We start from the raw sequence: 115,343 nt of genomic DNA on the forward strand, positions 1-115,343 counted from the left end.
TGCAAATACACTTAATGGATAAATTGAAAACAACAAAGGCGTAATTTTTAGTTTCATTGCACACTCATCATGTTCTATAAGGACCTTTCGACGATATTATATTGAGTTTTTTATAACAAATAGCGCCTAAAATGCCCTCGTAAAACAAGATTAAATATAGATATACGGTTTAGACCTGTACAATTTTTTTATGGCGCTTGAGAAACAAGTATTAATGACTCGCTATGGGGGGAGAATGCTATGCAATGGCAATGTTAGCAGCGGGTAAAATCGATATTTGTGTCGAATTCGCACTGGAACCTTATGATATTGTTCCATTAATCCCTATTATAGAACGTGCTATTGGCAAAGTGACTACATTAGATGGTTGCTGAGCTGAAATTGGTGGTACGGTTGTAGCAACAGGCTACCCAAACCTTCATAAACAAATTCTGGCTATCTTAATACAGGTAGTTAATTTTATCTTTTAAGAAGTATTATAAAATGCAATCTACTCAACAAGTTAATAGTCATGTTTCCTTTATGCCTGCGAAAAGGGAACAAGTTTCTACTCGAATTATTTTTTTTATTGCCGGTTTTGTTACCGCGGCCTGGGCAGCCATTGTTCCTTATGTCAAACTTAACACAGGGGCAAATGATGCCACCCTTGGCATGCTACTATTATGTTTCGGTGGAGGAGCACTTATTGCTATGCCAGTAACTGGTGCATTAGCTGCCAAATTTGGTTGCCGCCGTTTAATGGTGTTTTCTACCATCGCCTTTAGTTTGTTATTCCCCATTTTATCCTCTTTATCGCAAATTAACTTTATTATCATTGCCTTATTATTATTTGGAATTTTCATTGGCTTAACAGATTGCGCGATGAATGTTCAAGCGGTGATTGTTGAAAAATCATCTGATAAGCCAATTATGTCCGGCTTTCATGGTTTTTATAGTGTCGGGGGGATAGCTGGTGCAGGTACCATGAGTTTGATCTTGTTACTTGGTGTTTCCGCGACAATGGCATCAATCATCGTTTCAGTTATTGCCGTAGTTTTATTAGCTATTTGCTATAACGGTTTAATCCCTTACGCTAACGCCCCAACAGGCCCTCTTATCGCTATACCGAAAGGCATTGTTTTGGTTATTGGGGTTGTTTGTTTTGCCGTTTTTCTTGCTGAAGGTGCAGTTCTTGACTGGGGAGCTGTATTTTTAATTGAACACCATGGATTAGAAGAAACTTTAGGCGGCTTAGGGTTTGCTGCTTTTGCCACAACTATGACGATTGGCCGCTTACTGGGCGACAAAATTGTTATGCGAGTCGGTTCCTCTCGCGTCGTATTTTTAGGTGCTTTACTCGCTTGCCTCGGTTTTGTTATTGCTGTTTTATCTCCTCATCTCATATTTGCCATCATGGGTTTTGCATTAGTCGGTGCAGGTTCATCTAATATAGTACCGGTGATGTTTTCGGCTGTAGGGAAGCAAAAAACGATGCCAGAGGCCCTTGCCGTACCTGCAATTTCAACTTTAGGCTATTTAGGTATTTTGGCGGGACCTGCAGCTATTGGTTTTGTTGCTTTTCAACTGTCCCTGGCAACTGCATTATTATTAATTTCTGCATTATTAGTTATTATTGCTTTTGTGACTCGTTTTATCCGTGTGTGATTTTTTGAATCTCATAAGGCAGCCCTTGCAGGTTCAGGTAAAATACTCTGTGTTGAAGATTATATTGATGATAAGCCTGAACACAACGCGTTAGCTATCGCACAAAACGCCCTTACAACAATTAAAAATTCATTTATAGGTAGTAACACGCTAAATCTTGAAAACGCTTTCACAGGAATGCGACCTATGCCTAAAGATGAGATGCCAATTGTCGGAAAAGTTGCTGATTTCGAAGGTTTATATATTATCAGTATGCACGCTGCGATTACGCTAGCGCCTTTGATATGCCAATTGGCTCAAGATGAAATCTTGCATGGGATAGAACAAGCCGCATTAGGTCCATATCGATTAACTCGTTTTGTATCAGGTAACTGACAAATGAATATTCCGTTGTACTATTTAAGACATTATCAATCGATTGAAAAAACATTCTGGACATCTATTTGTGAACATAGTATCCAGATTGCACAACACACAATTTGCTATTTAACGCCCCTTAATTCGCCAGCGTTTAACTTCATTTATTTGCAGCCTGACTCAACCAGTCACGCCTTTATGCAGGCTCACAACCTGTTTGTTTCACAGAAGAAAAACCATACCTTAGTGATCCCCGAAGAGATGCTCCAGCAGGTGGTAACTGAGGCTGAGTCATTAAGGTATAAACGTGACAGTGTCACGACTGCAATGGCACTGACCTTAGTAAAGCAAAATGAAGTTGAACTGCCTGATAACCAAGTCGATATCGTCTTAGCCAATCACGATTTGTCTTTGTGGGCAAAGCCACTGGTTTCTGCGTTTTACCTGTCTGAAGAGCACGATCAGGTTATTCAGGAATATGTGCGTTATCATGAGGATGCATTACAACAAGGCGCCCCGCAGTTTCACCTTGTGTTACTCGTTAATGGTGAACCAGCGACCTCCATGACTGTGACGATCGAAGGTACGTTAGCGCGTTTTGATGATATTGGTACCGAGCCAAGCCATCAAGGTAATGGTTACGCTTCACAACTTATTGATTATGCGTTAGCATTTTGCCGCCAACAAGGTGTAGAACACTGTTTCCTAGATGCGTCTGAAGCGGGATTTGATTTGTATAAAAAATTTGGATTTGAACCTCTCTTTCGCTATATCAATTATGTTTGGTGCAAATAATTTATAACCATAATGTTATTTGTAGAGCTATCTGAAGTGGGATCATTGTTCACACAATGGTTCCAAGCTCAGTCATTCCAGATTAATCATAATGACAAAATTATCTAATATTTACATATGAAAATTAATATTATTGGCACTAGTGGTAGCGGTAAAAGTACCCTTTGCCAACAACTTTCGCTGTTGTTAAACGTCCCTTCTATCGAATTGGATAGCTTATATTGGTTAGCGAATTGGCAAGGTTCTTCGGATGATGCGCTTAACCAGAAACTCACCGCTGCATTAGATAAAGCGGTATCTGGATGGGTTCTTGATGGAAACTATACGCGAACCCAACCCATTAAATGGAAAGAGGTTGATATGGTGGTATGGCTGGATTACTCCTTACCAAGAACGCTTTATCAGTCGATTACGCGCACATTGTCGCGCATTCGTTCAGGGCAAGAGTTGTGGGCAAATACAGGTAATAAAGAACGTTGGAAAAATGCTTTTTTCAGCCGTGATTCGATAATTCTGTGGCTACTAAAGACTTACTATCCAAATAAGAAAAGAAATCTAAGTCATATGGCAAGTATCAACTTACGCCATATTCAGTTTGTTCGACTCACCTCACCAAAAGAAACAAACTTATTTTTACAACAAATGAAAGCTCAAGTTCAGGGTAAATAAACATCTCGGTAGCCATAAAAACTACCGAGATAGTATTTTTTCAGCAATTAAAGCTCATCACATGCCGTTTTCAACATCGCAGTTTGTTGGAATTTTTCAATTCCTAACTCAATCAAGCGGCTGATTAATTGCGGGTATGTCATACCCGCTTGTTGCCACAATTTGGGGTACATACTGATGTTCGTAAAGCCAGGCAATGTGTTGATTTCATTGATAACTACGTCGTTGTTTTCCGTTAAAAAAACATCCACACGGGACATTCCACTGCAATTTAATGCGCGATACGCGGATAAGGCAATCTCGCGTATTTTATCACTCACCGCAGCATCTAACTGTGCAGGAGCCACGACAGAGGCGCCATTTTCATCAATATACTTAGTGTGGTACGCATAGAAACTATCGTGTAATACGATTTCACCACAAGGGCTGGCAAGAGGTTCTTCATTACCCAGTACGGCGCATTCAATCTCACGCCCTTTTACTGCACTTTCAATAAGGACTTTCATATCAAATAAGAAAGCAAAGTCCAGTGCTGCGTAAAATTCCGATTCAGTGCTGACTTTACTGATCCCGACAGATGAACCTTGATTTGCTGGTTTAATAAAAAGTGGTAAACCTAATTGCGCCACGGTCGCTTCATATTCAGTTGTTGCGCGCTCATTTTTGAGCACTGTTATAAACGGAGCAATATTTAAGCCTGCATCTCTAAGTAATCTTTTGGTAACGTCTTTATCCATACAGGCAGAGGAACCTAAAACCCCCGGACCGACAAATGGTAAATTCGCCATGCGCAATAAACCTTGTAACGAGCCGTCTTCACCTAAGTTACCGTGAACAATAGGGAAAATAACATCGATTTGTGGCAATGGCTTAGCATCTTCTAACGAAATAAACTGTTCGCTTGTTTTACCTGGAACAAGTGCGATAGCTCGCTTAGGCGTATTCAACGCAATACGAGAGGGATCATCACCATGCAATAAAAAATCAGATTCGTTATATTCATGCCATTGCCCTTCTTTATTAATCCCTAAAAGGCATACATCAAATTTATTGCGATCTAACCCATTGATAATATTTTTAGCAGACTGTAGTGAAACTTCATGTTCTGTTGATCGGCCACCAAAAATAACACCGACTCGTATTTTGCTCATTATTTGCTCCGACATAAAACACCAAACCTAGCCGAGAAATATAGCACGCAAAGAAAAGGTTATGGCATAAATTATTTATTTTTCATTAAGATTAGCTGGCTTTATGACCAAACCTTCTTTTTTTGATAGCTAATTATCTTTTATCTATCAGAGTTTCAATACTGATATTCACCTGTTCAATTAGCCACTGCGTAAAAATAGCCGCTGCACTGCCTTGCTCTACAGGTTTAGATGACAATAAATAATATGCTGAATTATCTTCAATAAAGCCATATGGCGCGGTTAATTGTTTCGATTTTACTTCATCTGCAACCATCAAAAATGACGCAAGCGCCGCCCCTTGCCCAGCCAAAGCCGCTTGTATACACAAATAAAAGTGTTCATATGTAATAGTTTTATTATTTTGAAGCGCTATTTCTTTTATATTTTGCCAAGTTTCCCATGCAGTTGGCCTAGATAGAGTTGACAGTAGCGTTATATGACTAAAGTTTTCTTTAAAATCAAGTTCAGGCCGAACCACGACGCCCATACATTCTGAGCACACTTTCACCGCGCAAAGGTTGTCATTCCATTTGAAATCATTACGCCTCAATGCTAAATCAACATTCGTTTTTGTGAAATCGATAACACCACCTGCCGCCACTAAATGCACTGTAATATGGGGATATTGTTGATAAAAATGTGTAAGCCGAGGAATTAACCACTTCATTGCGATTGTAGGTTCACAAGACAAACTAACAACATCAGGAAAGGTATTGTTTTTTATCTTTTCAACCCCCTCCTTAAGCTGTTCAAATATTGCACTAGTTGTTTGTAACAATATTCGTCCATTAGCCGTTAAAAAAACAGCACGGTTCCTTCGTTCGAATAGCTCAACACCAAGGTATTCTTCTAATAAACGAATTTGTCGGCTAATCGCACTATGAGTCACATTCAGCTCTTGAGCCGCTTGCACAAAGCTACCTGCTTTCGCAGCAGTGTCAAAAAAACGTAATGACGTTAACGGTGGTAGTTTCATATATAGGTAATAAAAACTGACAGATTTATGTCAGGATAAATCGCTTTTTAGTTTTATTCAATCTATTGATAATAAAAACAATAAATGAACAAACAATTTCAGAATAAATCTGTTTTTGGTCTGTTTTTATTACCTTTTAGGAAATTAATATGAATGAAATTATTGCAGTTGCAACTATTACCATTTTAGCAGTCATTAGTCCGGGGCCAGACTTTGCTATGGTAACTCGTAATAGTTATACCTATGGCATTAAAACAGGCTTACTGTGTGCGCTAGGTATTGCTATTGGTGTGCAGGTTCATGTGTTTTATACCATATTTGGCATCACTTTGGTCATTATGAGTTCACCCGCATTATTCTTAATCGTTAAACTTATTGGGGTGTTTTACTTGGTATACATCGGATTTAAATCATTAACAAATAAAGTAAAAATATCCTCAGATAAAGCCGTATCAAAGCCATTATCGGCCCTAAATGCGTTTAAAAATGGTTTTCTGACAAATGCATTAAACCCAAAAACCATGTTTTTTGTGATTTCTGTGTATAGCCAAGTTATTAGTACACAAAATTCAATTTGGTTAAATTTAAGTTATGGTTTGTTTATTTCCTTTGCCCATTGGCTATGGTTTAGCCTAATTGCAATTTTTTTTGCAATGCCCGCAGTCAGAAACAAAATTCTTAACTACCAATTTATTATGGACCGAACGATTGGAATCCTACTGATTTTATTGGGATTATCTCTACTATTCTTTAATATAAACTAACCCCACATTCACATTCATGGTAGTTATTTACCCTGCAACCGATAATATTCATTGACCACTTTCGCCAACTCAACAACATCGGTTGGAATATTAAGTTTGGCGAGTTGGTCAAATGGCACCCATTCAAATGGGGCAAAAGGCGGTTGTGATGAGGGCAATAACTCACATAAGTAAATCATATCAATATGCCAATGGTTCCCTTTCTTTTTATCCGCAATAAATTCTTTCAAGATAGCGATGGGCAACGGTAATACTTGTGTATGGGATGAATCCTGCACTTGCGATACAAAGGGGAAACCGCAACTGACCACTTGGCACTCTAATCCAGTTTCTTCAAGAACCTCTCGGAAAACAGCATGTTGTGGTTCTTCGTTTGCTTCAATATGGCCACCTGGCGGTAACCAAAAACCAAGTTTTTGATGTTCGTGTAATAAAAACTCACCATGCTCATTACGGATCATTGCTGTTGCCGTAAAATGTTTAACTTCCTCTCTCATCTCGCCACATCCCTTTTTTATTTTGTTATTCTTACATTGTATTTCTGGTGTTGAGCCTAACACCTTGTTGCCTTCCAGTCACGGTAACCATTTCAACTTACATGAGGTATTCAAAGCGCAGTCAGCGGAAAGAAATTATCATATGCTTAGCTAATGGCGATTGATTATTAACTCGGGGTGGTTAAATTGAAAAAAGAATTTGATTTTTATAAGCAACAAGCTATGAACTTTGAGAATGGGAAAAAAATAAAAACCCATGAGATTTGTTATTGTTCATCATAAAGATGCGCAATAAATTGAACAAATTAGAGGAATAGCCAGCACATAGACCGGCTATTTCTGATAAAACTATTAAGCGGTTAGTGCCAGTTTTGCTCCAAACATCAAGAATACAGCACCAATACAGCTATTAGAGAACTTCGAAAGCTTTTTATTATGTTTAACCATATTCGTTACGGCAACAGCACCAAAAATCAGCAGTGATAAATAAATCATGCTACAAGTTTCTAAAATTAGGCCAAGTATGAAAAATGGCACACCTGCACTTGGGTAAGCTGGGTCAATAAATTGGATAAAAAATGAAACATAGAAAATAATCATCTTAGGATTTAGTAAACTTAAAAAAACGGCTTTTTTATAGGTGCCCTTGGTTTCTAAGATAATTGAATCAACATCACCTGTATTTTCTTTCTTATGCAATACGCTATACAGGGTTTTAATCCCTAAATAAAATAAATAAGCCGCCCCTGCGTATTTTATAACACTAAAAAAGATAGGTGATGTTTTTACTAAAGATGCAACGCCTAAAAATGATAGAAAAATGAGCACAGCATCTCCTGTAAAGACACCTAATGCGGCTTTATAACCATTTTTCACACCATATTTTGCACTGCTAGTTAAAACAAATAAAGAATTAGGGCCTGGTACCAATGTAATAAAAATAACACCGATAAGATAAGTCCATAAGTTTGTAATACCGAGATTTTCAAGCATAGGAAACCCGCTAACTCAATAAAAGTTATAACAAAAAATTCACATCATTTATTTATGACTATATGATACAGGCTTTACATTACTTATAAAAGATATCACCACATAATAATGTCAATATAAAATATAAATCCAAATAATATTAAAATACTAGACAAACAACAATGAATGAAGATCAAAAAACAGAATAACAACCCAAAACAAGAACCTTAGTTAGAAGCTAACTATAAATAGCCAATCAAGTAGTTGTAAATGCTAGAACAGGTAATTAAATTAGCATTTAATTTTACAGAATAAATAAAAGTAGTAGTAGTGATTTGATTAAGGTTTCGCGTTATAACATAAAAGTTCGTGCTATTTAAAAGTAAAATTGGATCAAGCCAGTATAAAACTAAAATAGCCCATTACTAATATTTCATCTCTTTAAAATCAATCAAGTTATATAAGTGTTCAAAATTACAATAAGGTTAGCTTAAATGGTGTCACAACAAAGTAATCAATGGCAAAAAGCAATGATGGCAGGCGCTGTTCATACCGCTCCTCTTAATCTTGCTGTTATTCCTTGGGGAGTTTTAGCAGGTTCAATGGCGGTCGAAACTGGTCTCGATTTCTGGCAAAGCGTAGCGATGTCCGCGATGGTATTTGCAGGTGCGGCACAATTAGTCACTCTTGGGTTGCTTAACTCGGGTGCTGGCTATATCACGATTGTTATTTCTGTTTTTTTTATCACTTCCCAGCATTTACTTTATGGACTGACATTACGCCCCCAAGTTAAAGACTTTACAACTCCTCAGCGCCTTAGTATCGGTTTCTTATTAACAGATGAATTATTTGCGATTAGCGCTGCTAAACGTCAGAGTTTAAGCTTTCCTTATTTGTTTGGTGCGGGGTTTAGTTTTTATCTCGTTTGGTTAATTACTAGTCTTTGTGGGATTGCAATGGCCAATATTGTGGGCGATTTGAGCCGCTTACATCTCGACTTTTCTGTCGTGGCAACTTTGCTTGCAATCGTCGTTCCATTAACAAAAAAAATAAGTACGTTGTGTGGCGTGATCTTTTCACTCGTTGTCGCTATCGTACTTTCAATGTACTCCTTCAGTAGTGCTATTGTTATCGCAGGTGTGGGTGGGATGTTTGTTTCGGTAGCCGTTTCACGTTTATTGAAGGAGGAAAAATGATTTGGCTTTTAATTATTACCTTAACAGCGGTTGTTTTTACTCTACGTTATATTTTTCTAATACCACAGTTGCCAATACGCCTTCCTCTTGTGGTTCGTCAAGCACTAGGGTATTCAGCACCTTGTTTATTAACCGCAATTTGTGCCCCTGTTATCCTATTAGAAAACCATGAATTGCGAACCTTCCCTGATAATCCTTATTTATGGGGAGCGCTATTCTGTGTCATCGTGGCTTCTGTATTAAAAAACATGCTGCTAACTGTCGGCCTTACCTTAGTATTTTTCTATTCTCTTATTTATTTTATCGGTTAACTTATTATTTAAGATAAAGCATCGTTCAGCGCTTTGCTTTATCTTGGTTAATCCCTCATAATATGGCCCTCTCAAAATACATTCCTTTTCAATTTCACCCTGTCATTGATTGTCATAGTGAATACTTTATTGGCCTTACTCAATAAATAGCCAATTAACCTTTATAGATAATGGATAATACAATACCATGCTTAATAATTATGTTTTACGCAGCGTTCGCTATATGTTGGACTTAAGCGACGCCCAAATGGTTAAAATCGTAAAACTCGCAGATTTGGCTGTAACAAAAGAAGAAATGGTGGCTTGGTTAAAAAAAGATAATGAACTTGAATATGTTGAATGTAACGATAATATAATGGGGCATTTTCTAAATGGCTTAATCTATCACCGCCGTGGTAAAGATGAAAACCACCCCGCTCCCGAAGTCGATAGCCGACTTAATAACAATATTATGCTCAAAAAATTACGCGTGGCTTTTGAATTAAAAGATACGGATATGATTGAAATTTATCAGCTTGTTGATTTTCGTGTATCCAAGCCTGAGCTTAACGCAGTTTTCCGTAAACCTGGGCATAAAAACTATCGCGAATGTGGAGACCAATTACTGCGTTACTTTCTAAAAGGCCTGACAATTCGCCTACGTGGTGATAAATAACCGTTATTTTTGTTTGTTTTTTATTCATTAATTTTGCATTCTCCTGACATTTGTCTATAATAGAAGTGACAAATGTCAGGAGGTTCAAATGAGAAACTATATCCCCACAACCCCACTTCAACCGACTGCTTCATCCTTTAAACCACTGTGGCGCCATGTAGGGTTACCCGCAGAACGTGGTATTGAGTTAACTCATTTCTTGCGTCAAGGCCTATCTGTCTCTGTCTTAGACAATATCCAAGAATGGTCAGGAATGAGCAAAACTGAATTATTGCGAATATCCGGCATTAATGAGCGCAATATTGCTCGACGTAAAAATGCTGGCCAGCCCCTTAATGCTGATGAAAGTGAGAGAATTGCTCGTCTAGTGCGGGTATTCGATGCTGCGGTGCGTTTATTTAATGGAGATAAGCACGCGGCAAGTGATTGGCTTAACCACCCAGTTAAAGGGTTAGGACATTTACGCCCTATTGAGCTTATTGCGACAGAAAGCGGAGCCATTGAAGTGATTGATTTGATTGGCCGTATTGAACATGGCGTATTCTCATGATTTTATATCGATTGGTTAAATCCAATTTTGCGCATGATGCATGGTCGGGCCAAGGAGCTATGCTCTACGGCGGGCGTTGGAATCATAAAGGGACTCCTGCTGTTTATACTTCAACGAGTATTTCATTAGCGACCCTTGAAGTACTCGTTCACATCAATCAAGACATACTATTAAGCCAGTTCAGCTTACTATCCATAGATATCAATGATAAGTACGTGATGAAATTGTCGTTAGATCACCTTCCGACAGATTGGCAACAAGACCCCGCACCAACCTCCACCATGGATATTGGCACTATATGGCTTAATAACCAAGATAGTCTAGCATTATTAATTCCCTCTTGTATTGTTCCCTATGAATACAACGCAATTATTAACCCGTTACATCCGCAATTTCAAAAAGCTTTACATACCGTTAAACCACTAGATTTTAGTGTTGACCCGCGCTTAGCATAATTAGATATTTGCTAATAAATACTGTAAAAAAGCATCTATTTTCGGTGATAATGCACTACGGCTCGCATAAACCGCGCGAAGTTCTATAGGCGCTGGCGATACTTCATCGAATGCTATCCGCACTAATTTCTTCTGTTTAATCTGTTCTTCGCATGCATCTAACGCCAAAATAGCATAACCTACCCCATTCACTGCAGCAGCATGAGCCAAAATACCACTATTCACTCGGTAGCTGCTGTCAATTATCACTTTTTTCTGTAAGCCAGATGAATCAATAAATATCCACGGTTGCCCCTGTAATGCACTCAAGCTCGAAATGCACGGCATATTGGCTAAGTCAGAGTATGAACACGGTTTTCCTACTTTTTCAATTAATTGGGGTGATGCAACCACAACGCTTTGCCATGATTTGATCAGACGTGAGTGATAGCTACTGTCTTCAAGATGACCACGATGAAAAGTGAGTAATAAATCAATATCATCACTAATAACATCTTGAGGTATTAGTTGTGTATCACAGTGAATATTCAATTGTGGGTGAGATAATGCAAACTTCGCTAATAAATCTGCTAATAATAAACTACCGGATTCACTGGGAATAGTTAGCCTTAACGTACCTGTAATTTGTTGTGGATGACATATTTGCACTACAACTTGCTCTAATTCACTGACTAGTTTTTGGCTTTGTTCAAATAAAATATTTCCTGTTTCCGTTAGCCGCATTTGCCGGGTTGTACGTTCAATTAACTGGCTGTTAAGTTGTTGTTCCAACTGTTTAATATAACGACTCACATTCGATGTTGGCATTGAAAGTAACTTTGCCGCATTAACAAAATTTCCTTGTGTCGCGACGGCAATAAACACTTTCAATAAATTCAGGTCAACAGCCATTTCTAATTCCTACAGTTCACGCGCTATTAATTTGCACTAATAGCATTAGCAATAACCAAAATCCATTATTTTTTGATACCGCTGTGCCAGTAATACGTCTATGTCTAATTGAGTTAGCTCATTTAAATCAGTGAGTAACTGTTGTTTTAATTGTTGTGCAGCTAACTGATAGTCGCGGTGAGCCCCACCCAAAGGCTCAGAAATAATAGTATCGATAATACCTAACTCTTTTAACCATGAAGCGGTCATTCCCATTACTTCCGCTGCAATTTGTGCCTTCTGGGAATCTTTCCATAAAATAGAGGCACAACCTTCTGGAGATATCGCCGCATAAGTACTGTATTCCAACATATTAATACGATCCCCCACACCAATCCCTAATGCACCACCAGAACAACCTTCACCTGTAATGACACAAATAATAGGGGTTTTTAAATGAGACATTTCTATAACATTGCGTGCAATAGCTTCTGCTTGCCCGCGCTCTTCAGCACCAACACCGGGGTAAGCCCCAGCAGAATCAATAAATACCATCACTGGTAAGTGGAAACGTTCCGCCATTTTCATTAAACGAAGTGCTTTACGGTAGCCTTTTCTGGCGATGGCATCCCAAAATTACGCATAACTTTCTCTTTTGTTGTCCGCCCTTTTTGTTGCCCAAGCACCATAACCGGCCTACCATCTAAACGAGCAAGGCCCCCCACCAGCGCTTTGTCATCAGCAAAAGCGCGGTCACCCGCTAGTTCCTGAAACTCAGTAAATATTAATGGAATATAATCAAGGGGATAAGGCCTCAATGGGTGTCTCGCTAATTGGACAATCTCCCATGCCCCAAGAGATGCAAATATGGTTTTCGTAAGCGAATGACTCTTTTTTTTCAAGAGCTGGATCTCTTCTTCTAATTTAATTTCTGAAGGATGTCCTTTTAGCTTGAAGGCAATAAGCGCCTCAATTTTGTCATTGAGTTCAACGATAGGTTTCTCGAATGCAAGAAAATGGTTAGTCATAACGTTCCTAAAATGGTAACAGCAATCTTAGGAGTGTAATCAGAGAATCAATCCCATTCTATGCTTAAAAATAGGATTGATTGTTATCAGGAATGGAATAATGTTTTAACGCTGACTTTTCTTTAGCGAATTTGATTTTAAGCTGTTTTCCATAATCTTTTGAAAATTAGGGCATAAAAAGTGATTTTCTTCAGGGCAATTCGCAATATGCAAAATACCCTTTTTTAAGGCTAATAACCCCTGTATGGTTTGCTCAATTTCTTCTGCTTTTTCAAGTAGGCTCTCACGTTCAATATTAGGGCCATCCTTATGGTTGAGCATGCTAGCAATTTCATCGAGTGAAAATTTAGCTTCTTGCCCCAATGCAATTAAAGACAAACAGGTTATTACGTCTTTCCCGTGATAAATCCGTTTTAACCCTTTACGCCCTATCGGCTTAATCAGCCCTCTCTCTTCATAATAACGTAGGGTTGATGCTGCTAAACCTGATAATTGGCTAACTTGAGAAATATCTAACTCATCATACATGAAATACTAACCCGCTATAATACTCGCTAATCAGGCTAATTGTTGGCGCAGTAACACCGTAATCGTGCCATTCATAAAAATTTCACGGTCAACAACGTAACCTAACTTTTCAGCCACACGTAAAGAAGCTAAGTTCCTCGGTTCAATAAAACAAATAGATTGCCGATACTTATTTTCTTTCGTCAGCCAAGACAGTGCAGCCTGCATAGCTTCCGTTGCATAGCCTTTTCCTTGATGTTCAGGTGCAATGACCCAACCCGCTTCTGGAATGCCTTTAACATGGGGTTCGACCATACGATGAAAATCCGCGAAACCTAAATCACCAATATATTGACCACTCGCTTTTTCACGGACAGCCCAATAGCCAAAGCCTAATAATGGCCATAAACCACCATAAGCTAACATTCTCATCCATGATTCGCGCTCACTAGAAGGCATACCACCAATGTAACGAACCATTGACTCAGTCGCCCATAACTTCGCAAGTGCAGGAAAATCACTTACTTGGTGTTTATTTAATATCAGTCTATCTGTTTCAAGTTCAGGTATTACAGCCATTGATTGCTTCTCCTTGCTATCTAAATGGGGGTTCATCGAACGTTCTTAATTTCCTTGAATGCAATTTATCCCCTTCTTTCCTCAATAAATCAATAGCACGAATACCTATTTGCAAATGTTCTGAGATTGCACCTTCATAAAAACTGTTTGCTTGACCGGGCAATTTAATTTCACCATGCAGAGGCTTATCAGAAACACATAACAGCGTGCCATAAGGAACCCTGAAGCGATACCCCTGAGCTGCAATTGTGGCACTTTCCATATCCACGGCAACCGCGCGGCTTAAACTAAAACGGCGAGCTGTTGCAAAAAAACGTAATTCCCAATTTCTGTCATCTGTTGTAACAACGGTTCCAGTTCGTAGACGTTGTTTTACCAATTCCCCAGGCATATTGCTAACTTGTTTTGTAGCGTCATATAGCGCACGCTGGACTTCCGCAATACTTGGAATAGGAATATCTGGCGGTAATACATCATCAAGAATATGGTCATCACGCAAATAAGCATGAGCCAAAACATAATCGCCAATTTTTTGGCTTTCTCTTAACCCGCCACAATGGCCAATCATCAACCAAGCATGTGGTCGTAAAACGGCTAAATGATCGCAAATATTCTTTGCATTTGAAGGACCAACACCGATATTTACTAAAGTAATTCCTGCCCCATCTCTAGCGATTAGATGATATGCAGGCATTTGAAATTTTTTCCATGTTAAATCAGAAGTCGCAATTTGTGGATCTGCATTCTCAGCGGTTAAATAATTATGTCCAACACAAGATAATGCAATATAACGACTTTCAGGATCACGTACCTGTTCACATGCCCAATTCACAAATTCATCGACATAACGGTTATAATTAGTGAAAAGAATGTACGGTTGAACATGTTCAGGTGGGGTTCCTGTATAATGCTTTAATCGCGCTAATGAAAAATCCACACGTAATGCATCAAAATGAGACAGCGGCATTTCATCCGTAGCAGTGTTCAAACCATCTGTAATATCATCACTGATATGAGATAAATCGGTTATCGGAAAATGTGCAGCTAAATTACTGCTCATACTCCTATCTAATGCTAAATCTGAACCATCAATGACAAAAGGGTAAGGAATTTCAATTTTTGAAGGGCGAACGGAAAAAGTGACATCATAATCCTGTTGTAGGATAGATAATTGCTCAACTAAATAAGCACGGAATAGTTCTGGCTGAGTCACCGTAATAGTATAATCACCCCGTTTAACAAAACGTGCATAAGCACGGGTTTTTTCGCAATGATCAACTTTGCCTTCCCATGTAACACACAGTTCGGGATAAGCAAATAACCCATTTTCCCTTTCTGTAATATCGGGTATGCGGCCTTCTTTTACATAAATAGCGATAGCATCTCTTAATGAATCAATCGCATTGCTATATAACAACGAAAGTTTATCTAAAACATCTTCAATAGATAAGTTTTCATATTTCTGGCATTTTTCCAAAGACACACACAACTCCTTATCATCAGATAAAATTATCTCCGATAACATAGAGTATCAATGTAACAGTTGCAAAATATATCGCGATTAACGTACTTATATCACAGTTAATGTACTACAAAGGATAAAACAATTGGTAATGTGAATACCGCAGCCACGGTTTGTAATGTAATTATACCTGCCATTAGTTGGCTGTCCCCATTTAACTGACGCGTTAAAATATAAGCGGTTGGCGCAGTAGGAATAGCAAAAAATAGTACTAATAGAATTGTTTCAAGGTTTGGCAAAGAAAATAAGCCCGCCACTGTTAATGCTAAAATAGGCATAAGAAGTAAACGTAACAATGTTGACGCCATAATAGGCTTAAATTCATTTCTTAGTGTTGAGGTTTGTAATGCGGCTCCAATACAGATTAAGCCTAATGGTAAGCTGGCAGCTGCGAGTAGTTTTAAAAATTGGTCCGAGCCAAAGGGTAATCCCACTGGGGATATATTCAATAACACGCCAACGACACAGGAAATGATCAATGGGTTTTTTATGATTGGTAATAAAATTTGCTTAGCTGAAACCTTTTGTCCTGAAGATAACGAAAGCACAGCAATGACATTACAGCTTGGTACTAAAACAGCCATAATTACCGCAGCAATAGCGATCCCTTCTTTGCCAAATAAATCAGCAACAATAGCCAACCCTAAATAAGTATTAAAACGCGTGATTCCTTGGATATGCGCGCCAAATCTCGGGATAGGTATTTTGAATAAATATTTACAACCTAGAACTAGCACAGAACTAATTGCTAAAACACAAAGGATGGCGCTCGCTAAATAGGGTAATTTAGGGTTGTCCAAAGGTGCCGTTGCGAGACTGTTAATTAATAATGCAGGAAACAAAATAAAATAGTTTAATTTTTCAGCACTCGGCCAAAAATCAGTGGTGAATATTGTCGAGCGACGCAATACAAATCCCATTGCAATCAGAGCAAATAATGGCCACAAAACTAATAGAATCTTATCCATGAGAACGTAATCTGTTTTTATTTGAGCACTAAGTGAGTTTGTTAATCAGTCTATCGTTAAATTTTTGTAGCTGATAGGTAAAAAAAGCGCTATTCCTATGTTTTGCTTTTCTTAGCTTATTTTCGATTAAATCGAGATTGTATCGACTTTCTCTTATTTATATTTAAATAATATATTTTTCCGCCCTTAAAACACAAGCTCCTAAACTTATCTCACTTCGACATATAAAAATCATTTGCTTAGGAGTTCAATATTATGTATTTTTATTCATTATAAATGCATAATTAAAGAGGTTAGTATGTTTAAAAAATTAGTTTTTGCTGGCTGTATGTCATTGGCAGCCTTCGCCGGGAATGTTTACGCAAAAGAAAGCTATACCGTTGGTGCTGGTGGGACTTACCGTCCGTTTGAATATGAAAATAGCCAAAAACAGCTCGAAGGCTTTGATATTGACATCATTAAAGCAATTGCAGAAGCAGAAGGTTTTGACGTTAAACTTGTCAATACCCCTTGGGAAGGGATTTTTGCGACCTTATCGTCTGGTGATAGAGATATTTTAATTTCGGGGATCACAATTACAGATAAACGCAAAAATATGGTTGATTTCTCTAACCCCTATTTCCCGGCTGAGCAAGCGATCGTCATCAGTGAAACATCTGATGTTAAAGACTTAAATAGCTTAAAAGACCTGAATGTAGGTGTTGTGAACTCCAGCACTGGTGATATTGTTGTTTCTGATGTAATAGGTAAAAACAGTACAGCAATCAAACGTTTTGACAATACTCCTCTTTTATTACAAGAACTATTCGAAGATGGCATTGACGCTGCAGTTGGTGATGTCGGCGTAATTAAATATTATATAAAAACGCACCCTGAGAAAAAATTTAAACTGATTTACGATAACCATTTCGAAAAACAATATTTTGGTATTGCTGTCGCTAAAGGGAATAGTGAATTACAGCAAAAAATAAATAATGGCTTAGATAAGATTATTGCAGACGGTACATACAATAAAATTTACCAAAAATGGTTTGATGAAAATGTTCCTCAATTACCAAAACAATAATTAAATTTAACTTAAAGCCATCTATGGATGGCTTTTTCACGTTTTAAATCAGGGTGAAAATTAAGATGTCTGCGTTTCGTTGGGAAATAATTGAAGAGTATGCTCCATTATTTGCTGAAGGCGCAATGATGACGATAAAAGCAACCATCATTTGCGTTATTTTAGGCTCACTATGGGGATTAACCCTCGGTTTAGGCAGAACGGCCAAAGCTGAACAAGGGATTTGGAAACCTATTTTACACTATTTTGTACAGTGGCCAGTTCGCTTCTATGTCAGTGCCTTTCGTGGTACTCCACTATTTGTTCAAATAATGGTTGTTCACTTTGCCTTAGTGCCACTGTTTATTAACCCTCGTGATGGCTTATTTGTTACATCAGGGTTAATGTCTGTTGATACCGCTAAAATGCTCCGCTCCGATTACGGTGCTTTTCTATCTTGCGTCATTGCAATTACTTTAAACTCAGGAGCTTATGTCTCTGAAATATTCCGTGCGGGTATTCAATCCATTGATAAAGGGCAAATGGAAGCTTCGCGTGCGCTTGGTATGAGTTGGGCAAAAACAATGCGCAAGGTGATTCTTCCGCAAGCTTTTCGGCGCATTCTTCCCCCACTGGGAAATAATGCCATCGCAATTGTCAAGGACTCATCCCTCGCTTCCGCAATCGGTTTGGCCGATCTCGCCTATGCTGCAAGAACGGTCTCCGGAGCTTACGCAACTTACTGGGAACCCTACTTAACAATATCTGTGATTTATTGGATGCTGACATTTATACTTGCTCAGTTGGTGCAATATATGGAAAGAAGGTTGGGCAGAAGTGATTTACGTTAATAATTTACAAAAAAAATTTGGTGATGCTCATGTACTTAGAGGTATTTCTTGTGAAGTTAAACCTCAAGAAGTTATTTGTGTCATTGGCCCTTCTGGTTCAGGAAAAAGTACCTTTTTACGCTGTTTGAATGCGCTAGAACGCCCTGACGGGGGAGAAATTCAAGTCAATGGTTTTAACGTTCATGATCCTAAAACTGATTTAAATAAAATGAGAGAAAATGTGGGGATGGTGTTTCAGCGTTTTAACCTATTCCCCCATATGACCGTGTTAGAAAACTTGATGATGGCGCCAACCTTAGTGAAAGGAATAAAAAAGGAATTGGCACTTAAACAAGCAGAACAACTTCTGATCAAGGTAGGGTTGTTAGATAAAATTGATGCATGGCCAGCCAGTTTATCCGGTGGGCAGCAACAACGAGTCGCTATTGCTAGAGCGTTAGCCATGCAACCATCCATTTTGTTATTTGATGAGCCGACATCTGCACTTGACCCCGAATTAGTTGGTGAGGTTCTTTCAGTGATGAAAACCCTTGCAAATGAAGGTATGACAATGGTTATCGTCACCCATGAAATGGGGTTTGCACGTGAAGTTGCCGACCGAGTCTTGTTTATTGACCAAGGTATTATTCAAGAAGAAGGCACGCCAGAACAACTCTTTACTGCACCTAAAAACCCACGGACTGCGGAGTTTCTAAGTAAAGTACTTTAATTTTATAGCCTGCTTAGTATGCTAAGCAGGTTTTTCTGATAGGCAGGTCTTTTTATTATCGATACGCTAGGAATATTCGCTCTTAATAAAGATTAATTTATGGATATCAAAAGCCTCTGCAAACAATACCGCTCAGGGAAAAAATTTAAATATGTTTTCTTCTGGGGCCACCAAACCAAACAAAATCAAATTACAAAAAGCTGCTTCAGCCAATGGTACCCTTCCCCATTTATTGTTAATAACCACCGCTTTGCCAGTGCAGAACATTTCATGATGGCCGAAAAAGCACGCTTATTTGGTGATTTAGAAACATTGGATAAAATCATTCATGCACCAAATCCCGGAGCGGCTAAAGCATTTGGTCGTGAAGTTCGTGGGTTTAAGCAAGATGTTTGGGATGAAAACCGTTTTGCTATTGTTGTCAGCGCTAATATGGCAAAATTCTCTCAACATGAAGAATTAAAACAGTTTTTACTCTCCACAAACGAACGTGTTCTAGTTGAAGCTAGCCCCGTCGATAAAATTTGGGGAATAGGCCTTGCCGAAGATACTGAAAATATTGAAAACCCATTAACATGGAAAGGGTTAAACCTTCTCGGTTTCGCATTAATGGATGTTAGAAGTCAGCTAGCCAATTAACTCTCTAATTTTTGCCTATTTTCTGATAAAACGAAAAACCCGTTGTTATTAAACAGCGGGCCCGTCATTATTTTATCAAAATATAGAATATACTACTGAGCTTTATTATAAAGGCATTCTGTATTCAATTACCCCAGGCTTTTCTGCCACCCAGTTATACAATTTTTGGCCTCGCAAATTGGTTTCTTGTGTATGCCAATATAGACGGCCACATTGTTTCTCTTGCGCTTGTGCGTGTACAAATTCAATTAATTGTTTTCCTACATGACGCCCTCTCATTTCTGGCGTCACATATAAATCTTCAAGGTAGCAAAAATCATTTTCAGCCCATGTTGAGCGGTGAAATAAATAATTCACAAAACCAACAACTTTTCCATTTTCCAACGCAACAGCACAGTACATCGGCTCACTCTCATCAAAAAAGCGCTCCCATGCTTTTAAGGTAATTTCTTCACTTAAATCTACCTTATAAAATTTCTGATACTCTAACCAATACACTAACCACTCTGGGTAATGTTCCGGCGCAACAAATTCCACTGTAACTGGTAATGATGTTTTACTCATAATAACCCTTCCATTTGTAGACATATTACATAATGGCGCTATAGTACCTAGCAATCTGGCTCTATATAAGAGACACTTTTGTTATTTATTTAGGATCCACTTTATGCGACGCCAACAGCATGCCCAATTCCCATTACTATTACTTGAAAAAGGTTACATTAAAGAAAATGTTTATCACACAATACGTAATGCCATCTTAGATGGACGTATTGCTGCTGGAATTAAACTTCCTTCCTCTAGAGCATTAGCAGAAATGATGGCGATCTCACGAAATTCGGTAATTGCTGGGTTTGAACGACTAATTGATGAAGGATACCTTTATTCCCAAAAAGGCTCAGGGACTTATGTTTCCCCCCATATTCCTGATGAATTAATTGGTGCCATAAGTAGCACTAAACAGGGTGACCAATCTGGATATCCTGCATTAAATCTGAATCCTAGAGTTTCCACTTTATCGAATTTATGGGAAAAATCGCGTCCAAATACCAACAAACACCAAATGTTTAATATCGGTATTGGTTGTGTGGACCAATTCCCGCATGAATTATGGGGAAGATTATTGGGTCGAGTTTGGCGTAAGTCCAAACAAATTATTACGCATTTTAATCACCCTGATGGGTATGCACCACTAAAAGATTTATTGGTAGATTACGTCCGTTCGACTCGTGGGGTTCATTGTAAACAGCAACAAATTATTATTGTTAATGGAACACAGCAAGCCATTAATTTAGCGGCAAAAGTCTTATTACAGCAAGGGGATAAAGTATGGTTAGATGACCCTGGCTATGATAGTGCGAGAGCTATTTTAACCGCTGCTGGTGCTGATATTGACGCTATTCCATCAGACAAAGAAGGAATGGATATTATATATGGTGCGAAACACCATAAAACAGCAAAATTAATTTATACCACGCCTTCTCACCAGTTCCCTCTGGGCACAACTCTCAGCTTACCTCGGCGTTTAGCATTATTGGATTGGGCACAACAAAACAACGCATGGATTTTTGAGGATGACTACAATAGTGAATTTCGCTTTTTATCAAAGCCAATTCAAGCATTGCAAGGCTTAGATAATCATCAACGTGTTATTTATGCAGGGACATTTTCTAAAATGATGTACCCCGGCTTTCGTTTAGGTTTTTTAATAGTGCCAGAAATTCTGAGTGAGGCATTCACCATGATGAAATATTATAGTGATAGCCACTGTGGTTATTTAGAACAGGCCGCTTTAGCTCAGTTTATCCAAGAAGGCCACTATGCACGCCATGTCAGAAAAATACGGAAGATATGTTACGAGAGGCAAAATACTTTTATCAATGCCATCAATCACTATCTCCCTCACCTATTTAATGTACAGATGACAGATTCAGGCATTCATACTGTTTGTTGGGTGAAAGACGGTTATGATATTAACGTGATCCTTAACCAATGCCGTCTCTTGGGCTTTGGCGCACAACCGCTATCACGCTACTGTATTCAAAGTACTCACCAAAATGCAATTCTATTTGGCTATGCTGCCCATTGTGAAAACGAGATAATTAGCAATATAAAATTACTCAGTGAACAATTGAGTAATATATACCCTAGTTAAACAAAAATGATTTTCAGCGTTTATCCGATAGCTAGAATTTTTCTAATCTTTATAACTGTACCTTAATAGCATTGTTTATATTGAGGTACTTTTATGACAAAAATAAATTATCCCCATGAGTACGAAGTTGGCGATGTTGTCTTTACCAGTATTGGGACTGAGCTATTTCGCCAAATAGCCTCGGCATCTTTATGTTGGAGTAACCATGTTGGCATGATTGTAGGTCATAATGGTGAAGATTATTTAATTGCAGAAAGTCGCGTTCCCCTTTCAACAACCACGACCTTATCGCGGTTTATTGCCCGTTCGTCTGACAATCGTTACAGTGTACGCCGATTTTCCCATACATTAACAAGTGAACAAAAATCCGCATTAGTCGCCGAAGTTCCTGCTCGTTTAAATAAGTTTTATCACACGGGATTTAATTATGAGTCTTCTAGGCAGTTTTGTTCAAAGTTTGTTTTCGATATTTATCAATCTGCGTTATCAGTTCAAATAGGGGAATTAGAAACCTTCAAGGAATTATTAACTAAAAACCCGAATGCAAAATTAAATTTTTGGAAGTTATGGTTTATTGGGCAAATTCCATGGGAACGTAAAACTGTTACTCCTGCAAGTTTATGGCATCACCCTGAATTATCATTAATTTATCGCAGCCATGATGACATTCATTAATTAGCGATATTGATATTTGACTAAGCCACTCAACGTATATAAGAGTGGCTTAACATGATGCCTTAATCTTTATCAATCAATAAGCATTGCATCGCCATTAAACAAATTTGCTGTAATAGCCAGTTATTATAGTAAAGCCTCTTCTATTAGAGACTTTACTTTGCCTACCTGTACTGGAATTGCGTGGGTTATCGCGATTATTTTTTCTTATTTAGCATCGATTTCAAGTCAGCAAACGGGTTATAAGTTGCTGCTTCAATATCATTTTGTGCATCTTCCCCTGCCACGACATTAGTGCCATACATTTCAGCTTCTGTGTACTTCGAATGCTCATGATCATGGCAAAATAAACACAATAGTTCCCAATTGCTGCCATCTTCAGGGTTATTGGTATGATCATGGTCGATATGATGCACAGTTAATTCACGTAAATTTGAATACACAAACTCACGAGTACAGCGTCCACAAACCCATGGGTAAATTTTAAGTGCTTTTTCACGATAGCCACTTTCTAATCGCGCATAGTTTTTAGGGATCAAAGCCATTGCCGATATTCCTATTAAAAATAGTAATTTTGAGATAATACGCCTAATATACCTCAATTCAGAGCAAAAAAAGAAACTCAAGGCAACAAAAAACCCAGATATGATGACTCGCCAACTTTATAGGGCATGTCATCAACTCCGGGCTCATTTATTAGTTAGTTTTTACTTAGATTACCTATTCAACAATTCTCTACGGATAATCTCAGCCCCTGCACTTAATGCATTAAGTTTACCCGTTGAGACCCGTCGAGATAATGGTGCCATACCACAGTTTGTTGATGGATAAAGTTTATCAGCATCCACAAATTGCAGCGCTTTACGTAACGTATTGGCGACTTCTTCTGGTGTTTCGATGATATTGCTAGCCACATCAATCGCCCCCACCATCACTTTTTTACCGCGAATAAGCTCAATTAAATCCATAGGAACATGGGAGTTATGGCATTCTAAGGAGATAATATCAATATTTGAGGTTTGCAGTTTTGGGAAAGCCTCTTCATATTGCCGCCACTCAGAACCCAGTGTCTTTTTCCAGTCAGTATTAGCTTTGATGCCGTATCCATAACAAATGTGAACTGCTGTCTCACATTTCAGCCCTTCAATGGCTCTTTCTAACGCAGCCACCCCCCAATCGTTTACTTCATCAAAAAACACATTAAAAGCCGGCTCATCAAACTGAATAATATCAACGCCCGCAGCTTCAAGCTCTTTTGCTTCTTGATTCAATATTTTAGCGAACTCCCATGCCAGTTTTTCACGACTTTTATAATGGTTATCATACAGTGTATCAATCATCGTCATCGGCCCAGGAAGCGCCCATTTAATCGGCTGTTTTGTTAGCTTACGTAAAAATTTAGCATCTTCCACAAAAACAGGTTTTTGGCGTTCAACCGCTCCAACTACCGTCGGCACGCTCGCATCATAACGATCACGAATTTTAACCACTTCACGCTTTGCAAAATCAACACCACTGAGGTGTTCAATAAATGTCGTCACAAAATGCTGGCGTGATTGCTCGCCATCGCTAACAATATCAATCCCAGCACGTAGTTGATCTTCAAGGGATAAGCGCAATGCGTCTTGTTTTCCCTCGATGAGTTCTTCATTTTGCAGCTTCCAAGGAGACCAAAGCGTCTCAGGTTCAGCAAGCCAAGAAGGTTTTGGTAAGCTGCCCGCGGTAGATGTTGGTAATAATGTTTTCATAATAATTGACCTTAAATTTTTATAATTAATCAAAGCGCGTAGTTAGCAGACCATTGCTCTAGAATATGCTTATAGGGCTCAATAAAATGTTCTTCTGTATATTTTCCCTGCTCAATAGCCAATCGGCTACGTTCTTCGCGGTCATAAACAATTTTTGTTAGCGAATAATCTTGATTCGTCAAACTCGGTTGATAGCATTGCCCCGCAACAGAGTTCGCATTGTAAATCTCTGGCCGATAAATCTTCTGGAATGTTTCCATCGTGCTAATTGTGCTAATCAATTCAATATTGCTGTAATCGCTCAGCAAATCTCCCGTAAAATAAAATGCTAACGGCGCAACACTATTTTGAGGCATAAAATAACGAACCTGTAACCCCATCTTTTTAAAATATTGATCTGTTAATGAAGCCCCATTTTGCTGATATTCAATCCCCAATATAGGATGTTGATTCCCAGTTCTATGGTAGATATCTTTATTTGAGACACTTAAACATATCACTGGCGCCTTACTAAAATGCGCTTTATATTCACTAGAATTTACAAAATATTTAAAGATATTCCCATGCAAGTCACCAAAGTTTTCTGGAATACTAAAGCTTGCTTGGTCCTTATTGTGGTCTAACAATAAAACACTAAAATCATAATCACGCACATAAGATGAAAAGTTATTTCCGACAATACCCTCAGTTCGTTCACCTGTTTTATGATCAATAATATTGGTTTTTAATATTTCAATCACAGGGAACCTATTACTATTTTCCTCAATACTCATCTCGACAGAAATAATTTCCAACTCGATTGAATAACGGTCGCTTTTAGGGTTGTCCCAATAGGCTAATGTATTGAAACGGTTGTTCATCATGACAAGCGTGTTACGCAAATTTTCTTGGCGATTTTCCCCTCTGGCTAAATTAGCAAAGTTAGTTGTGATACGTGTATTTTCAGAAGGATTATAATTTTCATCAAAAAGACTACTTTTAATCGTAAATGTAAAATTTTTGTTCATCGTCTCGTCGCACCCTAAATTCCAAAATGGAAACTCAATTGACTTCTTGATTTTTTTAGAAGTTTTTGTCTCTCATTGATCAATCTTTATGTTGTAGATAAGTTAATTTTCCTCGTTAGCTAATTTATGCCAGAGCTGTTGATTGAGTGAAAGCGACTTAATTTCATTTCGAACATGAACGATTTTCATGATCATCTATTTCACTTATTTTAATTATGTGACGAAGAACTAAGAAATATTATTTTTCATTATAATTCATGATGTTAAGTGTATTATATGGACAATTTCCTAGAGGGGATGAATATTCGACTCGAAGACTTAAACATTGGTTAGTGAAATAAATTTATTTAGTACATATAGAAAACACTTAGGCCATACAGTCTAAGTTACTAACTAAAATTAACTACAATAATAAAAGGTGGCACAGTATTATGCACAAAAAAAAGGCACTCGCCCCCGAGTGCCTTTTGACTACAACTCACTGAATATAAAGTAAATTACACCTATTCAGCGGTTCTGGTACTTGTGCGGATCAGGTAGTCAAATGCGCTAAGTGCGGCTTTTGCCCCTTCTCCAGCTGAAATAATAATTTGTTTGTATGGTACCGTTGTACAGTCACCGGCAGCAAAAATACCTTTAATACTGGTTTCGTTACGTGCATCGATCTCGATTTCGCCCATACGGTTTCTAGCAACTGTGTCGCCTAGCCAATTAGTATTAGGCAATAAACCGATTTGCACGAATGCTCCCGCCACTTCTAATAAATGTACGCTATCATCAGTACGGTCTTTATATTCGAGACCCGTCATTTTACTGCCATCACCTTTTACTTCTAAGGTTTGTGCATTGACGATAATATCGACATTTTTCAGGCTACGTGCTTTTTGCTGTAATACAGAATCTGCTTTCAGTTCCGGAGCAAACTCCAGTACGGTCACATGCTCAACGACACCGGCTAAGTCAATAGCCGCTTCAATACCTGAGTTACCGCCACCAATAACGGCAACACGTTTACCTTTAAATAACGGACCATCACAGTGTGGGCAGAATGTTACACCCTTAGTACGATATTCTTGTTCCCCCGGAACACCCATATTTCTCCAGCGAGCACCTGTTGAAATAATAATACTGCGTGATTTTAAGATCCCACCCGATGCAGTTTCGATTTGGTGTAATCCACCTTCTTCTGCCGCAGGGATCAGTTTTGCAACTGATTGGCCATCAATGACATCAACATCATAGCTGTCCACGTGGTTCTTCAATGCGCCTGCAAAAATAGCCCCTTCCGTTTTGATAACTGAAATATAGTTTTCAATATCAACCGTATCCATAACTTGGCCACCAAAACGCTCGCCAATTACGCCAGTACGGATCCCTTTACGTGCGGTATAGATTGCCGCTGAAGCCCCTGCTGGGCCACTACCAATAACAAGGACTTCAAAAGGCTCACGCTCTGTGAGTGATTTCGCTGCACGCGCATCTGCGTTGGTATCAACTTTGCTAACAATTTCACTTAACGTCATACGCCCTTGGCCAAACTCTTTTCCATTCAGGAAAACCGCAGGAACGCCCATCACATTACGTTCATCAATCTCATTTTGGAAAAGTGCACCATCAATAGCCGTATGGCTAATATTTGGATTTAAAACTGCCATTAAGTTCAACGCCTGAACAACATCTGGGCAGTTATGGCAAGATAAAGAGTAATAAGTCTCAAAGTGGAATTCGCCTTCAAGACCTTTAACCTGCTCTAATAACTCTTGCGCTTCTTTAGATGGATGACCACCGATTTGCAATAATGCCAGCACAAGAGAGGTAAATTCATGCCCCAAAGGTGAGCCTGCAAAACGCAAACCACTATCTGTACCTGGGTTAGTAATTAAAAAAGACGGTGTTCTTAGTGCGCTATTGCGCTCTTCACGTACAGTGACTTTATCTGACAGAGATGCAATTTGTTCTAACAGCTGCTTGATTTCATTTGATTTTTCGCTGTCATCTATATTAGCAACTAATTCAACGGGTTTAGTTAAACGTTCTAAGTAGGCTTTCAACTGTGCCTGTAAATTATTGTCGAGCATGTAATCCCCTTTAATTTTTATCATAAAATCGGGTACATATACCCGTCGTGATCCAAGTTGCAGGCCTAAACACCTGCAACCTGAATTATTCAGTATTAATCAATTGAGTTAGATTAATTAGATTTTGCCGACTAAGTCCAAAGATGGAGACAGTGTTGCATCACCTTCTTTCCATTTAGCTGGGCAAACTTCACCTGGGTGACTTGCAACATATTGTGCTGCTTTAACTTTACGTAACAGGTCAGCTGCATCACGACCGATACCTTCAGCAGTAATTTCGATTGCCTGAATGATACCTTGTGGGTCAACAACGAAAGTGCCGCGGTCTGCTAAGCCTTCGTTTTCACGCATATTTTCAAAGTTACGTGTTAATGCGCCAGTTGGGTCACCGATCATGGCATATTTGATTTTACCGATAGTTTCTGAACTTGCATGCCATGCTTTATGGGTAAAATGTGTGTCAGTAGAAACAGAGAAAATTTCAACACCTAATTTTTGGAATTCTTCATAATGGTCAGCAATGTCACCCAGTTCAGTTGGGCAAACAAAGGTAAAGTCAGCTGGATAGAAGAAGAAAACGCTCCATTTACCTGCAACATCTTTTTCAGAAACTTCGATAAATTGGCCATCTTTAAATGCTTGGTTAGTAAATGGTTTGATTTGAGTATTAATTAATGACATATGATGTTCTCCTGTTTGGTTGCCTATTAAGTTACTGTTTTACAGCAGCTTAATCCAATCATTACCCACTATTGATTTGATAGGTACAACCTAATAATGCACCAATAATTAATAGGTGAAGCATTAGAACGCTTACTGAAAAATTCAGCAAGCGTTTTATGCATTAATGGATATTTTATGTACAGTAGGTTATGCCATGGTGGCAATCGTTTTGCGAAAACGAATGAGTGCGAGAGAAAAGAATACAGCACCAATAACAACAAGAACCGCAAATTGAGGCCAAACAATTTGGAAGCCAGCTCCGCGATATAAAATCGCTTGAGCAAGGCTAACAAAGTGCGTTGTCGGCATGGTTAGCATAATGTCTTGAACAAGCTGAGGCATACTTTCTCGCGCTGTCATTCCGCCAGAAAGCATATTTAATGGCAATAACACTAAGATCATCAACAAACCAAACTGAGGCATGGAGCGTGCAATCGTCCCCATAAAAATACCAATCGACGTTGTCGCAAATAAACTCAAGGCCACCCCACACATAAACAATAAGATAGAGCCTTCGATTGGTACTTGTAGCAATGTTTTTACAACCAAAATTAAGGAAACACCAGATGCAATCAATACCACCAGCCCCATTGACCATATTTTCGACATCATAATTTCAAATGGCGTTAGTGGCATGACCATCAAATGTTCGACTGTACCGTGTTCCCGTTCGCGGATTAGTGCAGCGCCCGTTAAAACAATCGATAACATCGTAATATTATTAATGATTGCCATAACAGAACCAAACCATGACTGTGTCAAGTTAGGGTTAAAGCGCATCCTCACTTCCAAATCAACAGGTAAACTTGCATTACTACGGTATTTTGCTAAAAATTCATTCACTTCCCCTAAGGTAATATTTTGAATATAACTATTTCCTAAGAAGGCTTGGCTCATCCTTGTTGCATCAATATTTACCTGAATTTCAGGATGCCGTCCTGCAAGCACATCACGTTGAAAATTAGGCGGAATATCTAGCGCAAAAGTATATGAACCACGATTTAACAAACCATCAATTTGATCTGGTGTGATATCCGCGGGTGGTAAAAAATAAGGCGCATAAAAGCTATTGATTATCCGATTTGATAACTGTGACTTATCTTGGTCAGCAATCGCAATGGGCGCATTATGTAAAGAGCCGGGAGTCACCGTTGCCGACGAATAAATCGATACCGTAAAAGCAAAGACAATCAAGGCTAGCATCGCTTTATCGCGGCCTAAACTGCGTAACTCTTTGACTCCTAGGTTAAAAATATTCTGAATTTTACGTATCATCGCTATGCCTCCTGCTTTTTCAGGAATAAAACACTGAGCCCAATAACCAATGGAACAGTGATCAGTAATGGGATAAACGATGACTGTAAATCGAATAAATTTAGTCCCTTAGAGAAGGTTCCTCGCGTGATAGTTAAAAAGTGTGATGTTGGATAAACCATCCCAACCCAGCGGCCAATACCTTCCAATGATGAAACTGGGTCAATCATTCCTGAAAATTGTGTTGCTGGTATCAGAGTGATGATAGAAGTACCAAAAATTGCTGCAATTTGGCTTTTCATAAAGCATGAAATTAATAACCCCATTCCTGTTGCAATACTGATATACAAAAATGCGGCCAAGGTTAACGTCAGAAAACTACCTTTAAATTCAACACCAAATATATAGACGGACAGTATGCAAAGTAATACAAAGTTAAACATGCCTAATAAAATATAAGGGAGCTGCTTTCCAAGTAAAAACTCTAATTTGGTGATCGGAGTGACATAAAGATTGATAATCGAACCAAGCTCTTTTTCCCGAACAACACTCAACGCGCTAAGCATTGCGGGGATCATCATTAATAATAATGGAATAACTGCGGGAACAATCGCCGGTAAACTACGAACATCTGGGTTATAACGATATCGGGTTTCAATGTCGATAGCTGGCATACCAGCAACGCCAACGGGTTGGCGAGCAGCCATCGTACTTAGCCATGCTAAGTGCATCGCTTGCACATAGCCACGCACAGTTTCAGCGCGGTTTGGCATCGCACCATCAATCCACACGCCAATTTTAACGTTATTGCCGCGTGCAACGTCCCTTGCGAAGTTAGGCGGAATTTCAATCGCAACGGTAATCTTACCGCTACGCATACCAGCCTCTAAATCATCATAATCCTTGATTGGTGGTTGTTCGATAAAGTAACGTGAACCTGCTAAGTTCAGCGTATATCCTTGACTTAACCCCGTTTGGTCGCGATCTAGTACGGAAAAACGTAAATTTTCGACATCCATACTAATACCGTAACCCATAATAAACATAAGAATTACAGTCCCTAATAACGCGAGTGTTGAACGCACTGGGTCACGACGTAATTCCATCCCTTCTCGAATGGAATAACTGAATAACCGGCGTAAACTAAAACGTTTTTTTAACGCTTCGGTCGCTTGTTCTTTCAGTTCAGGGTCAACATGGAACTCAGGGGCAGTTTCTTGCCCTTGTCCTGCATCCCCCACAGCATCCTGTAAATAAGCAATAAAGGTTTCTTCAAGCGTGCCAAGGCCTCTTTTTTTGGTCAGGTTAGCAGGGGTATCACAATCTAAGACTTTACCTGCATGCATGAGTGAAATACGGTCACAGCGCTCTGCTTCATTCATAAAGTGCGTAGAAATAAAAATTGTGACACCGTCACGTCTTGATAGATCGACCATCAAATTCCAGAACATATCTCTGGCAACGGGGTCTACTCCCGAAGTTGGCTCATCGAGGATTAACATTTCAGGTTCATGAATAACTGCGACAGCTAAAGATAACCGTTGCCGGATCCCCAAAGGTAAATCGTCAGGCATTACGTCTCGCACATCATCAAGTTCAAAACGCTGGCACATTTCGTCCACTCGCTGGGGAATTTTGTCCTCAGCTATATGAAAAAGCTTGGCGTGAAGTACGAGATTTTGCTCAACACTCAATTCACTATATAGTGAAAATGCTTGCGACATGTAGCCGACACGCTTGCGTGTTTCGATATCTTTCGGATCTATTTCTTGACCAAATAGCCATGCTTGCCCTTCACTGGCTTGTAATAAACCCGTCAACATTTTCATAGTGGTTGATTTACCACAGCCATTAGACCCTAAGAAACCAAAAATCTCCCCTTTTGGGATCTTAAAATTCACATGGTCAACAGCGACGAAGTTACCAAAACGCATAGTTAGGTCTTGGGCTTCAATAGCAATAATATTGTCTTCTGTGGTATCACGTGGAGGGATCACGACTTTTTTGTGGCCACTGCGTTTTTCTTCAGGTAGTAATTCAATAAACGCAGCTTCAAGATCATCACATTGAGTTTGGGCTTTTAATTCAGATGCATGACCTGTAGCGAGCACCTTGCCATCATCCATTGCCACTAACCAATCAAAGCGTTCGGCCTCTTCCATATAAGCCGTTGCGACCAAAACGCTCATATTGGTTTGTCGCAAACGAATGCGGTCAATTAAATCCCAAAATTGCGCACGAGATAACGGGTCAACCCCTGTAGTAGGTTCATCCAAAATTAATAAATCGGGATCATGAATTAGCGCACAGCATAACCCAAGCTTTTGTTTCATCCCTCCTGATAACTTGCCTGCTGGACGGTCTTTAAATGGCGCAAGCCCTGTACTTTCAAGCAAATCCTGAATCCGATATTCACGCTCAGCTTTTGATTGGCCAAATAAGCGGCCAAAAAAGTCGACGTTTTCATAAACAGATAACGTATGGTAGAGGTTCTTCCCTAAACCTTGCGGCATGTAGGCGATGCGAGGGCAAACAGCTCTACGATGCTCAATATCACTCATATCACCGTCAAGTACCGTTATTTGGCCTTGTTGAATCACTCTTGCCCCTGCAATCAGGGAGATCAGGCTTGATTTTCCTACACCATCAGGGCCAATCAACCCAACCATTTTTCTTGCTGGGATGGAAAGTACTATGTCATCCAACGCACAATTGTCACCATAATGTTGGCTGACATGTTGTATATCGATAATCACATCATCCATCAGTTTATTGGTCATTGTGGTAATCTCACCTCTAATTCAGCAGGCCAAGATTCATTAGGGTCTAAACGCACATAAGCTTTTCCGGGCAGCCCTGTTTTCACATATTCTAGATGTTGCTCTAATAATTCAGGCGAAATTCGTGCACGCACTCTGAACATTAATTTTAGGCGTTCATTTTGTGTTTCTACGGTTTTCGGTGTGAATTGAGCAACACTCGCCACGAAAGTGGTTTTGGCTGGGATTACGATATTTGGTGCAGCGTCAAGTATAATGTGAACATCACTGCCTAAGGCAACTTTTCCTGCATCTTCAGTCGGTAAGAAAAATGTCATATACACATCACTTAAATCGACCATGTTCAAGACTCGCCCGCCAGCGCCAAGTACCTCTCCAGGCTCAGCGACACGATATTGAATACGCCCGTTTCTTGGCGCTTTTAGAATACTGTCATCTAAGTCCGCAATAATACGGCGTTCCGTTGCTGTCGCTGCATCAACACGGTTTTTCGCTTGGACTATACCAGCGCTTGCAGAATCAATGGCTGATGTCGCGGCGGCAACTTGAGCTTTTGATGCTTCCAGTGCTGCACGAGAGCCTTGCATCTGTGCTGTATCATCATCGACTTGTTGCTGAGATACGGCGTTGGTTCTCACCAAAGCTCTAGAACGATTTAACCGTTTTTGCGCTGCGTCTAACTCCGCTTCACGTTGACGAACAACAGCCTGGGCTGCAACTTTTTCGCTTTTACGTTGCGCTAAAGCAGACTCGGCAGTGGTCACTGCACTGATGGCTTGGCGTAATTGTGCCTGTACTTCATGGAGTTGCTCTTGGAGTGCTCGCGTATCCATACGAGCAAGTTCTTGCCCTTCTTTAACAAAATCCCCTTCTTTTACATTAATCGTTTCAATACGTCCTGCCGTCTTAGTGGCAATATCAATTTCTGTTGCTTCTATACGGCCGTTACTTTGAGCGAATCCAGCGGGTAGACCACCTGAATTAACATTCCAGTAATAGAAACCACCCGCAACAATAATTAATATTAAAATGATGTAAAAAGATACTTTTTGTTTATTTATTTTCATACCATCCCTTTCCATTAAATGAGAAAACAAGGAACAACAATTATTTTGATTATTAACCTGGTGATTATTAATAAAATGACATAACTGTCTCTATACGAAATAAATACCCTTAAAACTAAAAATATTATTTTTATTTAAAACTTGGCCAAGTAAGTGTTAGCACTACCATTAAATTGGCTATCTATTTAATTTAATGGCATTTTATCAATATTTGGTTTAAGTTTAGTTGCCTTATGTCACAAAAAAACAGAATAAACTCACAAAAATCAGGATAAGGCATTAATTGTACATATTTAATTCAAAATAAAAAAATAAAGCCAGTAACTTAATTTACTGGCTTTATTCAACGATGTTTGAATATGAATAAATATTAGCTTGCGAATGCAGCAATCACTTTTTCATCCATTCGGTAACGAACCCATTCATCTTGCGGTTCTGCACCAATACTTTTATAAAAATCAATTGCTGGCTGGTTCCAATCTAAAACACTCCATTCCAGCCGTTGGCACTTTCGTTCTACGGCTAACACTGCAATATGCTTGAGTAACTTCTTTCCTGCACCCGCGCCACGAAAATCTGGGGAGACATACAAATCTTCTAAATAAATACCATTATTCCCTAACCATGTTGAATAACTCGTAAAAAATACGGCATACCCTGCTGGCTGGCCATCCACATAACAGATTAAGGCTTCTGTGCTTGAATTCGCTCCAAATAAGGAATTTTCAATATCAGCTACCGTGGCTTTAACTTCGTGACGTGCTTTTTCATAATCTGCCAATTCAATGATCATATCTAATATCAAAGCAGCGTCATCACATGTTGCGGGTTTTATTTCTACGTTCATTTGGGGCTCTCTTGTTTTTTGAATCATGATTTTAAACGCTACATAGCAAGAACCCAATTCACAGCAATATTATTCATTTCTTCGCGCATGATATAAGTAACATTTATACCTGTATATGCTTTTTCCTATAATAATCAGAGAGCGCATTTTCGGACCTTGTTGGTTAAATAACATATTAGCTATAATTCTCTCATCGATTAACTAAATGAATATTAAGGAGGCTAATTTATGTTGTTGTGTGATCTTATTGAATATTCACACTTCTTTGGTAATCGCCAGAGCTCAGGCTTTCACAGTTTTATACTGCGATAACCCTGCCTGAGCGAAGCCACTAAAGAAAATCTTCCCTCAGCTTACTGGGTTGTCGTTACGACTATACCCTGGCGTTTTTTCGCCTAAAATTTGAGTAAGCTATGAGCACTTTATTAACTGTAAAATCATTAAATTACGATACTTCAACCTCTACCTTATTAAGCGATATTTCTTTTACCATCCAACAAGGTGACCGCATTGGTTTAATTGGCCATAACGGGAGTGGAAAAAGTACATTATTGAAGCTAATAACCCAACAACTGTTTCCTAATAGTGGCAGTATTACCTATGCAAATCATTGTGTTACTGCTTATATTGAACAACATTTACCCGATGAAATCGCTTGTTTGACTCTGATTGATGCGCTTGTTCAAAAACTCCCTGAACAAGATAAAGTCACTGAGCGCTGGCGGGCTGAAGTTTTATTATCAGAATTAGGTTTTACACCTGAACAATGGGAACAAAAAGCGAATGCCATCAGTGGAGGACAACATACACGTTTGCTGCTGGGGCGTGCTTTAATTGAACAACCCGATTTACTGTTACTCGATGAACCTAGTAATCATTTAGATTTGCCCACACTGATTTGGTTAGGTAATTTCTTACAGTCATGGAAAGGGAGTTTTGTGCTAGTTTCCCATGACCAATCGTTATTAGATAAAGTCAGTAACTGTACTTGGATTTTACGAGATAAATCATTACATTTTTATCGGTTACCTTGCAGTGCAGCACGGCAAGCATTAAGTGAAAAAGACATCACTGATGCACGCCGTAATCAAGCAGAGCAAAAAGAAATTGACCGTATTGCATCAAGTGCCAAGCGTTTAGCGATTTGGGGGCATGTGTATGACAATGAAGCCTTATCACGCAAAGCCAAACAGATGGAAAAACATATTGACCGTCTTAAAGATGCCCAAACCGAATTAACTGAAGGCTATCAATGGAAGCTTGCTTTAAATGGCAAAGCTATTCCTGCAGATAGAGTTTTAGAGTTGGAAAACACCGTTGTTTCAACACCGAATGGAAATCAGTTATTTAAAACGGCATTTCATCAAGTGAAAAGTGGTGATCGTATCGCTATCATGGGAGCCAATGGCTGTGGTAAATCAACACTATTACGTCTACTTTGGCAACATTATCAACAAAATTTACGCTATAGCTCACAATTGAAGTTTCATCCAGCAATTCGTGCTGGTTATTATGACCAACAATTAGAGCAGTTAAATGATAATGATAGCCTATTAGATGCACTACGTCATTTTTCACCTTTAACCGATGAACAACGAAAAATGGCATTGATTGGAGCGGGGTTTGCCTATAATCGTCACCAACAGAAAGTGGCAACACTGAGCGGTGGTGAACGCGCTAGATTATTGTTTATTGGTTTAAGTTTAGCTCAGTATGAGTTGATTTTATTGGACGAACCTACCAATCACCTTGATCTAGAAGGCAAGGAAGCACTTTGTGAGCAAATTAGCTTATTTTCTGGGGCATTATTGGTTGTAAGCCATGATAAATGGCTCATTGAAAATAGCTGCCAACGCTTCTGGTTTATCGATGATAATCGGCTAGAGGAATACCTTAATGCTGATGATATTTATCATAAAATCGAGCAGCAATCCCAGCAAGTGTTAACGTCTACGCTTGGGGAAAATGCCCCTTCTAAATCAACGATTGAAATTCTCAGTAAGGAAGTTACTCATGAAGATGAGTTATTAGAAACATTGCTGATATTGGAGCAAAAGCTACTTGCGGATCAAAAACGCAAATTAAACCACCAAAAACCGCAATTACAGCAGCAGTGGATCAACGAAATAGCCCAAATACACGCTAAATTGGGCTTGTAACCGATACCCCTGGTTACGTTAAGTGATCAGGGGATTTTTTATGAAGTTATATATTGATATAGGATCATAGCTAAAGTTTACAAAATAATTATATGCATCCTAAAATTTACCTTATTGATGGAATAATAGAAGACTGAGTCGCGTTGTTCATCAATAAGAAAATAAATAAGGTTTATTCTTTATGTCTTTTAAGTGAATAAAGATTTTGTAAACTATCTAATTGGTTATTTTATTTTTTGTTTCTTTGCTCGCTTAAAATATGAAGTTGGCACATTAGGGCATACAACCTCTTTAAATTTAACGTCTTTATTCGTCTTCACAGACGGTTCATTTTCAGATGAAACCGGGGCGTTGCTCTGTGGTATTTTGCTTGTCTCTTTCATATATAAACGCTCTTTTGCTTGTATAATATCATTCGTTTTAGCCATTTGATTTTCCCTCTGCCACTAACACTGCATTGACTTGCTCAATACGTTCCACTGCTCGGTTAATGATCTCAACGACTCTTGTTGTCTCTTCTTTCGTCAACTGTTGTATCACGATTTGGTGTCTCAACAATGACTTAAATTTATCTACAGCGCATTCAATTTCATTAGCGAATTGATTACCTGCTTTTAATTCCTGAGCATATTTTAATTTTAGTTGAACTTCTGCCAATATTTCAGCTTTGAGTAATAAAAAACAGCGACCTTCTGGCGTTATGACATAACACTTACGCCCTTTTTCATTATCTTTACCCGCCGAAATAAACCCTAACTCCTCTAATAACGTCAAAGTTGGATATATCACACCTGGGCTTGGGCAATAAAAACCTGCCGTTTCTTCTGCAATTTTTTTTATTAACTCATAACCGTAATTAATTCCCCCTGTCAGTAAATGTAGGATATAAATCCTTAACTGTTTAGGGTTAAACATACGACTGACACTTTTACCGTTGCACAAACACGGCTCGAGTTGTTGTTCATTTGCCATTAAAATTCTCAGTGGTTATTTATATAAAAACCGATATATCTAATATGATAGTTACTTTTACAGAAAATGCCAGCTTTAGATATATCTATTTTTGTGCATAACGTGCTAATGATAATCATTCTTATATGGATTATACCGACTAAATGTCGACACAACAGTAAAAAATGTGCGGTAAATTGTCTAACTGAGTAAAGTTGGCAATAGATATGAAATTAACCTATTTTTGAAGTGATAAAGCCAGCCGTCGGTATGTTGGCTGGCTATAGAAGCGAAGTGCAATTACCCAATATTAGGTAATATGTTGAAAACAATCCCTAACTGAACACCAATGACTATAATTCCACAAATAAATACTAATGAAAGACCTAATCCACCGCCTAACACTTGATATTTCCGTTGGTTTAATGTTCTTGATTTAAATGCCATAGCACTAGGTAATAATAAAGCCAGTATTGAAAGTGCGATTGCGGCATACCCTAACGCCATCACAAACCCTTTAGGATAAAATAAAGCAAAAACTAGTGGTGGTCCAAAGGTGAGCAAACCTGTTTGTAGACGCCCTGACGCATTATCTTGACGTTTAAATAAATCCGCTAGAAAGTCAAATAACCCCAAAGCAACACCAAGGAAAGATGTCGCAAGCGCCAAACTCATAAACATTTGTGCAATTAACTCTGTTTTTCCTGATTGAGCCACATCTTTAATTGCATCTAATAATCCATTAAGCCCTGCGTTTTCCGCCAAAATACCAACAAATGTGGTTGTACCAATACTCCCTAATGTTGCGATTTGCCATAAAATATAAGCAATCAACGGGATAGCACTTCCGATAATAAAAATAACCCGCAATTTTTTGACATCTCCCCCCATGTATTTAACGATACTTGGGACGCTACCATGAAAACCAAAGGAGGTAAAAAACACCGGTATAGCAGATAAAATAAGTACTTTTTCAGTTGGGGCAGCTAATAAATTTTGTTGCTCAACATGCGGCATCATTAATGCCAATATAATGACTAAGAAAACAATTTTTGCAGCAAATAAAATACGGTTGATAAAATCTACGGATGAAGTCCCGAAACATACAACTCCCCCACCAATGACGGTAAATACAACAATTCCCATCCAATCTGCCATTTCAATAGCAAAACTACTTTTCAAATTTGATGTAATGATTTCCCCTGCTCCACTGACATAAGCTGCTGTCAATGCATACATCAGGAACATCATACTAAAACCCGTAATAAATTTGCCACTAGAGCCTAAGTACCGTTGTGCAACACTACCGATCCCAGTTTCGTGAGATTCATGTTGATAAACTTCGACCAAAAGTAACGCCGTGTAGCACATCAATGCCCACAACACTAATAACATAGCGAGGCTCACTAAGAAACCATTACCCGCGGCAGCGATAGGCATGGCTAACATACCTGCGCCAATCGTAGTACCTGCAACAATAAATACACTACCAAGTGTGCGATTTTTCATATTGAGATCCTAACAATCAATTAAATATTAATTTTATAATTAGAGTGATTTAACTTATTTTCTTCATTAATGAGTTGTTGTAATTTGTCTTCAAAAATATTTTTTAACTCTGCCCAATAGGTTTCAAAATGTGCCCTATCACGCAGGCAATGTGTCATGACTGCCGCCCGTAGCACATAAATCGACCGTACTTTATGCCATTCACTATCAGAGAATTGTGCATCTCGACATAGATTCAATGGGTTATCGCCATATTCTTCATAAGTTAGCGAGGTTGATGAGGTGAGAAAATCATTAGAATAACTCCGGCCTGCCGCATAAGAGCATAATTCATATAACCGTTTATTTAATTGATTTTGTTTTTCTAAAGAGGTGTTGCCAATTTCACGAAACATAAAGTTAATCATGTGAAAATCAGGCGTTGGCATCCCTATAATTGAAAATTGACGTTCCTCAATAATAAAAGGCTCACATTGATTAATTTTATCAATCATCCAATTGGCAGTGATGACCCCAGCCGCAATCACTTTTCCATACCCTAAAACATTTAACGGAACTAAGCGATGTGCAGCCCATACCGCTGCTGCGGTTGCGCCCGCTTTTGACCCTTCCATAATAGATGAGCCCAATAATACATTTTGTGTTTTTTCTGTTTTACGCTGCTTTTCTTGAACCTCTTCAAATACATAAGCGGCATGGTAAGAAACTAAATCCACAATCCGCTTATCTTTCATACAAATTGCACCTGCCGCATAAGGAATAAACCCCACCTTATGAGGGTCAACGGTAATCGAGTCCGCTTGGCTTAATGCTTTAAAGCTTTCATAAACATCACGTTTTGGCCACAACATATTTTCAGGAAAAATCCCTTCACTATGATAGCGTTGGAGTAAATTCTCATACTCCATAAATTGGTTTTCTTCATCGCGAAACATCGCACAAGCGTATCCCGCGTAAGCAGCATCGATATGCACATAAAAAGAAACCCCAAAACGTTGCTCGCATTCACGTCGTAGCTCAATAACTTCTCTGACATTGTCTATTGCGCCAGTTTCTGTGGTACCAACAACGGCAACTACCGCTAAAATTGGCTCCCCTTGCTCAATTAATGTAAATACCGTTTCACGCATTTTACGTACATCTGTTCGATAACTTGCATCAACGGGTAATTGCACAATATTCTGTTGGCCTAAACCAAGAATATCCATCGCTTTCATCCATGAATAGTGTTTAGACTGCGGTACCAATAACTTACCGAGTTTTCCTTGTTCTATTCCAACACCACGGCAGGTTAAATCACGAATTTCCTCAAAAATTTGTTGTTTCTTTAACTCGTCAATTAAATCTAGAACCGCGGAAACTGAGAGATTGAGTAACTCTTTTTCAGTTTTATCCTTTAGCAAGTATTGGGATTTTGGATGCTGCATAATCGCTAACGGCAACGTTTTAATATTTCTAGCTACCCATAAACCTTCGTAGTTAGCAACCGTTCCACCAGATGTAATATGTCCCCAAGCATGTTGTACGTCATAACCAAACATGGCACATAAATCTAACCCGGCTTCTATTTCTAAAACTGTTGTCGTTGGTGAAGATTCTTGTGCACAATTATTGGGGTTGTACATCATCGCCATGACATAAGCCAAATTAGAAATCATCAGTGTATCTGCATTCATATGCCCCATATAACGGGGGGAGAACCATGGAACCGATGTTGTTTTTAATTTTGAAGAGAGTTGATTAAGAATGCCTTCTGTACGATAAAGCGTATCTCGGTACTCGGGAGCATAACGGTCAACAGTAGAGATAAGATCAGGATCTTCAGGATGATAGCTGGAACGCCAATGCATATGTTCACTAACTGAATACTCCATCATTTCTTTGAAAAAGACAGCATTTTCAGATTTAGGACCTAAAAATAATGCATCTACATTTATTTTTGAATTTTTAAAATTATTTATCATTACTACACCTTCAAACTACAATTAACGGGTGCTAATTGCACTTAAGTTACTTAACTTAATATCATTGGAAAGTGCATAACGGGCTGTGTTTATATAAAAGATATCAATATATTAATGATATACATTTAAAAATATCATTTAAGCATTAATTATTGATAAACAAACCGTTAATGGCCAACTTATTTATAGATATAATCTATTTCTATTAAATTATTAATAAACTAATGGGAATTTCATTCTGATTTGTGGACAAGCACAAAAAAACAAAATTTATTCAACTGTAAAGAGATTTTTACGCTGAAAAAGCTTGAATATGTAAAAAATTTGTTATAGATGGTGCGATTTTCACTGCTCTTAAAGAACTAAAGTTAAATAGTGAAAACCGCAGAAAGTAAATCCAATTAACTGTTTAGCAAAACAATTTTCCCAACAAGATCACCTGATTCCATATATTCATGGGCACTCCGCACCAGAGACAAGTGATATGTTTTGTTAATAATAGGTTTTATTTCACCATTTTGTAACAATCCCCAGACTTGTTTCTTTAGTTCTTGGGCAATCACTGCTTTTTCCTCAATAGTTCGAGAACGCATTGTTGATCCCGTATGAGTTAATCTTTTTACCATTAAAGGCATCATATTTAACTCTTTAGGGTTACCTTTCATCATACCAATTTGAATTATTCGTCCAAATTTAGCAGCAACTTGATAATTTTTCGCAACATAATCACCACCGATAATATCTACGACCATATCAACACCTCGAGAAGAGGTATAATTGAGTGTTGCTTCAACAAAATCATCGTTTCTGTAGTTAATAACACAATTTGCGCCTAACGATTTTGCAACTTGAACTTTGTCTTCTGAACCAACAGTAGTAATCACTGTTGCGCCAAAGGCTTTTGCTAACATAATCGCCACGCTACCAATTCCCGATGTTCCACCGTGAATAAGTACCGTTTCGTCTTTTTTAAGTTTGCCTATTTGAAAAACATTTGCCCAAACAGTGAAAAAGTTTTCAGGTATCGCTGCACCCTCGATAAAAGATAAATTCCCTAACGGTAAGGCTATGTTTTTATGCACTAAACAATATTCTGCATAACCTCCCCCGGCAACCAGTCCACAAACTTTGTCTCCGAGCTGCCATTCCTCTACATCATCCGCCTTGGCAACTATAGTTCCTGCAATTTCAAGCCCCATAATCGGTGAAGCATCTGCCGGTGGAGGATAAGACCCCTTACGCTGAAAAATATCAGGGCGATTAACCCCCGCAGCTTCCACCTTAACGAGCAAATACCCTGCAGAAATTCTAGGTAACGGTATATCAATTAATCGCAGCTTTTCTGGTCCACCAGGTTCTATAATGTCTACAACTGTCATCGAGGTGGGTAAAGACTGTTGGATAAGTGCCATTATATTCTCCTTTTTGAGGTTAATTTGAAAAATTGATATTCCTAAATTTATTTTTGTGTTAAATTAATGCTAATTAGTTTAATATTTCGTGCTTAATTACGACAGTTTAGAGTAGTAACTACTATGATGATGTAAGTCATCTTTTTATCGTTTAGAGGCTAAAATTTAATCTATATCAAATTATATACTTAGTAATCTTCTTTAATTTAGCATGAATATCTAAATTCACTAATTTCTCACATGCCTTCTGATTGGCTTTTTTGTTTATTAAGTCGATTCTGTCATACATTACTACTTACTAGTTGCATTATCTTATGTTAAAATTGACTCATATCAATAATTTTAACTTGATTGAGCCTTAAATATGATCCCAGAAAAAAGAGTTGTTCGTCGCATCCAGTCTGGTGGTTGTGCTATTCATTGTCAGGATTGCAGTATTAGCCAACTTTGCATTCCTTTTACGCTGAATGAACATGAACTGGATCAACTTGATAATATCATCGAACGCAAAAAACCAATTCAAAAAGGCCAAGCTTTATTTAAAGCAGGCGATGAATTGCGTTCATTATATGCCATCCGCTCAGGTACAATAAAAAGCTATACAATAACCGAAGAAGGCGATGAGCAAATTACTGGTTTTCACTTAGCAGGAGACCTTGTTGGCTTTGATGCTATCATTCATACACAGCACCCAAGTTTTGCACAAGCACTTGAAACCTCAATGGTTTGTGAAATACCTTTTGAAACCTTAGACGACTTATCAGGCAAAATGCCTAATTTACGTCAGCAAATTATGCGTTTAATGAGCGGTGAAATTAAAGGTGATCAAGAAATGATCCTTTTATTATCTAAGAAAAATGCGGAAGAGCGTTTAGCTGCATTTATTCTTAACCTCTCTCACCGCTTTGCGGAACGTGGTTTTTCACCAAGAGAATTTAGATTAACCATGACTCGTGGAGATATCGGTAATTATCTTGGCTTAACAGTTGAAACCATTAGTCGCCTTTTAGGACGTTTCCAAAAAAGTGGCATGCTAAGTGTTAAAGGTAAGTACATCACTATCGAGGATATGGCTAAACTGACTGATATCGCTGGTAAAGTTTCAGCAATTACATGCTAATATCCCTAAACGGATCACGTTATCAGTGATCCGTTTTCATTTTTTTCTCCAGATTTCTTGCCTATTTAATCTCAATATCATAGTTTATCTATATGGAAATATCCGTGTATCGAGAGGATTTCAATATGGCAAACTATAAAAACCTGCTAGTTGCAATTGACCCAAATCAGGATGATCAACCTGCATTAAGACGTGCTGTCTACATCGTGCAGCGTAATGGTGGACGGATAAAAGCGTTTTTGCCTATCTACGACCTTTCCTATGACATGACAACCTTACTTTCTCCTGAAGAACGTAATGCCATGCGCAAAGGTGTAATAAGCCAAAAAGCAGCGTGGATCAAACAACAAGCTCATTTCTATCTTGAAGCGGGCATTGATATTGAAATTAAAGTTATTTGGCATAACAAGCCATATGAGGCCATTATTCAGGAAGTAATAAATGGCGAACATGACCTGTTACTGAAAATGGCGCATCAAACCGATAATTTTGAGTCGATTATTTTTACCCCACTAGACTGGCATTTACTCCGAAAATGCCCTGCTCCCGTTTGGATGGTAAAAGACAAAGTATGGCCTGATCACGGTTCAGTGGTTGTCGCCGTTAACTTATCAAATGAGGAATCTTATCACGATGACCTCAATATCAAATTGGTCGAAAAAACAAAAGATTTAGCAACTCGCATTATTAAGGAACAGGAAATCCATTTAGTGAGTGCATATCCTGTTGCTCCTATGAATATTGCCATAGAGTTACCTGATTTCGACCCGAGCCTATATAACAACGCACTACGCGGCCAACATTTAATTGCTATGAAAGAGTTGCGGCAAAAATTTGGGATTGATGAAAAATATACCCATGTCCGTGAAGGATTACCTGAAAAAATTATTCCAGATATGTGTGAAGAATTGCACGCTGGGGTTGTGGTTCTGGGTATTTTGGGCCGTACAGGCATTTCAGCGGCTTTTTTGGGGAATACCGCGGAGCATGTCATCGATAAGCTAAAATGTGATTTATTAGCGATTAAACCTGACGGTTTTGTTTGTCCTATCAACCCTGCTGATGATGATTAGCTAATCATCTAAAACTTATTAAGCCCCAATAATATTTATGTTATTGGGACTTAATTTAATCATGGCTAAGTTATTGCTGAACTGAACTTTGACTAAGTATCGGCCAAGCTTGCATAGCATTAAAAATGACTTGATTAAGTCTTTCAAGATCAATTCCATCACAAGCTTGTATGGTAAAACCATCAATTACCGTTATATAAAAATCAACGATAGCTTCAATCGGCGCATCTGGAGCAACATCACCATCATCAATGCCTTTGCGCATACGTGCCAGTAGAATTTCCTGATAACTTTTCCGTTTTTCTTGGACGTTTAATTGCACATCTTCGATTTGCTTTGACCCATTCATTGTCGCTGTAATCAGCATACAACCTGCAGGCTTATTTGGCTGAATTAGCCTTTTAGCGCTTTCATACATCAGCAATTCAATTGCAATTTTCGCTGTTTTGGCTTGCTTTACAATAGACAAAATAGGACAAGCTTCATTCATCAAATAATAATCAATACATTGATTAAACAACGATGCTTTATCACCAAAAGCACAGTAAAGGCTAGGCGCTGTGATACCTAGCTCTTGAGTTAAATCGCTAATTGAGGTTGCAACATAGCCATTTCGCCAAAACAATAGCATGGCTTTAGCTAGTGCATCTTGTTGGTCAAAGCCTTTAGGCCGCCCGCGTTTTATTTGATTCATATTCTCACTTTACTCGCAGTCAATTCACTATACCACAACTATTTTATAGTGATCATTATAAAAATAATTGACAACGTCTAAATTCACATAAACAATAGCGCCATGATTTTATAGCGGTCACTATAAAATCATTCTTTTTTGTAAACTACTTAACTTTCATGGAAAGCGCATGACAACAACTCATATTTCTTCGCATAATGGTAACTGGCTTTCACTATTATCTGCAACTTTTGCTTGCTTCATTATTGTTACTGGTGAGTTTTTAGCCATTAGTGTGCTAAATAACATCGCTTATGATTTTCAAATATCAACAGGTACCGCAGGACTTACAGTCACTGTCACATCTATCGCAGGTATGGCATCCTCCCTATTTGTCCCCATTTATGCAAAGAATATCGATAGACGCCAAGTTTTACTTTTCTTAGTTGCTCTCATGATATTAGCTAATGCAATTACGGCTTTCGCGTCTAATTTTAGTTTGGTTTTATTAGGTCGATTCGCATTAGGAATTGCACTAGGGGGTTTTTGGGGAGTTGCAGCAGGCTTAGTGATACGTCTAGCACCTAAAAATATGTCAATTACCACATCCGTAACAATATTCTTTTCGGCCGTCACATTAGTCACCGTGCTCGGAGTACCTCTAGGCGCTTGGTTATCTGATAATTATGGTTGGAGAATGCCTTATATTGCGCTGGTTATTGCAGGTGCTGTCGCGTTTTTAATGCAGTATTTCTCTTTACCATCATTAAAACCTTCTTCGTCTATGCAATGGAAGGAATTGTTATTGATGCCTTCGCACCCTATTGCGCGTAAAGGGTTACTTATATTCACACTGATTTTTTTAGCACATTTCTCTGCGTATAATTATTTTACGGTGTTCTTTAAACAAACCGCAGGTTTTATCGAAGGACAAATTTCAGCATTATTGCTCTTTTTTGGAGTGGCCAGCGTAGTTGGCAATATACTGGCGGGTTATGTTGGAAAATATAATGTTCGTTATAATTTCGCGATTAGTGCTCTTTTATTAGCCTTAGCTTTTCTCGCATTATCTGTTTTAGATTTTAATTGGGCGACCAGTATCATATTTGTTTCTTCATGGGGGATCGCTGCGGGTATGGTTCCTGCAACAATCAATATGTGGATGCACGTTCATGTTCCAGAATTAACCGAGAAAGGTTCCGCCCTTATTACCTTTATGTTTTTAATTCTAATTACTATTGGCAGTCTAGTAGGAGGATACGTCATGGACCATTTCAATGGCGGAGTTCTCATGATGAGCATGCTGACTATATCTACACTAGCATTTTTATTAGTGTTTACCTTTGCTCGAGGGCTAACCAATTGCGCTCGATTTTGCCTCAAATGATGCGTTTGTAAGACTGCATCACATAAACTGATTTAACTCTCAAATATCAAGAAGGGGTGACTGGAATTAACCAATCACCCCTTCTTATTTACTTTACTAATTATTTTGAAATGAATTAGTAACTCATTAAATTACAATGCACGTAAGATTGCATCAACGCTATCTTTTGCATCACCAAACAACATCTGTGTATTTTCTTTGAAGAATAATGGGTTTTGTACCCCAGCATAGCCAGTATTCATTGAACGTTTAAATACAATAACATTGCTTGCTTTCCAAACTTCAAGAACTGGCATACCTGCAATTGGGCTGTTTGGATCTTCTTGAGCCGCTGGGTTAACCGTATCGTTAGCACCAATAACAAGAACGGTATCGGTATCAGAGAAATCATCATTAATTTCATCCATTTCCAATACGATATCATAAGGTACTTTAGCTTCGGCTAATAATACGTTCATATGGCCAGGTAAACGCCCAGCTACAGGGTGAATACCAAAACGCACATTAATACCACGTTCACGTAATTTAGTGGTGATATCCGCAACAGGATATTGTGCTTGTGCTACCGCCATACCATACCCCGGAGTGATAATTACTGATGTTGAGTTTTTCAACATTTCAGCGACTTCCTCTGCGGTGCTTTCGCGATACTCACCCATTTCTTCTTCTGTGCCTGTTGAAGAGCCATCTGTACCGAAGCCTCCTGCAATAACACTGATAAACGAACGGTTCATCGCCTTACACATAATATAGGACAGAATCGCACCTGAAGAACCGACCAATGCCCCTGTGACAATCAGCAAGTCATTGCTTAACATAAAACCTGCCGCTGCAGCAGCCCAACCTGAATACGAATTCAGCATTGAAACGACCACTGGCATGTCCGCTCCACCAATTGAAGCGACTAAATGCCAGCCAAAAGCCAAAGCTATCGCGGTCATAATTAGCATCAAGAAGACTTGCAAGCCGACACTTTCTGTTTTAACAAAAATCACTAACAGAATAAATGAAACCACTAACGCCGCTAAATTCAGTTTATGGCGATTAGGTAACATCATCGGTTTTGATGACATTTTCCCTGATAATTTACCATAAGCGACTACTGAACCGGTGAAGGTAACTGCACCAATGAAGATCCCTAAGAAAACTTCAGTTAAGTGAATGTTTTCCATCACAACATCAGCGTGCCCTTCACTTGCGATAAAGCTGTTAAAACCAACCAGCACTGCAGCTAAACCGACGAAACTATGTAAAATAGCCACCAGCTCAGGCATTTCTGTCATTTCAACTTTTTTCGCTAAGCGAATACCAATGACAGCACCAATGACCATCGCAACGATCATCCAGCCCACATTAGCACTGTGAGGACCTAAAATAGTGGCTATCAAGGCGATAGCCATCCCGATAATGCCATAAGTATTCCCACGTTGGGAACTTTCATGACGGGATAGCCCCGCAAGGCTGAAAATAAATAGGATAGCAGCAACTATGTAAGCTGCTGTCACAATTCCACTCGACAACATAAGTTACCCCTTACCCTTTACGAAACATTTTTAACATGCGTTGAGTTACAGTGAACCCACCGAAAATATTGATACTCGCGATCAATATGGCGATAAAGGATAAGAAGCTTACCCAGCCACCGCTGCCAATCTGGAGCAAGGCGCCCACGACGATGATCCCTGAAATAGCGTTAGTGACTGACATTAACGGTGTATGCAATGCATGAGTCACATTCCACACCACGTAATAACCAACCACACAAGCTAAAGCAAATACAGTAAAGTGCGATAAAAACTCTTTTGGTGCTGAATTAGCAAACCAACCAAACAAGATGATAGCTAATGCCATCAAGCCATATTTTACCGTCGGTGACATCTTTTTCTCAGGCGCTTTAACTTTTTCCACCGCTTGCGGTTTCGCCTGCGGCTGAGCAGATACCTGAATTGGGGGCGCTGGCCAAGTGATTTCACCTTGTTTAATCACAGTGACCCCACGAATTACCAGATCTTCAAAATCAATGTCTATTTCACCATTTTTCTCTTTGCACAATAACTTCATCAAGTTAACGAGGTTTGTTCCATATAACTGCGATGATTGTGTTGGTAAACGGCTTGGTAAGTCGGTATAACCAATGATTTTTACGCCATTGTCAGTCACAACCAGCTTGTCAGCTTGGGTTAACTCACAGTTCCCCCCAGTTTGCGCCGCTAAGTCTACAATCACACTTCCCGGCTTCATTGATTCAACCATTTCCTTGGTAATCAATTTAGGTGCAGGCTTACCTGGAATCAGTGCCGTAGTTACAATGATATCGACTTCTTTCGCTTGTGCAGCGAACAGTTCCATCTCAGCTTTAATAAATGCTTCTGACATTACTTTGGCGTAGCCATCGCCACTACCGGCCTCTTCTTTGAAATCTAATTCAAGGAATTCAGCCCCCATACTCTGAACTTGCTCTTTCACCTCAGGACGAGTGTCAAAGGCACGCACAATGGCACCTAAACTACCAGCAGCGCCAATCGCAGCAAGGCCTGCAACCCCAGCCCCGATGATCATGACTTTCGCTGGAGGAACTTTACCTGCAGCCGTAATTTGCCCCGTAAAGAAACGGCCAAATTCGTGAGCAGCTTCAACAATTGCACGGTAGCCGGCAATATTCGCCATTGAGCTAAGCGCATCAAGTGATTGAGCACGTGAAATGCGTGGTACCGCATCCATCGCCATCACGTTAATTTTCCTAGCTTTTAAAGCTTCCATTAGCTCAGCATTCTGTGCTGGCCAAATGAAACTCACCAGAGTCGCTCCTTCTTTTAATAGAGGAATTTCATCATCCAGTGGCGCGTTGACTTTAAAAACGATATCCGCAGCAAATGCAGTATCACGATCAACGATTTCCGCCCCCGCTTGTTCGTATGCTACATCGTCAAAACTGGCTAAATGACCCGCATTTTGTTCTACACAGACAGAAAAACCTAACTTAAGAAGTTGAGTTACTGTAGATGGTGTAGCTGCAACACGCGCTTCATTGGCAAGTCGTTCTCTTGGTATACCAATACGCATAATGTTCCCTTTTTAATGCCTAACGTAATGTTGTTAATAGAGTGTTTGCTAAAATAATGACTGTCATCACAGAGAAAAGTCTTATTTTGTGCCTAAACAGATTTTTAATGTTCTAATAACCTACTGAAAATAAGCTTCTTGATCCATAATTGATCACGATTCTTAGACAGTAAATGGAATTCGCAGTGAAAATCTTAGTTTTAGGTCAATAAAATACTGGATACTTTAAAAAATCTGGTAAATTTAACTAGTCAATAATTATTTATTTCTCATAAAAATAAAATCATGAGACAACAGGTTCCGTTACGTGTAATAATCACGTACATGTGATACAACTAAGATTCAGCATGTTTATAATAAATTGCGCAAGGCGGAAGGATTTTGTATGAAGCTGAAAACTACGGTCATCGCAGCCGCGGTGTTATCATTAACTAGTATAACTGCTACTCAGGCGGCTGTTGAATTGACGCCAAAACAGGCTACTGAATTAAAACCTTATGAGCGTATAACAGTCACCGGGCGCTTTAATGCTATTTATGAAGCATCCGATGCAGTCTCCCGTAGGGCTGATAAAATGGGGGCATATGCCTTTTACATTCAAAGCCTTGATGATGTAGGTGATAGCGGCAACATGCGTGTTGTTGCTGATGTCTACGCAAAAGACGCACCACAAGTTGATACACCAAAACGTCGTGTATTCGGTGGTGTTGAGGAAATGTCAAAAACTGACGCAACAGAATATGAGCCTTTTGATACTGTTACTGTAAGCGGTTTTTACCCTTCTCAACCAGACCTATATGAGGCTATCGCCAAAAAAGCACTTGAGAAAAATGCTGCCTCGTTCTATGTGGTTCGTAATATCGCAATGAATGATGGTGGAAATACATTAGCAACTGCTTATATCTATAAGAAAGATGCACCGAAACGACAAGTTCTTAATGAAGACGCAGTGGTTCCTGCCGATTCTGACGCTGGTCGTGCTCTGTTAGCAGAGGGCGGTGAAGCGGCTAAAAAAGTTCGCATTCCTGGTGTTGCATCTTCTGAAGAACCAACAACCGCAGTCGGACGCTTCTTTGAAACCTCTAGCAGTCAACCGGGTCGTACTAGTGTGACTCTGCCAAGTGGTTATGTTATCGAAGAGGTCAACAAAACAGCAGCTGCACAAATGGTCCCATTTGACTCTATTACATTCTCTGGATATTACACCAATACGCCTGAAGTACGTTACCAAATAGCAAAACGTGCGGAAGCGAAAGGGGCTAAATATTTTCATATTACAAGAGAATGGCAATCTAATGGTGGCAGTGTCACTATCAGTGCTGACTTGTTTAAATAGTCCTAATTTATGTGATGTTAAAACCAGCCTACTCGGCTGGTTTTTTTGTTTTTAGACTCTCACTTTAGGTTATATCTCGTCCTTTACTCTATTCATCCTCACTCTTTTGAAAAAGTGCATAAAACATCTTAAAAAATGCATACATTACCATTGCATATCTGTCATTTCGTTCGTAGAATCCACACTCTGAAAACATGCAGTCATTCTATCTGCTTTTTTAATGGCTACTAGTTAAACTCATTATTGTAATGGCACTTTAACGTCATTTTAACTTTTGATTTCTGAACGTTCAGGATTTACTTTGAAAAATACTTTGAGTCTTACCGCACTAACTGCGCTAGTTCTTAGCTCAATGGTTGGCGCCGGTGTTTTTAGTCTCCCTCAAAATATGGCTGAAGTGGCTAGCCCTCTCGCATTAATAATCGGTTGGTCAATTACTGGTGTGGGCATCCTTTTTTTAGCATTTGCCTTATTGTTGCTTTCTCGCATACGACCTGACCTTGACGGTGGGATATTTACTTACGCCAAAGTCGGCTTCGGGGAATTAATTGGTTTTTGCTCGGCGTGGGGTTATTGGCTATGTGCAGTAGTTGCGAATGTGTCTTATCTTGTTATCGTATTCGCAGCAATCAGTTTTTTTACTGATACTCCTGACAACATTATTTTTGGTGATGGGAATACATGGCAAGCCCTAGTCGGAGAATCAATACTCCTCTGGTTTGTTCACTATTTAGTTCTTCGTGGAGTACAAACAGCCGCTGGGATTAATAAACTTGCTACAATGGCAAAACTGGTTCCTCTTGGCTTATTTATTGTATTGGCTTTTTTTGCGTTTAAACTTGATATTTTCAATGCAGATTTCAGTGGTATCGAATTTGGCGTTCCTGTTTGGGAGCAAGTCAAAGATACCATGCTGATTACACTATGGGTATTTATTGGTATCGAAGGTGCCGTTGTCGTCTCTGCACGAGCGAAAAACCGCCGCGATGTTGGCTTAGCAACAATTTTCGCTGTAAGTTCTGCTTTAATTATCTATATTCTAGTGACCTTACTTTCTTTAGGTATTATGCCTAGAGCTGAACTTGCAGAAATAAAAAATCCATCCATGGCCCCACTCATGATAAGTTTAATTGGTTCGAGTGGTGATATTATTATTGCAGCGGGCCTAATTATTTCTGTTTGTGGAGCTTACCTAAGTTGGACTATTATGGCCGCTGAAGTACCTTATATTGCAGCCCAATACCAATCATTTCCTAAAATATTCAATAAATTAAATAAGAATGATGCCCCATCATCTTCTTTATGGCTCACTAATGGTGCAGTACAGCTATCTTTAGTTCTTATTTGGCTTAGTGGGAGTAATTACAATACATTGCTTACCATTGCCTCTGAAATGATTTTAGTCCCCTATTTCCTTGTCGGTGCATTTTTAGTAAAAGTAGCTTTTGAACGTCATAATAAGGCATTACTTGCCGTTGGAGCTATTGCCAGTCTTTATGGTCTATGGTTGCTTTATGCATCAGGGTTAATCAATTTACTATTATCCGTCGTTTTATATGCCCCTGGTATTTTGGTATTTTTCTATGCTCGCCAGCAGCAAACCAACCAAATGCCATTAAAAGCGATTGAAAAAATCATGGCATATGCCATTGCTATCGGCGCTATCCCTGCGCTCTATTATTTGGTTGCCTAGTTTTAGAAACGAGGGCTTAATTTTAACCCATAAATTTAAGCCTTCATTTACTGCAACATCCTGTTTTTTTGATTACTAAATCACTCCATAATTTTCTAGTCGTAATTTCCTTCACAATTTTCGCCCTCCTTTACAATTTCCCCTCTCCTTTGCTGGTTAAAATTTCTGTTGTATGAGCTTCGATGCTTATATTTTTATCATTCATTAGTATGTTGTAACTAAATGATTAAGGCCAACTAAAAATGAAAAGCGCTTCACATACAGAATACGTGAAGCGCTAATTAGTCAAAATAAGGCTTACAGTTGTTGAGATAACTGTTCCATCGCCTGCATAATTCGCTTATCCGAAATTGGATATGGCGTTCCAAGCTGCTGGGCAAACAGACTGACTCTCAGTTCTTCAATCATCCAGCGAATTTCTTGGACTTCTGGCATATTTCTCTGAACTGGAGATAATTTTACTAACCATTGCTGCCACATATTCTGAACATGCTCTACTTTACTCAGTTGTGCACGATCTCGGTTAGGATCAATAGCTAGTTTTTCTAATCGCCGCTCTATTCCATTTAAATAACGAAGAATATCAGGTAAGCGTTTCCAACCATGAGTAGTCACAAAACCTTTAAACACTAAGTTCGACATTTGTATTTTTATATCCGATAACGCTATTGCCATCGAAAAATCAACCCGCCCTTTTAGACGTTTATTGATTGCAAACACCGCCGTTAATATTTGTTCAACTTGCTTAGCAATATTAACAACCACATCATTTAATTCTGCCCGTGCAAGCTCTTTCAGTTTTTCAAACTGTTCTTCATTCCATACCGCGCCACCAAAATCAGAGATTATTTGGTCGACACCACAAGCAATACAATCATCTATTAACTCCAATACCTTGCCATAGGGGTTAAAGTACAAACCCAATTTTGATTTATTGGGTAGTTTTTCATGTAAATACTTAATTGGCGATGGAATATTTAACAGTAATAATCGACGCACCCCAGCCCACATTGCTTGCTGCTGTTCTAATTCTGTTTCAAACACCTTGATACCAACACTATTTCTTTCATCGACTAATGCAGGATAAGCTTTAACGGAATATCCGCCTCTCTTTTGCTCATAGCGTTGAGGTAATTCACCAAAACTCCAAATATGTAACCCATGTTGCTCAATACCGTCATCTACAACTTCAGACAACGTTTCTTGCACTTTTTCTTTTAGGCTATTTTTTAGCTCATCAAGATTTTGCCCTTCCGCAACGGTTTTATTTTTGTCGCCTACAACACGATATGTCATTTTTAAATGAGCGGGAAGTTGCTCTAATTGCCATGATTCACGTTCAACAGTGACACCTGTCATACGGCGTAATTCACGTTCAAGTTTATCCAATACACTCCCCTCAGGCTCAGGGACTCGTTCTAAAAATGCAGAAGCATAGTTAGGTGCAGGAACAAAATTTCGCCTAATTGGTTTAGGTAATGATTTAATTAAAGCAACGATTAACTCATGACGCAGTCCCGGAACTTGCCAATCAAAGCCAATATTCTGAACCTGATTCAATATCGCAAGTGGTATATGGACAGTCACTCCATCTGCATCAGTTCCTGGCTCAAATTGATAACTCAACCGAAATTTCAAATCCCCTTGATACCAATAGTTTGGGTAATCAAGAGCCGAAACATTACTCGCATCCTCCTTGATCAGCATACTTTTTTCAAAGCTTAACAAGTCAGATTGTTGCTTAGATGCCTTTTTCCACCAATTATCAAAATGACGAGAGGAAATCACATCATTCGGGATCCGTTGGTCATAAAATGCAAATAACGTTTCATCATCAACTAAAATATCACGCCGACGTGATTTATGCTCCAAATCTTCGACTTCAGATAATAATTTCAGATTTTCTTTAAAGAATGCGTGGCGTGTGACCCAATCCCCTTCAACCAATGCATGACGAATAAATAATTCACGGCATAATAACGGGTCAATATTCCCATAATTAACCTGCCTTGATGCAACAATGGGTAGCCCATATAAAGTCACTTTTTCTGACGCCATTACCGCGCCTTCAGATTTAGACCAATGAGGCTCACTATAACTATGTTTAGTTAAATGTTCTGCTAAGGGTTCAACCCACTCAACATCGATTGATGCGGCAATTCTTCCCCATAATTTCGACGTTTCAACAAGTTCCGCAACCATTGCCCATTTCGGTGGTTTTTTAAACAAACCCGACCCAGGAAAAATAGTAAAACGTGCATTTCTAGCCCCAGTAAACTCGTGTTTATCTGCATCTTTTTGTCCAATATGTGAAAGCAGCCCAGCCAATAACGAAACGTGAATGCTCCGAAAATCAGCCTCCGCACTATTAATGGCAAAACCTTGCTCTTTTACCACTTGCCTCAATTGGGTATACAAATCTTGCCATTCCCGAATACGCAAATAATTAAGAAAATCTTGGCGACACATTTTTCTAAGTTGAGCGTTAGAAAGCTGTGTTTGTTGTTCTTTTAAGTAATCCCAAAGATTTAAAAAAGCTAAGAAATCTGATTGCTTATCATGGAAACGACGATGTTTTTCATCGGCAGCTTGCTGTTTGTCTAACGGTCTCTCCCTAGGGTCTTGAATTGATAATGCAGAAACAATCACCATTGCTTCACGTACTGCCCCGTGTTTACGTGCTTCAATCACCATACGAGCAAGTCTTGGGTCAACAGGAAGCTGGGCTAACTGCCTGCCTATATCCGTTAGTTGATACCCTTTATCCGCCTGTTTATGGGACTTAATGGCACCTAGCTCCTCCAGTAATTTCACACCATCTTGGATATTACGTTTATCTGGAGCCTCCACAAATGGAAATGCAGAAATATCACCAAGACCAATAGAAGTCATTTGTAATATAACTGACGCTAAATTCGTCCGTAAAATTTCAGGGTCCGTGAACTCTGGACGTGATAAGAAGTCATCTTCTGAGTATAATCGAATACAAATCCCGTCAGAAACACGGCCACAGCGCCCCTTACGTTGGTTAGCTGAAGCTTGAGAAATGGCTTCAACAGGAAGACGTTGTACTTTGGTACGGTAACTATAACGACTGATTCGCGCATAACCGGTATCAATGACATATTTTATACCCGGTACAGTTAATGATGTTTCTGCTACGTTTGTTGCAAGAATGATCCGCCGTCCCCCATGAGGATGGAAGATACGATTTTGCTCACTATTCGAGAGCCTTGCGAAAAGAGGTAAGATTTCAGTGTGGCGTAAAGAAAGTTTTGATAACGCATCGGCGGTATCACGAATTTCCCGCTCACCACTCATAAAAATCAATATATCGCCATTACCTTCAATCGATAGTTCATTTACCGCATCAATTATCCCATCAATTTGGTCACGGTCACTATCGTTCTGGTCTCCCATGATAGGACGATAACGAACTTCAACAGGATAGGTACGCCCAGACACTTCAACAATTGGGGCATGACTAAAGTGCTTCGAAAAACGCTCAGGGTCAATGGTTGCTGATGTAATAATAACTTTTAAATCAGGACGTTTTGGTAATAATTGACGTAAATAACCTAAAATAAAGTCGATATTCAGGCTTCTTTCGTGAGCCTCATCGATAATAATTGTGTCATATTGTAGCAGCAATTTGTCATTTTGTAGTTCTGCAAGCAAGATACCATCAGTCATCAATTTGACTTGAGTCGTTTCACTCACTTGGTCACTAAAGCGTACTTTATAACCAACTTTTGTACCTAATTCACATTCAAGTTCTTGAGCTAAGCGTGACGCAACTGAGCGCGCGGCTAAACGTCTTGGTTGAGTGTGACCAATAAATCCTAGAACCCCTCTGCCAAGTTCAAGACAAATTTTGGGGATTTGCGTTGTTTTACCTGACCCAGTTTCACCAGCAATAATAACAACTTGATGATTTTTAATGGCATCTAAAATGACATCTTTCTTCTGGCTGACCGGTAAATTATCCGGATACACAATTTTAGGCGCATTTAATCTTTTAATTCCAACCTTTTGCTTTGCCTTTTCAATATCTATTTTGATAGCATCAAGTACCGCAGAGCGCGATTTTTCGTTCTGGATCTTTGCAATACCTTGCACTCTTTTTTTCAGTAACCATTGGTCACGTAATGAAGTTTGTCCAATATCAGCGGTTAATGCTGTCAGTATGGATTTCACCTGTTGAATCCTTATCTTTAATAAATTTCAATACACGATAGCCAATCAGCTTCGCAATTTGTGAGGGCTAAATTTCGCTTTTATTTTTAATTGTTGTTATCACATAAAAATACCATCAATTTTTTTGAAGAAAGCTATCTAATATTTTTCCTATCAATCAGTTACACATCACGTATTATTACCAATAAAGTTTTACCTAAAAAATAGAGGAACACATGAGTAAAGTATTACTATTGAAATCAAGTATTCTGGCTGACTATTCACAAAGCAATAAAATGGCAGATTACTTTATTCAACAATGGCAGGAAAAACACTCAGCAGATACAGTAACTGTACGAGATTTAGTCAAAGAGCCAATTCCAGCGATTGACGGTGAAATTTTAGCAGCTTTTGGTCCAAGTGACACGAAAACAGAACAACAACAAGCACATTTGGACCTGTCAAATGCCTTGATTGAGGAAATTAAAGCTCACGATGTGATTGTTATTGCAGCCCCGATGTATAACTTTACGATTTCTTCTCATTTAAAACACTATTTCGACTTTATCGCTCGCTCAGGGCACACGTTTAAATATACAGAACAAGGTTCTGTTGGCTTATTAAAAGACAAGCGCGCATATGTATTAACGAGTCGAGGCGGTATTTATAAAGACACACCAACAGATACCATGGTGCCTTATTTAACACTATTTCTAAATTTCATTGGTATTACCGACGTTGAGTTCATTTTTGCTGAAGGCACGTCGTTAGGCCAAGAGTCAGTCGAAAGGGCACATCAACAAGCACAAAGCCATATAAATACCATTATTGCTTAAAATATATCCTTTTAAGCAAGGTATTATTAAAACCCAAAGCTACCATTGCTATATCTTGCGCACTTTCTGAGTGCGTTTTTTATTTCTTTTGTAACCATTGACCATTAATTCCACGCACAAACTCCCCAGGACTAGCCCGTTCTACAAGTTTTTGTCCTGCTATCCTTGCGACATCATTTGTTTTTAGGTTATTTTTTGCAGCAATTTCGCTGTATCTTTTTTCCCGTTCTTGGTTGATTTGTGCAGCTAGTTTAGTGGCCTCTAGATTACTCGTATTAATTGGAGCTAAATACCCCGATAACGTTTCCCCTAATAGACCTGTTTCTTTGGCCTCATCAACCGTTATTGCTATAACCTGAAAGGCAGTCAATAACGAACACAGGGCAAATACTTTGATTATTCGATTCATTTTGGGTTTACCTCACCGAACAAATCACTATTTTCTTTCAATAATTCTTCTACTTGCCTATCCGCTTTTATTTGGATTTCATGTTCAATTTTTACATTCATATTAATATTGATGGGCTTATCCGGTGTTGCGACCTCAACTCGCAAGCAAGCTGATAACAGCAACACAATCGATATAGCTGTAGTGAATTTTAATATTTTCACGTTCATTCTTATGCTCATTATAAATTTTTTTCCAACCACTCTTCTAAAGAGCTACCAAATCGTAAACTACGCCATAATTGAAAGATATTTTCTTCATGTTGATAATGCAAATGAACTTCGCGTTTTTTCTTTTCTTGCGTGTTATACCCTTCAAGGATTGTTGTCATCTTTAACAGCCCTAAGTTTGTGACATTAACATCTGTACGGCTGCGTTTTATTTCCAAATATTGTAACCAACCCATGGCCGAACCCGCAGATATATTATCCTCTCGGATAGAATCAACAAATTGGGTATCTAGCCGTAACGTTAATGGCCCATTATTTTCTAACCATCCATCTTTAACTATCCATTCTGGGTTATTTAAATAAAAAGGTAATTCACCATTAACTTTACCGGAGACAGCAAATTGCGACACTTTTAGTATGGTAAATAACTGGCTAAGTTCAATCTGCTTTAATTTTATCGTAGAGGCTTGAGTTTGTGGCCAGCGCAGTAAATCCATCGATATTTCACCTCCTAATGTTTTAAAGCCTACATTAGTCAGTTTTAATGGCGAATTTTCCGTTGGCGGATAAGAGCCAGAGAGATCGGCTTTAATATCAGTTAATTCGAATAAATTATTGAGCTGTTTAATACGCAACTCAACGGGTGCTTTCCCCCCCAAAGTCCAGGTACTTTGTTTTAAACGCCACGGTAAAACAAAATCTAATCCTGATAATTCGCCATCTTTTAACCAAAGACTAGTATTCTCGACACGCCAATGTCCTCCAGCAATAAAACCCTCTTCCGGTGTTATTGAAAAAGCGGCTTGAGAAAATAATTTGCCTTGTTTTAATTCAATTCCAAGGTCAGCAGGAATTAACGTTTGAAAAGCTGTGACCGACTGTTCAGGCCAACGAGCTTCCCCTCTTAATCTTTCACCGTCCCAGCGCCCAAAGATGACTATTGGCCCGACATCTTTAGTACTTAAATCGCCTTTAAGTTGAAACTCAGCAGGAGATTTTCCCCTAAGATCTGCGTTTAATGTGATCCTTGGCAGATAACTTTCAGTGCCGAATTGCATCCGTTCACTGATAAGCTGTAATTTTCCATTAAAACTGGCTTTATTCTGATCACGTTGCCAAATCAATGGTTTACTTAGCTGTAAACGTGGAGCCCTCATCGATAAAAGCCCATATTGTATTTGGTCAAACCCTGTATTTAAGCTATTTAATGTTATTAAAGTGTCCTGCCAACTCCCATTACCCTTAATATCCCAATTAGCTGATAATGACGGCAAATTGGCATTTCCCCAATAATTCCAAAACCATTTTCCCTTATCTAAGGTAAATTTATTAGCTTTGCCATCTAAATGAATATCAAAGCTCCCCCAATATTGCTCTTTAATTTTTAGGATAGCTTGTAAACGTCCTGAAATACCCTCTTCACCTAACGATGTTCCTGCAAGTGGTAATCTAGCTTCATTGAGAACCAGTGTTTCCGAAAGACGGCCATAAGCTCTTAATAATGAACTGGATAAAAAAGAAATTTTGGGGGCAGCTAACTGACCTGAAACCTTAGCTGGCAAATTAATATCCAGCACCATATCATCATATTTAACTTGACCATGTAACCTAAAATAAATATCAGCATTGAGTAAATTTATCTGAGTAGATGGCACAGCTAAGACAATATTGGCTTTCCCTTTCTTTGCTTGTGTGAGCATATTAATACGCCCAGAAAATACCATTTCACTTAATGTATTACCCCAGTTATCAACTTGAAAACTGATACCGCCTTGTAAAGGGATATCTGCTTCTTTCCATTGCCACTTACCTTGCGCTATTTGTATTCGAGAAGACGATAGTGACCACGGTAAATAAAGCAATTCTTCCTTTGTGTCTGTATCCATGACGCTAAAGACACCTTGGTCATTCAACCAACTGAATTTAGCTTGTAAGAATTTTTCTGGGTTGATTAACTTAAAATAAGCATTCAACTCCCCTTTTTCTGGAAGCTGATTTGCCATTAAGGGGAGCTGCACATCACCAAATAATTCTATTGTTTGCTTTTGTTCTGGTAGAAATGCTAAAAAATTTTGAATGACTAATTGGTGTTCCGTATTAATTAAAGATGACAACCTTAAATTGTCGCCCCTAAAATCAAACTCTAGAGGGTTAACCTGATTTTTACGCAACCAAATACTGCCTTGGTAATCACTCCATGGCTGTATGTTGGTATTATTGATAACTAATGAAAAAACCGGAATATTATCGATAAGTTCTGCAATATTAATCGGCTCATTATCCATTTCATTCGTTGGCTCAAGAGCACTCAAACATTCAGTTTTAACATCAAGGTCATCCACAATAGCGTGTAAGGGAAAGATAGAAAGTCTTGTGCTATTCAACTGAACTAATGTGCAATTATTTGCTGTTATACTGATATTTGCTATATCCAACTGGCCATGACTAATTCTTGGTTCTGAAAACGACAGTTTAAATGGCTTAGGAAGATAGTGTGATGCAACAACTGGAGCCCAATGGGATATCGTTATCCATAAAAGTATTAAGAGAGCAATGCTTCCACCCAAAAAGCAGAGTAATATTCTGGATGCTCTTTTCATTAACTGCATTACTACATCCCTTGTTTGAATTGTTCTATAGCGCAAGTGATAAATTTCAACAAAAATTCCTCATTAAACACGATACTAATAAAGATAAACCACATTCAATCGTAAACAGATACCTATTTTCTTAATTTATAGGTGATTTACAAACTTAATTGTCTTATTCTGAGTTTATATTTTGTAGGTACACCTTTTTACCTACTCTTTTCTAATTGGTTCCTAAAAATTGGAGTCTTCATGATGAAAATTGTTTCTTATAGTACCAAACAGTATGACCGCAAGCACATGGAACAAGTTAATCAAAATTCTGGATTTAATTTTAGTATTGAATATTTTGATTTTCCATTGACCGTTCAGACAGCTAAAAATGCTGTTGGTGCAGATGCTATCTGTATTTTCGTTAACGATGAAGCTAATCGTGCTGTTTTAGAAGAACTTGCCGCACTCAATATTCGAATTTTAGCTTTACGTTGCGCTGGTTTTAACAATGTTGATTTACAAGCTGCTAAAGAATTAGGTATTCAAGTTGTCCGTGTTCCTGCTTATTCTCCTGAAGCCGTTGCCGAACATACTGTTGGTATGATGCTCTGCCTTAACCGTAGGATCCACCGAGCATACCAACGTACTCGAGATGCAAATTTTTCTCTCGAAGGATTAACAGGTTTTAATATGCATAACCGCACTGCTGGAATTATTGGTACCGGAAAAATTGGCCAAGCGACGCTACGTATTTTAAAGGGATTTGGAATGCGCCTACTCGCACACGACCCATACCCGAACCAAGCTGTTTTAGATATGGGCGCTGAATACGTTGACTTGGATACTTTATATGAACAATCAGATATTATTTCCCTTCATTGCCCATTAACACCTGAGAATCATCACCTACTCGATGAAAATGCATTCAAAAAGATGAAAAATGGGGTCATGATCATCAATACAAGCCGAGGCGCGTTAGTCGATTCTGTTGCAGCAATCAATGCACTAAAATTACAGAAAATTGGCGCTTTAGGTATGGATGTATATGAAAATGAACGTGATTTATTTTTCGAAGATAAATCTAATGATGTAATTCAAGATGATGTTTTTCGTCGGCTTTCTTCTTGTCACAATGTGTTATTTACCGGGCATCAAGCGTTTTTAACGGAAGAAGCATTAACAAGTATCAGTCAAACTACGCTTAATAATATCCGTCAAATTAGTCATGGGGAAACTTGCCCTAATATTGTTAACGCATAGTTGGATCGGGAACTATGAAACGCCTAATTCCACTTACTATTTTGGGTTTATTGCTAGCAGCATGCCAAACTCATCAAGTCAATGCGCGTAATGATGACCAAGCACTTGAAAATAAGTTGATGCATCATCGTTTTATTTTAACTGAAGTGAATGGTAAGACGATTAGTAGCAAGCAAACTGTACCTTCCCTTGCTTTTGGCGAGAAAATGTTTGTTTCTGCATCAATGTGTAATGATTTTAACGGATTTGGCAATATCAAAAACGCAAAAATCACCGTAAAAAACTTAAGTAAAACTGAACTCGAATGTGTTGATGAAGATTTATCTAAATGGGATTCAATGATAAATCGAGTACTGTCTGATGGCGCAGTTATTTCATTAAACAACAACCAGCTAGTATTAATTCAAGGTCATTACAAATTAGTTTATACACTACGTGACTACGTCCATTAATGAATTATCCTGTACAACCGCCTCTTTTAGAGGCGGTATACGTTTGCCATAACCCACTGAACTGGCAGCCAAATAGGCTATTTCGCCTGTTCAAATAGCAAGTTAATATTCGAGGTTTTTGCAATTCGCTCCATATAATCCCGAATATTTGTGCTAAACGATAAGTGCTCAACTATGCTCAAACTACGTAAGGTTGGAAAAATAATAAAATCATTAATATCAATGTGTTCACCACGTGTTTCTAACCACGCATCTAATAAAGACAATTGGGGCTCTAATTCAACTAGCAACGTATGAGTTTCTTTTTTAAACTCGTTTAAGTCACCATAAGATTTTGATGTTCTAGCGATATATGCCGCCCTCGCTTCTGCTGTACTAATTTCAGGGAAATCAGTTTGTGTAAAACGTGGTGTCACAAGCTTATATACCACAGCAGAAACCGCTTTAGACCAAGCCTCTACTTCAGGGGTTATGTTTCCTCCTGCATATTTAGGTTCATTAATGCTATCTACATAATGAACAATATCTAAGCTTTCAGGTAAATAACTTCCATCGTCTTTTTGCAAGATAGGTAACATTTTTCGACCTATCATTTTTGTTGGCGTTTCTATGTCATCATCGAATAAAACGATTTGCTCTACTGCTAACTTTTTTAAACCAAAAATCATTCTAGCTCTAACACAAAATGGGCAGTGGTCATAAATATACAATTTCATTGTGGACCTCACTAATTTGGTAATGAAAGTGCCAATAGGTTTTATACAGTATACTTGAGTACCCACATTTATGCCTTATCACGCTTGTAAAAATTTGTTTAGCGCGAGGAAAAATATATATAATAAAGTGCACAATACCTCAATAATAAAATCTAGGTCGTAGCATATTATGTCTGATGAAGAAGTTCCATTAACAGAGTAATCATTTGAGATGATTTAAGCATTGAGTTAATATCAATTAAATTAATATGTCATAAATATCATTGATTTATTTTCTATCTTTAATTTTAATAACTAAATACTTTAAGTAAAAATTAAGTAAAAAACAAAAAGTTAACATGCCGTAACGATATATTAACTTTGCTTCCTGATAATTTTATCACAACAGCAAGGATGCAATAATTTGATTTTAAAGAAAAATAAAACAAAATAACTATAAAGGAAATTTAAAATTTATATTTTTCGCTATGAAAAATAGTAACGATAGATATTTTTACTTATTCAACAAAAATAACCACATTAAAAGTAATGCTATCTTATTGCAAATAACCAAACTAAAAATAGCGATTTTCATCATAATTATGTTCATTAAAACTTTTAAATCTATTTATTTTTTAATATACTATGAAACGTAATTTGAATTAAGTGCATTAAATAACAACTTTTCATATAAATTGAGGATGTCATATGGACATTCATACTATAATTGGTATAAAAATAAAAAACCGGAGAAAAGAGCTCGGTCTATCAGGTGCGAATTTAGCTGATAAATTAAATTTAAGTCAACAGCAAATATCTCGTTATGAAAATGGTATTAACAAAATTCCAATTAATCATTTAGTGGATATTGCTGAAGCATTAAATTGCCCTATTGAATGGTTTTTCCAAGGTTATGTAAGCAATTCAAAATCAAATAAAAATGAACCATCTAATGAACTCAACCAAGAGCTAATATATACAGCTGAAAGTGTCATTGCCCCCTCTAAAGATAACTTTTAATGTAAATAAAAAATTAATTTATATAAATAAAATGCAAGTAACATAGACATTTCTATCCCGTGTTATTTGTACTTCACTTTCTTTAGAACTATAAAAGTAAAAAGGCTAATCCTCTATATGAAGATTAGCCATACATTTAAATCTCATAAAATTAACTAATGGTTTTAGCAATAAATTTTATATATAATATTTTAATCATAGGTAATATTGAAAACCATTTTAGAATTCACTTCTCCAGCAGAGATTGTTCGTTCATACTGGTAATAACGAGCTTTATAATTTAAGTCAAGATATTTTGTTTGCCGGTCAACTAAATTTCCAACTTTATATTTTTCATTAAACATAAGTGATTTATTAGTCTTACGCTCTAAAACTTGTATACCAACTCCCGCAGCTCCACTGGTGGATTTATTTTGATTAACCAAAACACCTTGTCGATTATTCATGTTTTTTGGAATATCACCACTAAAAGTCATATTAACATTTGAAAAACCAGAAATACTGACACCACCGCTGCATATTAAGCGAATATCAAAATCTTTTTCACCTGCCGTTGTTCCAATACCATTTAATTGTGAACGTTTAATTGGATCAAGATAAACATTTTTTTCGGTTCCCCCCTCAATTTGGCAAGACGGAGAAACTATTGTTATCGCTTCAGCATCTAATTTCGTGACCAAAAATGGGTTATTATTTGGAATGTACCCATAAGATGTATAAAGACCACTGGCTATAGTTCCTGAGCCTGTAACAGGAGCGGTTTTCACTAAAGTCAAAATAAACTTTGATCCCGCAAGATAATAATTACTTGAGCTAGGAGCATAAAATGTATCCGGATACGTCATTCTCACTGCACCTTCACGGTGAAATTTCATGCCAATTCCAGGAACGTTTGTTTGGTAAACCTTATTTCCTACTGGAACTAAACTTGGCATAGTAACCGAAGCCGTTATCGGTGTATTTCTTGTACAATACGCATATATTGCACTTGAGTTTTCCCGCATATCCCAAGTTTGCTCCGCAATGGTATCCCCAACCTTTAAGTTAGGGTCTACCACAACTCTCCCCATCTGCATATTTAATACATATGTCCGAGTTGAGGTTCTATCACAATACGCAGAAACGTAACTAGCGGTAAGAAATACACCAACTCCGATATACATACGAATTTGTTTCGTTATTGACATAAACTTTCCTTACTATTGCTAGCTTCTAAAGAAAATGAACACTGCCCATTATCCCATTTTATAATTGCAACTTTTGCAGTTTCACTACTAATAAATACGGTTCCACCTTGACCAACGATACCTATAGACTCACCATTTATATCAGTAACGTTAGCCCCAAATGGCAATGGTTTATTTCCAGGTCTTACAACATTAAATGCAATATTTTTTTCGACCTTAGTACTAAATTTAACCTTAACGATGCTTCCTTCATAAGGAACGACTTGTGTGGCCGTATTTTCAAAAACAATATCTTCAGGACTTCCTTTCGGATCAATTTCTACATTATTAATACGATAAGCCCTAACATAAGGAGCAACAGCATAACCATTTCCATCGATACGAGTTCCAGGTGCACCCATGATTGATGCGCCTTCCGCTCCTTTCGCTTCGATCAGAGCTATCGTTGTTGAAGTATTCGGTGTTAATGTTACGCCCTCAGAATGCACAATAACCGAACCATTTGCACCAAGACCGAACTGACGATATCCCTGACCTTGGCTATAATTCGCATTCGTATTAACAAATGGTGTACGGTAACCTGTGTTCAAACCAATATTCTTCTGTCCACCGTTTGCAACAGAGGTATTTACGCCATAAGTCCAATTATTATCCCTATCGAATGCACCACTCGCACCGATTTGGCTAGAACCAAATTTTTCATTATTGAATGTCGTATTTGAGGTCAGTGTTGCACTCTGACTTTCGCCAAAATACAGTGGGTAACTAAAGTTTATATTAATACGATCATCTTTCTTATTATTCGTATTATCTGCATAAACTCTCATAAATGCGACACCATAAGAAAGACGGTTAAAGTTATTGTTATAACTTAATTGATATTGCTTTTCTGTCCCCGACTTATCCCAATAATTAGAAATACGTCCCGTAAAATAAATCCCACCGTAACCATCAGGAAGATTTTGATTTACTGTATAGCTGAAACCATTTTTCTCACGTCCTAAAGTATTCTCTACACCACGCTTATCATTATCTATCGCATATAATGCATTGCTGACGTTATAGTAATCCTTCGTTGAATACCTATAAGCAGCTAGCACTAAGTTAGTATCAGTTTGAGTAAATAAACGACTAAAAGTTAAACGGTAGCTTTGTCCATTTTCTGTTTTATATTTGAATGCCGTTCTCGACTGAGTTAAATCTACAGCAATTGCACCAAACCCTGTGTTAACACCGGTACCTACTAAGTAGGCTTGATAATCATCAAATGCAGTGACGCCGCCATATAGCGTAAATGTATTATTTAAGCCATGCTGAATAGTACCCTGCATAATAAATGGACGATGTCTCAGTCCATCAGCATCCGCTTTACCACCAGAAACTTGATAACGTGTAAAACCAGGACGTAATAACTGTGCTAATGAAGAATATGGCACGCTAAAGCTGCTTTCACTTCCATCAGCTTCTTTTACCGTTACAACTAAATCATTTCCGTAACCTGATGGATAGACATCCGTTAAGCTGAAAGGTCCTGGCGCAACAGTTGTTTGATAAATAATAGAATTATTTTGCGTTACCGTTACTAAAGCATTACTTTGTGCTATTCCCCTAATCTCAGGCGCGTATGTTGACATTCCATCAGGATACATATTGTCATCTGTTGCTATTTTTGCGCCTCGTAAACTAATACTGTCAAAGAGATCACCATCTGTATAAAACTGTCCTGCTGTCGCTTTTGACTTTAGTTCGGTTATTGGTTTCTGCAGATATGTTTGATTACTATTCCAATTCGTTCCATCGTGACGTTGCCAGTTAAGATTTCCAATATGTTTAAGCAACCATCCATCAAAGCTTAAACCAGCATTCAGCCCCAAATAAGCACTGGCGTTATTAGTTCCTTTTGAACCACTAGTATGGTTATCATAATAGTTAGCCATATAACCGATATTTAGTGCAGGAATTCCCGTTTCCCAAAATTGGGGAGAAACATAACCACGGGAAATTCTCTGTTCATATATTTGCGGAACAGAAATATCTAAACGCAATGTAGAAGAATGAAATGTATCAACGACGTCTTTTTGGTCATTCCAGTCTTTTAATGGTAAACAAGCATTACTATCTTTACTAACTGTAGGGTTTAGTTTTTCAATATTAATACCAAAATCAGATAGCATTTGTGGTGTATAACAGACTACTAATTGACCACTTTTCTCTTCTTCAAAATTAAGGTCGTAGCGTCCCTTCCAATTGTTATTTGTATATACGTCAACTGAATATTTTCCGGGACTAATCCCTGAAGAATTGAAACGTGTTAAATCAACATCTTCTTTACTACCTATAATAAAACCACTATTAAATTCATAGGTTGTATCTTCTTCACCCCAAGCATAAAACGTAGGCACTATGCATGCAGTGACAAAGCAAGTCACAGAGAGCGTATTGCTATATTTATTTATTAACTCTCGCTGTTTCATTATATATTCCTATTTAACGGTGGTTTTCACCGAAATATCTGAACCATAATCATTAATATTATTAATTACGATATGACTTCCTGACCTTACGACTTGTTTTAATTCAACTATCATTTGAGATTTCGGTTCTAATAAAATTGTTTTTTCATTCAACCCAGATTTACCATCCGTTGAAATTTTTGTAATAGTAATATAATAAGGTGTCGGATTATCTATAATAATACTCTTCCCATTTGCTTTTATAACAAGTTGCTCTGGCGCTAATTCACGGCTACTCAGGCCTGTTGGCCGATAAAAGAATTTAAATCTAGAGCGGATCGCTAATTGCAATACATTCTGACTATCGCCTTCTTTAGCTTTAGCCATAGGGGGAATATCTAATATATTCAACCACCATAAGCTTTCGCGATCCTGAGGAATGCTTCCTTTATCCATTAATTTAATTCGTAAAGTTTGTCCACCTTTAGCTTCTACACGAGAGATTGGCGGTGTAATCTGAAATGGTGTTTTTATCGTATCCGGTGTTTCTGACGCATCACCTGTATCAAGCCACGCCTGTGCAATTGCAGGACGGTCGGCAGTGTTATTTAATTGCACGGTAATTTCTTTTTCATTTCCAGGATAAATAAACCGTGTACCATTAACGATAATATTATTAGCAAATGAATGCGTACTGAAAATGAAGCAGAAGATAAATACTATTGCTTTCATTTGATCCTCAAAATAAAAGCGGCAGTATACCTACCGCTTATCATAGTAAAGCTGATTAAGTTAATATTTAAAGATTACTTACGTAACTAAAACTAATAAGAAATTAGCTTATTAAGTCATTATTGGTAAGTGATTTCATAAGTTGCATAACTTTTAACTTCACCTGTTGTTACATCTTTAGGTGTAGAAGTTGCGTAACCAACGTAATATTGGAAACGAGCCCCATTTTCAACTTTAGTCAAATCACCTTTAACTTTTTTCTGAGATGGATTGCCAGGAATAATTTTACCTGACAAGTCAGAGCTATCATCAGTTGAAAGTGCTAATTGAATATTTTTAGCGCCTGTAGTTTCAGTATTTGCTAAGTAGCCTTCTGAATTACCTGATGCACCTTGCAGTAAGTTACCACCAGTCCAGTTAACGTTTAATAATGTTTTATCAATAGCGGAGTCATTAGCAACATCTTTAACATCTGCTGCAACACAGTTTGTTACGTCAATAACAAAAGATTTCGGTTTTAACAATGCATCTGCACCACCGTCACGTACTTCTGTTAATGATACTGGTGCTAAGTAAACACTAGCATCACTACCTTGTCCATCAACAGAAACAGTACAAGAAACATCCGTTACTTTACCGTGAAAGTTAACTTGGCCGCCACCAACGTTGGTGCTTGCAGCGTTAGCTGTTGATAACCCAATAATAGTTGTTGCAACTGCAGTCAGTAGTACTTTCTTCATTTTCATTTCCTAATATGAGGGTAATTATTTTTTACATTAAAAAGAACTGATTAAGTTTTTGTTTTATTGTTAGGTAAAAAATACAAACAAAAGCCTAATCATACATGGAGTATGACTTATGGCTTACGTTTCACTTTGAACCATTCGTTTAATGCAAATAAATATATTTCTTAATTAGTCCTATTTAGAATTTATAACCATATGCTCTATATGATTTCGAAGAGAGGATACATAATAACTTAAGTTTTATTAAATCGTTTTTTTCATCGCTAATTTATTTTTTGATAGTTACAGGCTATTAAATGACAGGTATTGATTGAGTATTTTGATTTTCAATATTCACTAATTTACTCGTGAAAAGCCTAATATTTAGTTTTTAATATCTAATTTTTTTTAAATATAAGATTAAAAACCAACAAAACCAAAAAATACAGATTATCAAAAACAGCAAAAATCATTATATTTAGATTTAATATATGTTTTCATTTACATTTTGACACTTTATCTCACATTATCACTATAAAATTAATCCATTACAGAGTATCTAATTAGGGCTAAATCATTAATTAAATTAATGATTATTGATCTGTAAAGATATGTCACTCCAAACAATTAAAAATATTGAATTCCGAATTATTATGCTTGAACATCAATTTCACTCATTATGAGTGTATAGATATTCTTTTATATCAACAATCAACTTTAGTCATTATTATAATTTTAAAATATGTTTTTAAGCGAGGTAAATATCGATTTTAATCTAAATTAAAAAATAAATGGAGTGATGGAAATAAATATGAAAGAAGAAATAGTGATAAAATCGCAATATAATCCTTTATTCATTCAACTTCTTATTGAAGTAAAAAATAGAATATCAAATCATTTAGTCGAACCTATGTTAAAAAAAATTATCATTATTTTTGATATAGAATAAGAAAACATGATTAACTGAACAAACTATAGCCTGTGTTATGTCAATTTTCTCATTTTCTAACCATATGAAAATAAGAGTGTTTTCTTAAAACGAACACTCTATGAAAATGTGATCTATACGGCAAATTTTAACATTAAGAATATTCCTAAATCACTCACTATGAGTGTTAAAGTGTGATCTAAACCAAAAAGCCATCGATAAAAGACGCTTTATCTGCCTATTATTTTTCTATTCACGGACAGTTTAGCGCCGTTTTAGTAAATCAATCGCTCTAATAAGCCTAATTTATTTAGCAATTACATAACATAAGGTAGCTGTTTCTATTTTAGTACCATAAATTATCGATTATGAGACATTAATAGATAAAAATATTTTATATCAATAATTTGCCATAAAAATATGATGACACCCTTACAAAATCCATATAAGGCCATCAAAATATGGGAACTCCCCGCATAATGTGTCTACGAAGAATTTCACGTGTACATCAACATAGTTATCTAGTTGATCAACTGATAAAAGCACATATATTGCAGGTAGTAATATCGGCTAATTTCAAGAAATGATTAATCTAAAATAGAAATATTGTTAGATTGGAGCCACAGCAAAAATCTTGCAAAAGATTTTTGCTGTGGTAATCAAGAAGTGAATGATTGATTAGTGTTTTTTCTGACGGTATAGAGCCCATTCTTCAACTTTTTCACCTGATGGTAAAATACAGTAACCTACCTGCCCTTGTGCTGTATCTACAATTTCCAGAGTCCCTCCAATTTGTTCGCAATATACTGATGCTGGATTTGCCATGCCTACAGCCTTAGGCTCTATTTCGGTTTTATTGGAAACACATCCAGAAATGAGCACAAAACTAGCTAATACAAGTACTTTCTTCATAAGAAATATTTTTTAAGTCAGTTTGGAATGTTTGTTTATTATAACGGAATGAAACTAATATAAACTGGTTTTTATTCATAAATAAAACAACATCGCATTTAATGTTCAAAACTTCATCAACAACAGTCAATAAATTACTTTAGTCTATCAGCATTATTACTTAAAATTTCAACTGTCAGCCTGCCATGTTTACCTCTAAGAGTAATTATTGGCATCTTACTTATATCTATCAATATCTGGATTATATCAAATAATACTAGCTAACATTTTATGACTATATATCTATTTGTAAGCCATAAAGCCTATTTTACTTCCGTCTTTTATTGTCAAATAGGACAATTAAAACACCACAAAATGCGACTAACAAACTACCAATAATATAATTCTGTCTATCAAATGCCAGGCCCATATCTTTCACACTTTCCCCATAAACAATAGGAATGCTTACATCCATATTGTAAGAAATAATCGCAGTAACGAGGCCAATAATTGTGAGTACCACACCGAATGTTTTCATTTCCATCCCCCTACATTTGTATTTACTAAAAATAGATTAGCGAAGTATCTTGAGAAAGGCAAAATGAGAGGTCACAAATTACAATATTTTCTTAAATAAAAAATGTTGTAATTTAAGCCATAGCGGGAAAATACTGGTTAATGATCAATTATAAAGATAATTTTTTATGCACTTAAAGTTTTAAGTCAGAAAAACTCGTAATTAGATGTAATATGAAGTATTAATTATAAGTATTCTTATTATTAATAGGATAAATAATCACACCCAGTTTTAACATGATGATTATTACTGTCTACTTTTATTCAAAGCACTATAATACATCGATTAAAATGTATAAAACATCATCAATGCAGCTTGGCTAAATTTTTCAAAAAAAGAAATCATCGCAGGCAAAATAGCAATATTTAGAATGGCAACTAAGCCTACTGTTAGTAACGAAATTTCCATAATAATTTATTGTATATTGAGGATTTATTACTATCCCTTACCCATAGGCCTATTCATTATGTGTTCTTCCCAGTCCACCACATCAATTTCTCTGACTGCAATATGGCGAACGGACACACCTTCATTATGCATCGCCGCTTTGGACCCTGTTTTTAATGGATGCCAAGCTGGGAGAGTTTTCCCTTCTAATAACAAGCGGTAAGCACAAGTACTTGGCAACCATCCAAATGTTTCTAAGTTATAGCGATTAAGCTTTATGCAATCCGCTTCATAACTGAAACGGTCTTCATAATGCTTACACTGGCAAGTTTTTAGATTTAGCTGATTACAAGCGACATTAGTGAAATAGATTTCATCAGTATCTTCATCCATTAACTTGTGCAAACAGCACTGCCCACAACCATCACAAAGAGATTCCCACTCTTCATCTGTCATTTCATCTAAAGTTTTAACTTGCCAGAACTGCGACATAATACTTATTAATCCTATACTTAAATAACCCGAGTAGTCAGCGAGTGATCATTAATTGATAATTTTAGCATATCACCAGAAGCTAATGGGCCAACACCTTCAGGTGTTCCCGTTAAAATAACGTCCCCTGCACGCAATGTGAAAAAACGGGACATATAGCTAATCAGTGGTAAAATTGGGGTGATCATATCACGCGTCGAGCCCTCTTGGCGAACTTCACCATTAATTTCTAAAGAAAGCTGAATATTTTGTAAATCATTCGGGCTACTGACAGGAATAAAACCCGAAATTGGGCATGACCCGTCAAATGATTTGCTTTTTTCCCATGGCTGACCAGCTTTCTTAAATTTAGCTTGTAAATCACGTAAGGTTAAATCCAATGCAACTGCATAACCTGCGATAGAGCGTGATACACGGTCTTCATCCGCATTTTTTAATGGCATACCAATTAAAATTGCCATCTCAATTTCATGATGAACAGAACCAAAGTCTTTTGGAATAACAATTGATTGAGTAATGTCACACAAAGCAGTTTCTGGTTTAATAAAAATAACGGGCTCTTCCGGTGTAGCAGACCCCATTTCTTTTATATGCTTTGCATAATTACTACCAACACAAACAACTTTATTTGCAGGAAAATCAAGTAACGCACCTTGCCAGTCACGATGTTGATACATAATAGTACTCCTATTATCGTTATTTTATTTTATTAGCGATACCATCTGCCATCATGCATACGCTCAATGCAAAATAATATGAGCGGTTCCAATGCATAATGGTACGGAAATTTTCAGTCACTAAAAATGCCCTGCCTTCAGGGTCATCAGGGATAACCACCCACGTTTTTACGTCTGAAGGTAACTGAGCAAATGCAGGTAATGCCACGCCTAGTTCCTGCCATTCACTGACAGATTTCCCTTGTTCCGCTTTTACGCCTTCCAACGTTTTATTAAAATCTGCAGGTAAATTAACTTGGTAACCCCATGGCAATTGTGCTTGCCAACCTTCTGTTGACAAATAATTAGCGATGGATGCAAATACATCAGATTTATTATTCCAGATGTCCATTTTTCCATCACCATCACCGTCCGCTGCGTAGGACAAATAGGAGGTTGGCATAAATTGACTTTGGCCCATAGCACCAGCCCATGAACCTTTAAGTTGTTGATCTTCTGGAATATAGCCTTTATCCATTATCTCAAGCGCAGCTAAAAGTTGTTTGCTAAAAAGCGCTTCTCTTCGCCCCTCAAAAGACAATGTCGCAAGTGCTGAAACCACATCCTCTTTACCCTGTGAACGTCCAAAACCACTTTCTAATCCCCATAACGAAACAATGAACTGAGGTGGAACGCCATATTTATCACTGATAGCATCTAGAATGGATTTGTTTTCTAAATATTTGTCATAGCCCGCATTGATACGTGATTGTGGGAGTACATTTTTTAAATAGCTTGCTAATGTAACCGTCGCCCTTTTCTCTGGTTGGCCTTTATCTGCTTTCACAACACGCTCAATAAAATGAACATTAGCAAAAGCACGTTCAATGGTGTCTGGCTTAATCCCCTGAGTAATAGCATGTTCTTTCAGTAATTCCACATAAGCAGGAAACTGTGACGGCTCACGTTGTTCAATAGGGAATGCTTTGTCTAAAGCAACGACTTCTTGGGCTATAGCCGCATTTTGTTCTACTGTAATCGGTTGAGTAACAACTGATTCGTTCTGCGTTGCAGAACAACTTGTTAAAAACAAACCAGCGACTAATGTATATAATAACGTTGGTTTCATTCGTCTCCTCCAGAGTGTTATTGCTTTTCAGGATTTTCTTAATTTGCTCTAGTTATTCAGTTCTTTGTGTTCTGAAAGCAAATTTTCCACCGGAGGTGGGAATTGTAGGTAATAACCAACCTCTATGAGATCAGATTTAACCTTTGCCAAGTCAGCATTGGCAAGCTTTTCACGCTTATCTAATGAGACGAGCATAGCAAATTGAGGTGTTCCAAATTGGGCTAATAATTCATCAGGAACACGTGAGAAATCATCTTTCTTCTCAATATAAAGATAAGTTTGGTCACGCTTAGGGCTTCTATAAATTGCACAAATCATTATATTTAACTCTTTTTCTTAGTTCATTAGCTTGCTTGAAGTATGCAGTAACTATAACATGCTATTGTTTTACAGAATATCTTCACCCGAGGATTGTTTCGGAAATTTTAATTTGCTGAGTCTGGATAGATGCCACAATCGCCAATAGAACTTAAAGGCAGCAGTTTTACTCTTTCAGTTATTCACTTATACAGTGAAGAGCCTAAACTCATCAAAAAATCGCTGCAAGATAAAGTAAATCAGGCTCCTGATTTTTTTAAAAATGCTCCTGTCGTGATTAACATCGCTGAATTATCCCCAAATGCAGATTTACAGAGTATTCATAAATCTGTTATTTCTGCGGGATTACGTATTGTTGGTATCAGTGGGTGCACTGACCCACAAATGCGACAAAAAGCAAACGATGCGGGTTTACCAATATTAAGCGAAGGTAAAAGCCAAAAACCTGTTGAAATTCAGCCTGACCCCCCGGCTGCAGTAGTTCAAGCTGAACCTTTATATCGTAAAACTCGTATTATCAATACCCCTGTTCGTTCTGGACAACGTATTTATGCACCAAATAGTGATCTGATCGTCACAAGCAATGTTAGTGCAGGTGCAGAACTATTAGCAGATGGTAATATCCATATTTATGGCGTGATGCGAGGCCGTGCATTAGCTGGAGCCTCCGGCGATATTGAAAGTCAGATTTATTGTACTCATTTGCAAGCTGAGCTGGTTTCAATTGCAGGTGAATATTGGCTGAGCGATCAAATCCCTGCTGAATTTCTCGCCAAAGCAGCTAAACTTTGTTTAGTTGATAACAAACTTAACATCGAATATTTAAATTAGACCTTATTTACAAGGAATTATTCATGGCACGCATAATTGTAGTGACTTCAGGTAAAGGTGGCGTTGGTAAAACCACTTCAAGCGCGGCCATAGCTACTGGCCTGGCACAAAAAGGGAACAAAACTGTAGTGATCGATTTTGATATCGGCCTACGTAACCTTGACCTTATCATGGGGTGTGAACGTCGAGTAGTCTATGACTTCGTAAACGTTATCCAAGGTGATGCAACCCTTAATCAGGCTTTAATCAAAGATAAGCGCACCGAGAATTTATTTATTTTACCTGCTTCGCAAACACGCGATAAAGACGCATTAACTCGTGAAGGCGTTGGCAAAATTCTTGACGAATTAAGTGACGATCTTGGTTTTGATTTTATTGTTTGTGATTCCCCCGCAGGTATTGAAAGTGGCGCCTTAATGGCACTATATTTTGCTGACGAAGCTATTATTACTACCAACCCAGAAGTTTCTTCTGTTCGCGACTCAGACCGTATTTTGGGTATTTTAGCGTCAAAATCACGCCGCGCAGAAAAAGGCGAAGCACCAATTAAAGAACACCTATTGCTAACACGCTATAACCCAGGCCGTGTAACGCGTGGTGATATGCTAAGCATGGAAGATGTTCTGGAAATTCTGCGTATTCCTTTGATCGGTGTTATTCCTGAAGACCAATCTGTACTGCGCTCTTCCAACCAAGGCGAACCCGTTATTCTGGATACAGAGTCTGATGCAGGCCAAGCCTATGATGATTGTGTTGCACGTATTTTAGGTGAAGATCGCCCTATCCGTTTCATTGAAGAAGAGAAAAAAGGTTTCTTAAAACGCCTATTTGGGGGGTAAATAATGGCTTTATTGGATTTCTTTCTGTCGAGAAAAAAAACGACAGCGAATATCGCAAAAGAGCGATTACAGATCATCGTTGCAGAACGCCGCCGTGGTGATAGCGAGCCCCCATATCTTGCAGATATGAAAAGAGATATTTTGCAGGTTATCTGTAAGTATGTCCAAGTTGACCCTGAGATGTTATCAGTGCAATTTGAGCAAAAAGGGGATGATATTTCTGTTCTTGAACTAAACGTTACGTTGCCAGAAGGTGACGACATAAAAACGACAACAGAAAAATAATTCGTGAAAGAAAGCCGCTGTCTAACTTTTGTTTCATGCAATAGCTTGCGGCTTACTTTTTATGATTTAGCCCAATTAATCAAATGGTTACGCTATAATTCTACTAAAGTAAAAACCTATTCGTTTTATAATTCAAATTTAATTTCCATTGTTATCAGTTTTTTTAAACCTTCTGGCGGTGCTCCTACTGAGCGGCTTTTCTGTACAGCTGATAACGCAGCTTGGTCGAGCGTATTATGTGTTGAGGAATTAACTATACGCACCATCGTAATTTCCCCTAATGAGGAAAGTTGAAAACTTACTTTTACAACTCCTTGGATATTGGTATTTCTCGCTTTTCTTGGGTAACGTTTATGTCGTTCAATTTCACTACGTAATTTATCAATATAGCTTTGATAAGTTGAATCTATTGCATTTCCTACCGAGGTCGTCCTTTGTGCTCCCTTCTGGCCTGCCGCATTAGATTGATTATCGTTTTTCCCCACATGCTGCTCTTGTTTTACATCATCATTTTTTTCACTTTTTTGTTGCGGCTCTTTCTGCTGAGTAACCTTTTTATTAGTTTGTTTTTCCTCTTTCTGTTTGATGACTTTTTTCTGATCATCAGAAATTTTATTTTCATCGCTATGTGAACTTTTTTTATTAGCAACTTTAATTACTGCATTTTCATTTTGTTGTGATTCAGCAAGTAAGTCCCCTGATAGCTTATTATTTAATATTGTATCGTTTACTTGCTTTTCAATTACATTTTGCATCAATGAAACAGAAACAATAGCTGCTTGTATTGGTGTATAAATTTGTGCAGAACGTGTTTTTTCTATACTTAAACAATAAAAAACGATGCCAAAATGGAATAATAAGGAAACCATAACAGCAAAATTAAAACGTAAAGTAATCATTTTAATATCCCTAACAGCCCCCCTCACCAATACATAAATGCAACAGTATCAGCGAAGGGGGGGATCCTTTTTAGAAACGACTGGTGATATTGAAACGCACAGTCCTACCCGGTGCAGGCATCATACTACGGGTTAATGGGTCTATATAATATTCATCAAATAAGTTTGTGGCTAATAATTCAAATGATAGGTCTTTATTAAACTGATAATTAACATAAGCATCAGCGGTAAAAACGGCATTCCAACTCATTGGATCATTGTTTAATGGCGCATACTGGTACGGGTATTTATCCATCATTTCCGCTTCATCTTCATTTTTTGCTTTGCTGTGATAACGCATGCGGCTACCCACTTCTAAACGTTCATCTAAAAAACGCAAACCTAGGTTGGCATGAATGCTGTACTTAGGTTGCAATTGAGTACGCAAATAGCCGCCAGGGAACCCTGCTGTTGTACACTCTGAGCCACCAAATTGGTTATAGGGATCCATTACCATCAATGAAACTTCATCACAAACCTCATTTTTTAAGCGGTAATCTACCCCTAAGTCACCGAATACCCAGCCATTATCATAACGCGCCAACAGTTCCAAACCGGCCGTGTTATGTTTATCAACCTGCGTAAAGACTAACCTGTCGTTCCTATCAAAGGCATTTGTGACTACGGTATTGTAGTAATTTATGCGTAAATCAGCATGGTTTTCTGCCGCGACGAGATCTTGGAAATTACGCACATATCCTAGTTCTATCGTATGGCTGCGTTCTGGCAAATAAACCGGTGGCGTGTAATTCGGCTCTCTTCCCCCCGAAAAACCAATAGTGTCTTCAAAGATACTTGGCATCCTAACGGTTTCTAAATAACGCCCAAATATTCGATCGTTCTCTGTTAAGTAAATTGTTGCCCCTAATGCCGGAGCCCAAGCTGATTCTTCATTTCTTTTCGGCGCTTTAAATTTTTGTTTATTGGAATACTTCACTTCATCTTGACTGTTATTAATATCGCGGTCAACGAGATATTTTTTGGCTTTTAAACCGGTGACGGGGTCTATTTTTTCTTCTTTTAAATCAACCTCCCCATTATAAAATGGGTTATTTTTAGCTACAAATCGGTTATTTTCATCCACTTTCCATTTCACTACATGGTTAACTTCTGTGATTCTAAATTCTAATTTTTTCCCTATTAATCCAACATCACATAACGAATCCTTTTTCATGTTTAATGCTTGCTCGATAAAAATTCTTCTCTCATAACTTTTTCCTTTTATATCATTATATGTATTCCCTTTATCATCAATATACTGTTTTATTGTTTGGTATTCTTCCGCACTTAATAAACGGGATAATAGGAAATTTCTCGCCGTTATATGGCTATAAGGTGCATAATTTATATCTTTAGCCGCAATGCGTCTCTCTTTTAATAAATCCCTTGACCAGTAGCTAATATATTGAGCCCCCGCATTCAGACTTAACCATTCGGTAGGCTGCCAATCAAAGCGAATAGTCCCATTATATTCCCGACGTTTACCTTCCCTAGGGATAGCCCGGAACATGTTACCCTTTGGGGTCGAATCCGAATTAAAGATATCTTCACGACTACCAATGGTTTCATCAATTAAGCTTCCCATTAAAGTCACTTTAAATTCAGGTGTAATTTGAAATTTATTGGATAATGAAACACCATAGCGATCGTTAAGTTGGTTTAATTTAATCCCATCAACTAAGGTGCCATTGATAGCAGGATTTTTAGCTACATTTTTATCTCGACCAAATTCATAATTCCAATCCCTTTCCATTGGTTCCCTAGGTTGGCCACCTGCGGTATTTGAGTTTAAATCCGTTTTTGTTAACCAATAGCCTAATCGAAAATCAATCCAACCAATGGACTCAGGTTTGAACGAATAATTGGCGTAAAAAGTATTTAGCGCCAAGTTAGCTAAAGGCCATTGTGGAATTTTTCCCTCTAAATCATGATACCGAATTTGCGATGGCATGATTTCGCCATAATGACTTGATGTATGCATATAACCAAGGGATAAGTCCTGTGAATTAGGTAGCATCATGTTTAATTTAGCTAACCATGTCGACATTTCATTTGATGTATTCGCCACCTCTTTATTTGGCCCATAAATCCTAGCTACGAAGGGCATATATGGATCTATCGCTTTATTTGGGTTATTAGGGTCATAAGTAATGATGTCGTCATAAAATTTACCCGCCCCTCGGCGCCCAGCAAAATAATTACCTTGGTTGCGATAGCTGTATGCCAGCATCAAATCAAACTTTTCTTGCCGTGTCCCAACGGCAATACGCGCTGCGTTATCTTGCAGATTAAAGAAATTAGCGTTACCTTTACTGCGAGGATCAACAAGCATTTCGTGATCTTTAAAATAAATCCCACGAAACTTCTGCATGTCTAACGTATTCAATAGCCGCTTATCATCACGGTAATCTATACCGTGGCTTAATTGATTAACCCTCGGTTTTGTCGAGTTACTCGATGTTTCTAATTTAATATCAAAACCAAACTTGTCGTATTTATCCACAACGTCATCAATGCCTAGCGTTGTTATGGCAACTCCTCCCCCCGTCGATGTACGCACATTGCGGTCTAGTGTTGCACTTTTCATTACCTTAATGCTACTAATCATATTCGGGTCGATGTAATTACGATTATTCGCCCCATTATAACCACGCCAAACAGTGATAGCTTGCTCTGTACCATCTACAGTCACCGGGACACGCCCTTGCCCCTGTATACCCCGAACATTGGGGTCTATTGCCCCGCTATTACGGGCATCTCCACTGTATACCCCTACCGCATGGTTAATAGTGTCTGCGGGGTTAGTACCTTTATAGCGATCAATTTCTTCTTTACTAATGTAAATACTTGATTCGTCTTTATCATATTGGTCATCCGCCCCTTTTCTATCACGCTCTTTGATTGTGGCCGCTTTATCATTTACCACAATAGAACCGATGTTTTCACTTTGTTGTGCATAGACTAAGTTTGTAATATTGCCAATAGATAACCCTGTTGCGATATTAATGGCTATCACTGTTTTGATTTTCATTATCTGTTCCGGTGAAAATTAAAATTTCTTGGTGAAATTGACACCGACTTCACTTTGCTTAAAAGAATAAATAATATCTGCAATACTTTTATTCACTTGGCTATTAAAATAAATAGAAGGCGTAAAAGTTAATATTTTATTTTTATCAAATGTTAATTGGGTGTTTAAATACCCATTATGATCTTTTCTTTTTACATTCAAAAATGCATCAAACCGTTCAAAATTTGTTTGCTTATAACCTATCGCAACAAGTAGATCACACAGTTCGGTTACTTTTAAAAAACCCACCCTAACCCCATACTGTACATAGCTCTCACTATCGTATTGCTTTTTCCTGTTAGCTCCATAAAAACTGCCAAAAACCATTAATCGAGGGTTTATTAAATAGGTACCAGTAACTGAATAAACCCATTTATCGCCGTTATTAAAACTATACTTATAAGGGTAAATTTTATTTTTATATTCAATATCACTTAGAAATGTTACTCGACGGCTCAATGTGTATTCTGCCGCTATTTTCCCCCCAAAGCTTAAATTATAGTATTGGTTATCATGCCATTTAGCCTCAAGGGTAGGCTGTATATAGAACTTTGTATTCGCGTTATCAAATTGATACCCCCCAGTAACATATATATTCGTTTTTCTAGCCGTGACTGTTTTCATTGGCTCCACCCCAACCACACCTAATGAGAGTACCGTTGAGTGGTTTCCTACTAGAGGAAAACGCTTTGATAGTTTAGTATAATAATGCCACTTTCCACCAGCGATAGACTGGTTACTACTATTCATACATTTACTACGAAAACAGTACATCTCACGGCTATTTGATGCTTCATTTAAATTAAAATCATAACTTGAGCCTAACTTAATCGTACCTTGCCAACGATTTTTATTTTCTAAATCTATTATTTGACTTTTAATAAATTTAGTTAACCCATTTGATATTCTTTCTTTATATTTAACTTTGACATTTTGATATATTGATAATGCTGATTCATAGTGCTTAACATAAGTCAGTGCTTGTGCAAGTTTTAACTCAACCAATAACATATTAGGCTTGTGAATTAAAATCTCATTATATAGGCTAATTGCTAAATCATACTGTTTATTTAAAACCGCCCTTTCTGAATGAATATATTTAACCAATTCTTTATCGTGGTCTTTATGGTCAACGTAATTACCAATAATTTCATTTATTTTGTCAAAATCTTGTTTCTGAATGAGATCATAAAGAATAAAACCAAGTTCGTCGATATTTTTTTCACTATATTTAACATTATTTATTTCTGATTGATGTTTTTTGTTACTATAATCTTTTAAATTACCGATAACTCCTCCTTTTAGCTCTTGAGCTGACAATACCGAAGGGAGAGAAAAAAGTAATAATAAACTCAAATATATTAAATGTGTTTTTTTATTAAAAAATAACATGATTAGGCTACCATTTTAATGACAAAAATAAAAAAGTAGACAAAATCACTTTTGCCTACTTTTTTTAGCTAATTATATGTTCAGTAATTATTCGTCTTTCTGGCCACCAAATGCCGTGTCTAACTCACGGTTATCCGCATAAGAGAGAATACCCGCCACTTGTTCAGCATTATCACCAAAGAGTTGCCCCATACTATCACCTTGGTGTATTCCATTAGCAATGGCAGTACCGCTAAATTTACCGTCTTCTTTAATATCCCCTGCCATGGAGTGGCTATTTACTCCTTCTAATGCACCTGTATATGATTTATCCGCGAAGTCAGCATTAAACCAACCCGTCTGTTTTTCTTCACCTGCAAACTGGTTAATACCCGCTATAGTATAAGTCGCTTGGCCACTGGTTGGCACTTCTGTCGTTGCATTCTCACCAGAGAAATAAACCGTGTGCATTGCGTCATCGGCTTCCCCAGTTTGTGACCAATCACCGAAATATACCTCGGCATCTGCAACCTGGCTAAATTGGAACTTACCCATTCCACCGTGCGGGCTACCGCCACTTTCCAAAACATACACGTTGTCAGGCTTTTGCGTGACTAAGTTTTTTAAACCAGAGAACGAAATTGTTTTTCCATTTCTCATAAAGCGAGAACCGATACCCGGTGCACCAATACTACCACCGTGTGGCCCCATGGTTGATTGGGTTTTACCAACAATAATGTTTGTTAGGTCAAGATCATATTTTAAGCTTTGTGCTGATTCCGTTTCTGCCATAACACCAACAGAAAATATAGACAAAGATACTGCGACTGTAATTAGTGATAATTTTTTCATTTATTCATCCTCTTCAATAGAAGTTTGAATTAGATTGGTTTATTAACGAAACACATTAAATAAAAGATTATTCTTTCCTTTAATGTTCGAGATTCAGTATATGAAAATGATTTTTATTTACAAATGTAAGGGATATAATTCAATTTTTTATTATTAAACCATAAAAATAAAATAACCTTTTATTTTTTAACTGGTTAATTAAAGACCCTATAATGGATAGTTTTATTTATTACGTTTTACATTAAAGATTAATTGAATTTTAAGAGTAATTACAAATTTTGAGTGAAAATAAGATAAACACACCCACAAGTAAATGTGACGTATATTTTTATAAGTTTATTGAATGAATAATAAATAAAAATGAAGATAAGATTGAAGATTATAAATAAGCTAAGCTATTTAAATAAGGTACAAGAAGCTCTCTTCTTGTACCTTAATATATTACTCGTTTGCTAATAACTTTGTAATGGGCTCGGCGAGTAATCGCCCTCTCCACCCCGATAACAGTTCAGGAGGTGTAACCGAAGATTTTAAACCCCAATGAATCGACAATAATTGGTTAATTTGCCGCCTAGAAGCCAATAGTTCTGCATTAAATTTTTCATTTTCAGCAATATCTTTGACCACCGCTTTAATTTCTTTAAATAAGCTTTTGTATTGGCTCTGTTCCGTAATATTCGCTACAGGTGTTGGGTATTCACTTTCTTCAAGTTGCTTTGCTTGCTCGACAATGGCTAACAAGCGCTTGCCATGGCAACGAATTTCCTGCCCAGTTAAGCCAAGTGCATCAAGTTCACCCAGAGAGCTCGGTAAATAACGAGCCACTTTCCATAGATGCTCTTCTTTTACTACAAAGTTAACTGCCATATCGCGGGCTTTAGCTTGGTTTAAACGCCATTCGGCTAATAATTGCAAACAAGCGAGCTGTTCATCACGTAGCTGCCATGCATTATGGATATTCATGTAGGCTTTTTCTGGCTTTAAGGCTTTTTGCCGACGAGCCACAACACGTTGACACTCATCTTTGGCATCTTCCAAGTAGCCCGCTTCAGTCACTTTTTCCATTAGAATTTCAGCTAATGGCAGCAAATACAGCACATCTGCGGCTGCATAATCGCATTGTTTTTCGCTCAGAGGACGCGCAAGCCAGTCTGTCCGTGATTCACTTTTGTCTAGTTCAATACCTAAATGTTCAGCAACCAATGATGCAAAACCACAAGAAATTGGATAACCTAAAAATGCCGCCACAACTTGTGTGTCGATCATCGGCTCAGGGACACAATCAAAATCATGCATAAACACTTCTAAGTCTTCACTACCTGCATGTAAAAATTTAAGTTGCTCAGGATTCGTTAAAAGTGCTTTGAACGGGCTAAAATCCGTCATTAATAATGGGTCAATTAACGAAACTTGCTTTCCATCATATAGCTGTAGCAAACCTAGTTGTGGGTAATATGTTCGGGTACGAACAAACTCGGTATCCAAAGCGAGCCATGGTGCATTACTCGCCTCTTGGCATACTTGGGCTAATTCGCTATCTGTAGTTACTAAACGATAATTCAAAACAAGTTTCTCTTTGTTATTTTCATCACAATGACGCCGGCTAAAACCGGCGTCATCTATTTATAATTTACGACTAAACCACAATCATACTTGTGATTTTTCTCTTTGCAATTTTTCTTCATCACGTAGGTCTTTACGTAAAATTTTACCCACGTTAGATTTTGGTAATTCATCACGAAATTCAAATATCTTAGGGACTTTATACGCGGTTAATGAACGGCGGCAAAAGGTTTTTAGCTCATCACCCGTTAAATTCGCATTTTTCGTTACAACGAAAACTTTAACCGCTTCGCCTGTACTTTCACTAGGTACACCAATTGCAGCGCATTCTATCACGTCCGGATGTGCAGAAATGACATCTTCAATTTCATTTGGATAGACGTTAAAACCTGAAACGATGATCATATCTTTTTTACGATCAACAATACGAATATACCCTTCGCTATCAATTTCAGCGATATCCCCTGTCGCTAACCAACCATCCACTATCGTATCCGCAGTGGAATCAGGGCGGTTCCAATACCCTTTCATGACTTGCGGGCCTTTTACCCACATTTCACCAGGTTCACCAATAGCGACTTCGTTGCCGTTATCATCAAGAAATTTAACATCTGTTGATGGAACAGGTAAACCAATACTTCCGCTATAACTGGTTAAATTATAAGGATTACCTGTAACTAGTGGCGCACATTCCGTTAACCCATACCCTTCGAGTAAATGTTTCCCAGTGAGCTTTTGCCATTTTTCTGCAACTGCTTTTTGAACAGGCATCCCCCCACCAACCGAAAGACGTAAACGCGAAAAATCCAGTTTTTTAAACTCTTCGTTGTGCAACCATGCATTAAATAAGGTATTAACCCCGGTAATTGACGTAACCGGATAACGTCCTAATTGTTTTACGGTGTCCGGTACATCTCTAGGGTTAGTAATCAATAAGTTAACGCCCCCTACAGTGATAAACAGTAAGCAGTTTACTGTCAATGCAAAAACATGGTACAGCGGTAAAGCGGTGACAACAAATTCAGCACCAAATTTCAGTACAGGCCCGTAAGCTGCCCTTGCCTGCTCAATATTTGCTAACATATTGCGATGAGTTAACATCGCCCCTTTAGCAACACCGGTGGTTCCACCTGTATATTGCAAAAAGGCCAAGTCATCACCAGCAATGTTAGGTTTAATATATTGCATACGATAGCCATAATGCATGGCACGGCGAAAGGAGATGGCGTCTGGTAAGTTATATTTAGGGACTAAACGTTTTACATATTTGACAACAAAATCAACAATCGTGGCTTTAGGACGTGAAAGCTGGTCACCCATACGAGTTAAAATGACGTGTTTCACTTTGGTATTGAAAACAATTTTTTCCAGTGTATGTGCAAAATTCGACACAATTACAATTGCGGTTGCACCGCTATCATTCAATTGGTGCTCTAGTTCTCTCGGGGTATAAAGTGGGTTGACGTTGACTACCACCATACCTGCTCGCAATATCCCAAACAGGGCAATCGGATACTGTAATAGGTTTGGCATCATTAATGCGACACGATCCCCTTTTTTAAGACCAAGTCCATTTTGTAAGTAGGCGGCAAAAGCGCGACTTCTCTCTTCAAGTTTCCGATAAGTCATCACTGCTCCCATATTAATGAATGCAGGTTGGTCGGCAAATTGAGAGACCGCATCTTCAAGTAACTCTGCTAGAGAAGCGAAGCTATCAGGATTGATTTCTTCCGGCACATCAGCAGGGTAATTTTTTAGCCAGATTTTTTCCAAAATGTTACTCCTGAATTTAGTGAAGTTATTATACTCAACATCTCTTTTAACAAATTATTAACTCAGCGTACCAGTTTGAAAAACAGACAATGTCAAGGTTGAGAGGTCTATCACTAAATAAATTTTGTTCCTTCAAGAAAAAACTAGGCGGACTAAGCCGCCTAGTTTGTCTTAAATTCGTTAAACAGATGTAAATCTGTACAAGATTGCCTGATTATACATGATTTTACGCTATTTTTGGAAAGGTTATCTCGCACTTAAGAAGGGATTTAATCTATTACATTAACCGAAGTCACTTTTGCTGGGATTAAATTTTAGCTAATACTTTTATTAAACACTCTTATTTATCAGCTCTTATTTAGATAATCTTTTTACGGAAAACAAAAAGACCCCGCAATAATCGGGGCCTTTAAATAAAGAAAAATAATCGTTATTCTGTTAGATAAGTTTGTACGGGTACTGGGCCTCCTGGATAACCGTACCCATAACCATAACCCCATGGGTGGTTATAAAAATACGGGTCGCCATAATAACCATAACCCCAAGGGCCAGACGGCGGGATCATAACACTTTGTGCGACATTCCAGCGTTGGAAACCTATTACATCTAACGTGACATACTTATAAGGAACTTGCCCTACTTTCCCTTGCTGTTCCCCCGTGATTTTCCCCACCACAGTGATATAACGGTTAGTAAAATCACTTGGCTCACGAAAACCATTTAAGTACGCATAAATGCGGCCAATTGAAGGGGAATTAAGCTCTGGTGCTGCATCATATTTATTCAATGCCATCACCGCAATTTCTAAACGTGTTCTTGCTGCTTCGTTTTCAACTGCAAGGACTTTCCCACCAAAACGCGCCTCTTGGCCAATATACATTTCAGGAGCATTTTGTACCGATGTTAAGTTATCTGTTGGGTTTTGAACCGAGCCTTGAATTGAAGCAGGTATTGAAACACACCCTGTCAGCGCTAATACGCTTGCAATAAAAAGACCTTTAAGTGCATTACGGCAGTTTAATTCAATATTCATAGACCACCTCCGATTAGCGATATTATAAATTCAGGTAATACAATTTTAAATAGCATTTAGTAAACAAAACACGATATGTTAAAAGTAGCCATAAGAATTATCTTACCACCTAATAATATCCTAAATTATTGAATGATTCGATTTGTATTTTTATTATTCAATATTTGATTTGTTTTGTGTGTAATATAAAAAATTGGCCATATCACCTGATATAGCCAATTCAACATCAATTAATTTTCTGTGTATTATTCACGACCAGGCAATTTTTTCCATGTAACTTCATTACGCAGGTAAGTAGGTTCAACATTTTCAACGGCAACCACTTTTCCCTGTTGCCATAATTGAGCAGCAATGGGTAACATATCTTGCGCATCAGGCAGCGTAATATGACTGTTAGCTAATGTAATTGATGCATTCAACAATGAGGGATATGCCTCCCACCCAGTACCTGCATAACCCCACAGCCCTGAAAGCCCTGTCACTTTGCTCTTAAAATCGTCGGGAAGTAGAACTGCTTCAGTTTCTTCACCTAACCATTGGCCTGCGGATGTTCGCTGATATTGGGCACAATAAATTTCTGACATCCGTGCATCAATAGCCACTAATACCTGATGATGCCCCATTATACGAAAGGCGCCTTCAGCAAGTGTCATTAAAGAGGAAACGCCAATCATGGGCAAATTAGCCCCTAGTGCTAACCCTTGTGCAATACCAACACCAATACGAACCCCCGTAAAACTACCAGGACCACGTCCGAAAGCCAATGCATCTAGCTGGTTCAACCCCATCCCAGCTTCTGCAAGAACTTCCTCAACCATCGGTAAAATTTTTTGTGTGTGCTCTCGAGGAGAAATCGCGAAACGCGAAATAATGTCACCTTCACACCAAAGTGCGACTGAACAGGCTTCTGTTGCTGTATCAACAGCAAGAATACGACTCGACATGCCTAAACTCCGGCAAATTAATAGTTTCTGATTAAAAGATGCCGATTATATTAACATAAACGGCCGTAGGAATAGCAGAAAAACAAGGTGGGATTTACCTCACTCTATTAACTTCTTGCCTTTTCTCTTCAAGAAATGCAATTGCTTTTTGTATACTTCTTGTTCGTGGTGATGGCGGAAGGCTACGTAAAAAAACCTCACCATAAGGGCGAGTCACTAAACGGTTATCACAAATAACGATGACACCATAATCACTAGTGTCTCGAATTAGCCGCCCTACACCTTGCTTTAAAGTAATAACTGCATCTGGTAATTGGACATCCGAGAATGGTTCTCCACCCCGTAATTCACAATCTTCGATGCGCGCTCTTAATAGCGGGTCATCAGGGGCAGTAAATGGGAGTTTATCGATAATGACACAAGTCAATTCATCACCTCGCACATCAACCCCCTCCCAAAAGCTACTAGTGGCAACTAAAACAGCATTCCCCGCAGCAATAAACTGAGATAACAGTTTGTTTTTACTGCTTTCCCCTTGCATTAGAACTGGTAATGTCAATGAAGATTTAAATTCCTCGGCCAATTCACGCATCATCAGGTGTGATGTACATAAAAAGAAGCAACGTCCCTGATTTTTTTCAATCATAGGTCGTAGCATGGTTGCCAATTTTTGTGCGAGGCCTCGTTGATTGAGTTCGGGTAAAAAACGCGGAACACATAATAAAGTTTGGCTTTGATAATCAAATGGGCTGGCTAATAATAGCGTTTTTGCCGTGGCTAGACCTAAACGGTCAGTGAAGTGACTTAGTTTTTCATTTACCGACAAAGTTGCTGATGTAAATACCCAACTGGCTGGCGTACTTGCGATCATTTCGCTGAATTTATCTGCAACCGTTAATGGCGTTAGTGCCAGTAAAAAATGGCGACCATAACTTTCAAACCAATAGCTGTAGCCTGCAATTGTCACATCTTTTAAACGGTTCAAACGATTTCGGTAAATAGTAACACGCTCAAAAATAGAGTCTAAGCTCTGTGAACGGCCCAAAGTGGTTTTGATCACTTCGTAACAAAGTTCAAGAGAATCATCAAGTAATGTCAATGCCCTTTGTACTTCAGGGCGCTTTAGTAAATCACGTAAATTGCCACGAAAACTGTTTTCCCCCAAATTGAGCCGGAAATCTAGCGTACTTTGAGTGAGCCTATCTGCACTTTTTTGCAGTTGCACTTGGTCTTTTAACTCAGTTCGATAGGCCATAATCATATCGCGTGCCAGATCAAGCAATTGGCGACTACTTAGTTGCTGACCAAAATATTGGCTGGCTATATCAGGAATTTGGTGCGCTTCATCAAAAATCATGACCTCTGCTTGGGGAATTAACTCTCCAAAACCTGTGTCTTTCACGACTCTATCAGCCATAAATAAATGGTGATTCACAACGACAATATCCGCTTCTAAAGCTTTACGTCGTGCTTTTAAGACAAAACATTCTTGATAACGTGGGCAATCACTTCCAAGACAATTATCATTGGTGCTAGTCACTAACGGCCAAACTGGGCTGTCCTCCGCAATATCATGACAAGTGCTCGTATCACCTAACTCAGATTCAATGGACCAACTACGTAACCTCACAACAGCAGACAATATTTCCGGTTCAAGACTACCACCACCGAGGGATTGTTGGTCTAATCGCTCTAAACATAAATAATTCGAACGCCCTTTTAATAACGCGGTCCGTCCAGTGTAATTCATCGCATCAATAATTGTCGGTAAGTCTCGGTGATACAGTTGATCTTGTAAGGCTTTTGATCCCGTAGAAACAATGACTTTTTTTCCACTACGCAATGCAGGAACTAAATAAGCATATGTTTTTCCTGTTCCAGTACCCGCTTCCGCCACCAGCACATGCTGCTGCTCAATCGACTCGGTTACTGCATTCGACATCGTAACTTGTGCTTCTCGAGGCTGAAAACCAGGAATTGTTCTGGCTAAAAAGCCATCCGCAGAAAAATCGTCGTGCACTACATGACCTATTTATTAGGAATAATGAGGGCACACTTTACCATGAGTTTCTTAACCCTGCTTAGGTAATTATTACTTCGTTGAACAACTGATTTTCATCCAGCCTGCAAACTGTTATTCTTGAGCCACATGTATAATAAGGAATAATTATGACTATCAAACGTATTGACCCTGATAATCGTTGGTCTGAAGCTGTCATTCACAATAATGTAATTTACTACACCAGTGTTCCTGAAAATCTTGACGCTGATATTGTGGCCCAAACAGCAAATACACTCGCGGCGATTGATGTGATGCTTGAACGTGTTGGTTCAGACAAAAGTAAAATTCTTGATGCCACCATTTTTCTCGCTGATAAAGCCGATTTTGCTGGGATGAACCAAGCATGGGATGCATGGGTTGTTGCTGGAAGCGCACCTGTTCGTTGTACTGTCCAAGCATTACTGATGAAGCCTGAATATAAAGTCGAAATTAAGGTTGTTGCAGCAATTGATTGATTAAAATGGGCGCCAATGATTAGCGCCCATCCATGCTCTAAATAGTTTGTGATGTTGCTAGGCGGCAAGTGAGTTAACCCCTTGGACCATACACAAGTATGTGACTAGGGTTAACGAATGTAGCCAACAACGCGACACTGCAAAATATGACGAGCATTACGACATCTTGATGAGAACCATTCCTAGTAGCAATAACACAATCCCTCCCCAGCCTTTATAATTTAGCCGTTGATTGAAAAGCATCCAACCTGCTGCTACTGTCGCGATAATCCCGAATGCTCCCCATAATGCATAGGCAATTGAAAGTTCGATTCCTTTTACTGCTTGCGCTAATGCACTGAAAGCTCCGAGTACCGCAATTAGAGAAAGAATACCTATCCAGTATCGTTTAAACCCATTCGACATTTTTAACAAAATGTTGGCTGCGATTTCTAATATGACTGCTAGGATCAAAAACGCAGCATGCCACCATTCAAAATGACTGGCCATATTACGCCTCCGACTTAGCTTCGCGTCCAACTAAAGCATTTGTTTTGGCTGCATTGACCGCGTTTTGTGTAACTTGTTTTACTTTTTGTGCAGATTGACGAACGGTGGTTTTCTTGGTGCCTGATTTAATCAGTCCAATACCGGTGATAAGTAATACTAACCCCCCAATTTTCATCGGTGATAGCGTTTCTCCAAACCACATGACACTAAATGTTGTGATAAAAAGGATACCGATACCCTCCCATAGTGCATAGGCGACACCTAATGCCACTTTTTTAACTGCAACAGCAAGTAAAATGTATGATGTTGCTATCATCACATACATCACGACCATACCAGTAAAATCACCACTGACGCTGGCATGTTTCATTGATAGTGTACCGATAACTTCAGTTACGATAGCTAATACTAAAAATATCCAGTAAATCATTATAATATCTCTCTATATATAGCCACGTAATAGTCTATTTTTTGTACAGATAAAAAATACAGATTACTATTGCGTAGTTGTTGAAAATTCAAATAAATAACAACGTGTTGCTGAGTTTATTCAGCGAAATGAATAATCGAGAGAGACGCTATAATGCACCACACCAGTAGTGTTCACTGGAAAGGATAGCTGAAAGGAAAAGCCTGTGTGTCGTTCTTTTTTGGGACTTGCTGATCTTGCCGCTAGTTGAGCTAAGCATGATATCTTATTCTTTTCATCAGGTAGACATCTACCCAATTTACTCCGAACCCTCATATTGATAGTTAATTTCAGTTTATTTTTAACATGCCAAATTTATTAAGTCAATGAATATAAACATTTTTTGTATTGAATAAAAATATGCATAACTATTCATTAATATGCTAATCAACCCTTGAGCTATCAACTATTGCGCGAATAAACAAGCGATGATGATAAATTTTTCACTGGAATTATTTTATAAAAAAATCTCTTTTTTCCACTTTTCATGCTCTCGTCACGCCTTAACTAAGCTATTCGATTTTTAGCATTGACAACCTGATTGAACAAGCTTCTTATAGTAGCTATATGATTGTAATATGCCGAAGAGAGAGCCATGAACGCCTTTAGCCTTACCTCCAATAGTTTCCAAAATTCCGCTGATGCAACGCCATTACCTTATGATGTTATTTCAATTCAGTCACAAGTTATTTATGGCAGTGTTGGAAATAGCATTGCCGTTCCAGCCTTGACAAAACAAGGTTTACGTGTTGCGGCAGTACCTACTGTAGTACTTAGTAATACGCCTCACTATACAACTTGTTATGGTGGTGAGTTGCCTGGTGAGTGGTTTCGTGGTTATTTAAACGGTTTTGTTGAGCGGGGTAGCTTAAATTCTGTGAGAGCTATTTTGACTGGTTATCTAGGTTCCCCAGAAAAAGCCCAAGACTTAGCAAACTGGTTAACTCTAGTTCGTAAAGAAAGAACGGCACTACCGGTTATTGTTGACCCAGTCATGGGAGATGAAGACAGCGGTTTTTATATTCCACCCGAAATTGCCGAGGTATACCGCGATAAAGTCATTCCTTTAGCTACAGGTATTATTCCAAACAAATTCGAGCTCATGACGTTAAGTGGCAAACAAGTCCATAACTTGGATGATGCTACGGCTGCAGCCCGTAGCTTATTAAAGGGAAATACACAGTGGGTAATCATCACAAGTGCTTTCCAGCCTGATGACGACAACATTGAAGTCGTTTGTGTTACCCAAGATAACGTGGCCGTAATCCGCCACAAACGTTACCCTGTCACACCAAAAGGAACGGGGGATTTATTTGGTGCTGAACTCACCGCTCAGTTATTAGCGGGACTATCCGTTCCTGATGCCGCTAAAATGGCATGTTTACGCATCGAGCAAGCGATTATCCATATGGCAGCGACAGGACGTAGCGAATTAATCCTTTAATATCCTATGTAGCCATACCTAACAATATGATAAACAAAGATAAATGGCGGGATTACCCCGCCATTTTAGTCAATATACTACCTAATATTTCAAATATTGATAATACTATTCAAACTCATTCCATGAACGGCCATCGCGTGCGATCATCGCAACAGATGCAATCGGCCCCCAAGTCCCTGCTTGATATGGCTTAGGCGCTTCATTGTCCATTGCCCATGCATCTATAATAGAATCAACAAATTTCCATGCTTCTTCTACTTCATCGCGGCGAACAAACAGTGCTTGAATGCCACGCATGGCTTCAAGTAATAAACGCTCATAAGCATCTGCAAGGTGAGTCTGGTTGAAAGTTTCAGAGAAACTTAAATCCAATTTAGTGGTTTGTAAACGGTGTTTATGATCAAGGCCTGGTGCCTTATTCATAATTTCAATATCAATCCCTTCGTCTGGCTGCAAACGAATAGTTAATTTATTCTGAGGCAGGTCTTGATAACTTTCAGAGAAAATATTCAATGCTGGTTTTTTAAAATAAACAACAACTTCAGAACATTTTGCAGGTAGGCGCTTACCCGTACGTAAATAGAAAGGTACACCTGCCCAACGCCAATCATCGATATCAACACGCAAAGCAACGAATGACTCGGTCATACTTTGCTTGTTCGCACCCTCTTCTTCTAAATATCCAGGGACTTTTTTACCTTGAACAAAACCAGAGGTATATTGCCCTCGTACTGCCTTTTCACGCACATTTGTATGGTCGATACGACGTAAAGAACGTAAGACTTTCACTTTTTCATCGCGAATACGGTCAGTGGTTAAATCTGCCGGTGGTGACATGGCAATCATCGTTAAGATTTGCAATAAGTGGTTTTGTACCATATCACGCATTTGGCCTGCTTGGTCGAAATACCCCCAACGACCTTCGATTCCTACTTCTTCTGCAACCGTGATTTGGACATGATCAATAGTGCGGTTGTCCCAGTTATTGATAAATAACGAGTTTGCAAAACGCAATGCGAGTAAGTTTAAAACGGTTTCTTTACCAAGATAGTGGTCAATACGATAGACTTGGCTTTCATCAAAATACTTAGCCACCTCATTATTAATTTCTTGTGACGACGCTAAATCCGTTCCCAGTGGTTTTTCCATGACAACGCGATTTGGCTTTTTATTTAATTTAGCATGACCCAACCCTTGACACATAGCACCAAAAGTACTCGGTGGCATAGCAAAGTAATGGATAGCGGGTTGTGCATCTTGTTTTAACATTTCAGCTAAACGCACAAAACTTTCAGTCTGGTTAACGTCTAAGTTACAAAAATCCAAGCGAGCGCTTAGTTTTTCCCACAATGCTGAATCGAGATCTTCTTTTAAGAACTTATCTAACGCTTCTTTGACAAAGTGGACATAATCATCTTGACTCCATTCAGCACGACCAACACCAATAATGCGCGTGTCTGGATGAATGTAACCTGCTTTTTCTAACTGATAAAGCGATGGCAGCAGCTTACGACGAGCGAGGTCTCCCTTGGTGCCAAAAATAATTAAGTCACAAGCTTGAGCAGCATTATGTACCGCCATATTGGTTCTCCTCAATTTGCGGAATGTAAGACCTAACTAGGATAGGCCTTATTGTAATTTTGTTAAAATTAGCCCTAATTCCGCTAATGTACCCTGTTGCTAGTGCCCAGTAAATGTTCATGATACCGATCACAGTTTTTATGATGAAAAAAACAACATATTGTCTGTTTAATCTTATGTTACACACTGAATAATTTTTAGTGTATTAAAAAGATGCGATTTAACTGAATGGAGACAGCTTCCGTAAAAAAATAACAAAATAGGTAGGATGTTTACTATTCTGAAAATTAGATACGGGTCAAAGTTTCATAAAAAGCTGCTACTTATCACCTGTATTCAGATAGCTTACATATCATACATAGTATATTTTCACTCTCTATTACGACATCACAGCAAGAAATTTAAAATCAATAATAGGATAACGTGATGACTCAAAAATTTCTCCTTTCGATGAAATAGGCGCTTTTGCTATATGAATATTTTAGAACAAATGAAGACAAGTCTCGATTTTTTAAGTAAATCAGAAAAAAAGGTGGCTGAGGTTATTCTAGGTATGCCACAAAATGCCATTCATCTCAGTATCGCCACACTTGCGCAATTAGCTGATGTTAGCGAGCCAACAGTAAACCGATTTTGTCGAAAAATGGATACGAAAGGATTCCCTGATTTTAAATTACGACTAGCACAAAATTTAGCTAACGGCACTCCCTATATTAACCGCCATATAGAAGAAACCGATACAGTAAATACCTATACTCATAAGATTTTTGAATCTGCTATGGCTGGATTAGATAATGTAAAACACACATTAGATATCAGTGCAATAAATCGTGCTGTTGATTTATTAACTCAAGCTCGGAAAATCAGTTTTTTTGGCTTTGGTGCCTCTGCTGCTGTCGCACACGACGCAATGAATAAGTTTTTCCGCTTTAATATTCCTGTCATATACTTCGATGATATTGTCATGCAACGTATGAGCTGTATCAATAGTAATGAAGGAGATGTTATTGTGCTCATTTCCCATACAGGAAGAACCAAAGCATTAGTTGATATGGCACGTTTAGCACGGGAAAATGACGCGACTATAATTGCAATTACCTCAGAAAACTCACCTCTCTCTCAAGCCGCTTCCTTATCTATCATTATTGATGTTCCTGAAGATACTGATATCTATATGCCAATGGTATCAAGAATGGCGCAGCTCGCTGTCATTGATGTACTAACAACGGGTTTTACGTTAAGAAGAGGTGAAAAATTTAGAGATAACTTGAAGCGCGTCAAAGAAGCATTACGTGATTCGCGGTTTGATAGCATCTAAAGGCAATAAATTGGCTGTATAAATGCTTTTCTTTGCTTTTCAGGCTTTAATAGTTTTACAGACCTGATAGCATTAAGAAATTGGCTGTATATAATAACTGTGCTCGTGTCAGCATCCCTATTTGCAGTAAACAGGTTTCGAAATGGAGTGAAATGGTTTCACTCTTTTATCAACACCATTACAGGTCAACGGAGTAATACATGTCTAGACGGCTTAGAAGAACTAAAATTGTTACAACTCTTGGTCCAGCTACAGATCGCGATAATAACCTTGAAAAAATTATCAACGCTGGCGCCAACGTTGTTCGCCTTAACTTCTCCCACGGAACTCCAGAAGACCATCTATTACGTGCGAACAAAGTACGTGAGATTGCCGCTCGTTTAGGACGTCACGTTGCGATCCTCGGTGATTTGCAAGGTCCTAAAATTCGTGTTTCTACTTTTAAAGATGGTAAAGTGTTCCTAAATATTGGCGATAAATTCATTCTTGATGCCAATTTAGGTAAAGGTGAAGGCTGCCAAGAGAAAGTAGGTATCGACTATAAAGGCTTACCTGCCGATGTCGTTCCAGGTGATATTTTGCTTCTTGATGATGGCCGAGTACAATTGAAAGTCCTTGAAGTCAAAGGGTTACAGGTATTTACAGAAGTTACTGTTGGTGGCCAACTATCTAACAATAAAGGTATTAATAAACTCGGTGGCGGTCTTTCAGCTGAAGCATTAACAGAAAAAGACAAAGAAGATATAAAAACTGCTGCAAAAATTAATGTTGATTACTTAGCTGTTTCATTCCCTCGCTCAGGTGAAGATTTAGATTATGCACGCCGATTAGCTCGTGGTGCAGGTTGTGAATGCCAAATTGTTGCTAAAGTAGAACGTGCAGAAGCCGTTGCCAATGATGAGGTGATGGATGAAGTTATTCTCGCTTCTGATGTCGTTATGGTTGCTCGTGGTGACCTCGGAGTGGAAATTGGCGACCCTGAATTAGTCGCTGTCCAGAAAAAATTGATCCGCCGCTCTCGCCAATTAAACCGTGTTGTTATAACCGCAACACAAATGATGGAATCGATGATCACTAACCCAATGCCAACGCGAGCCGAAGTCATGGACGTTGCGAATGCGGTGTTGGATGGTACTGATGCCGTTATGCTTTCTGCTGAAACCGCTGCAGGCCAGTACCCAGCAGAAACGGTAGCCGCGATGGCGCAGGTTTGTTTTGGCGCAGAAAAAATGCCGGGCCTAAATGTGTCTAAACACCGTTTAGATGCGGAGTTTAATAGCCCTGAAGAAGCAATTGCAATGTCAACAATGTATGCAGCTAACCACCTTAAAGGGGTTAAAGCTATCATAGCAATGACTGAGTCTGGCCGTACTGCTCGTATGATGTCTCGGATCAGCTCTGGTTTACCTATTTTTGCCATGTCTCGTCATGAAAAAACCCTTAATCAATGTTCTCTCTATCGTGGTGTTACACCTGTTTTCTGTAGCACCCATACAGATGGTATTGCGGCTGCCAATGAAGCTGTCACGCGTTTACGTGATAACGGCTATTTAATGAGTGGTGACGTGGTTCTTGTCACCCAAGGTGACTTAATGGGCACTGTAGGTAGCACGAATACTTGTCGTATTCTAGAAGTTGAATAATCTTTTAGCCCTCGCCTATGGGTGGGGGCTTTCCTTTATATTGAAACGCTATCTAACTTAAAAAAGAATTAACACAAGAAAGTATAGCTCTGCATCACTTGCGTAAAATACAGAGAAAATAGCATTTAATGATATTGTAGGTTAAATTGTAGCGTACCATTCGCTTTCCCAGCTGCCGTTGCAGATTGAGTTTGGATATACGCGGCTTCCAACGGAATGTTGTATTGCCCTATGTCATTTTTATTGGCGAGCGGTATTAATTGATTAAGCTTAATGGGTATACCGTTGTGCTTTACTTGGATGGCATAACCTTTCGCTGTATTTTCATCGGCTAAATTATTAAGTGCGATTGCCCCTGGTGTTTGACTTGAATCTTGAGTTCCAATAAACGTAATTTTTATCGGAGATATAGGGTCACAATCTAATTCAATTTGAAAATTTTGCTTGCTCTCAGAACTCGTTGAACCAACATCTGTAAATGACAATTTACTAACGTTACCGAATGGTACGTCTATTGATTTATTTTTGACTTCACAACCACTCGAAATAACATTGATTGGCCCCATATTTACTTTGGGTTCGAACCTCCCATATAAATCTGTAGTAATGAAACCATTGTGGAATAAAATTAACATCGCAGCATTAGATATTGGTAAAGTTTGGCTTTTAACATTATTACCAACTTTATAAAAATCCGCCCTTAATTTTACAGTATACGTTGCTGAAGATGCATTAGAGCCACATATAAATCTATTATTATTATTTCCATCTTTCGTATTTACCCCATCAACATATGCAAAACCAGAGCAAGGGCTCATTACTGTACCATGCAAAGTATAACCAACGCCTGAACTATTAATTTCTCTAACATAACCTATACCCGGAATATACCTTGAATTTCCTGGTTCGATTGGTACGTAAATTCCAACTTCTGTATTACCCGTCACATTCCACCACGTCCATGGAGAGTGGGTTCCTAAATCAATAGAACCAATAAAAGTACCTACTGGTAAAGTTCGTGATACATAAAGTGTTTTATTCGGATTAACTAATTGGCTGGTAAATTCAGCCCTAAATTCAGTAGCCCCGAATTGTGAATATAAAAGGAACGAAATGCCTATTTTTAGACCTAAATTTTTCATGATAACTCCTATTCACAAACTCGTTCTATAAACTGAATTTTTTCATTCTCTAATGATAATAAAAGTGGAACTGTACATTGTTGATTATTACCGTTGCCCCATTTCACTATTATCTTGCTTTGCTCTGGAACGCCACTTAAATAAACTTCCCCATCATTTGCAACAATACCGCCTGTAACTTGTTCCTCACTTTCCATAACAGAAACTTGTGTACCAAATACAATTGCTTTTCCCGCATACTTGAGTTTTAATAAAACTCTAGCACCCCGTTTTGCTTGGAAATTAGCTAATACAATCGCACCTTGAGTAGGAACGACTGTCGTTGTATTAATCGCAACATCATTATTGCCACTTAATGTTGCAGTATCGACACTAATTTTATTTCGTTCATAACGAGTCACTGTGGGAATTACTGCATAACCTGACGAATTAGTGTAAAGTGATTGCGCGTTATTTACTTTTAAATTGTCTATATCTTCTGCTTTAACGAGCACTGCAGAATCATAGATAGTACGAGAGGTCGTTAACCCGCCAGAATGCAATAATAGTGCTCCCGTTGCACTGAAATCGATAGCATGATATTTAGGGTCATAGTTATAACCCAAACTGTATTCTCCTGATGAAACTATATAGTTTGCACTAACGGAACTGCTAAATTCATTACGGCTATGGTTATATCTTTGCGTAAGGTTATACTGCAAATTATTATCTACTAATTGCATACCATTAAAACTTAATGAGCTAATCGAATCTCCATTTTTGCTGGTACTATAGCTATAGTTAGCCCAATTATTTTTTCGACCCAAATCAAAAGGAATACTTAAATTGAATGACAGCATTTGGTCATTTGTTTTTGAATAGTCTTGTTTAATATAAGAATAAGCAACGCTGTAATTCAATGAATTATAATTAGAGCTAAAACTCATTGTTAAACTTTTATCAGAACCACTTTTGTCCCAATAATATTGCTGGTAACCATTCACCGATAAATAACCGATTTCGTCAAGTGACTGAGAGACTGATGCTTGAAACTGTTGTTTTTTTCGCCCCATATTATAAAGATAATTATTCAAATCAGAAAAATCATAATAGTTTTTTGTTGAGTAACGATATGACGCCAAAGAAAAAGAAGTGCCTGTATTTGGAATGTATTTCGAATATTGAATTCGATACGCTTGCCCTTTCGCACTCTTTTTATCAATCAATTGTACCGATGCTTCTGTAATATCTGTTGATATCGCGCCAATTTTGCCTAAATTTACTCCAGCACCTATTGTGTAGACTTGATAGTCTTGAGAAACTAAGAAACCTCCATAAACGGATAAGTTATATGGCAAGCCGTAAATTGCTGATGCTTGCGCAAAATTAGGTTTACGGCGTGCACCATCAACATTATATTTACCAATATCTACGCTATATTTTAATGTGCCGGCTCTTTGCATCATTGGCACTGCAGAGAAAGGCTGAATAAAAGACCTTACCGTGCCATTAGCTTCTTCAATTGTGACCTCAAGATCACCAATATATGACGTTGGATACAAATCATTAATCGCAAACCTACCCGGCGGCACGGTGGTTTGATAAATCACGTTGCCATTTTGGCTGATAGTAACAATCGCGTTTGATTGTACAAGACCAGTCACTGTAGGTGCAAAACCCCTTTCACTTTGAGGTAACATACTTTCATCAGATACTAGCTTCACTCCAAGATAAGGGGGGCTCTCTATTACGCCATTATCAGAGGATATTTCACCAATCGTTAAGCGGCTTTTTAAGCTACGAATATCACGTTCTACATAAGTTTGTAGATTATTCCAATTCGTTTCATATGTCGTTTTACTGTAGGTACTATGATTACGGAAACGCCAAGCGCCCATATTAATACCACTTCTTAAACCTAAGAACGAATTATCGCTATTATTCTTATTTTGGTACCAATGTTTATTAAACCGAACTGTGTAGTTAACAAATGTAGCGGTGATTCCATCGTCCCATTCCTTTGGTTCAATATAGCCTCTACTCGTATTTTCTAATCCAATTTGTGGGATACTAATTTGTAATTGTTGGGTTTCAAATCTGTATTGATAATTAGCACTGGGAATAATTTTACTAATGTCATTCAAATATTCGTCCTCTCCACTTGCTGAAAACTTTTCACTTGCTGAGTTTTTCACGCCCCAGTTTAGCAGCATTTTTTTTGTTATTTCAGGAGATAATTTTTTAGCTTTATCATCAAATAAAAACCTTATATTCTTGTTATCAACCAATTTATCATTTATATAGATATCAACAAAATAATCTCATGGCAATTGCCCTCCCGCAGATGATAGGTAGCCTAAACTATTTATATCTGCGACTTGGTTTTCCATTCCGGAATTAATTGCATTAATATCAAAAATATCTTTAGCAATTGTATTATTGATATAAAATATTAAGCTAATCGCAGTAAAAACATTAGAATACATAAGCGTATTTTTTTTACAAAAAACTGGCATCTTAGAGACTCTTATTTGGTTTTTTTCTCTATAATAGCGCCATAGTCATTGATAAATTGAACAACTATTGAGTCACCATTATTTATTTTTTTCTTAATGATATAGTCATTTTTGAATGGATATATTAAACTAGCACCGTCAATGACCCTGCCATTGTCAAGGATATTTTTGATTGATAAGTGATATGGAGTTTGGTTATCAATCATAATCCCATCTGGTTTCTCAACTAAAAAAATTTTTTTAAAGTCGAATGGCTCTATATCTTTCGACCTTAAAAATAATTTAAACTGTGAATTTATGATTATCTGTAGTTCATTCTCAATACTATTATTTTTTGGTGGTATTGATTTGATATTAAGCAAATAAATTTGTTCAGTATTTGAACCGATAGACTCACCTATATAAGAAATTCTAGCTGAACCATTTGTATCTGGCTCAATACGAAATAATGGTGGTATGGCAATAAATGGTGCTTTCCCCTCTCCGCCAAATGGTGATACCCAGCTTTGAATTAAAAAAGGTTTTTCTTTATCACTATTGAAAATAGGAATATCAATTTCACGTTTATTTTCTTCATAGACAAAACGTGTTCCACCTACACTAATCCCTGAGGCTTGAGAGGTGCTAGTTATAGAAAAAAAACATATACAGATTGAAAAAAATATTTTTTTCATAAAACAACCATTATATTGAAATAAGAAGGAGAGTAACCATTGTCACTCTCCAATTAGTTAATGATATTGAATACTGTATACTGCACTGCTATTAGCAGGCCCTGCAGTTACTACACCAGTCGCTTTATAACGAGCAACATAGTCTAAGTCTACTGTTTTACCATCGAATTCAATTTGTTTTGAATCTTCAAACAACTTAATTTGCGTTATTGCATCTTTTTCAAATAAAGCAACACCGACATTATTTGCAACGCCTACAGCTTGGTTAATTGCAAGAATATCGTTGTCTGCGGTATCACGTGTGCCACCGAAACGTACAGTTACTTTGGAGTTTGTTGGACAATCAACAAGTTTAATAGTAAAGTTTTTTAAACCCGCCACTTCTCCTTGTGCGGCTAAACTTTTAGCTGATACCTTTCCAAGGTCAACATTTAAATTTTTTGAGTTGCTATCAACTGTACAAGCTATATCAGTTATTTCCCCAGTAAAGTTAATTGTACCTGAAGCAAAAACAGTTGGCGTAGATGTTACAGCTAAAGTAACCCCTATTATAGTTAGGGATTTTTTTAGAATACTCATAATAGTTCCTATAATATAGATTTTTAATTATTAATTACTACATAAACAAATAAATCACTCATATTTTTAGTTCAGAAGAAATATATCATCTACCTTTAGTTAAGTTAACCAATGGATACATTGAATTTTTTAAAATTGCATCTAAAATATTAATGCTTTGTTTTTATCATTTATGAACTGGCTCTTTTATTTAGATTTTTTATTAGCAATTAGATAGTTTTTTAAAATTTCATTTGCCATTGAGATTCTATTAATATACATATAAAAATTATAGAACGACTTTTTATTTACTATTTTCAGCTCTTTTAATGAATTATTATTTAATTCTTTCTGGATTAAATTTTTCGGCAACCATAAATAACCAACCGAATTTTCGGCTAATTTAATTGCTAATTCCACATTAGAAATATGGATAGTTTGGATGCTTTTGATCCCATTCATACCTGTAAGCTTCAAAGAAATTGAGGCTGTTTTTTCCATTATTTTCAGTATATTGTCAACTGAACAATGTTGCAGCTTATGATTTGGGTTGGTTACAAGCACCGCTTCAACCTGTTCAAGAAATATGGGATTTAACGACTCAATGTAATGATGAGTAATTAATAAATCATAATTTTTAATTGTAAAAACATCTGATTTTCTTAGTGAAATCTTCTTAAGATCAATATCATAATCCTTTCTAGAGCAGCTTAGCTCTCCAATTTTTTTAAGTATTTCATCACTTTGATATAGCGAATCTATAACTATATTAATTTTATTATTTCCCTCATAATTTAATGACTTGGCAACCTCTTCTAATGAAATCGCTTTATTTGTTACTTCTCTTGATAACGCTAATAACTGTTCTCCTTGTTTAGTTAATACTGCACGACGTTTTTCTAAAGAAAATATTTCAATTTCTAACGTTTGCTCTAATTTACTGATGGTATAACTAATTGATGATTGTGTTCTATGCAAGATTTCAGCTGCTTGAGCAAAACCACCGTAGTCAACCACCGCTTGTAGGGTTATCCATTGGTCTAGCGTAGTTCGGGTTTTAACCATAGAGTCTCCAAATTATTAACCTGGGAGATATATTTTATTTATCGTTAATAAATACTTTTACATACCATTCCTTATTTACTCATATATTTAAAAGTTTTTAAGTTATTTATTTTGATATATCGATAATCATTTTTAATAGGGGATATTTTTTTATGTAAAGCTATCAGTTCTCTTATACTCTCGAAAAGATCAATACAAGTAACTAAAAATAGCCTAATAATAAAACCAAGAAATATAAAAATAAATTAAATAACTATACACCATTAATAATGGTACCCAGCTTTTCAAAATTATGGGGATTAAGTGTATATTTCTATGATGAGCACACTTTTAGACAAAAAAAAGCCATTACTCAAAAGGTAATGGCTTAAAAATTATTCTGTACATCTGGAGACTAACGGTAAAGATCTTTACGCTGATAAGGTTCTATTTCTCCCTCTTTTCGCGTTTTTAATAGCTTTAGTATCCATGTGTATTGTTCTAAGTTCGGGGAAACCAGATATTCCAGCTCCTCATTCATTCTTCGTGCAATATACTTATCGTCCTTACCATCGATATCATCCATTGGTTCACGGATAAAAATATGCAATTGATGCGTTTTATGGTCATAAACGGGAAATAGTGGCACAACTTTCGCTTTACAAACTTTCATTAACCTACCGATTGCAGGTAATGTTGCCTTATATGTACCAAAAAAATCAACAAATTCGCTATGCTCCTCACCATGATCTTGGTCTGGAAGATAAAACCCCCAATATCCTTGTCTAACAGAAGCAATAAAAGGCTTAATACCCGCTTCTCTTGAATGCAAGCGCCCCCCGAAATGGTATCTCGCTTTATTCCATAAATAATCTGCAACTGGGTTCTTTTGGTGATGAAACATTGCAGCCATTTTCTGGCCTTTTGCTGCTAATAACATCGCTGGTGCATCAACGGCCCAGCCATGAGGAACCATAAAAATAACATTGCTTTGCTGCTGTTTTAAGCGCTCTATAATTTCTTGATTATGCCAATGCGTTCTAGCTAGCGTTTTACTTGCACCACGAAGACATAGCTCTGCCAACATAACAAAGGACTGTGGTGCGGTTTCAAACATACGATCAACTAATTCTTCTCGTTGTTGTTCTGTCAATTTAGGAAAACAATAAAGTAAGTTAATTTTGGCACGACGACGACCACTTTTAGCCAGCCGCCCAACCCATTTTCCTATTTTAGCGAGTAAAGGGTCACGGATTTTAACCGGAATGAAAGCCAATCCTGCCAAAATACCCGCTCCTAACCATACCCCCCAATATTTAGGTAATAGATAAGAACGGTGAAAAGTTGGCACATAGCCTTTTTTACTATCAGTGTCTTGATCTTTATTCATGCTGTACTCAAGTGAATATTAGCTATCTCTCTATAGCTTATAATAATAGTTTACGGGAGCATTACAAAGAAAACTGGCAGATACAAGTACCTGCCAGCGATAAAATAGAAACTTAAGTTACTGTAGTTTAAGTTGTGGTTTCGTTTCTTTTACTAGCGCTAAATATTCTTTACGCTCTTTTCCTGTTAAACCACCAGAACTTGGTAATTTCGCAGTAAGTGGATTTACTGCTTGTTGATTCACCCACATTTCAAAATGTAGATGAGGCCCGGTCGAACGCCCAGTATTACCTGATAGCGCAATTCTATCACCACGCTTAACTTTTTGCCCAGGCTTAACTAACAATTGGCGTAAATGCATGTAACGAGTGGTATATTGACGCCCATGACGGATAGCAATAAAGTTGCCTGCAGCACCACTGTATTTTGAAACAATCACTTCACCATCACCAACAGCAAGTACTGGCGTGCCAACAGGCATTGCGAAATCCACACCTTTATGCGGTGCTACACGCCCAGTAACTGGGTTAACTCGCCGAGGATTGAATTGTGAAGACACTCTAAACTGTTTAGCGGTTGGAAAACGTAAGAAACCGCGTTCTAAGCCATTCCCTTCGCTATCATAATAGCGCCCATCTTCAGCACGAAAAGCATAATAGCTTTTTCCATTAGTTTGCAGACGAACACCAATGAGTTGGCTCTGCTCACTGCGCCCGTTAAGCATTTCCCTGCTCATTAACACACTGAATTTATCGCCTTTTTTCAATTTTTTGAAATCAACCTGCCATTGTAAGGCTTTAATCACCTCACGGCCTTCATTACGTGTTAAGCCCGCTTTGCTTGTACTTTGTGCAAATGAACCGTCAACCGTACCTTTTAAAACACTGTTAGTCCATTCACCTTCGCGAATTTGCTTAGTTTCTTCAAATTTATTTGTCGTTCCTACGCGGGTAAAAATACGGGTCTCACGGCGAGAAACATCCCAAGTCAATGATTCTAACTCACCCTGTTCTGTTAAAGACCAATTTAAGGATTGGCCTATTTTAAGGTTTCTCAATGACTTATGTTGGTTAGATAGCGTTGCAACATCCCCAGCTTCAATACCGAATTGAGTTAAAATAGTCGTTAAGTTATCACCACTTGCAACAACATATTCATGGGGGAGAGGCGCAGCTTCTCCCCCTGTCTCTATTGCTTCAGCTTCGGTATCAGCAAGGCCTTCATCAGGTAGCTGTTCACTACTGTCTTGAATTATATCGTCGGTAGCATCACTTGCAGGTAATAATGAGAGCGGTATGATGGTATCCGGTGTGCCATCATTTTCAGTTGTCGTTGGTACATGAACTGGCCGCCAAATTGCGACGGCCATAGTCGCTACAGTGAGCGTACTTAATACAATTTTATGTGTCCTAGACAGGCTACCGTATACCTGAGCCAGACTTTTGGCCATTTGCTGCACTTAAACAATTCCTTCTATTTTTAATCCAGGCAGCTGGCGTATTGCTCTGATAATTGAGTCAAAAACTGCATGTAGCTATCTGGCCCTATCGCCAGCCCAATTCCTAGTGGGTCGAGAGTTCCCATTTTCACCCCCGTATTTCGTGCTACACTTTCAATCACAGCAGGCCTGAATTGTGGCTCAGCAAAAACACATTGCGCTTTGTGCTCAACCAATTGTGTTCGTATTTGATGTAATTTCTGCGCGCCAGGTTGTATTTCTGGGTTTATCGTAAAGTGCCCTAATGGAGCTAATTGATAGTGTTTTTCAAAGTAACCGTAAGCGTCGTGAAAAACAAAATAACCCTTATTTTTAGCTGGCTGCAAAATATTAGCAATTTTCTGATCATTTTGCGTCATATTTTCTTTGAATTTACGAAGGTTTACGTCTAGCTTATTTTTTTGTTCAGGATAAAGCTCTACTAAACGCTCATAAATGTCTTGCGCAGCGTAATTTGCAATTTCTGGGGATAACCAGATATGCATATTATACTCACCATGGTGATGATGTTCGTGATCGTTGTCATGGTTAGCTTCATCTCCATGTTCGTGATCATGTTCATCTTCATGTGACTCCGCCATAAGTAGTGGCTTAATGTTTTTCTGCTCAGCCAATGCTAGGCGTTTATTCTGTGGTAATGTATTGATTGGCTTCTGTAAAAACATTTCCATATCAGGTCCAACCCATACGAATAGATCGGCCTGTTTAATTTTTTTCAAATCAGAAGGTTTAAGTGCATAATCATGAGGTGAAGCACCATCTGGTAATAAAACTTGTGTCTCAGTGACACCGTCTGCAATCCCTGCGGCAATAAAGGCCAGTGGGCGAATTGACGTTACAACATCAGCATTAGCAGTTGATACCATAGTTGCACTTAATACGGAGGTCGCCACCGCCCCGAAAAGAAATTTGCAGGCAATGTTTTTCGATTTATGTATCATAGCAGTCTTTTTCCGTGATTTTGATTTTGAAATGTTATAATATAACACAAAATGAATTCTGCAAGATGTTTTTCATATGCAACCATTACTGACTTTAAATAAAATTTCTGTTTCATTTGGCGAAAAACAGGTCCTTAACGATGTTACCTTTGAACTGAATAAAGGTGATATCGTAACCCTTTTAGGCCCAAATGGCGCTGGAAAATCAACTATTGTACGTGTTGTACTCGGGTTACTTGCCCCTACATCAGGTACCATTACGCGTCCTTCTTCTCTTGCTATTGGTTATGTTCCACAAAAACTTCACTTAGATACGACGCTCCCTCTTACGGTTAAACGGTTTATGTTATTAAAGCTCGGTGCTCGTAAAGAGCATTTGTTACCTGCACTCGAAAGAGTCAAAGCAACGCATTTACTCGAGCAACCGATGCAAAAATTATCAGGCGGTGAAACTCAACGTGTTTTACTGGCTCGCGCCCTACTCAATAAACCTGACCTGTTAGTGCTCGATGAACCCGCTCAAGGTGTTGATATTACAGGCCAAGTTGCACTATATGATTTAATTAATCAATTAAGAACTGAGCTTAATTGTGCTGTATTAATGGTTTCCCATGACTTACATCTCGTGATGGCAAAAACAGATAAAGTACTTTGCATTAACGGCCATATTTGCTGTTCTGGCGCGCCAGACGTTGTTTCAAACCACCCTGAGTTTGTGGCAATGTTTGGTTATCGGGGTGCTCAACAACTCGGTGTATACCGTCATCAACATAATCATCAACATGATTTAGAAGGCAATATTATTGTTGGTCACCAACACAGCAAGGACTGCAAACATGATTGAGTTACTATTACCCGGCTGGGTAGCAGGCATGCTACTTGCCATTGCGGCAGGTCCTTTAGGCTCTTTTGTTGTGTGGCGCCGAATGTCCTATTTTGGCGATACACTAGCTCATGCTTCATTGCTAGGCGTCGCATTTGGGCTTCTATTAAATATCAACCCATTCTATGCTGTTATTGCTGTCACTTTGTTATTGGCCTTAATTTTAGTTTGGCTAGAAAAGCGGCCACAACTTGCTGTTGATACTCTACTGGGTATTATGGCGCACAGTTCACTGTCTTTAGGTTTAGTCGTTGTTAGCTTGATGGCTAATGTCCGTGTTGACCTAATGGCTTACTTATTTGGTGACTTACTCTCAGTCAGCTATGAAGATATTATAACGATTTTTATTGGCGTTATTGTCGTTTGCGGGTTGCTTTTTTATCGTTGGCGGGCACTTTTGTCCATAACGGTTAGCCCTGAACTTGCTTTTGTTGATGGCATTAATATTCAAAGACTCCGTTTATTACTAATGTTAGTTACCGCACTAACAATTGGCATTGCAATGAAGTTTGTCGGGGCGTTAATTATTACGTCTTTATTGATTATACCCGCAGCAACGGCTCGACGTTTTGCTCGAACACCTGAGCAAATGGCCTTTATCGCTATCTTAATTGGCATGATTGCTGTGACTGGTGGGCTAACACTTTCTGCTTTCTACGATACCCCTGCTGGGCCGTCTGTCGTATTGGTATCGGCTGTTCTATTCGTACTTAGCTTAACAATAAAAGCGAAAAATTAATTTAAGCTTTAAGCTATGCATTTTAGTCATCACGCGCTGTTTTTAGCACAGATGGCCCCAATATTGATAACAATATTGGGGCCATACTTATTTATTTTATATAATCAAATTTCTTTAGGGGTTAAACCAAAGTGGTTATATGCATGAACTGTCGCCATTCGGCCTCGAGGGGTGCGCTGAATAAAACCTTGCTGGATAAGATAAGGTTCTAATACATCTTCTATGGTTTCACGCTCTTCCCCGATAGCTGCTGCAAGGTTATCAACCCCAACTGGGCCACCCATAAATTTATCAATAATAGCAACTAAAAGCTTTCTATCTAAATAATCGAAACCAGCAGCATCCACATTTAACATGTCTAAAGCTTGGTTAGCTATTAGCCCATCAATTGAACCATCACCTTTCACTTGAGCAAAATCCCGCACACGACGTAACAAACGGTTGGTGATACGTGGAGTTCCCCTCGAACGCATAGCAACCTGTAAGGCCCCTTCTTCGGTGATATCTAACCCCATGTATTGGGCACTACGCTTAACAATATGTTGTAAATCGTCAACTTGATAAAATTCTAGACGTTGCACAATACCAAACCGGTCACGTAATGGTGATGTGAGCGACCCTGCCCGAGTCGTTGCACCAATTAACGTGAAAGGAGGGAGATCAATTTTAATAGAGCGCGCTGCAGGCCCTTCGCCTATCATGATATCTAGCTGATAATCTTCCATTGCGGGATAAAGTATTTCCTCAACAACTGGGGATAATCGATGAATTTCATCAATAAATAGGACATCATGGGGCTCTAAATTAGTTAACATGGCAGCTAAATCGCCGGCCTTTTCTAATACAGGCCCTGAGGTTGTACGCAGATTAACGCCTAGTTCATTCGCAACAATCCCTGCCAAAGTTGTTTTACCTAACCCTGGAGGGCCAAAAATGAGTAGGTGATCAAGTGCATCGCCTCGCATTTTCGCTGCCTGAATAAATATTTCCATTTGGTCTTTAACCTGAGGCTGACCAATATACTCATTCAATAGCTTTGGCCTGATCGCACGGTCAATAGCTTCTTCATCTGACTGTAATACTTCAGCAGTTATTAGGCGATCGGCTTCAATCATATTAAAAATCTCTCAATCAAAGTGCTGCACGAAGGGCATCACGGATCAGTGTTTCAGAGTCACTATCCGGTTTTGCGACTTTACTCACCATACGGCTTGCTTCTTGTGGTTTATACCCTAAAGCAATCAGTGCGGCTGCGGCTTCCGCTTCGATATCAGCCATATTTGGTACTTTGCTATTTACACTTGGCAGATTAATATCGCTATTTTGATTAAATAAATCCCCATTGAGGCCTTTGAAGCGGTCTTTCATTTCGACCACTAAACGTTCTGCGGTTTTCTTACCAATTCCAGGTAATTTAACCAGTGATGCTATAGCCTCTTGTTCAATAGCGGACACAAATTGTTGAGCAGACATACCGGATAAAATTGCGAGGGCTAATTTGGGGCCAACACCATTTACTTTGATCAGCTCTTTAAATAGCGCCCTTTCTTGCTTATCATTAAACCCATATAGTAATTGAGCATCTTCACGAACAACAAAGTGAGTGAACACAATCGCTTCTTGACCAATTTCGGGCAACTCATAGAAACAAGTCATTGGCATATGGACTTCATAACCAACACCTTGTAGTTCTAATAATACGATTGGAGGTTGCTTTTCTAAAACAATACCACGTAAACGACCTATCACATTGAAGCCCTCTATTGCTATCTAAACCCTGAACATACTATCCAAACCCTGAACAGGTTGATTTATTATCATTAATACTGTTGTTTATACCATAAAAAATGCTGGATGCATATCCAGCTACGCGCTATTTATTAATAAGCAATTCTGTTTAAGATAAACTCGCTATCTTAAACGACCTCGAGTTAAAACTAACCGTGGGTCGCCAACTTTTAAAAGGTTTTGATTGAAATGGCAATGTGTTATCGCAATTGCCAAAGCATCTGCTGCATCAGATTGTGGGCTCGCTGACAACTTCAGAATCGATTTAACCATATGTTGTACTTGGCTTTTTTCTGCGGCTCCTGTGCCTACCACCGTTTGTTTGACCTGACGTGCTGCATATTCAAATACGGGTATATTCATGTTTGCAGCGGCGACAATCGCAACTCCCCGAGCTTGCCCAAGTTTTAATGCTGAATCCGCATTCTTCGCCATAAAGACTTGTTCAATGGATAATATATCCGGTTGATATTGAGTGATAATTTCCGAGACGCCCGCGTAAATTCGTTGCAGACGACTTGGTAAATCATCAACTTGTGTACGAATACACCCACTACCTAAATACAGTAGTTGCCGGCCTTGTTGGCGAATAACACCGTACCCCGTAACACGAGAGCCAGGGTCAATACCTAAAATAATCGCCATATAAATTTACTTATGCCTCTTTATATTAATCATGTTGTTCTAATAAGCTTCATAATACTATCAATTTCAATCAAATAGCTATTTGAATATCAAATCCAACATTCAGAATAGTGATAATAAAGGCGAGTTATGGCACTGATACTTAGCCAAGTATAGCGAATAAAAGGAAGGAAAGCATCGAAGGCGTTAGAGAAAACAGGCTGCATCAGCCCGCTTTCTCTACGCGGATTATGCTAAATGACTAGGCCGCCATTTAGTGCCTCACAACTTACAGTGTGGCAGCGACTTCGTCAGAAATATCACCATTGTGGTAAACTTCCTGAACGTCGTCTGAATCTTCTAACATATCGATAAGACGTAACAATTTAGGCGCTGTTTCTGCATCTAACTCGGCTTTAGTTGATGGGATCATTGAGACTTCTGCAGCTTCACTGGTGAAACCCGCAGCATCTAATGCATCTTTCACTTCACCAAAAGTTTCTGGCGTTGTGTAAACATCAATTGCGCCATCATCATAAGTTTCAACATCATCAGCACCCGCTTCTAATGCCGCTTCCATGATCGCATCTTCATCAACACCAGGCGCATAGGTGATTACGCCGCGTTTAGTAAACAAGTAAGAAACAGAGCCGTCTGTCCCCAAGTTACCACCCGTTTTAGTAAATGCATGACGCACTTCAGAAACAGTACGGTTACGGTTATCACTTAAACATTCAACCATAACAGCCGTTCCGCCTGGGCCATAACCTTCATAAATGATGGTTTCCATATTATCGTTATCATCATTACCAACACCACGAGCGATAGCACGGTTTAAGGTGTCACGAGTCATGTTGTTAGATAATGCTTTATCTACCGCTGCACGTAAACGTGGGTTTGTTGCGGGATCACCACCACCTAAACGCGCTGCAGTCACTAATTCACGGATAATTTTAGTGAAAATTTTACCGCGCTTAGCATCTTGTGCCGCTTTACGGTGTTTGGTGTTGGCCCATTTACTATGACCTGCCATGAAATATCTCCAAAAAACGTCAATAAATAATTAAACAGCAAATTCTAAAATAGCCTGACTGTTGCTCCAGGATTTCGTTAAGCTCGCCGCTTCATCTGGTGCTAGCCAACGATATTCGCTGTGTTCCGTCAGTAATGGCATTTTTTCTTCACTTTGCACCATTTTAAACCAATGTTCTTTGCAATGCGTAACATCGGGTGCATAACGATGCCTGAAATGTGGGAAAATTTCAAAGATGATACTGTGCGACAAATCTTGCAGCTGGTTTTGTTCAACCTCAAAACCTGTTTCTTCTTTAATTTCACGACACGCCGTTTCATACGGTTTTTCATCAGGCTCCAAACTTCCAGTCACTGATTGCCAAAAGTCTGGGTCGTCTTTACGTCGTAACATAAGCACCCGTCCACTATTTTGAGCCACAATAATGACTAATACTGATTCTGGGCGCTTATATTTTTTCATTGAACTTACTCTTCGTCTTTCGCAACTACAGCGATAGCAAGTTCCGTTAATGCATCCGGGTTAGCATGGCTCGGTGCATTCGTCATTAGACACGCGGCCGCTGTTGTTTTCGGGAAAGCAATAACATCACGAATATTATCAGTTCCTGTTAACAGCATCACTAAACGGTCAAGACCAAATGCTAAGCCTGCATGTGGTGGTGTACCATATTTCAATGCATCTAATAAGAAGCCAAATTTTTCGCGTTGGTCTTCTTCATTAATACCTAAAATACTAAATACTGTTTGTTGCATTTCGTTGCGGTGAATACGGACTGAACCACCGCCAACTTCGTAGCCATTGATGACCATATCATACGCATTAGCAACGGCTTCTTCAGGTATACTCGCCAGTTCTTCAGGTGAGAAATCTTTAGGAGACGTAAATGGATGGTGCATCGCAGTTAACCCGCCTTCACCATTATCTTCAAACATTGGGAAATCAATCACCCACAGTGGCTGCCAGCTATTTAAATCGGTTAATTCAAAGTCACGACCTACTTTCAAGCGTAGCGCACCCATTGAATCGGTCACCACATTTTTCGCGCCCGCGCCAAATAACAAGATATCGCCGTCAACGGCACCAGTACGGTCTAATAACTGGTTAATCACGTCTTCACTCAAGAATTTTGCAACTGGACTTTGAATACCGTCAAGGCCTTTAGCTCGCTCGTTGACTTTCATCCAAGCCAAGCCTTTCGCACCATAAATACCAACAAATTGACCATATTCGTCGATTTGTTTACGGGTCATAGCTGCGCCACCGGGGACTTTCAGAGCCGCAACACGACCTTTCGGATCGTTTGCTGGGCCTGAGAACACCGCAAATTCAACATCTTTTACGATATCCGCAACATCCACCAGCTCCATTGGGTTACGTAAGTCTGGTTTATCTGAACCATAGCGACGCATAGCTTCCGCAAAGGTCATGATTGGGAAGTTGCCTAAATCAACCCCTTTTACCTCTAACCATAAATTACGGATCATACGTTCCATAATTTCACGCACTTGCTCTGCGGTCATGAACGAGGTTTCAACGTCGATTTGGGTGAATTCAGGTTGACGGTCCGCACGTAGGTCTTCATCACGGAAGCATTTTACGATTTGATAATAACGGTCAAAACCTGACATCATCAGCAATTGTTTAAATAATTGTGGTGATTGCGGTAATGCGTAAAATTTACCTTTATGAACACGGCTTGGTACTAAATAGTCACGAGCACCTTCTGGCGTTGCTTTGGTTAGCATTGGCGTTTCAACGTCCAAGAACCCTTCTTTATCCATAAAGTTACGAACAAAGCTGGTGATTTTAGCACGCGTACGCAGACGGTCAGACATCTCTGGGCGACGTAAATCTAAATAACGATATTTTAAACGACGCTCTTCTGTATTTGTTTGGTTGCTATCTAACGGCAGTGGCTCTGACTTATTAAAAACATTCAGTTCTTCAGCAAAAACTTCAATTTCGCCCGTTGCCATGTCTTTATTTTTTTGGCTATCTGGACGTGCGCGTACTGTCCCTGTGATTTGGATACAGAACTCATTACGCAGCTCTGACGCTTTTTCAAATATGTCTTTACGATCGGGATCGAAGAAAACTTGCACGATACCTTCACGGTCACGCATATCGATAAAAATCAAACCACCTAAATCGCGGCGGCGGTTTACCCATCCACTAAGAGTGACCTTTTGGCCTTCGTGAGCGATGTTTAACTGCCCACAATAATTAGTACGCATACAATATCCTTTTACTCAGCTGTTGTGCTTTTGCTTGCTGCGGGATTTTGGCATTTTGCTGAACCCTATTTATTTGCGAAACACGGGCTGAAAATTCAGAATGTCAAAAAGGCAGACATTATACAGGAAATTCTGTTAGACAAATAGTTACGTATTCTACATAACGCGTAAACCATTTTGTTTTTAATCATATTTTCATCAATTATTGTTTTACTAATCAACAATAATAAAATTGAATAGCGAGATAGACGTCTATCACGATGATCCTATCGATTTTAAGGGACTATCCGCACCATGTACATATTGCAGCAAAGGTTTATTTCATCAGCTCGAAGCCTTTTTGAGTAAAAAATCACCACCTAATGCATTCCAATTCAATTATTGATTAATAAATACCTCTTTAATCATTAATCTTTCTATTTCAGAATCGTTACCTTTTTCAGTTTGCTATAATCGCAATATATAGATATAACGCTGAATTAATCACCATCTGCAGTTTAAGGACTACCCATGAAAAAAATTATACTTGCCACTTCCATGTTCGTACTACTTGCTGGATGCCAAAACATGAAACCCGCAGAGACTGATAATACAAAAACTTTTTATATTGATTCTTCACTTGCTGATTGTATGGGCGTTGCCCCAATGAAGTGTATGAAAGTGAAAGAAAACCCAAGTGATGACTGGCAACTTTTTTATAGCTCAATTCAAGGCTTCGAATATCAACCAGGCTTCTCTTATACTGTACAAGTGAAGCAATTCGATGTACCTAACCCACCGGCTGATGCCCCAAGTATT

At 38.3% G+C, this 115,343-nt stretch carries 108 protein-coding genes and 3 pseudogenes (2 of these 111 cut by a window edge); 38 read left to right on the top strand and 73 right to left on the bottom strand.

The window, feature by feature from the left end:
• Positions 1-57, bottom strand: partial view of an alpha/beta hydrolase family protein gene (locus FVA72_RS11205; RefSeq protein ID WP_110591705.1) — the start only. 864 nt of this gene lie to the left of the window's left edge; 57 of the gene's 921 nt are visible here — the first part of the coding sequence; the start codon lies at positions 55-57; its stop codon lies beyond the left edge, outside the window.
• A gap of 145 nt (positions 58-202) precedes the next feature.
• On the opposite strand from FVA72_RS11205, the pseudogene FVA72_RS11210 reads away from it, so the two are divergent.
• The 5 genes and pseudogenes from FVA72_RS11210 to FVA72_RS11230 form a co-directional block, all read left to right on the top strand.
• Positions 203-470, top strand: a pseudogene (locus tag FVA72_RS11210) (inositol monophosphatase family protein); the annotation flags it as partial.
• A gap of 13 nt (positions 471-483) precedes the next feature.
• Complete coding sequence (locus FVA72_RS11215; RefSeq protein ID WP_110591704.1) at positions 484-1,644, top strand: MFS transporter; 1,161 nt, start codon at positions 484-486, stop codon at positions 1,642-1,644.
• A gap of 186 nt (positions 1,645-1,830) precedes the next feature.
• On the top strand, positions 1,831-2,019 hold the full coding sequence (locus FVA72_RS22030) for an FAD-binding oxidoreductase (protein WP_109912282.1): 189 nt from the start codon (positions 1,831-1,833) through the stop codon (positions 2,017-2,019).
• A gap of 3 nt (positions 2,020-2,022) precedes the next feature.
• Entirely contained in the window at positions 2,023-2,796 is a 774-nt protein-coding gene (locus tag FVA72_RS22035) for a GNAT family N-acetyltransferase (RefSeq protein WP_110591703.1), read from the top strand.
• A 117-nt stretch (positions 2,797-2,913) separates the two neighbouring features.
• Positions 2,914-3,465, top strand: coding sequence for an adenylate kinase (locus FVA72_RS11230; RefSeq protein ID WP_110591702.1), 552 nt, complete (start codon positions 2,914-2,916; stop codon positions 3,463-3,465).
• A 47-nt stretch (positions 3,466-3,512) separates the two neighbouring features.
• Here the strand turns inward: FVA72_RS11230 and ddlA are convergent, their stop codons facing one another.
• Together ddlA and FVA72_RS11240 are read right to left on the bottom strand one after the other, a co-directional pair.
• Entirely contained in the window at positions 3,513-4,616 is a 1,104-nt protein-coding gene (ddlA, locus tag FVA72_RS11235) for a D-alanine--D-alanine ligase (RefSeq protein WP_036957745.1), read from the bottom strand.
• Between the two features lie 133 nt (positions 4,617-4,749).
• Positions 4,750-5,634: a LysR substrate-binding domain-containing protein gene (locus tag FVA72_RS11240; protein ID WP_110591701.1), complete on the bottom strand. Its 885-nt coding sequence runs from the start codon at positions 5,632-5,634 to the stop codon at positions 4,750-4,752.
• 149 nt (positions 5,635-5,783) lie between these two features.
• Here FVA72_RS11240 and FVA72_RS11245 point away from each other — a divergent pair, with 149 nt between their 5' ends.
• Entirely contained in the window at positions 5,784-6,398 is a 615-nt protein-coding gene (locus FVA72_RS11245; RefSeq protein WP_110591700.1) for a LysE family translocator, read from the top strand.
• 23 nt (positions 6,399-6,421) lie between these two features.
• Here FVA72_RS11245 and FVA72_RS11250 read toward each other — a convergent pair whose 3' ends face one another.
• Positions 6,422-6,895 carry an NUDIX hydrolase gene (locus tag FVA72_RS11250; RefSeq protein WP_096863737.1) on the bottom strand — a complete coding sequence of 158 codons (474 nt, stop codon included), beginning with the start codon at positions 6,893-6,895 and terminating at the stop codon, positions 6,422-6,424.
• Positions 6,896-7,246: 351 nt separating this feature from the next.
• Complete coding sequence (gene leuE / locus FVA72_RS11255; protein ID WP_004254492.1) at positions 7,247-7,888, bottom strand: leucine efflux protein LeuE; 642 nt, start codon at positions 7,886-7,888, stop codon at positions 7,247-7,249.
• Positions 7,889-8,361: 473 nt separating this feature from the next.
• Between leuE and FVA72_RS11260 the strand changes: the two genes are divergently transcribed.
• The 5 genes from FVA72_RS11260 to FVA72_RS11280 all read left to right on the top strand — a co-directional run bounded on the left by FVA72_RS11260 (position 8,362) and on the right by FVA72_RS11280 (position 11,034).
• Positions 8,362-9,063: an AzlC family ABC transporter permease gene (locus tag FVA72_RS11260; RefSeq protein WP_004254495.1), complete on the top strand. Its 702-nt coding sequence runs from the start codon at positions 8,362-8,364 to the stop codon at positions 9,061-9,063.
• Positions 9,060-9,374, top strand: a complete 315-nt coding sequence (locus tag FVA72_RS11265; RefSeq protein ID WP_094960595.1) for an AzlD domain-containing protein — start codon at positions 9,060-9,062, stop codon at positions 9,372-9,374. Before FVA72_RS11260 ends, FVA72_RS11265 begins: the two co-directional genes overlap by 4 nt.
• A 187-nt stretch (positions 9,375-9,561) precedes the next feature.
• The gene (locus FVA72_RS11270; RefSeq protein ID WP_110591698.1) at positions 9,562-10,029 is read left to right on the top strand and encodes a DUF1456 family protein; all 468 of its coding nucleotides are present in this window, start codon (positions 9,562-9,564) and stop codon (positions 10,027-10,029) included.
• A gap of 88 nt (positions 10,030-10,117) precedes the next feature.
• Positions 10,118-10,579, top strand: coding sequence for a type II RES/Xre toxin-antitoxin system antitoxin (parS, locus tag FVA72_RS11275; protein ID WP_004254502.1), 462 nt, complete (start codon positions 10,118-10,120; stop codon positions 10,577-10,579).
• Positions 10,576-11,034, top strand: coding sequence for an RES family NAD+ phosphorylase (locus tag FVA72_RS11280; protein WP_110591697.1), 459 nt, complete (start codon positions 10,576-10,578; stop codon positions 11,032-11,034). Before parS ends, FVA72_RS11280 begins: the two co-directional genes overlap by 4 nt.
• Here FVA72_RS11280 and FVA72_RS11285 read toward each other — a convergent pair whose 3' ends face one another.
• The 6 genes and pseudogenes from FVA72_RS11285 to FVA72_RS11310 all read right to left on the bottom strand — a co-directional run bounded on the left by FVA72_RS11285 (position 11,035) and on the right by FVA72_RS11310 (position 16,508).
• Positions 11,035-11,925: a LysR family transcriptional regulator gene (locus FVA72_RS11285; RefSeq protein WP_094960598.1), complete on the bottom strand. Its 891-nt coding sequence runs from the start codon at positions 11,923-11,925 to the stop codon at positions 11,035-11,037.
• Between the two features lie 45 nt (positions 11,926-11,970).
• A pseudogene (accA, locus tag FVA72_RS11290) lies at positions 11,971-12,932 on the bottom strand (acetyl-CoA carboxylase carboxyl transferase subunit alpha).
• Positions 12,933-13,037: 105 nt separating this feature from the next.
• Positions 13,038-13,460 carry a helix-turn-helix domain-containing protein gene (locus FVA72_RS11295; RefSeq protein ID WP_110591696.1) on the bottom strand — a complete coding sequence of 141 codons (423 nt, stop codon included), beginning with the start codon at positions 13,458-13,460 and terminating at the stop codon, positions 13,038-13,040.
• Positions 13,461-13,490: 30 nt separating this feature from the next.
• Positions 13,491-14,054: a GNAT family N-acetyltransferase gene (locus FVA72_RS11300; protein ID WP_004254518.1), complete on the bottom strand. Its 564-nt coding sequence runs from the start codon at positions 14,052-14,054 to the stop codon at positions 13,491-13,493.
• Positions 14,035-15,495, bottom strand: a complete 1,461-nt coding sequence (locus FVA72_RS11305) for an AMP nucleosidase (RefSeq protein ID WP_153673684.1) — start codon at positions 15,493-15,495, stop codon at positions 14,035-14,037. Before FVA72_RS11305 ends, FVA72_RS11300 begins: the two co-directional genes overlap by 20 nt.
• A gap of 104 nt (positions 15,496-15,599) precedes the next feature.
• A complete protein-coding gene (locus FVA72_RS11310; RefSeq protein ID WP_094960602.1) occupies positions 15,600-16,508 on the bottom strand; it encodes an AEC family transporter in 909 nt (302 codons plus the stop codon).
• A gap of 298 nt (positions 16,509-16,806) precedes the next feature.
• Between FVA72_RS11310 and FVA72_RS11315 the strand changes: the two genes are divergently transcribed.
• The 4 genes from FVA72_RS11315 (at position 16,807) to FVA72_RS11330 (ending at position 19,752) form a co-directional block, all read left to right on the top strand.
• Positions 16,807-17,574, top strand: a complete 768-nt coding sequence (locus FVA72_RS11315; RefSeq protein ID WP_004254527.1) for a basic amino acid ABC transporter substrate-binding protein — start codon at positions 16,807-16,809, stop codon at positions 17,572-17,574.
• A 65-nt stretch (positions 17,575-17,639) separates the two neighbouring features.
• Positions 17,640-18,404, top strand: coding sequence for an amino acid ABC transporter permease (locus tag FVA72_RS11320; protein WP_004254530.1), 765 nt, complete (start codon positions 17,640-17,642; stop codon positions 18,402-18,404).
• A complete protein-coding gene (locus FVA72_RS11325) occupies positions 18,391-19,113 on the top strand; it encodes an amino acid ABC transporter ATP-binding protein (protein ID WP_004254533.1) in 723 nt (240 codons plus the stop codon). The genes FVA72_RS11320 and FVA72_RS11325 overlap by 14 nt, the downstream gene beginning before the upstream one ends.
• 99 nt (positions 19,114-19,212) lie before the next feature.
• Complete coding sequence (locus tag FVA72_RS11330; RefSeq protein ID WP_096863719.1) at positions 19,213-19,752, top strand: NADAR family protein; 540 nt, start codon at positions 19,213-19,215, stop codon at positions 19,750-19,752.
• A gap of 105 nt (positions 19,753-19,857) precedes the next feature.
• Here the strand turns inward: FVA72_RS11330 and FVA72_RS11335 are convergent, their stop codons facing one another.
• Entirely contained in the window at positions 19,858-20,316 is a 459-nt protein-coding gene (locus tag FVA72_RS11335; protein WP_036957755.1) for a GNAT family N-acetyltransferase, read from the bottom strand.
• Positions 20,317-20,419: 103 nt separating this feature from the next.
• On the opposite strand from FVA72_RS11335, the gene FVA72_RS11340 reads away from it, so the two are divergent.
• Both FVA72_RS11340 and FVA72_RS11345 read left to right on the top strand, forming a co-directional pair.
• The gene (locus tag FVA72_RS11340) at positions 20,420-21,907 is read left to right on the top strand and encodes a PLP-dependent aminotransferase family protein (RefSeq protein ID WP_004254548.1); all 1,488 of its coding nucleotides are present in this window, start codon (positions 20,420-20,422) and stop codon (positions 21,905-21,907) included.
• 93 nt (positions 21,908-22,000) lie between these two features.
• Entirely contained in the window at positions 22,001-22,582 is a 582-nt protein-coding gene (locus tag FVA72_RS11345; protein WP_004254550.1) for a YebB family permuted papain-like enzyme, read from the top strand.
• Between the two features lie 197 nt (positions 22,583-22,779).
• On the opposite strand, the gene yajD is transcribed toward FVA72_RS11345, so the two are convergent.
• The 9 genes from yajD to FVA72_RS11390 form a co-directional block, all read right to left on the bottom strand.
• Positions 22,780-23,127 carry an HNH nuclease YajD gene (gene yajD, locus FVA72_RS11350; protein WP_004254555.1) on the bottom strand — a complete coding sequence of 116 codons (348 nt, stop codon included), beginning with the start codon at positions 23,125-23,127 and terminating at the stop codon, positions 22,780-22,782.
• A gap of 171 nt (positions 23,128-23,298) precedes the next feature.
• Complete coding sequence (locus FVA72_RS11355) at positions 23,299-24,330, bottom strand: methionine synthase (protein ID WP_110591695.1); 1,032 nt, start codon at positions 24,328-24,330, stop codon at positions 23,299-23,301.
• A 29-nt stretch (positions 24,331-24,359) separates the two neighbouring features.
• On the bottom strand, positions 24,360-25,337 hold the full coding sequence (locus FVA72_RS11360; RefSeq protein ID WP_110591694.1) for a DUF1852 domain-containing protein: 978 nt from the start codon (positions 25,335-25,337) through the stop codon (positions 24,360-24,362).
• A gap of 503 nt (positions 25,338-25,840) precedes the next feature.
• Positions 25,841-27,415, bottom strand: a complete 1,575-nt coding sequence (ahpF, locus tag FVA72_RS11365) for an alkyl hydroperoxide reductase subunit F (protein WP_096863713.1) — start codon at positions 27,413-27,415, stop codon at positions 25,841-25,843.
• A 117-nt stretch (positions 27,416-27,532) separates the two neighbouring features.
• On the bottom strand, positions 27,533-28,096 hold the full coding sequence (gene ahpC / locus FVA72_RS11370; RefSeq protein ID WP_004254784.1) for an alkyl hydroperoxide reductase subunit C: 564 nt from the start codon (positions 28,094-28,096) through the stop codon (positions 27,533-27,535).
• Positions 28,097-28,285: 189 nt separating this feature from the next.
• Positions 28,286-29,410: an ABC transporter permease gene (locus FVA72_RS11375; protein WP_164456325.1), complete on the bottom strand. Its 1,125-nt coding sequence runs from the start codon at positions 29,408-29,410 to the stop codon at positions 28,286-28,288.
• 5 nt (positions 29,411-29,415) lie between these two features.
• A complete protein-coding gene (gene rbbA, locus FVA72_RS11380; RefSeq protein WP_096863711.1) occupies positions 29,416-32,172 on the bottom strand; it encodes a ribosome-associated ATPase/putative transporter RbbA in 2,757 nt (918 codons plus the stop codon).
• Positions 32,169-33,239, bottom strand: a complete 1,071-nt coding sequence (locus FVA72_RS11385; protein WP_036957769.1) for an HlyD family secretion protein — start codon at positions 33,237-33,239, stop codon at positions 32,169-32,171. The genes rbbA and FVA72_RS11385 overlap by 4 nt, the downstream gene beginning before the upstream one ends.
• A gap of 370 nt (positions 33,240-33,609) precedes the next feature.
• Entirely contained in the window at positions 33,610-34,086 is a 477-nt protein-coding gene (locus tag FVA72_RS11390) for a GNAT family N-acetyltransferase (protein ID WP_036957770.1), read from the bottom strand.
• Between the two features lie 413 nt (positions 34,087-34,499).
• Here FVA72_RS11390 and FVA72_RS11395 point away from each other — a divergent pair, with 413 nt between their 5' ends.
• Entirely contained in the window at positions 34,500-36,245 is a 1,746-nt protein-coding gene (locus FVA72_RS11395) for an ABC-F family ATP-binding cassette domain-containing protein (RefSeq protein ID WP_110591693.1), read from the top strand.
• Positions 36,246-36,469: 224 nt separating this feature from the next.
• Here FVA72_RS11395 and FVA72_RS11400 read toward each other — a convergent pair whose 3' ends face one another.
• The 5 genes from FVA72_RS11400 to FVA72_RS11420 all read right to left on the bottom strand — a co-directional run bounded on the left by FVA72_RS11400 (position 36,470) and on the right by FVA72_RS11420 (position 42,081).
• Positions 36,470-36,673, bottom strand: coding sequence for a hypothetical protein (locus FVA72_RS11400; protein WP_004254804.1), 204 nt, complete (start codon positions 36,671-36,673; stop codon positions 36,470-36,472).
• Positions 36,666-37,217 carry a PadR family transcriptional regulator gene (locus tag FVA72_RS11405; protein WP_110591692.1) on the bottom strand — a complete coding sequence of 184 codons (552 nt, stop codon included), beginning with the start codon at positions 37,215-37,217 and terminating at the stop codon, positions 36,666-36,668. Before FVA72_RS11405 ends, FVA72_RS11400 begins: the two co-directional genes overlap by 8 nt.
• Before the next feature lie 279 nt (positions 37,218-37,496).
• Positions 37,497-38,705 (bottom strand): tyrosine transporter TyrP, encoded by a 1,209-nt coding sequence (tyrP, locus tag FVA72_RS11410; protein WP_004254811.1) that lies wholly within the window; start codon positions 38,703-38,705, stop codon positions 37,497-37,499.
• Between the two features lie 20 nt (positions 38,706-38,725).
• Positions 38,726-40,666, bottom strand: coding sequence for a pyridoxal phosphate-dependent decarboxylase family protein (locus tag FVA72_RS11415; RefSeq protein ID WP_110592586.1), 1,941 nt, complete (start codon positions 40,664-40,666; stop codon positions 38,726-38,728).
• Between the two features lie 404 nt (positions 40,667-41,070).
• Entirely contained in the window at positions 41,071-42,081 is a 1,011-nt protein-coding gene (locus FVA72_RS11420) for an NAD(P)H-quinone oxidoreductase (RefSeq protein WP_110591691.1), read from the bottom strand.
• A gap of 364 nt (positions 42,082-42,445) precedes the next feature.
• Between FVA72_RS11420 and FVA72_RS11425 the strand changes: the two genes are divergently transcribed.
• Both FVA72_RS11425 and uspE read left to right on the top strand, forming a co-directional pair.
• Complete coding sequence (locus FVA72_RS11425; RefSeq protein ID WP_004254821.1) at positions 42,446-43,201, top strand: FNR family transcription factor; 756 nt, start codon at positions 42,446-42,448, stop codon at positions 43,199-43,201.
• Positions 43,202-43,326: 125 nt separating this feature from the next.
• The gene (gene uspE, locus FVA72_RS11430; RefSeq protein WP_036957775.1) at positions 43,327-44,274 is read left to right on the top strand and encodes a universal stress protein UspE; all 948 of its coding nucleotides are present in this window, start codon (positions 43,327-43,329) and stop codon (positions 44,272-44,274) included.
• A gap of 70 nt (positions 44,275-44,344) precedes the next feature.
• Here the strand turns inward: uspE and FVA72_RS11435 are convergent, their stop codons facing one another.
• Positions 44,345-44,968 carry a TetR/AcrR family transcriptional regulator gene (locus FVA72_RS11435; protein ID WP_004254827.1) on the bottom strand — a complete coding sequence of 208 codons (624 nt, stop codon included), beginning with the start codon at positions 44,966-44,968 and terminating at the stop codon, positions 44,345-44,347.
• A gap of 169 nt (positions 44,969-45,137) precedes the next feature.
• On the opposite strand from FVA72_RS11435, the gene FVA72_RS11440 reads away from it, so the two are divergent.
• A complete protein-coding gene (locus FVA72_RS11440; protein WP_137019024.1) occupies positions 45,138-46,334 on the top strand; it encodes an MFS transporter in 1,197 nt (398 codons plus the stop codon).
• 131 nt (positions 46,335-46,465) lie between these two features.
• On the opposite strand, the gene pntB is transcribed toward FVA72_RS11440, so the two are convergent.
• Complete coding sequence (gene pntB, locus FVA72_RS11445; RefSeq protein ID WP_094960629.1) at positions 46,466-47,854, bottom strand: Re/Si-specific NAD(P)(+) transhydrogenase subunit beta; 1,389 nt, start codon at positions 47,852-47,854, stop codon at positions 46,466-46,468.
• Between the two features lie 13 nt (positions 47,855-47,867).
• Positions 47,868-49,397, bottom strand: coding sequence for a Re/Si-specific NAD(P)(+) transhydrogenase subunit alpha (gene pntA, locus FVA72_RS11450; protein WP_004254837.1), 1,530 nt, complete (start codon positions 49,395-49,397; stop codon positions 47,868-47,870).
• 385 nt (positions 49,398-49,782) lie between these two features.
• Here pntA and ydgH point away from each other — a divergent pair, with 385 nt between their 5' ends.
• Positions 49,783-50,733 carry a DUF1471 family protein YdgH gene (ydgH, locus tag FVA72_RS11455; protein WP_004254841.1) on the top strand — a complete coding sequence of 317 codons (951 nt, stop codon included), beginning with the start codon at positions 49,783-49,785 and terminating at the stop codon, positions 50,731-50,733.
• Positions 50,734-51,085: 352 nt separating this feature from the next.
• Entirely contained in the window at positions 51,086-52,426 is a 1,341-nt protein-coding gene (locus FVA72_RS11460) for a basic amino acid/polyamine antiporter (RefSeq protein ID WP_004254844.1), read from the top strand.
• 297 nt (positions 52,427-52,723) lie between these two features.
• Here the strand turns inward: FVA72_RS11460 and hrpA are convergent, their stop codons facing one another.
• On the bottom strand, positions 52,724-56,623 hold the full coding sequence (hrpA, locus tag FVA72_RS11465) for an ATP-dependent RNA helicase HrpA (RefSeq protein ID WP_110591689.1): 3,900 nt from the start codon (positions 56,621-56,623) through the stop codon (positions 52,724-52,726).
• 215 nt (positions 56,624-56,838) lie between these two features.
• On the opposite strand from hrpA, the gene FVA72_RS11470 reads away from it, so the two are divergent.
• Positions 56,839-57,438 carry an FMN-dependent NADH-azoreductase gene (locus FVA72_RS11470; protein ID WP_110591688.1) on the top strand — a complete coding sequence of 200 codons (600 nt, stop codon included), beginning with the start codon at positions 56,839-56,841 and terminating at the stop codon, positions 57,436-57,438.
• A 79-nt stretch (positions 57,439-57,517) separates the two neighbouring features.
• On the opposite strand, the gene FVA72_RS11475 is transcribed toward FVA72_RS11470, so the two are convergent.
• The 3 genes from FVA72_RS11475 to FVA72_RS11485 are packed head-to-tail and all read right to left on the bottom strand — an operon-like array spanning position 57,518 to position 60,665.
• Positions 57,518-57,847 (bottom strand): YdbL family protein, encoded by a 330-nt coding sequence (locus FVA72_RS11475; protein ID WP_110591687.1) that lies wholly within the window; start codon positions 57,845-57,847, stop codon positions 57,518-57,520.
• The gene (locus FVA72_RS11480; RefSeq protein WP_050763751.1) at positions 57,844-58,056 is read right to left on the bottom strand and encodes a YnbE family lipoprotein; all 213 of its coding nucleotides are present in this window, start codon (positions 58,054-58,056) and stop codon (positions 57,844-57,846) included. Before FVA72_RS11480 ends, FVA72_RS11475 begins: the two co-directional genes overlap by 4 nt.
• Positions 58,057-58,067: 11 nt before the next feature.
• Positions 58,068-60,665 (bottom strand): YdbH family protein, encoded by a 2,598-nt coding sequence (locus FVA72_RS11485; protein ID WP_243154699.1) that lies wholly within the window; start codon positions 60,663-60,665, stop codon positions 58,068-58,070.
• Positions 60,666-60,899: 234 nt separating this feature from the next.
• Here FVA72_RS11485 and FVA72_RS11490 point away from each other — a divergent pair, with 234 nt between their 5' ends.
• Together FVA72_RS11490 and FVA72_RS11495 are read left to right on the top strand one after the other, a co-directional pair.
• On the top strand, positions 60,900-61,898 hold the full coding sequence (locus tag FVA72_RS11490) for a 2-hydroxyacid dehydrogenase (protein ID WP_094963091.1): 999 nt from the start codon (positions 60,900-60,902) through the stop codon (positions 61,896-61,898).
• A 14-nt stretch (positions 61,899-61,912) separates the two neighbouring features.
• Complete coding sequence (locus FVA72_RS11495) at positions 61,913-62,350, top strand: META domain-containing protein (protein ID WP_094963074.1); 438 nt, start codon at positions 61,913-61,915, stop codon at positions 62,348-62,350.
• A 77-nt stretch (positions 62,351-62,427) separates the two neighbouring features.
• Here FVA72_RS11495 and grxB read toward each other — a convergent pair whose 3' ends face one another.
• The gene (gene grxB / locus FVA72_RS11500; RefSeq protein ID WP_110591686.1) at positions 62,428-63,066 is read right to left on the bottom strand and encodes a glutaredoxin 2; all 639 of its coding nucleotides are present in this window, start codon (positions 63,064-63,066) and stop codon (positions 62,428-62,430) included.
• Between the two features lie 687 nt (positions 63,067-63,753).
• On the opposite strand from grxB, the gene FVA72_RS11505 reads away from it, so the two are divergent.
• On the top strand, positions 63,754-64,065 hold the full coding sequence (locus FVA72_RS11505) for a helix-turn-helix domain-containing protein (RefSeq protein ID WP_004254881.1): 312 nt from the start codon (positions 63,754-63,756) through the stop codon (positions 64,063-64,065).
• 191 nt (positions 64,066-64,256) lie between these two features.
• On the opposite strand, the gene FVA72_RS11510 is transcribed toward FVA72_RS11505, so the two are convergent.
• From FVA72_RS11510 to FVA72_RS11525, 4 genes are all read right to left on the bottom strand, one after another.
• Entirely contained in the window at positions 64,257-65,252 is a 996-nt protein-coding gene (locus FVA72_RS11510) for a fimbrial protein (protein WP_137019026.1), read from the bottom strand.
• Positions 65,243-67,726, bottom strand: a complete 2,484-nt coding sequence (locus FVA72_RS11515; protein WP_004254888.1) for a fimbria/pilus outer membrane usher protein — start codon at positions 67,724-67,726, stop codon at positions 65,243-65,245. Before FVA72_RS11515 ends, FVA72_RS11510 begins: the two co-directional genes overlap by 10 nt.
• A 9-nt stretch (positions 67,727-67,735) precedes the next feature.
• Positions 67,736-68,437: a fimbrial biogenesis chaperone gene (locus FVA72_RS11520; protein WP_004254911.1), complete on the bottom strand. Its 702-nt coding sequence runs from the start codon at positions 68,435-68,437 to the stop codon at positions 67,736-67,738.
• 119 nt (positions 68,438-68,556) lie between these two features.
• Positions 68,557-69,177, bottom strand: a complete 621-nt coding sequence (locus FVA72_RS11525; RefSeq protein WP_036957782.1) for a fimbrial protein — start codon at positions 69,175-69,177, stop codon at positions 68,557-68,559.
• 796 nt (positions 69,178-69,973) lie between these two features.
• Between FVA72_RS11525 and FVA72_RS11530 the strand changes: the two genes are divergently transcribed.
• Positions 69,974-70,111: a hypothetical protein gene (locus FVA72_RS11530; RefSeq protein WP_153673455.1), complete on the top strand. Its 138-nt coding sequence runs from the start codon at positions 69,974-69,976 to the stop codon at positions 70,109-70,111.
• 657 nt (positions 70,112-70,768) lie between these two features.
• On the opposite strand, the gene FVA72_RS22245 is transcribed toward FVA72_RS11530, so the two are convergent.
• The 7 genes from FVA72_RS22245 to FVA72_RS11560 all read right to left on the bottom strand — a co-directional run bounded on the left by FVA72_RS22245 (position 70,769) and on the right by FVA72_RS11560 (position 74,540).
• Complete coding sequence (locus FVA72_RS22245; RefSeq protein WP_004254920.1) at positions 70,769-71,002, bottom strand: putative hemolysin; 234 nt, start codon at positions 71,000-71,002, stop codon at positions 70,769-70,771.
• Between the two features lie 307 nt (positions 71,003-71,309).
• Complete coding sequence (locus FVA72_RS11540) at positions 71,310-71,519, bottom strand: hypothetical protein (protein WP_094963080.1); 210 nt, start codon at positions 71,517-71,519, stop codon at positions 71,310-71,312.
• 324 nt (positions 71,520-71,843) lie between these two features.
• The gene (locus FVA72_RS21780) at positions 71,844-71,966 is read right to left on the bottom strand and encodes a hypothetical protein (protein WP_256372542.1); all 123 of its coding nucleotides are present in this window, start codon (positions 71,964-71,966) and stop codon (positions 71,844-71,846) included.
• A gap of 30 nt (positions 71,967-71,996) precedes the next feature.
• A complete protein-coding gene (locus tag FVA72_RS11545; protein WP_004254930.1) occupies positions 71,997-72,437 on the bottom strand; it encodes a YcgN family cysteine cluster protein in 441 nt (146 codons plus the stop codon).
• A gap of 20 nt (positions 72,438-72,457) precedes the next feature.
• Positions 72,458-73,114, bottom strand: a complete 657-nt coding sequence (locus FVA72_RS11550; RefSeq protein WP_110591685.1) for a fumarylacetoacetate hydrolase family protein — start codon at positions 73,112-73,114, stop codon at positions 72,458-72,460.
• A gap of 19 nt (positions 73,115-73,133) precedes the next feature.
• Entirely contained in the window at positions 73,134-74,222 is a 1,089-nt protein-coding gene (locus FVA72_RS11555; RefSeq protein ID WP_094963082.1) for a lytic murein transglycosylase, read from the bottom strand.
• A gap of 48 nt (positions 74,223-74,270) precedes the next feature.
• Positions 74,271-74,540, bottom strand: coding sequence for a YcgL domain-containing protein (locus FVA72_RS11560; protein WP_004254941.1), 270 nt, complete (start codon positions 74,538-74,540; stop codon positions 74,271-74,273).
• Between the two features lie 129 nt (positions 74,541-74,669).
• Between FVA72_RS11560 and minC the strand changes: the two genes are divergently transcribed.
• The 3 genes from minC to minE are packed head-to-tail and all read left to right on the top strand — an operon-like array spanning position 74,670 to position 76,495.
• Complete coding sequence (minC, locus tag FVA72_RS11565) at positions 74,670-75,371, top strand: septum site-determining protein MinC (RefSeq protein WP_004254943.1); 702 nt, start codon at positions 74,670-74,672, stop codon at positions 75,369-75,371.
• Between the two features lie 23 nt (positions 75,372-75,394).
• A complete protein-coding gene (gene minD / locus FVA72_RS11570; protein ID WP_004254944.1) occupies positions 75,395-76,210 on the top strand; it encodes a septum site-determining protein MinD in 816 nt (271 codons plus the stop codon).
• A gap of 3 nt (positions 76,211-76,213) precedes the next feature.
• The gene (gene minE / locus FVA72_RS11575; protein ID WP_004254951.1) at positions 76,214-76,495 is read left to right on the top strand and encodes a cell division topological specificity factor MinE; all 282 of its coding nucleotides are present in this window, start codon (positions 76,214-76,216) and stop codon (positions 76,493-76,495) included.
• Positions 76,496-76,620: 125 nt separating this feature from the next.
• Here minE and FVA72_RS11580 read toward each other — a convergent pair whose 3' ends face one another.
• The 9 genes from FVA72_RS11580 to FVA72_RS11620 all read right to left on the bottom strand — a co-directional run bounded on the left by FVA72_RS11580 (position 76,621) and on the right by FVA72_RS11620 (position 90,059).
• Positions 76,621-77,394 (bottom strand): TonB family protein, encoded by a 774-nt coding sequence (locus FVA72_RS11580; protein WP_110591684.1) that lies wholly within the window; start codon positions 77,392-77,394, stop codon positions 76,621-76,623.
• Positions 77,395-77,464: 70 nt separating this feature from the next.
• Complete coding sequence (locus FVA72_RS11585) at positions 77,465-80,464, bottom strand: TonB-dependent receptor domain-containing protein (protein WP_110591683.1); 3,000 nt, start codon at positions 80,462-80,464, stop codon at positions 77,465-77,467.
• An 18-nt stretch (positions 80,465-80,482) separates the two neighbouring features.
• Positions 80,483-81,895 carry a surface lipoprotein assembly modifier gene (locus FVA72_RS11590; protein WP_110591682.1) on the bottom strand — a complete coding sequence of 471 codons (1,413 nt, stop codon included), beginning with the start codon at positions 81,893-81,895 and terminating at the stop codon, positions 80,483-80,485.
• Between the two features lie 87 nt (positions 81,896-81,982).
• The gene (locus FVA72_RS11595; protein ID WP_110591681.1) at positions 81,983-82,726 is read right to left on the bottom strand and encodes a Slam-dependent surface lipoprotein; all 744 of its coding nucleotides are present in this window, start codon (positions 82,724-82,726) and stop codon (positions 81,983-81,985) included.
• Positions 82,727-83,167: 441 nt separating this feature from the next.
• Complete coding sequence (gene rnd, locus FVA72_RS11600; protein WP_110591680.1) at positions 83,168-84,289, bottom strand: ribonuclease D; 1,122 nt, start codon at positions 84,287-84,289, stop codon at positions 83,168-83,170.
• 84 nt (positions 84,290-84,373) lie between these two features.
• A complete protein-coding gene (gene fadD, locus FVA72_RS11605) occupies positions 84,374-86,062 on the bottom strand; it encodes a long-chain-fatty-acid--CoA ligase FadD (RefSeq protein WP_096863690.1) in 1,689 nt (562 codons plus the stop codon).
• Positions 86,063-86,492: 430 nt separating this feature from the next.
• Positions 86,493-87,095: a Slp family lipoprotein gene (locus FVA72_RS11610; protein ID WP_110591679.1), complete on the bottom strand. Its 603-nt coding sequence runs from the start codon at positions 87,093-87,095 to the stop codon at positions 86,493-86,495.
• Between the two features lie 245 nt (positions 87,096-87,340).
• Positions 87,341-88,039, bottom strand: coding sequence for a tRNA (adenosine(37)-N6)-threonylcarbamoyltransferase complex dimerization subunit type 1 TsaB (gene tsaB / locus FVA72_RS11615; RefSeq protein ID WP_096864866.1), 699 nt, complete (start codon positions 88,037-88,039; stop codon positions 87,341-87,343).
• Positions 88,040-88,133: 94 nt separating this feature from the next.
• Positions 88,134-90,059, bottom strand: coding sequence for an ATP-dependent DNA helicase (locus tag FVA72_RS11620; protein WP_094962976.1), 1,926 nt, complete (start codon positions 90,057-90,059; stop codon positions 88,134-88,136).
• A gap of 149 nt (positions 90,060-90,208) precedes the next feature.
• Here FVA72_RS11620 and FVA72_RS11625 point away from each other — a divergent pair, with 149 nt between their 5' ends.
• A complete protein-coding gene (locus tag FVA72_RS11625; RefSeq protein WP_110591678.1) occupies positions 90,209-90,556 on the top strand; it encodes a RidA family protein in 348 nt (115 codons plus the stop codon).
• Between the two features lie 156 nt (positions 90,557-90,712).
• Here the strand turns inward: FVA72_RS11625 and mdtI are convergent, their stop codons facing one another.
• Positions 90,713-91,045: a multidrug/spermidine efflux SMR transporter subunit MdtI gene (gene mdtI / locus FVA72_RS11630; RefSeq protein WP_110591677.1), complete on the bottom strand. Its 333-nt coding sequence runs from the start codon at positions 91,043-91,045 to the stop codon at positions 90,713-90,715.
• 1 nt (position 91,046) lies between these two features.
• Entirely contained in the window at positions 91,047-91,475 is a 429-nt protein-coding gene (gene mdtJ / locus FVA72_RS11635) for a multidrug/spermidine efflux SMR transporter subunit MdtJ (protein ID WP_004254982.1), read from the bottom strand.
• A gap of 634 nt (positions 91,476-92,109) precedes the next feature.
• Between mdtJ and pdxK the strand changes: the two genes are divergently transcribed.
• On the top strand, positions 92,110-92,958 hold the full coding sequence (pdxK, locus tag FVA72_RS11640) for a pyridoxine/pyridoxal/pyridoxamine kinase (protein WP_110591676.1): 849 nt from the start codon (positions 92,110-92,112) through the stop codon (positions 92,956-92,958).
• A gap of 105 nt (positions 92,959-93,063) precedes the next feature.
• Here the strand turns inward: pdxK and zwf are convergent, their stop codons facing one another.
• Positions 93,064-94,539 (bottom strand): glucose-6-phosphate dehydrogenase, encoded by a 1,476-nt coding sequence (zwf, locus tag FVA72_RS11645; RefSeq protein ID WP_004254987.1) that lies wholly within the window; start codon positions 94,537-94,539, stop codon positions 93,064-93,066.
• Between the two features lie 472 nt (positions 94,540-95,011).
• Between zwf and FVA72_RS11650 the strand changes: the two genes are divergently transcribed.
• On the top strand, positions 95,012-95,857 hold the full coding sequence (locus FVA72_RS11650; RefSeq protein ID WP_004254990.1) for a MurR/RpiR family transcriptional regulator: 846 nt from the start codon (positions 95,012-95,014) through the stop codon (positions 95,855-95,857).
• A gap of 200 nt (positions 95,858-96,057) precedes the next feature.
• Positions 96,058-97,500, top strand: a complete 1,443-nt coding sequence (gene pyk / locus FVA72_RS11655) for a pyruvate kinase (RefSeq protein ID WP_110591675.1) — start codon at positions 96,058-96,060, stop codon at positions 97,498-97,500.
• A gap of 125 nt (positions 97,501-97,625) precedes the next feature.
• Here the strand turns inward: pyk and FVA72_RS11660 are convergent, their stop codons facing one another.
• The 10 genes and pseudogenes from FVA72_RS11660 to znuA form a co-directional block, all read right to left on the bottom strand.
• Positions 97,626-98,642, bottom strand: coding sequence for a fimbrial protein (locus FVA72_RS11660; RefSeq protein WP_110591674.1), 1,017 nt, complete (start codon positions 98,640-98,642; stop codon positions 97,626-97,628).
• Positions 98,643-98,650: 8 nt separating this feature from the next.
• Positions 98,651-100,624 (bottom strand): fimbria/pilus outer membrane usher protein, encoded by a 1,974-nt coding sequence (locus tag FVA72_RS11665; protein ID WP_336298897.1) that lies wholly within the window; start codon positions 100,622-100,624, stop codon positions 98,651-98,653.
• Positions 100,607-100,930, bottom strand: a pseudogene (locus FVA72_RS22040) (FimD/PapC N-terminal domain-containing protein); the annotation flags it as partial. The pseudogene FVA72_RS22040 and the gene FVA72_RS11665, both read right to left, overlap by 18 nt.
• Positions 100,931-100,942: 12 nt before the next feature.
• Complete coding sequence (locus tag FVA72_RS22045) at positions 100,943-101,137, bottom strand: hypothetical protein (protein WP_310889346.1); 195 nt, start codon at positions 101,135-101,137, stop codon at positions 100,943-100,945.
• 11 nt (positions 101,138-101,148) lie between these two features.
• Positions 101,149-101,811, bottom strand: coding sequence for a fimbrial biogenesis chaperone (locus tag FVA72_RS11670; protein ID WP_004255002.1), 663 nt, complete (start codon positions 101,809-101,811; stop codon positions 101,149-101,151).
• Positions 101,812-101,868: 57 nt separating this feature from the next.
• Positions 101,869-102,390 (bottom strand): fimbrial protein, encoded by a 522-nt coding sequence (locus FVA72_RS11675; RefSeq protein ID WP_110591673.1) that lies wholly within the window; start codon positions 102,388-102,390, stop codon positions 101,869-101,871.
• Positions 102,391-102,576: 186 nt separating this feature from the next.
• A complete protein-coding gene (locus tag FVA72_RS11680) occupies positions 102,577-103,434 on the bottom strand; it encodes a LysR family transcriptional regulator (protein WP_110591672.1) in 858 nt (285 codons plus the stop codon).
• Positions 103,435-103,828: 394 nt separating this feature from the next.
• Positions 103,829-104,803, bottom strand: coding sequence for a lauroyl-Kdo(2)-lipid IV(A) myristoyltransferase (gene lpxM, locus FVA72_RS11685; protein ID WP_096864858.1), 975 nt, complete (start codon positions 104,801-104,803; stop codon positions 103,829-103,831).
• A gap of 117 nt (positions 104,804-104,920) precedes the next feature.
• On the bottom strand, positions 104,921-106,261 hold the full coding sequence (mepM, locus tag FVA72_RS11690) for a murein DD-endopeptidase MepM (RefSeq protein ID WP_110591671.1): 1,341 nt from the start codon (positions 106,259-106,261) through the stop codon (positions 104,921-104,923).
• A 20-nt stretch (positions 106,262-106,281) separates the two neighbouring features.
• Positions 106,282-107,241: a zinc ABC transporter substrate-binding protein ZnuA gene (gene znuA, locus FVA72_RS11695; protein WP_110591670.1), complete on the bottom strand. Its 960-nt coding sequence runs from the start codon at positions 107,239-107,241 to the stop codon at positions 106,282-106,284.
• Positions 107,242-107,317: 76 nt separating this feature from the next.
• Between znuA and znuC the strand changes: the two genes are divergently transcribed.
• Positions 107,318-108,085, top strand: coding sequence for a zinc ABC transporter ATP-binding protein ZnuC (znuC, locus tag FVA72_RS11700; RefSeq protein ID WP_004255015.1), 768 nt, complete (start codon positions 107,318-107,320; stop codon positions 108,083-108,085).
• Positions 108,078-108,863, top strand: a complete 786-nt coding sequence (gene znuB, locus FVA72_RS11705) for a zinc ABC transporter permease subunit ZnuB (RefSeq protein WP_094962966.1) — start codon at positions 108,078-108,080, stop codon at positions 108,861-108,863. Before znuC ends, znuB begins: the two co-directional genes overlap by 8 nt.
• Before the next feature lie 104 nt (positions 108,864-108,967).
• Here the strand turns inward: znuB and ruvB are convergent, their stop codons facing one another.
• The 6 genes from ruvB to aspS form a co-directional block, all read right to left on the bottom strand.
• Entirely contained in the window at positions 108,968-109,978 is a 1,011-nt protein-coding gene (ruvB, locus tag FVA72_RS11710) for a Holliday junction branch migration DNA helicase RuvB (RefSeq protein WP_004255021.1), read from the bottom strand.
• A 16-nt stretch (positions 109,979-109,994) separates the two neighbouring features.
• A complete protein-coding gene (gene ruvA / locus FVA72_RS11715; RefSeq protein WP_004255023.1) occupies positions 109,995-110,612 on the bottom strand; it encodes a Holliday junction branch migration protein RuvA in 618 nt (205 codons plus the stop codon).
• Positions 110,613-110,774: 162 nt separating this feature from the next.
• Entirely contained in the window at positions 110,775-111,296 is a 522-nt protein-coding gene (gene ruvC, locus FVA72_RS11720; protein WP_004255028.1) for a crossover junction endodeoxyribonuclease RuvC, read from the bottom strand.
• A gap of 268 nt (positions 111,297-111,564) precedes the next feature.
• Positions 111,565-112,308, bottom strand: a complete 744-nt coding sequence (locus FVA72_RS11725; RefSeq protein WP_004255032.1) for a YebC/PmpR family DNA-binding transcriptional regulator — start codon at positions 112,306-112,308, stop codon at positions 111,565-111,567.
• A gap of 30 nt (positions 112,309-112,338) precedes the next feature.
• Positions 112,339-112,770, bottom strand: coding sequence for a dihydroneopterin triphosphate diphosphatase (gene nudB, locus FVA72_RS11730; RefSeq protein ID WP_004255036.1), 432 nt, complete (start codon positions 112,768-112,770; stop codon positions 112,339-112,341).
• A 5-nt stretch (positions 112,771-112,775) separates the two neighbouring features.
• Positions 112,776-114,545 carry an aspartate--tRNA ligase gene (aspS, locus tag FVA72_RS11735; RefSeq protein WP_137019029.1) on the bottom strand — a complete coding sequence of 590 codons (1,770 nt, stop codon included), beginning with the start codon at positions 114,543-114,545 and terminating at the stop codon, positions 112,776-112,778.
• Positions 114,546-115,055: 510 nt separating this feature from the next.
• Between aspS and FVA72_RS11740 the strand changes: the two genes are divergently transcribed.
• Positions 115,056-115,343, top strand: partial view of a DUF4377 domain-containing protein gene (locus tag FVA72_RS11740; protein WP_110591669.1) — the 5' portion only. Its footprint extends 36 nt past the window's final position; only the first 288 of its 324 coding nucleotides appear in the window; it begins with the start codon at positions 115,056-115,058; its stop codon lies beyond the right edge, outside the window.

It is taken from the genome of Providencia sp. PROV061, from assembly GCF_011045655.1.
Taxonomy (GTDB): domain Bacteria; phylum Pseudomonadota; class Gammaproteobacteria; order Enterobacterales; family Enterobacteriaceae; genus Providencia; species Providencia hangzhouensis.

What these genes read in the sequence shown, in the direction of transcription:
- FVA72_RS22045 (WP_310889346.1), bottom strand. Translation starts at nt 101,137, where the DNA reads ATGCCAGTTTTTTGTAAAAAAAATACGCTTATGTATTCTAATGTTTTT.
- mdtI (WP_110591677.1), bottom strand. Translation starts at nt 91,045, where the DNA reads ATGGCCAGTCATTTTGAATGGTGGCATGCTGCGTTTTTGATCCTAGCA.
- ruvB (WP_004255021.1), bottom strand. Translation starts at nt 109,978, where the DNA reads ATGATTGAAGCCGATCGCCTAATAACTGCTGAAGTATTACAGTCAGAT.
- FVA72_RS22035 (WP_110591703.1), top strand. Translation starts at nt 2,023, where the DNA reads ATGAATATTCCGTTGTACTATTTAAGACATTATCAATCGATTGAAAAA.
- FVA72_RS22030 (WP_109912282.1), top strand. Translation starts at nt 1,831, where the DNA reads ATGCCTAAAGATGAGATGCCAATTGTCGGAAAAGTTGCTGATTTCGAA.
- FVA72_RS11585 (WP_110591683.1), bottom strand. Translation starts at nt 80,464, where the DNA reads ATGAAAATCAAAACAGTGATAGCCATTAATATCGCAACAGGGTTATCT.
- FVA72_RS11490 (WP_094963091.1), top strand. Translation starts at nt 60,900, where the DNA reads ATGAAAATTGTTTCTTATAGTACCAAACAGTATGACCGCAAGCACATG.
- pntA (WP_004254837.1), bottom strand. Translation starts at nt 49,397, where the DNA reads ATGCGTATTGGTATACCAAGAGAACGACTTGCCAATGAAGCGCGTGTT.
- tyrP (WP_004254811.1), bottom strand. Translation starts at nt 38,705, where the DNA reads ATGAAAAATCGCACACTTGGTAGTGTATTTATTGTTGCAGGTACTACG.
- nudB (WP_004255036.1), bottom strand. Translation starts at nt 112,770, where the DNA reads ATGAAAAAATATAAGCGCCCAGAATCAGTATTAGTCATTATTGTGGCT.
- FVA72_RS11560 (WP_004254941.1), bottom strand. Translation starts at nt 74,540, where the DNA reads ATGATTTGTGCAATTTATAGAAGCCCTAAGCGTGACCAAACTTATCTT.
- aspS (WP_137019029.1), bottom strand. Translation starts at nt 114,545, where the DNA reads ATGCGTACTAATTATTGTGGGCAGTTAAACATCGCTCACGAAGGCCAA.
- FVA72_RS11580 (WP_110591684.1), bottom strand. Translation starts at nt 77,394, where the DNA reads ATGATTACTTTACGTTTTAATTTTGCTGTTATGGTTTCCTTATTATTC.
- FVA72_RS11505 (WP_004254881.1), top strand. Translation starts at nt 63,754, where the DNA reads ATGGACATTCATACTATAATTGGTATAAAAATAAAAAACCGGAGAAAA.
- FVA72_RS11510 (WP_137019026.1), bottom strand. Translation starts at nt 65,252, where the DNA reads ATGTCAATAACGAAACAAATTCGTATGTATATCGGAGTTGGTGTATTT.
- FVA72_RS11260 (WP_004254495.1), top strand. Translation starts at nt 8,362, where the DNA reads ATGGTGTCACAACAAAGTAATCAATGGCAAAAAGCAATGATGGCAGGC.
- FVA72_RS11400 (WP_004254804.1), bottom strand. Translation starts at nt 36,673, where the DNA reads ATGGCTAAAACGAATGATATTATACAAGCAAAAGAGCGTTTATATATG.
- FVA72_RS11435 (WP_004254827.1), bottom strand. Translation starts at nt 44,968, where the DNA reads ATGAATCAAATAAAACGCGGGCGGCCTAAAGGCTTTGACCAACAAGAT.
- FVA72_RS11595 (WP_110591681.1), bottom strand. Translation starts at nt 82,726, where the DNA reads ATGAAAAAATTATCACTAATTACAGTCGCAGTATCTTTGTCTATATTT.
- uspE (WP_036957775.1), top strand. Translation starts at nt 43,327, where the DNA reads ATGGCAAACTATAAAAACCTGCTAGTTGCAATTGACCCAAATCAGGAT.
- FVA72_RS11335 (WP_036957755.1), bottom strand. Translation starts at nt 20,316, where the DNA reads ATGAGTAAAACATCATTACCAGTTACAGTGGAATTTGTTGCGCCGGAA.
- FVA72_RS11330 (WP_096863719.1), top strand. Translation starts at nt 19,213, where the DNA reads ATGGATATCAAAAGCCTCTGCAAACAATACCGCTCAGGGAAAAAATTT.
- FVA72_RS11470 (WP_110591688.1), top strand. Translation starts at nt 56,839, where the DNA reads ATGAGTAAAGTATTACTATTGAAATCAAGTATTCTGGCTGACTATTCA.
- FVA72_RS11725 (WP_004255032.1), bottom strand. Translation starts at nt 112,308, where the DNA reads ATGGCAGGTCATAGTAAATGGGCCAACACCAAACACCGTAAAGCGGCA.
- FVA72_RS11545 (WP_004254930.1), bottom strand. Translation starts at nt 72,437, where the DNA reads ATGTCGCAGTTCTGGCAAGTTAAAACTTTAGATGAAATGACAGATGAA.
- minE (WP_004254951.1), top strand. Translation starts at nt 76,214, where the DNA reads ATGGCTTTATTGGATTTCTTTCTGTCGAGAAAAAAAACGACAGCGAAT.
- pyk (WP_110591675.1), top strand. Translation starts at nt 96,058, where the DNA reads ATGTCTAGACGGCTTAGAAGAACTAAAATTGTTACAACTCTTGGTCCA.
- FVA72_RS11555 (WP_094963082.1), bottom strand. Translation starts at nt 74,222, where the DNA reads ATGAAACCAACGTTATTATATACATTAGTCGCTGGTTTGTTTTTAACA.
- znuC (WP_004255015.1), top strand. Translation starts at nt 107,318, where the DNA reads ATGCAACCATTACTGACTTTAAATAAAATTTCTGTTTCATTTGGCGAA.
- ahpF (WP_096863713.1), bottom strand. Translation starts at nt 27,415, where the DNA reads ATGCTCGACAATAATTTACAGGCACAGTTGAAAGCCTACTTAGAACGT.
- FVA72_RS11515 (WP_004254888.1), bottom strand. Translation starts at nt 67,726, where the DNA reads ATGAAACAGCGAGAGTTAATAAATAAATATAGCAATACGCTCTCTGTG.
- tsaB (WP_096864866.1), bottom strand. Translation starts at nt 88,039, where the DNA reads ATGTCGAGTCGTATTCTTGCTGTTGATACAGCAACAGAAGCCTGTTCA.
- FVA72_RS11590 (WP_110591682.1), bottom strand. Translation starts at nt 81,895, where the DNA reads ATGTTATTTTTTAATAAAAAAACACATTTAATATATTTGAGTTTATTA.
- FVA72_RS11265 (WP_094960595.1), top strand. Translation starts at nt 9,060, where the DNA reads ATGATTTGGCTTTTAATTATTACCTTAACAGCGGTTGTTTTTACTCTA.
- FVA72_RS11530 (WP_153673455.1), top strand. Translation starts at nt 69,974, where the DNA reads ATGAAAGAAGAAATAGTGATAAAATCGCAATATAATCCTTTATTCATT.
- FVA72_RS11280 (WP_110591697.1), top strand. Translation starts at nt 10,576, where the DNA reads ATGATTTTATATCGATTGGTTAAATCCAATTTTGCGCATGATGCATGG.
- FVA72_RS11285 (WP_094960598.1), bottom strand. Translation starts at nt 11,925, where the DNA reads ATGGCTGTTGACCTGAATTTATTGAAAGTGTTTATTGCCGTCGCGACA.
- FVA72_RS11660 (WP_110591674.1), bottom strand. Translation starts at nt 98,642, where the DNA reads ATGAAAAATTTAGGTCTAAAAATAGGCATTTCGTTCCTTTTATATTCA.
- parS (WP_004254502.1), top strand. Translation starts at nt 10,118, where the DNA reads ATGAGAAACTATATCCCCACAACCCCACTTCAACCGACTGCTTCATCC.
- ddlA (WP_036957745.1), bottom strand. Translation starts at nt 4,616, where the DNA reads ATGAGCAAAATACGAGTCGGTGTTATTTTTGGTGGCCGATCAACAGAA.
- FVA72_RS11425 (WP_004254821.1), top strand. Translation starts at nt 42,446, where the DNA reads ATGATCCCAGAAAAAAGAGTTGTTCGTCGCATCCAGTCTGGTGGTTGT.
- FVA72_RS11230 (WP_110591702.1), top strand. Translation starts at nt 2,914, where the DNA reads ATGAAAATTAATATTATTGGCACTAGTGGTAGCGGTAAAAGTACCCTT.
- FVA72_RS11650 (WP_004254990.1), top strand. Translation starts at nt 95,012, where the DNA reads ATGAATATTTTAGAACAAATGAAGACAAGTCTCGATTTTTTAAGTAAA.
- FVA72_RS11485 (WP_243154699.1), bottom strand. Translation starts at nt 60,665, where the DNA reads ATGCAGTTAATGAAAAGAGCATCCAGAATATTACTCTGCTTTTTGGGT.
- rbbA (WP_096863711.1), bottom strand. Translation starts at nt 32,172, where the DNA reads ATGACCAATAAACTGATGGATGATGTGATTATCGATATACAACATGTC.
- FVA72_RS11270 (WP_110591698.1), top strand. Translation starts at nt 9,562, where the DNA reads ATGCTTAATAATTATGTTTTACGCAGCGTTCGCTATATGTTGGACTTA.
- FVA72_RS11245 (WP_110591700.1), top strand. Translation starts at nt 5,784, where the DNA reads ATGAATGAAATTATTGCAGTTGCAACTATTACCATTTTAGCAGTCATT.
- FVA72_RS11520 (WP_004254911.1), bottom strand. Translation starts at nt 68,437, where the DNA reads ATGAAAGCAATAGTATTTATCTTCTGCTTCATTTTCAGTACGCATTCA.
- FVA72_RS11440 (WP_137019024.1), top strand. Translation starts at nt 45,138, where the DNA reads ATGACAACAACTCATATTTCTTCGCATAATGGTAACTGGCTTTCACTA.
- zwf (WP_004254987.1), bottom strand. Translation starts at nt 94,539, where the DNA reads ATGGCGGTACATAATGCTGCTCAAGCTTGTGACTTAATTATTTTTGGC.
- ruvC (WP_004255028.1), bottom strand. Translation starts at nt 111,296, where the DNA reads ATGGCGATTATTTTAGGTATTGACCCTGGCTCTCGTGTTACGGGGTAC.
- FVA72_RS11420 (WP_110591691.1), bottom strand. Translation starts at nt 42,081, where the DNA reads ATGGCACTTATCCAACAGTCTTTACCCACCTCGATGACAGTTGTAGAC.
- FVA72_RS11525 (WP_036957782.1), bottom strand. Translation starts at nt 69,177, where the DNA reads ATGAAGAAAGTACTACTGACTGCAGTTGCAACAACTATTATTGGGTTA.
- FVA72_RS11670 (WP_004255002.1), bottom strand. Translation starts at nt 101,811, where the DNA reads ATGAAAAAAATATTTTTTTCAATCTGTATATGTTTTTTTTCTATAACT.
- FVA72_RS11625 (WP_110591678.1), top strand. Translation starts at nt 90,209, where the DNA reads ATGACTATCAAACGTATTGACCCTGATAATCGTTGGTCTGAAGCTGTC.
- FVA72_RS11460 (WP_004254844.1), top strand. Translation starts at nt 51,086, where the DNA reads ATGGTTGGCGCCGGTGTTTTTAGTCTCCCTCAAAATATGGCTGAAGTG.
- FVA72_RS11540 (WP_094963080.1), bottom strand. Translation starts at nt 71,519, where the DNA reads ATGAAAACATTCGGTGTGGTACTCACAATTATTGGCCTCGTTACTGCG.
- FVA72_RS11550 (WP_110591685.1), bottom strand. Translation starts at nt 73,114, where the DNA reads ATGTATCAACATCGTGACTGGCAAGGTGCGTTACTTGATTTTCCTGCA.
- minC (WP_004254943.1), top strand. Translation starts at nt 74,670, where the DNA reads ATGCCACAATCGCCAATAGAACTTAAAGGCAGCAGTTTTACTCTTTCA.
- FVA72_RS11475 (WP_110591687.1), bottom strand. Translation starts at nt 57,847, where the DNA reads ATGAATCGAATAATCAAAGTATTTGCCCTGTGTTCGTTATTGACTGCC.
- FVA72_RS11310 (WP_094960602.1), bottom strand. Translation starts at nt 16,508, where the DNA reads ATGGATAAGATTCTATTAGTTTTGTGGCCATTATTTGCTCTGATTGCA.
- FVA72_RS11240 (WP_110591701.1), bottom strand. Translation starts at nt 5,634, where the DNA reads ATGAAACTACCACCGTTAACGTCATTACGTTTTTTTGACACTGCTGCG.
- FVA72_RS11495 (WP_094963074.1), top strand. Translation starts at nt 61,913, where the DNA reads ATGAAACGCCTAATTCCACTTACTATTTTGGGTTTATTGCTAGCAGCA.
- FVA72_RS11675 (WP_110591673.1), bottom strand. Translation starts at nt 102,390, where the DNA reads ATGAGTATTCTAAAAAAATCCCTAACTATAATAGGGGTTACTTTAGCT.
- ydgH (WP_004254841.1), top strand. Translation starts at nt 49,783, where the DNA reads ATGAAGCTGAAAACTACGGTCATCGCAGCCGCGGTGTTATCATTAACT.
- mdtJ (WP_004254982.1), bottom strand. Translation starts at nt 91,475, where the DNA reads ATGATTTACTGGATATTTTTAGTATTAGCTATCGTAACTGAAGTTATC.
- grxB (WP_110591686.1), bottom strand. Translation starts at nt 63,066, where the DNA reads ATGAAATTGTATATTTATGACCACTGCCCATTTTGTGTTAGAGCTAGA.
- FVA72_RS11405 (WP_110591692.1), bottom strand. Translation starts at nt 37,217, where the DNA reads ATGGCAAATGAACAACAACTCGAGCCGTGTTTGTGCAACGGTAAAAGT.
- FVA72_RS11315 (WP_004254527.1), top strand. Translation starts at nt 16,807, where the DNA reads ATGTTTAAAAAATTAGTTTTTGCTGGCTGTATGTCATTGGCAGCCTTC.
- FVA72_RS22245 (WP_004254920.1), bottom strand. Translation starts at nt 71,002, where the DNA reads ATGAAGAAAGTACTTGTATTAGCTAGTTTTGTGCTCATTTCTGGATGT.
- FVA72_RS11250 (WP_096863737.1), bottom strand. Translation starts at nt 6,895, where the DNA reads ATGAGAGAGGAAGTTAAACATTTTACGGCAACAGCAATGATCCGTAAT.
- pdxK (WP_110591676.1), top strand. Translation starts at nt 92,110, where the DNA reads ATGAACGCCTTTAGCCTTACCTCCAATAGTTTCCAAAATTCCGCTGAT.
- yajD (WP_004254555.1), bottom strand. Translation starts at nt 23,127, where the DNA reads ATGGCTTTGATCCCTAAAAACTATGCGCGATTAGAAAGTGGCTATCGT.
- FVA72_RS11345 (WP_004254550.1), top strand. Translation starts at nt 22,001, where the DNA reads ATGACAAAAATAAATTATCCCCATGAGTACGAAGTTGGCGATGTTGTC.
- FVA72_RS11320 (WP_004254530.1), top strand. Translation starts at nt 17,640, where the DNA reads ATGTCTGCGTTTCGTTGGGAAATAATTGAAGAGTATGCTCCATTATTT.
- FVA72_RS11385 (WP_036957769.1), bottom strand. Translation starts at nt 33,239, where the DNA reads ATGAAAATAAATAAACAAAAAGTATCTTTTTACATCATTTTAATATTA.
- FVA72_RS11480 (WP_050763751.1), bottom strand. Translation starts at nt 58,056, where the DNA reads ATGAACGTGAAAATATTAAAATTCACTACAGCTATATCGATTGTGTTG.
- FVA72_RS11215 (WP_110591704.1), top strand. Translation starts at nt 484, where the DNA reads ATGCAATCTACTCAACAAGTTAATAGTCATGTTTCCTTTATGCCTGCG.
- FVA72_RS11680 (WP_110591672.1), bottom strand. Translation starts at nt 103,434, where the DNA reads ATGGTTAAAACCCGAACTACGCTAGACCAATGGATAACCCTACAAGCG.
- znuB (WP_094962966.1), top strand. Translation starts at nt 108,078, where the DNA reads ATGATTGAGTTACTATTACCCGGCTGGGTAGCAGGCATGCTACTTGCC.
- FVA72_RS11295 (WP_110591696.1), bottom strand. Translation starts at nt 13,460, where the DNA reads ATGTATGATGAGTTAGATATTTCTCAAGTTAGCCAATTATCAGGTTTA.
- FVA72_RS21780 (WP_256372542.1), bottom strand. Translation starts at nt 71,966, where the DNA reads ATGGAAATTTCGTTACTAACAGTAGGCTTAGTTGCCATTCTAAATATT.
- FVA72_RS11340 (WP_004254548.1), top strand. Translation starts at nt 20,420, where the DNA reads ATGCGACGCCAACAGCATGCCCAATTCCCATTACTATTACTTGAAAAA.
- FVA72_RS11360 (WP_110591694.1), bottom strand. Translation starts at nt 25,337, where the DNA reads ATGAACAAAAATTTTACATTTACGATTAAAAGTAGTCTTTTTGATGAA.
- znuA (WP_110591670.1), bottom strand. Translation starts at nt 107,241, where the DNA reads ATGATACATAAATCGAAAAACATTGCCTGCAAATTTCTTTTCGGGGCG.
- leuE (WP_004254492.1), bottom strand. Translation starts at nt 7,888, where the DNA reads ATGCTTGAAAATCTCGGTATTACAAACTTATGGACTTATCTTATCGGT.
- minD (WP_004254944.1), top strand. Translation starts at nt 75,395, where the DNA reads ATGGCACGCATAATTGTAGTGACTTCAGGTAAAGGTGGCGTTGGTAAA.
- FVA72_RS11300 (WP_004254518.1), bottom strand. Translation starts at nt 14,054, where the DNA reads ATGAACCCCCATTTAGATAGCAAGGAGAAGCAATCAATGGCTGTAATA.
- ahpC (WP_004254784.1), bottom strand. Translation starts at nt 28,096, where the DNA reads ATGTCATTAATTAATACTCAAATCAAACCATTTACTAACCAAGCATTT.
- FVA72_RS11395 (WP_110591693.1), top strand. Translation starts at nt 34,500, where the DNA reads ATGAGCACTTTATTAACTGTAAAATCATTAAATTACGATACTTCAACC.
- FVA72_RS11390 (WP_036957770.1), bottom strand. Translation starts at nt 34,086, where the DNA reads ATGAACGTAGAAATAAAACCCGCAACATGTGATGACGCTGCTTTGATA.
- FVA72_RS11355 (WP_110591695.1), bottom strand. Translation starts at nt 24,330, where the DNA reads ATGAAAACATTATTACCAACATCTACCGCGGGCAGCTTACCAAAACCT.
- lpxM (WP_096864858.1), bottom strand. Translation starts at nt 104,803, where the DNA reads ATGAATAAAGATCAAGACACTGATAGTAAAAAAGGCTATGTGCCAACT.
- FVA72_RS11610 (WP_110591679.1), bottom strand. Translation starts at nt 87,095, where the DNA reads ATGAATATTGAATTAAACTGCCGTAATGCACTTAAAGGTCTTTTTATT.